This is a genomic window from Ruegeria sp. BF12 (assembly GCF_056538705.1).
Genome location: NZ_JBQFTP010000004.1, coordinates 56,540 through 170,826 on the forward strand (window position 1 = coordinate 56,540; position 114,287 = coordinate 170,826).

Genomic DNA, 114,287 nt, shown 5'->3' on the forward strand with positions numbered 1-114,287 from the left:
AGCCAGGCATAATCGGGTTGCCAGGGAAGTGGCAGTCAAAGAACCACAGGTCAGGCGTGATGTCGAATTCGGCCAGAACATGGCCTTTTCCATGTGCGCCACCATCGGCCGAGATGTCGGTAATCCGGTCCATCATCAGCATCGGCGGAGCAGGCAACTGCGCATTACCGGGGCCGAATAATTCGCCACGCGCGCATTTCAGCAGATCGTCCTTGTCAAAGCTGCTCGGGAATTGGGCCATTCTGCCGCCTCTCCTGCCAGGGGTCCGTTCGTTATATCTGGCCTCGTCTAGCACCCGTATGCAAGGTCCTGCAAGAGCACCGCGCCACATCCTGTTGTGCAGACGACATTCTTTGCGAATGAATTTCATTTGAAATTACCCGAACAGAGCACTTATATATGGTTCAGCAACAATTGGGTTTCGGATTAATGACACCTCAGAGCCAGAACATAGCCACGGATTGGTTGGTTGACGCCGGGTTACGCCCTACGCGCCAACGTGTTGCATTGGCCGAGCTTCTGGTCGGCGACGGGCGTCACCGGCACGTCACGGCTGAAAGCCTGTTCGAAGCTGCCAAAAAGAACGGCGACGCGGTCTCGTTGGCGACGGTGTACAATACGTTGCGTGCGTTTTGCGATGCGGGCGTTCTGCAGGAAATCACAGTTGATGGCTCGAAGAGTTACTTCGACACCAATACCCACGATCACCCCCATTTCTACTGGGAAGACGAAAGCCGGCTGAGCGATGCGCCGTCGGATCAATTGGTGATTCAGCGCCTTCCAGAAGCGCCCGAAGGCGTCGAGATCGCGTCCGTCGACGTTGTGATCCGTCTGCGGAAAAAGTAAATCAACTCAAAAGGTCCGTCAGAATGTGTCCTGCTACCGCCGTGTTCGGGTCTGCGGGGCCGGTTCCATGGCGTGCCAGCACCACGGGTTCCGCCGCGATCTGATCCGATACCGGACGGCTGACCAGAGGCATTCCATCATAGCTGAAGGCAGACGGGGGATTGGCGTAGCTGATCGCAATACCCTCGTGATGAGCGGCCAGACTGCGTTGGATTTCCAGCGAAGCCGCGCGATGTGCCACCGAAGGTCTCAACCCGATCTGTCGGAAAAGCCCCAATACGTGCTGTGCCGAAAGCCCCTCGTTCGACAGAATCAGTGGAAAGGTGGCCAACTCATCCAACGATACGGATGACACGCCAGCCAAAGGGTGGTCGGGGGCCATGATGGCGTTGGGCAGACTGGTAAACAGGGTGGTTTGCTGAAACGCTGCATCCATACTCAAGCCATAGGTCAGCGCCAGATCGATCTGCCCATCGATCAGGCCAGAGATCAGACCTTCGAACCCATCCACCTTGTAGGCCAAGGCCAAATCAGGAAGCGCCGCGCGCAGCTGACGCACGGCGCTTGCAAGGAAAAACGGGGCCAGATCGACGAAACAGCCCAGCCGCAGCTGCGCCTTGGTCGCGCTGAACTGATCCGCTTTTTCCAGCCGGGCTGCGTTGGTCAGGAGGGTTTCGGCGTCTTCAATGAAACTGCGCCCCTGAGGCGTAAGCGCCATGGATGCCCCGCGTTTTCGTGTGAATAGCGGATAGCCGATGTGCGATTCGACGCGTGTCAGGGCGGTGGACAATGCCGGTTGCGACACGTTCAGCTGCTGCGCTGCGGCAGACAAGCTTCCGAAACGGCCGATTGCGCAGACATATTCGTACTGGCGAAGCGAGATATATAACATGAAATTAAATCTAACTTAGAAAGATATTATTTGAACAGAGGGGTCATCCATGCGCAGATCGGCTTACCACCGGCACGGAGACACACATGACGCACCCCCTCGTTACACAAGAGATGATCGACACCTATCAACAGGACGGCGTGGTTCTGATCAAAGGGCTGTTTGCCGATCACGTTGAAACCCTGCGCGAGGGGGTTGCCGCGAACATGGCCGAGCCCGGGCCTTATGCGTCGGAGAACAAGAAAGAGGGTGAAACAGGCCGGTTCTTCGACGACTATTGCAACTGGTCCCGAATCGAACAATTTCAGACGGTTATTCAGGATTCACCTGCGGCAGAAGTCGCGGCAGATCTGATGCAGTCCCAGACAGTTCAGATGTTCCACGACCATGTCTTGGTCAAAGAGCCCGGCACCTCGATGGCGACGCCATGGCATCAGGATGGCCCGTATTACTTTGTGGAAGGGCAGCAGACGATCAGCTTCTGGTCTCCGCTTGACCCGGTAAAGCAGGCCACACTGCGCTGCGTCGCCGGTTCGCACCGGTGGGAGAAAGAAGTCCTGCCGACGCGCTGGGTTTCGGAAGAGGGGTTCTTTGCGGACGAGGGTCAGTACATTCCCGTTCCGGACCCGGACGCCGAGGGGATGAAGGTCGTGGAGTTCGAAATGGAACCGGGTGACGCGGTCGCCTTCAACTATCGCACTTTGCACGGCGCTCGGGGCAATCAATCAACCAGCCGTCGCCGCGCATTCTCGTTGCGTTTGGTCGGTGACGATGTGCGCTATGTCGAACGCCCCGGGCGCACGTCTCCGCCGTTTCCCGGGCATGACATGGAACCCGGCCAACGCCTGCGCGAGGACTGGTTTCCGGTGTTGCTACGGCGTTGAAAAAAGCGGAAACGCAAAAAATGGGCGGGTCAGAACCACTGGCCCGTTTCAATCACTCCCAGTTCAAGCAACTGGTTCGACGACCATTCAAACGGGATTGAATTGCGCCAGCGGAAGGTTGGAATATCGAAGGTGGACCCTGCATTTGTTTTCAGCGCCTTCGCCGCCCGGAATGAGCAGATCGCCGCTGTCAGATTGTGATGCCACGGGCAGGAATACGTGTTGTATTCCGCCTCGTTGAACGTGTGATCTGGCCGCAGCGACAGTCCCTTTTGGGATTTGAAGAGTGAGATACGATCAATCCGGCGGCTTTGTGGGGGGACGTGCTCCTCGAATCGCCAGCGCAGCCCGCCGGACATCTCCAATTGGCGTTCGACCGGGTGCTTCCGCGAATCAAGCCGCGCCTGTGCAAAATAGCCGGTGCGGTCCAACATCGCGCGATCAGGTGAGACGCCGTTCGGAAATTCCTTCAGATCATCTGCATACAGATCGATGACGTGGCTCAGCATCGAGTCCCGGCGTTCTTCGTTATGGAAGGCCAGCATTTCGCCCACGGAGCGCGACTCGCAGAAGGGAAAGAACAGGTACTCCGCGTTATAGCAGTAATACATCCAAAGACCGGGGGCTGCCTGGATGACCTTGTTTATGGTCTCGAAAACAACAGTCCGGGGCGCGCAGGTCAGGGTGACGCGATGAATCCGGTCCGCAAGTTCGGGGTCCACCCCAAACTCTTGTGGCATGAACGCAATCAGGGATTTGAACCCCAGCCTTAGGTGGTGGCGGATGGTGCTGTCGATTTCGACATCATCCTCGACAAAAATCAGCGCTACGGGCCCTTTGGCCAAAGCTGCATCGCCTGTTTGCAGGAAACTGTCGAAGGATTCGTATCGCATTGCCTGTCCGCTGCTGCCTTGCTGGAGTTTCGGGCCAAAATCGGGTAATCGCGTCGCCATTGCAAGCGGCGTTCGTTGGGTATAGACGACGCCGATCCCGCGAATGCAAAGGCCGTTTTCATGTCAGAACCCAAAAAGCTGTACATCAAGACCTATGGTTGCCAGATGAACGTCTACGACAGCGAGCGTATGGCGGAAACGCTGGGCGGGCAGGGGTACGTGGAAACAAAAAGCCCGGATGACGCGGATATGATTCTGCTGAACACCTGCCACATTCGGGAAAAAGCGGCTGAAAAGATCTATTCCGAGCTTGGTCGGTTCAAGGGCCTGAAAAGCGAAAAGCCTGATCTGAAGATCGGCGTCGCGGGATGCGTCGCGCAGGCCGAGGGCGAAGAGATCATGCGCCGCCAGCCAATGGTGGACCTGGTTGTTGGCCCGCAAAGCTATCACCGTCTGCCCGAGATGGAGGCGAAGACGCGCACAGGCGCCAAGGCGCTGGACACCGATTTCCCCGAAGAGGACAAGTTCGAGAAACTCAAAGGCCGTCCCAAGGCCAAGCGCGGACCGACTGCCTTTCTGACGGTGCAGGAAGGCTGCGACAAGTTCTGTGCCTTCTGCGTGGTACCCTACACGCGCGGGGCCGAGGTCAGCCGCCCCGCAGATCGCATCCTGCGTGAGGCGAACGAATTGGTTGAACGCGGAGTACGTGAAATCACGCTGCTGGGGCAGAACGTCAACGCATATCACGGGGCGGGCCCTAACGGCGATATGACACTGGCCGGTCTGATTTGGGAGTTGAACAAGGTCGACGGGCTGGAGCGTATCCGGTTCACCACCTCGCACCCCAATGACATGGCGGACGATCTGATCGATGCGCACGGGACCTGTGAGAAACTGATGCCGTACCTGCACCTGCCGGTTCAATCAGGTTCGGATCGTATTCTCAAGCGGATGAACCGCAGCCACACCGCCGAAAGCTATCTGCGCCTGATCGAGCGAATTCGCGCCGCGCGCCCGGATATCGTGATGTCCGGCGACTTTATCGTCGGCTTCCCCGAGGAGACCGAAGAAGACTTTCAGGCCACCATGGATTTGGTGGAAGAGGTCAAATACGGCTACGCGTATTCGTTCAAGTATTCGACGCGCCCTGGCACGCCGGCGGCCGAAAGGTCTCAGGTTGATCCTGAGGCGGCGGATGACCGCCTGCAGCGTCTTCAGGCCCTGATCACGCGTCACCAGCGTGAAATTCAGGATGCGATGGTTGGTCGAAACGTCAAAGTCCTGTTCGAAAAGACAGGCCGCCTTCCAGGGCAGATGGTTGGAAAATCCGAGTATCTTCATTCGGTTCACGTGTCCGACGCCGATCTCGCGGTGGGCGAACTCCGGGATATTCGGATCACGGGGTCAGGCGCGAACTCGCTTGCGGGAGAATTGGTTTGACGCGGCCTTTATGCGCTGTTTGGAAACCATACTGACCTGTTAATTCCAAATTTACCCTTGATTTATGACTTGGAACTATGTTCCGAGAAAAATCAGGTTTTTTGGGGCCTGGGGTTCTGGGCCTTTAAAAGCCCATTTCTGCGCCGACCGGTTCAACAGGTCGGGCAATGGAGGGTACGAGTGAAAATTGTGAAGCGTTCCGTTGAATTGTTTGTCAAAACCACCCTGTCGACCGCGATCGCCTTTATGGTTTTTCCCGGTGTGACTGTAGCCGGCAATCTGGATCAGGGGGTTTCTGACCCGCCCGTGGTCAGCCCCAAACGGATCGGTTCGGACGTCAAGGCATTTTATCTTGGTGTTACAGGCGGATACGCTATAGGCGGCGACGATAGGTTCGGTCTGAATGCGTCGGGCAGCACGTCGGAAGTTGGCGAACTGGACCTGAGCGGCTCCTATGGCGGCTTACGCGGCGGTTGGCGCGGCGTTTTGCCTGCAAAGGGCGGGCGTGATTATGTTTACGGGTTTGAACTTGGGTACGAGTTCGGCTCGATTGACGATGAAGTCACCAATCAAATCAACGGAGAGACTGTTACAGGTACCTCCGAGGTTTCTGACGTTTTCTCAATACGGCTTCGCAATGGTTTGACCAACAAAAGCGGCACAGTTTTGTACTATGTTTCCGCCGGTTACGTGAACGGGGACATTTCGACCAAAAGCAGCCAGACATCCGGAGGAAACACTCAATTTTTCCAAGATAGCGGTCGGCGCAGCGGGTTTTCCGCAAGCATCGGGGCCGAGCATAATCTGAGCGAAAACTGGTCGATTACGGGTGAGTACGAATATGTGCAATTCAGCTCGGAAGACGTCGAGTTTTCCAATGGTACGTCTACCAAGTCGACACCGCGATACCGTGGTTTGAAGCTGGGCCTGAACTACAGGTTCTGACTTCTGGTTTGGAATGACGGCGCATCCCTCAAGGGATTGTGTCCCGTCTTGTGGGCGGTTTTACCATCCGCCGCGGAAAAAATGAATCTGTGGCTTGCGCCCACCAAGATTTCTTGTCTACGCTCAAGGTGAAACGCCAAGACAGGAGAGCGGATTGGCCATCGGTGCCCTTACCCCACCGCAAGATGAAATGCCTCAGCGCGAAGCGTTTGTTGAGTTTCCAGACAATCGATTGTTAATAGACCTTTGCGGCGAATATGATCGCAACCTGACGGAAATCGAGCAAAAGCTCTCCGTTCAGATTGTGCGCCGCGGGAATCAGCTGGCTGTCATGGGTGACGAAGACGCCCAAAAACAGGCCATTGAGGTCCTGCAGGCCCTATACACCCGTCTGGAGGGCGGTCGAGATGTCGAAGCGGCCGATGTGGACCGTGAGTTGCGGATGGGTGGCTCGGAAACGGGCACCGGCAGCCGCGACGGTGATCAGCTTGAGATGTTCAAGGGCGGCGCGGTCGAAATCAAGACACGCAAGAAACTGGTCGAGCCGCGCACAGATGCGCAAAAAGCTTACGTCCAGTCCCTGTTCAACAACGAACTGGCCTTTGGGATCGGTCCCGCCGGCACCGGCAAGACTTACCTTGCCGTCGCTGTCGGTGTGTCGATGTTCATCGGTGGTCATGTGGACCGGATCATCCTCAGTCGCCCCGCCGTCGAGGCTGGGGAGAAGCTGGGCTATCTGCCGGGCGACATGAAGGACAAGGTCGATCCCTACATGCAGCCGCTCTACGACGCGCTGAACGACTTTCTGCCCGGCAAACAACTGGCCAAGCTGATTGAAGAAAAGCGAATCGAAATCGCTCCGCTGGCCTTTATGCGCGGGCGTACGCTGGCAAATGCGTTTGTCGTATTGGATGAAGCGCAAAACGCCACGACAATGCAGATGAAGATGTTCCTGACGCGATTGGGCGAAGGCAGCCGTATGGTGATCACCGGCGACCGCTCGCAGGTTGATTTGCCGCGCGGCGTTCAATCCGGATTGGCGGATGCAGAGCGTTTGTTGAAAACGATCCCGAATATCAGCTTCAACTACTTCACGTCCAAGGATGTCGTGCGCCACCCGCTTGTGGCGGCCATTATCGAAGCGTATGAGGCCGACTCGGGCCGCGAGACAGCATAGTCACCGGGGTCCACTTGATAGGACCCTGGGCACGATGAAATGAACCTGGAAGTTACGATAGAAGATGCGCGGTGGCAGCGGCTTGAGCCATTGGCCACGCGCGCGATTCAGGCTGTATTGGACTATTCCGGTCTGGATGACGACCTTTGCGAGATCAGTCTGCTTGGCTGCGATGACGCTCGGATCGCGGAACTGAATGCCGAGTTTCGCGACAAGATCGCTCCAACCAATGTGCTCAGCTGGCCAGCCGAGGATCTGGCGGCCGAAGTTGCGGGTCAACCACCGGCAAAGCCAGCACCTGATTTTACCGGCGAGATGCCGCTGGGCGACATTGCGATTTCCTTCGATACCTGCGCGCGCGAGGCGTCCGAGGCCGGTAAATCCATAGACGATCACGTCACGCATCTGATCATTCACGGAACGTTGCACTTGCTGGGTTATGATCACATTCGTGACCCCGACGCCACTTTGATGGAGGGGGTCGAGGTCGAGATACTTGGCAAATTGGGTATCGATGACCCATATAGTATGTCATAGGGCCCCAGCGGCCGATTAATTGGAACAGGAATATGGGCGATACAGACGGCAGTTCTATGGCGGCGCAGGGCGCGCAACCGAAGAACAGCGGTGAAAATTTTGGCGAGAAAGCCGGTTTCTTTTCTCGAATAGTGGACGCGCTCTCATCGCAAAGCGTTGAAGAGGTTGGCGCGGCCAATGGACATGAGGTCGACAAGGTGCAGCCCCGTGGCATGATCAACCTTCGGCGGATGCGGGTCGAGGATGTCGCCATTCCGACAGCAGAAATCGTGTCCGTGCCTTCAACCATCAGCAAGGACGAACTGGCTCAGCTCTTCCGCGAGAGCGGGCTGTCCCGAATCCCGGTTTACGAGGGGACGCTGGATACGCCATTGGGATTTGTCCACCTCAAGGACTTTGCACTGACCCATGGCTTCAACGGCACGTCTTCGGAATTCGATCTGGTGTCGATGCTGCGCACCCTACTGTTCGTGCCGCCTTCGATGCCGATTGGTGTTCTGCTGACCAAAATGCAGACCGAACGTCGGCACATGGCGCTGGTGATTGACGAATATGGCGGCGTTGACGGGTTGGTGACGATCGAGGATCTCATTGAACAGGTGGTCGGTGAAATTGCCGATGAGCACGATGCGGACGAAGATCAGCTTTGGATTCAGGACAAACCCGGCTGCTATATTGTGCAGGCGCGCGTTCCGCTTGAAGAGTTTGAGGCCGAGATCGAGCGCTCTCTGACCAGCCACGAAGATGTGGACGAGGAAGAGATCGATACACTGGGTGGTCTTGTCTTCATGCTGTCCGGTCGCGTTCCTGCCCGAGGCGAAGTCGTATTGCACCCGGAAGGCCCTGAGTTCGAAGTAATCGACGCCGACCCTCGTCGGATCAAGCGTCTGCGTGTCATGTTGCCGGATCGCGTTGAATGAACCCTGCAAAGGGCTGGCCATTTTGGCTGAGGTTCTTACTTGCTGCTGCGCTGGGCGCGGTGGCGGCGTTCGGGCTGGCTCCGTTTGGTATGTGGCCAGCGACCGTGGTCGCTTTGATCCTGCTGTACCCGCTGTTTCTGACAACCGAGACGCGGATGCAGGCAGCCTGGCTGGGTTGGGCCTTTGCGACCGGGTACTTCGCGCACGCGCTTAGCTGGATTGTCGAGCCATTCTTTGTCGACGCAGAGCGGCACGCGTGGATGGCCCCCTTTGCTCTGACGTTCATGGCAGGCGGCCTCGCGCTGTTTTGGGCGCTCGCCTTCTGGGCAGCGCGTCGTCCGGACGGTCAGGCGAAAGCGCAGGCCGTTTTTCTGGGCATCTCAATCTCGTTATTCGAGCTTGCCCGAGGTTATGTTCTGACCGGGTTTCCCTGGGCCGGGTTGGCGCAAGTTTGGGTGGACACGCCGGTGGCGCAACTCTTGTCCCTGATCGGGCCGTACGGTTTGGGTGCGGTGACGATGCTGGCCACACTGCCATTGGGCGCCGCGCTTTCGCAGCGTGGGGGCTTTGCGTTGCCTTTGTGCTTGACGGTCGGGACCGCCGGTTTGGCGCTTGCGTACGCAGCTACGCGTCCGGACGTTCGCGAAACAGATCATGTCGTCCGCCTGATCCAGCCAAACGCGCCTCAGCACCAAAAATGGGACCCCGAATTCGCCCCGCTGTTCTTTACCCGTCAGGTCGAGTTCACGGCGTCGGCCCCCCGGCCCGATCTGATTGTCTGGCCGGAAACTTCGGTGCCTGCGTGGCTGGGCAGCGCTCAGCCGTATTTGGCGGCGGTCACCGATGCAGCGCAGGGCACGCCCGTTTTTCTGGGTATCCAGAGGGGAGAGGGGCCGCGCATATACAATTCGATGATCTATCTGAACGAGGATGGTCAGCAACAGGGTCTTTATGACAAGCATCACCTCGCGCCGTTTGGGGAGTATGTCCCGTTCGGTGATGTCATGGCCCGGTTCGGCATCTACGGAATGGCCGCGACCACAGGCAACGGTTTCTCCGCCGGTCCCGGCGCGGCGCTGATGGATGCCGGACAGCTGGGAAAGGCTCTGCCGTTAATCTGTTATGAGGCCGTATTTACGCAGGATGTTCTGTCGGCCCCCGACCGGGCAGATTTCCTGTTGCAGATCACCAATGACGCTTGGTTTGGAACCCGGTCCGGTCCCTATCAGCACTTGGCGCAGGCCCAGATGCGAGCGATTGAGCAAGGCCTGCCGATGATGCGTTCGGCGAACACCGGTGTTTCGGCAATGATTGATCCATTGGGGCGCATAACCGAAGCATTGCCTTTGGGTCAGGCTGGGTTCATCGACGCAAACCTGCCGGGGCCCATGGCCTCGACGGTGTATTCGCGCATGGGGGATATGCCGATCTTTGTCGTGTTGCTGGTGTTCTTCGCTCTGTTTTGGCGCAACGCACGAAAGCAGCAGGGATAGTTTCGCATTGACCCTTTGTTTCAAGGGGCGTATTCCGTCGCTTGCCCGTCACAACGGCTTCCTGGCGTGATGGGGAAATCTTAATGGAGCACTTTCATGTCGCGACAGAACTACACATTTACTTCGGAGTCTGTTTCCGAAGGGCACCCGGATAAGGTTTGCGACCGGATTTCCGATGCCGTCCTTGACGCATTTCTGAACGAAGAACCCGAAGCGCGCGTTGCGTGCGAAACCTTTGCCACGACCGATCGCGTCGTCATCGGTGGAGAAGTAGGTCTGTCTGATCAGGAAAAGCTGCACGACTATATGGGCCGTATCGATGAGATCGCGCGCGCCTGTATCAAGGATATCGGCTATGAGCAGGACAAATTTCACCACGAAACCGTCGAGGTGACAAACCTGTTACACGAGCAGTCCGCCCATATCGCGCAGGGCGTGGACGCGTCCGAGGACAAGGACGAAGGTGCCGGCGACCAAGGTATCATGTTCGGTTACGCCACCACCGAAACCCCCGCGCTGATGCCAGCGCCGATCCAGTACTCGCACGCGATCCTTCGCCGTCTGGCCGAAGTTCGTAAGAGCGGCGCAGAACCCGCGCTGGGTCCGGACGCGAAATCCCAGCTTTCGGTTATCTACCGTGATGGTAAACCAGTGGGCGTCAGCTCGATCGTTTTGTCGACGCAGCACCTGGACGAAACGCTGACCTCGAAAGACATTCGCGGCATCGTCGAACCTTACATCGCCGAAACGCTGCCCGAAGGCTGGCTGACCAGCGAGACCGAATGGCACGTCAATCCGACGGGCAAGTTCGTTATCGGTGGACCCGACGGTGATGCTGGCCTGACGGGGCGCAAGATCATCGTTGACACTTATGGTGGCGCGGCCCCGCATGGCGGCGGCGCGTTCTCGGGCAAAGATCCGACCAAGGTCGACCGCTCGGCTGCTTACGCTGCGCGCTATCTGGCCAAGAACGTCGTTGCTGCGGGGATGGCGGAACGCTGCACGATCCAGCTGAGCTATGCGATCGGCGTGTCCAAACCTTTGTCTATTTATGCGGATACGCATGGAACAGGGCAGGTTGCGGATGTCGAGATCGAAAAGGCCGTCGGCCAGGTGATGGACCTAACCCCGCGCGGTATCCGGCAGCACCTGCAGCTGAACAAGCCGATCTACCAGCGCACCGCTGCGTATGGCCATTTCGGCCGCGAACCCGATGCGGATGGCGGCTTTAGCTGGGAACGCACCGATCTGGCCGATGCGCTAAAAGCGGCGGTCTGATCCGAAGTAATCGAAGCGCGCCCTAACCGGCGCGCTTTTTCGTTCTGGCGCCGGGGTTGCAACACTTGGACCTGCGCAGTATGGGCACCGCCATGAGCACCCAGACACCAAAACGCCCCCGCAGAAACTTCTATGGCCGCTTTAAGGGCAAGACACTGAAGCAGAGTCAAAAGACGTATCTGAACGAAGATCTCGATGCCCTGTCGCCGGGCGCGGTCGATTGGGAAACCAACCCTGAACGTCACCCGCTGGACCTGGACGCGCTGTTCGGCGGCAAGGATGTCTGGCTTGAGGTTGGCTTCGGCGGTGGCGAGCATCTGGTGCATCAGGCTGCCAGCAATCCCGATATCGGCATTATTGGGGCCGAACCCTACATCAACGGCGTCGCCATGCTCTTGGGCAAGATTCGTCAGGCTGGGGTCGAAAATCTGGCCGTCCATCCCGGTGATGCGCGCGATCTGTTCGACGTATTGCCCGAGGCCAGCATCTCGCGCGCTTTTCTGTTGTACCCGGATCCGTGGCCAAAAACCCGCCACCATCGTCGCCGTTTCGTGACGCAGGAACACCTGGAGCCGCTGGCCCGCGCCCTGAAGCCGGGCTCGATTTTCCGCGTGGCGACCGACATTCCAGATTATGTGCGCCAGACGCTGGAAGAGGTGCCGCGCGCCGGGTTCGAATGGCTGGCCGAGCGCCCCTCGGACTGGCGAGAGCCGTGGGAAGACTGGATTTCCACCCGTTACGAGCAGAAGGCTCTGCGTGAAGGCCGTACGCCACATTATCTGACCTTCCGCCGCAAAGGTTGATTGCGGCTGGACCAAGCGGCCCCAATTCGCTAATCGGCTTGAGCACTGATAGCGAAAACAGGAGCCCCCATGTCCGGACACGGCACGCCCATCCCGATGACCTCGCATCCCTGCGGCCCGTTGACCGGCACGGCAGAGGTGCCCGGTGACAAATCGATCTCGCACCGGTCGCTGATCCTGGGCGCGATGGCAGTAGGCGAGACAAAGATCTCGGGACTGTTGGAGGGCGAGGATGTTCTGGACACCGCAAAGGCCATGCGCGCCTTTGGGGCCGAAGTCACCGATCACGGTGGCGGTGAATGGACTGTGAATGGTGTGGGCGTCGGTGGATTTGCCGAGCCGGACCAAGTGATCGACTGCGGAAACTCCGGTACTGGTGTGCGTCTGATCATGGGCGCTATGGCGACCTGCCCGATCACGGCGACTTTTACCGGTGATGCCAGCCTGAACAAACGCCCAATGGCGCGTGTCACCGACCCGCTGGCGTTATTTGGAACGCAATCGGTGGGCCGTTCCGGTGGGCGTTTGCCAATGACCATCGTTGGTGCGGTCGATCCGGTTCCGGTCCGCTATGAGGTGCCTGTGCCCTCGGCGCAGGTTAAATCCGCTGTGCTGCTGGCCGGTTTGAACGCACCGGGCAAAACGGTTGTGATCGAGAAAGAAGCCACCCGCGACCATTCCGAACGTATGCTGGCGGGCTTCGGTGCCGAGATCACGGTCGAGGATACCGATGAGGGCCGGGTGATCACCCTGACCGGACGCCCAGAGCTGAAACCGCAGGTCATCGCAGTCCCGCGCGATCCGTCCAGCGCGGCGTTTCCGGTCTGCGCGGCGCTCATCACGCCCGGTTCGGACGTGCTGGTGCCGGGCATCGGCCTTAACCCGACCCGTGCAGGTCTGTTCACCACGTTGCGTGAGATGGGCGCGGACCTGACTTATGAGAATGAGCGCGAAGAGGGAGGAGAGCCCGTCGCCGACCTGCGCGCAAAGTACTCGCCCAATATGAAGGGCATCAACGTGCCGCCGGAACGGGCGGCTTCGATGATCGACGAATATCCGGTTCTGTCCGTGATCGCGGCGAATGCCACCGGCACCACGATGATGGGCGGTGTGAAAGAATTGCGCGTCAAGGAAAGCGACCGGATCGACGCGATGGCTCGCGGGTTGCGCGCCAATGGCGTGACCGTGGACGAAGGCGAAGAATGGTGGTCCGTCGAGGGGCTGGGTATCGGCAACGTCCCGGGTGGCGGCACTTGTGAGAGCTTTCTGGACCACCGCATTGCCATGTCGTTCATGATTCTGGGCATGGGTGCCAAGAAGGGCGTTACCGTTGATGATGCTGGTCCGATCGCCACCTCCTTCCCGATTTTTGAACCGCTGATGGCCACTTTGGGTGCACAATTGCAGCGCAACAATCGTCCGGTTTAATGTCTGGCATGCCCTTCACAGTCGCCATTGACGGCCCTGCCGCAGCAGGAAAAGGAACGATCTCCAAAGCGGTCGCGGCGCAGTTCGGGTTTGCCCATCTGGACACCGGTCTGTTGTACCGGGCCGTCGGGCGCCGGACCCTGCAAGGCATGGAGCCTATTGTTGCGGCGCAGGCTCTTACACCCGAAGAGCTGGAGCAGGGCGATCTGCGCACGGCAGAAATCGCTCAGGCGGCGTCCAGGGTCGCCGTCATCCCCGAGGTTCGGGCCGCTCTGATTGAATTCCAACGGGCCTTTGCGCGTCGAACGGGGGGGGCGGTATTGGATGGCCGCGATATCGGTACGGTTATCTGCCCCGAGGCAGAGGTGAAACTGTTCGTTACTGCCAGCCCCAAGGTTCGGGCCGAGCGCCGTTTCCTTGAACTCGCCGCAAAGGGCAGTGATGTTACGCGGGATCAGGTGTTGTCAGATGTCCGTGAACGCGACGCGCGCGATGCAGAACGCAGCACCGCTCCGATGAAACCGGCTGAAGACGCCGTACTGCTGGACACTTCGGACCTGAGCATCGAGGACGCCTTGGCCAAAGCTGTTGAGATCGTTGAAAATGCAAGGCCCGCGAACCTTTGATATCGCGAGCCTTGGCTGGGGGAGCCCAGACTACAGTTCTCCGACAGCGATGTTTTTGATCTTCGACCACTGATCATCAGCGGTTTGTGATGTCGCTGCTACGTTCTCAAGAAACGCAGCACGTGTTTCCGCGTTCAGGAACAGGTAGAGTTTACCATCTGCAACCAAGTACTGATCCGGGTCGCCGTCGAACTTCTTGCCCACGGACACGCCAAAGGAACAGAATCCGCCATGCTGCGGCAAGTAAGCCGCTGGGTTGGCTTCGAACGCTTCGCGGTTGGTGGCACTGGTAAAGTAGTATGATGCGCCGTCAAACGTCGCGGAATGGGTCGCAAATCCTTCAACGGGATTGCCGTCGTTGACCAGCGCCACAAGATCGACGCCATGCGCGGCCAGCGGCGCGCCAGCGGCGGAAATGCCGTTTGAAACATTGATCTCATCCGCCGCAAAAGCCGGAGCGGCAACAAGCGGCAAGGTCGCGATCAGGGTGGTCAGAACCAGGGATTTCATTGTGTTTTCCTTTCCTGTGCAGGTTCGGGCCGGCGGGTCTGCCAGCCGCTGAACCAAAGCTAGGTGCGGGGTTCTGAACGAGCTATCGCAGCAAGCCCCAAGTATCTTGCAGATCGTTCAAAGCTGTAGGTGGGCTGGAAATACTCTTCACCAAGCTTTGTTTGGTCAGGTTCGCTGTCGGTTCCTATTGTCGAATTGTAGCCTGCAGGAGCGATGCCATGATCCGACTAGCCTTATTGCTATTTTTCCTTGCCGGAAGTCTGGCGGCCCAGGAGGCCAAGGAACCCGAACCACCGATGACATATGAACGTCTGGGCAAGATCCTCTTTGCGCTTGATCCCGAGGCGCAGCCGTTCGGGCCGGGGTTCGAGTTGAAGGTGTCGGATGTTACGGTGCTGGTTGTCACAGACATCAACGCTGACAGGATGCGGGCGATGGTGGCGGTCAGCAGCGCCGGTGAATTGTCGTCCGAGGATCTGAGGCGTGTAATGCAGGCAAATTTCGACAGTACGCTGGATGCGCGCTACGCGATCGCCAATGGCACCTTGTGGGCTGCCTTCATTCACCCGTTGTCTCGACTGAACAAAGAGCAATTGATCTCGGGGCTGGCCCAGACCGTGAATATCGCAAGGACTTACGGAACCCTGTATTCCAGCGGTGCGGCGGAATTTGGCGGCGGTGACAGCCATGATCTGCAGCGTGAACTGATTGAAGAACTTCTGAAAAAAGGCGAGGAGATCTGAGTGTCACTTGGAATTCGCCCTTTTTTGCTGCCAAAACGGCCGTTGCGTCACAGACCCTAGATGGATGCCAGAAAGCTGCTATAGTCTCTTATTAGCTAAAAGGGAAAGCTGCTCAAAAAGCCTAAAAAAGGGCAGGCAGCTACATAATCCCTAAAGCCAACAGGGACAGAAAAAACATGAACAATCGTTTGAGTAAAATCACCATCGTTGGTGGTGGAACGGCGGGTTGGATGACCGCGCTGATTCTGGACATGGTGTTTTCACGCACTTCAGCAACCAAGGATCGCCCGCGCATCTGCCTGATCGAAAGCCCCAATATCTCGACCGTGGGAGTCGGCGAGGCCACAGTGCCGCGTATGCCGGTCACGCTCCGTCAGGCGGGCATTTCAGAGCGGGATTTTTTCCGTGAAACTAACGCGTCATTCAAACTGGGCGTGAAGTTTTGCAATTGGAACAAGGATGCCAAGGGTAATCGCATCGACTATGTGAACCCGTTTGCCCACGGCCAATTGTTGGAAGGCTTGGAGGCCGCCGAGTATTTCCTGCGCTTCGGCAATGGAGATCGGGACTATACGCAGTCCATCTCGCCGCACGATGATCTTGCCCGCCTGTGCAAGGGCGCACGGCAGTTGGGGCAGCCTGAGTTTGAGCAGCGGTTCGGCTATGCCTATCATCTGGATGCAGTGAAGTTCGCAGGTATGCTGACAACGGTCTGCACCAAGCGCGGCGTGGAGCACATCCAGGACGAGGTGAAATCGGTTGAATTGGATGAGCAAGGCAACGTCAGCCATCTGATGCTCGAGCGTAAAGGCCGTCACGATATCGAGATGGTGATCGATTGCACCGGGTTCCGCGGGTTGATCATCAATCAGGCTCTGGGCGAGCCATTCATGGATTACTCGGAGTACCTGCCGAATGATCGCGCAATGGCGTTGCAGATTGAACACCCTGATCCCGAGAAGATCGAAAGCGTCACGCGGTCTACCGCGCTGGGCGCAGGTTGGACATGGCGTGTGCCGCTCTACAACCGTGTGGGCACGGGCTATGTGTATTCGTCCGCGCATCGGACGGACGATCAGGCGGCGGATGAATACCTTGAATGGCTGGGCGACAGCGGGAAAGGACTTACGCCGCGTGTGATCCCGATGCGCGTCGGTCGCGTGCGCAACGCCTGGGTCAAGAACTGTTTGGCAATTGGTCTGTCTGGCGGGTTTATCGAGCCACTTGAGAGTACCGCGATCCATATGATTGATCATGCGGTGCGCTGGTTCGCCGAGCACCTGCCGACGCGAGATATCGAGCCGTCGTTGCGGTCGAGATATAACCGGCAGATGAATAAGCTCTATGATGAGGTTCTGGACTTCATCTGTCTGCATTATCGCCTGGGCAATCGCACGGATGATCAATACTGGATCGACGCGCGCACCGAGATGAAGTTGCCGGATCGATTGGCCGAGAACCTGGAGTTGTGGCAGCACCGCCTGCCGATGGAGCACGACATCGAGTTCGCAACGCTGTTCAATTTCCGTGTTTATCAGACGGTTCTTTTGGGCAAGCAGGTCTATGATACCGGCTATGGAACCGGCATCCGCGACCGTCTTCGGCCTTTAAAAAGGCCGATTTGGTTCCAGTGGTGGAAGGGCGCAAAAGTGGACCTTGCGCAGATACTCAAATCAATGCCGGATCACAAAACGCTGCTGCGTGATATACGAGGAGAACTGGAGCGACCAGCCTTCAAAAAAATGGCGGCGGCGAAGCCGACGGTGGCGATGCCGGGCGCAGCACCGGCACCTCTTGTGATCCAGAACATGCCGAACCTTGCAGAAATTCAAAGCGGCGCGAAGGATCTTCAACTGTTCTAGAGGTTTTTTGCGCTCATTGCGGGAACCATTTGAAACGAGGAAGAAGGGCGGGGCTTCAAGCCTCGGCCTTCAGGGCGATCAAAGGGGTGGCAAATAGATCAAGGCGGCGCGTTGAAACGCTGTCCCCCTGTGGGCGATCGTTGAGCCGTACGCGGGCCGTGAATACCGCTCAGGTCAATGACGAACACTTTTCCGGAGGTAGAGCGCAGTTGAGCGGTAGTGACAACAACGACCTGCCACGTGCTTTGATCAACGAACTCCTAAGAAAATTGAGCTAGAGCGCCGGGCCTTCACGCAGCTTGTCCTGCTCGGACGGCGTGGGCGTGTGATTGAAAACGAAGGCCGTGCGGCAGGCTTCTTCTCCACCCAACTCCTCGATCTTTTTGCGCTGATCAGCAAAGGCGCGGGCGTTGACCTCTTCAGGATCGCAGATTTCACGCAGGCGCCGTTCTCCTTCGATCAACGCTGCTTGGATGATCGGATCATTCACCCCATCCAGCGCGCGATTGATTTGCTCATGCGGATCGGCGACCAAATCGAACAATTGTGGGGGCTGGCCGACATAGTAGACGTATTTCCAGTTGCCCCACCGCACCATGAAACTGCCGGTTTTTGATCCTCCGTCGTGGTACTCACTGAAACCAGTCCGGTTCGGGTCGTCCGGCGCATTGGCCAAGTCCAACAAAGAGAGGCCGGGCTGAGTGGCATTGGCCTTATCGTCTGACACACCGCAGACGTCCCGGGCCGTCGCCGCAATATCCGTCAAGTTCGTGCATGTGGTGACATGCCGACCCGCCGGAATGCCGGGGCCCGCCATGATCATTGGAACACCTGCGCTGGCCTCGTACATGACCTGCTTGGTCCAGAACCCTTGGTCGCCCATCATGTCACCGTGGTCCGACACATAGATTACCACTGTATTCTCGGCCTGACCGCTGTCGGACAGCGCCTTTAGAATACGCCCGACGCAATCGTCCATAAGCGATGTCAGGCCATAGTAGGCTGCCTTGGCTTCACGCATCTTCTGTTCGTCAAAATAGTCATCGTAGTTGAAGAACGAGGCGATGTTGCGCAGTTCCTCGTGGTCAGGCAGACCATTGCCGTAGCCAATGGGCAAGTCCATCTCGGCGGGATCATACAGGTCGTACCATTCCTTGGGGCAGGTCAGCGGATAGTGCGGACTGACAAGGGAAACGAATGCAGCCCACGGTTGGTCCTGACGCGCGGGGTCAGCGAGCCACGCCTCGGACGCAGCAGTGATGTCCAGATCGTAGTCGGTATATGTGCTGGAACCCACGCCGACATCTCCGGCCAATTCAGCGGCTGAGTCGTAGGCGGGTGGGTTTTCACGAAGCAATCCTACCGCCCAGCCGACGCCGCCAACCACATGCATTGGAAGGATCTCTTGGCTGAATCCGTTGTCGTCCTCGACCGAGCGGAAGTGCAGTTTGCCAATTGATGCCACCTCACGCCCGGCGCTCCGCAACTGTCGCATCCAGCTGCGTGGCTCTCCGTTGTACGGTGTCGCGCTGTCCCAGTTACCTGTCGTGTGCACCCAGTCACCGGTCGCCAGCGCCGCCCGCGTAGGTACGCACATGGGCGAGGGCGTGTAGGCGGAGTCAAACATTGTGCCACGTGCGGCCAGCGCGTCCAGGTTCGGCGTTTTGACGATCGGGTGGCCAGCGCAGCCCATCGCGTCTTTGCGGTGTTCATCCGAGATAATGACGAGAAAGTTTGTGTGCTGGCTCATTGGGTCCTCCGCTCGTACCAAAGGTTTGCCAGAAGGGCCCGACTTTCTGTTCGATATACGACACGGGTCGTCGGAAATAGCCATTGTCATCAGGGTAATTGGGGTGCCCGGTCGCCGGTTGCGCTTCAAATTATTAGATGTAATAACATACCAAATCGAAAGCAAAGTACGGCAATAGATTTCAGGGCAGAAATCTGGTTGTTGGGGCAATCCTCTGAGGCAGGCAGTGGCTGATCGTAGAAAGACACGAAATTTGCGTAGCCAGATCAAGCGGCGCAGGCGAGTTGGTTCGCCGATGAAGGCCTATGACGCATTGCCTGCCGAATTGCGGCAATGGCTTTCTTCGGCTTGCTTGCCCTGGAGTCCAAAGTCGGCCCTGCGCATTTGGAACAAGGCAGGCGGAACACATAACCCTTCTGCGGCCTGTGCCCGTCTGAATGCGATTGAGCATTCCATGCTGAGGCGGGACGCAGGGGTGTGGGGCACAGGAGGCGGAACTGACGGGCCGGATCGCATCTAAGGGGGTTCAGGCCCCGTATTTTAAGGCTTTCCTCTTGCACCCGTCGGAGATTCCGCCTATACGCGCGCTGTCAACACAAGGGCGGTCAACGTCCGGATGGCGTATCTGAGCAGGGCCGGGAAACCTCGGCCCTTTGTGTTTGTTTGCTCAGGGGCGCGCCGGGTCACGCCTGAAGACATCATGAAACAAGACCGGCGGAGACAACCGCTCGGCCAGCAAAAACGTACTGTAAAGGAAAACAACGCCACATGGCTAACGCATCCATGGAGGAATTCGAAGCCCTCCTGAACGAAAGCTTCGAAATGGACACACCCGAAGAGGGTTCTGTTGTCAAAGGTAAGGTTCTGGCGATCGAAGCCGGCCAAGCCATCATCGACGTAGGCTACAAAATGGAAGGCCGCGTTGATCTGAAAGAATTCGCAAATCCCGGCGAAGCCCCTGAAATCGCTGTTGGTGACGAGGTAGAAGTTTACCTGCGCGCCGCAGAAAACGCCCGTGGCGAAGCCGTCATCTCGCGTGAGATGGCCCGCCGTGAAGAGGCATGGGACCGTCTGGAAAAAGCATATGCCGACGACCAGCGCGTCGAAGGTGCAATCTTTGGTCGCGTCAAAGGTGGCTTCACCGTCGATCTGGGTGGCGCAGTTGCGTTCCTGCCCGGCTCGCAGGTTGACGTTCGCCCTGTGCGCGATGCTGGCCCGCTGATGGGTCTGAAGCAGCCGTTCCAGATTCTGAAAATGGACCGCCGCCGTGGCAACATCGTTGTTTCGCGTCGGGCAATCCTGGAAGAATCGCGTGCCGAACAGCGTGCCGAAGTCATCGGCAACCTGTCCGAAGGTCAGACCGTCGAGGGTGTTGTCAAGAACATCACCGAATACGGTGCATTCGTTGACTTGGGCGGCGTTGACGGCCTGCTGCACGTCACCGACATGGCATGGCGCCGTGTGAACCACCCGTCCGAGATCCTGACGATCGGCGAAACCATCAAGGTTCAGGTCATCAAGATCAACAAAGAGACCCACCGCATCAGCCTGGGCATGAAGCAGCTGCAGGAAGATCCGTGGGATCTGGTTGCTGCCAAGTACCCGCTGGGCTCGGTCCATCAGGGTCGCGTCACCAACATCACCGACTACGGCGCGTTCGTCGAGCTGGAAGCCGGTGTCGAAGGTCTGGTGCACGTGTCCGAGATGTCCTGGACCAAGAAAAACGTCCACCCCGGCAAGATCGTTTCGACCAGCCAGGAAGTCGACGTCATGGTTCTGGAAATCGACGGCGCCAAGCGTCGCGTGTCTCTGGGCCTGAAGCAGACTCAGCGCAACCCATGGGAAGTGTTTGCAGAAACACACCCCGAGGGCACCGAGGTCGAAGGCGAAGTCAAGAACATCACCGAATTCGGTCTGTTCATTGGCCTCGAAGGCGACATCGACGGCATGGTTCACCTGTCGGACCTGTCCTGGGACGAGCGTGGCGAGGATGCGATCCAGAACTACCGCAAAGGCGACATGGTTTCGGCCGTTGTCTCGGAAGTTGACGTGGAAAAAGAGCGTATCTCGCTGTCGATCAAAGCCCTGGGCGGTGACAAGTTCGCCGAGGCCGTGGGCGGCGTGAAGCGTGGCTCGGTCATCACCGTTGAAGTGACCGCGATCGAAGATGGCGGCATCGAGGTCGAATACGAAGGCATGAAGTCGTTCATCCGTCGTTCGGACCTGTCGCGTGACCGTGCTGAGCAGCGCCCCGAGCGTTTCTCGGTCGGTGACAAGGTCGACGTCCGCGTCACCAACGTCGACAGCAAGACCCGTCGTCTGGGCCTGTCGATCAAGGCACGCGAGATCGCCGAAGAGAAAGAGGCCGTGGAACAGTACGGTTCTTCCGACTCAGGCGCCTCGCTGGGCGATATCCTGGGCGCAGCGCTGAAATCCGGCGACTAAGCCGGGGCAGCAGTCCTAGCCGAATTTACGGCCCCGCGCAGACGCGCGGGGCCGTTTTTGTTGCGAATCAATATGTTCCAATTTTTGGGCTTATTCCGGCTGTCGTTCATGCTTTTGGCGCAGAAATTGCGCGAACAGGCGAAAAATCGCGCGAATTTGCTGTAAAATGAAGGCTTTGCACACAGAGTTTACGTTCCCCCGAACTCGGTTTTTTCCTATACTGTCCAGAACACTAGACATGGTTAACCGGTCGCCTGGGAGGGTAACGCACATGATCCGTTCAGAACTGATTCAGAAAATCGCCGACGAGAACCCGCATCTCTATCAGCGTGACGTCGAGCGGATCGTGAATACCGTGTTCGAAGAAGTAACCGACGCCATGGCGCGCGGTGACCGTGTCGAACTGCGCGGCTTCGGTGCATTTTCCGTGAAACAAAGGGATGCGCGCGTGGGCCGCAACCCAAGAACTGGCGAAACCGTTCAGGTTGAAGAAAAATGTGTTCCGTTTTTCAAAACTGGCAAGTTGCTACGGGACCGTTTGAACGGTAAAGCCTAGGCTATGATGCGCTACCTTCGATATGCTTTCTTGGCGGTCCTTGGGATCGCCCTTGTGTCGATCTCGCTGGCCAACCGCCAGATTGTCGAACTGAAATTGATGCCGGATGCCCTTGCCGAAATGCTGGGGTTCAACTTTGCTACCTCCTTGCCCTTGTTCCTGGTGGTGCTGGGCGGTGTGGTCGCCGGGCTGGTCATCGGGTTCCTGTGGGAATGGCTGCGCGAGCATAAGCACCGCCGTGACGCTTCGGCCAAAACCGGCGAGGTGCGCAAGCTTGAGCGTGAGGTCAAGAAGCTCAAGAAGAAGCAGAGCGAAGGTCAGGATGAAGTTCTGGCCCTGCTGGACGAAGCCAGCTGAGGCACTTCAATGCCAGATGTAGCAGTCAAAATCTGCGGGTTGACCGCGCCTGATCACGTGCGTGCCGCGGCTGAGGCCGGCGCGCGCTATGTCGGCTTTGTGTTCTTCCCCAAATCTCCCCGGCATTTGGAAATCGACGCGGCAGCAAAGCTGGCGCAACTGGTGCCCGCGGGAATCGCCAAGGTTGCCTTGACCGTGAATGCCTCGGATGAAGAGCTGGATAACATCCTGGCCAGTGTCCCTTTGGACATGCTTCAACTGCACGGAAAAGAAACACCAGCGCGGGTTTCGGACGTGCGCGAAAGGTTTGGCCTGCCGGTGATGAAGGCGGTCGGTATTGCCGAGGCCGAAGACCTGAGCGCGATTGATCTGTATTCCGAAGTGGCCGATCAGTTGCTGATCGACGCGAAACCGCCGCGCACCTCAGAATTGCCGGGGGGCAACGGCTTGGCGTTTGACTGGCGTCTGTTGGCGGGCAGGAAGTACTGGCAGCGGCCGTGGATGCTGGCCGGAGGGTTGACGCCGGAAAACGTCGCGGAAGCGATCCGTATGACCGGCGCGAAACAGGTTGATGTCTCTTCAGGGGTGGAAAGTTCTCCGGGAGTTAAAGACCTCATTAAGATTCGGGAATTTTTATCCGCCGCCCGTTGATCTGTCCGACTGGTTCCCCCGTATATAGCTGTGGGAGGGATGGATATGCTCGCAGCGATCGGCGGGGTTACCCTAAAACATTGGTACAATGCGCCCGAGTTCTTTTGGCGTGCCGGGCAAGCGTTGAAGCAGGCGCAAGGCGATCCCTTGTGTGAACATGCGCAGCTGTTCCCGCACAATGGGCTCTATTTTTCGCTCAGTGTCTGGCAGGATGTCGAGGCGATGCTGACCTTTGCCCATTCGGGTCCTCATCGGCGCGTTTTGGAAGTGTCGGACCGATTATCGGTCACGCATGAGTTCCAACACTTTTCATGCATCGCAGTTCCAACGCAAGAACAGGCGCTGCGGATTTGGAAGCATCGGTATCAGCCTGCGGAATGATACGTTTTGCCATGGCAAATCCCGCCGCCACCACCTATGAACAACGGGTACGACGAGGGAGACACCCATGGCCAACGATCTTTTCAATTCCTTCATGTCCGGTCCTGATGAGCAGGGGCGCTTTGGCATCTTCGGCGGGCGGTTTGTCAGCGAAACACTGATGCCGCTGATCCTTTCGCTGGAAGAGGAATATGAGAAGGCAAAGGATGACCCGACCTTCTGGGCCGAAATGGATGACCTATGGGCCAACTATGTGGGTCGCCCGTCGCCTCTGTATTTCGCAGAACGCCTGACCGACCATCTGGGCGGTGCGAAGATTTACCTCAAACGTGATGAACTGAACCACACTGGCGCACACAAGATTAACAACGTGCTGGGCCAGATCATTCTGGCGCGTCGCATGGGCAAGACCCGGATCATCGCGGAAACCGGGGCAGGGCAGCACGGCGTGGCCACTGCCACCGTCTGTGCCAAGTTCGGCCTGAAATGCGTGGTCTACATGGGCGCGCATGACGTGCAGCGTCAGGCGCCCAACGTCTTCCGCATGCGTTTGCTGGGCGCCGAAGTGATTCCGGTGACCTCCGGGCGCGGCACGCTGAAAGACGCGATGAACGACGCGCTGCGTGACTGGGTGACCAACGTGCGCGACACGTTCTACTGCATTGGCACCGTGGCTGGTCCGCACCCGTACCCGGCAATGGTACGCGACTTCCAGTCGATCATCGGCAAGGAAGCCAAAGAGCAGATGATGAAGGCCGAGGGCCGTTTGCCCGACACGATCATCGCTGCCATCGGCGGCGGGTCGAACGCTATGGGCCTGTTCTACCCGTTCCTCGACGACAAATCGGTCAATATCATCGGCGTCGAAGCCGGTGGCAAAGGCGTAAACGAGAAGATGGAACACTGCGCATCGCTGACTGGCGGTCGCCCGGGCGTTTTGCATGGCAACCGCACCTATCTGCTGCAGGATGATGACGGTCAGATCCTCGAAGGGTATTCGATCTCGGCTGGCCTGGACTACCCGGGTATCGGCCCTGAACACTCGTGGCTGAACGATATTGGCCGTGCGAACTATGTCTCAATCACCGACAAAGAGGCGCTGGAGGCGTTCCAGCTGTGCTGCGCCACCGAAGGCATCATCCCGGCGCTGGAACCAAGCCACGCACTGGCTCACGTAATGAAAATCGCGCCGGATCTGCCCAAGGATCACCTGATCTGCATGAACATGTGCGGGCGGGGTGACAAGGATGTTCAGACCGTCGCGAAGTATCTGAATTTCGACATGTCGGATACCGAGGGCCGCTCGGCGGACTAACCAAATCCCGGGGCTTTGCGCCCCGGGTGTTTCATGCCACCTTGCGGGGCATGCAGGACGCATCCAGTTCGGAAAAACTCGATCAAAAATACGACGCCGCAGCCCCGGGCTGGGCCGACAAAATGCGTCTGCTTGGATATTTTGATGCCTATCTGGGTTTTCTCTCGACCGGATCGGCAGCGAGTCTTGGCGAAAATGCGTTGGATGTGGGTTGCGGGACAGGCGCTTTTGCCGAAGCGCGCGCGGTCATCCGACACGAAGGACGCGTTACCCTGATGGAGCCGTCGGGGAAAATGCTTGATCAGGCCAAGCATGCTTTGGCCAAGCGGGGCGTAACTGCAGACACTGTGCTCTCACGTTTGGAGGACTATCAGTCAGCCGAGCCATTCGACTGTGTTCTTGCCGCCCATGTCCTTGAGCATTGCGAGGACCCAACCGACGCCTTACGCCGAATGCGCCGGTTGGCAGCCCCTGCGGCGAAGCTTTGGCTGGTTGTCAGCAAACCACACTGGAGTAACGCCATCATTTGGTTCCAATGGCGCCACCGGTCCTACAGACCGCGAAGAGTGGCAGAAATGCTTGAAGATGCAGGGTGGCTTTTGGAGGCGGAGCACAGTTTTCCAACCGGCCCGCCATCACGCACGTCGCGCGGCTACTTGGCCCGGGCTATGTGATATTCAAACGGCTGCCGGGCGAGTGCCGTCAGCCACGCGTCAGTTCTGATACAACACGGTTTCGAAGCCTTCGAACTGAGGTGGTCCCATCAGCGCGGATTGCGTGTTGCCTTTACCCGCATTCCTGTGTGCGTCCCGGAATTGTTCGGATTTGGTCCAGGCTTCGAAATCGTTCCTGCTGTCCCAGATCACGTGGCTGGAATACAGACGGTAACCTTCGCCCTCAGGGCCCTTTAAAAGACGGAATTCCTGAAAGCCCGGCAACTCCTTCAGGCGGCTTTCCCGGTCCTTCCAGACGGTTTCGAAATCGGCTTCGCTGCCCAGACGGACTTTGAAGCGGTTCATGGCGATAAAGCTCATAGCCTACCTCGTTTGTTTGACGTTTACGCGCTTGCTAAACAAAGTGTCGGCTGGCGGGTTTCTTTGATGACTTTTTTTGATCGGCGTCAATCGGGTTGAGCTGCATATTGGCGCAAAATAACGATTGGAACGATGTCCAGCGCCCGTTGATGCGTTGCCTCAAGATGGACCTTGGGCGCGCAACCTTCGTCATGGGCTTGCAGGAACCTTGCCGCACACAGACACCAGCTGTCACCAGGCTTTAAACCGGGAAAATTGAACTCGGGGCGCGGTGTGCTGAGGTCATTGCCGACATATTTTGAGTAAGCCAGAAATTCGGCCGTCATGACTGCGCAGACCGTATGGCTGCCCTGATCTTCGACGCAGGTGTTGCAGGCGCCATCCCGAAAGAACCCGGTCAACGGATCGCGGGAACACGAGGCAAGAACGCCCCCCAGAACATTTATGCTATCGAGCTTTTGCATAGGCACACCTTACAGGCTTTGCGCGATGCTGCGGAACATTTCTATGTTGGCCTCGTTGACGCCCTTGTCACGAAAGCTGCGGTCGGCCCCCGTCGAGACGATAAGAACGCCTCGCGGCTGGTCGAAATAGATGTACTGGCCATAGACGCCACGGGCCAGAAACTCGCCTTCATGCGCGCCGAGGGGAATCCACCACTGATACCCATAGCCGATTTTTCCGGCCTCGGTCGGGGCGCTGGGAAACACTGACTGGGCAATCCATTCGGCAGGTACGATCTGCTGGCCGTTATGCTGGCCGTTTTGCAGGATCATCTGCCCGAACCGGGCAAAGTCGCGAGTGGTGAAGTTCAGCCCGCCCAGCACAAAGGCCACTCCGGCGCCGTCGGTGACGTAATAGCCGTCGCGTTCAAGGCCCAGCGGCTGAATGATCTTTTCGGTCAACAGTTCAGTCACCGACCGGCCCGTCGCCCCGCGGATCACCATGCCGATGACATGCGTGTCGATAGATACGTATTGCCATGTCTCGCCGGGTGTCGCGAAAGTCTCATTCAGTGAGGCGGCGAAATCGTCCAACTCTCCGCCCAGTGCAACGACACGACCCATGCGGTTGATGTCTGAATCGTAGTCCAGATAATCCTCGTCGAAGGTGACGCCACTGGCCATGTTCAGCACGTTGCGGATCGTCGCGCCGTCATAGGCGGTTCCTTCCAGTTTCGGCGCATATTTGACCACAGGGTCATCAAGTGAGTCGATCGTACCTTCGGACATCAGGATGCCGAAAAGGGCGGACAGGTAACTCTTGGCGACGGACCATGAAATCCGGCGGTCCTCAGGGGTTGTGCCCAGATAATACTCTTCGAACCGGATCTGCCCGTCCTGCATCACTAGCAGAGACGTAACAACCCGGTCTTCGATCCAGGCATCCGTTCCACCGGGCAGATCAAACCCGGGCCCATAGGGCAGTTCATAGGTCGGACCGTCACCTCGCGGTAGATCAACGGTGAGGAAGGCGTCGTTCATGTGAGAGAAGTTGTGAACGATCTTTTCTTCGGTAAACAAAGAGTTCACGGCCATCAGGCGCTGAATTTCTTCGCGCTTCCAAAAGCCCACAACCACGGCCGCCAGCACCAGCATCAATAGGATGCGCAGCACCCATTTCATCAGGACCCGCATATGACACCTCCCGTTTTCGTACTGTATTGGACCGCGGCGTGGTCGAGTTCGCAATTGAGACGTAACGGCAACATCAATGGCTCTATTTGAACTTGTCCAGCAGTTTTTGCATGGCTGACCGTTCGTCGGCCTCGGGTTCCGGTGCCGACTTGGCCGCCGGTTTTGCAGGCGTCGCAGGGGATTTCGACGACCGCGGCGGCGCCGTCCGCAACGCGACTGCGTTCATGAACTTGCCACCATCACCGTTGGCCAGATGGGCAGCTCCATCCGAAACACCCCGCAGCACGTCATCCAGCCAGTCCGCGTCGGCTTTGGCAAAATCACTGAGGACATAGGGCGAGACCATTTCCTTGCGCCCTGGATGTCCGATCCCCAGACGCACGCGGTCATAGGCCGGGCTGATATGCTCGTGGATCGAACGCAACCCGTTGTGGCCTGCGTGGCCGCCACCCGCTTTGACGCGGACTTTGCCCGGGGCTAGGTCCAGTTCGTCGTGAAAGACGGTCACATCGGTTGAGTCGAGCTTATAGAACCGCATTGCCTCACCCACGGACTGGCCCGAGCGGTTCATGAAGGTTTGCGGTTTGATCAGCAAAACCTTGTCCGAGCCCAATCGACCCTCGGAAATTTCCGCCTGAAACTTGGATTTCCATGGGCCGAACCCATGATCGTCGGCTATCCTGTCCAGAGCCATGAAGCCGATATTGTGCCGGTTCCGGGCATACTTCTGACCCGGATTTCCCAGTCCGACAAATAGTTTCATGGCTCTGCTCCGCGCTTCCTTGTTCGCTTTACCTTCTCATGCCCCGAATTGGATCGGAAATCCAGCCGGGGCAGGGCGCAAGGGACGGGTCTCAGCCTTCAGGCGTGTACCAGATGGGTGAGGTATAGGCGCGCTCGGTCGTGGTCATTGGCACGTCGGAGTCCATCTGAACATTGAACCGCTTCGCCTCGTAAGCTGTCCAGCGCGGTGTCGGTATTTCGATGACGCGGACGTAATAGAACGCCCGTTGTGACGGATCGAAATTGGGATCCTGCCAATAGGTGATCAGTTCCGATGCGCCTATCGTATTGGTCCAGGTGGCGTTTTCCACGTCTACAGTGTCTCCGACCGCGGGCAGCTTGCCGTCTGCTCCGGGTGTGCGATCACCGCCCCACGCAACATCATAGACCTTTTCACCGCGCGTCCCGTCGGCGTTCAACCAGCCTTTGATGACCTGAACCCGGTCAAGGTTTCCGCTGTAGGGGTCTTTCAGCGCTGCAATCAGGAAGTTTGGCGCGCCGTCGCCCGGGTTGCTCGGCAAGTCTGACCCCATCGGAACGCCTTTGGCATAGCCGATATCGGCTGGCAGTCGGGAAAGGGCATCCTCTTCGGCAAAGTCCCAGCCTCCAAAGAACCGCACGAGGATACGAGAGCCGGTGGTACCATAGACCTCGCGCCGCTCCAGTGCATCAAAGATTGCCTCGCGGGTGTTTTCAGTGGCCCAAACCGCCGCATATCCACCCGAGGCCTGTTTCCATCCATAAATGGAAAACTCCGGATCGGGGGCCTCGATCACCAGATGCTCCCACCGGTTGGGCTCAGGTTCCACGCCGGAATGCTTGCCAAAGAAGTTTTCCTCTTCCACAGCGGCCATGCCGGTATGCGCATCGGTCGAGCCGATCTGGCCGACCTTGTAGGGATTGATGCCCAACTGCTCTTCCAGCATCAGGCCAGTTTTATATGCCTCACGCGAGTATTCGTATTGCAGCATATCCTGAGTTTTGGCTTCGGTGCCGTTCAGGTTCGACGCATCCCATGTGTCGAAGTCGGCAAACTCGTCATCCGGGCTGAGGAATGGATGCGCCTCACTGTCACCTTTGATCTGGGTGGTTTCGATGACCGGTTCGAACCGGGCGCGCAAACGTGCGTTTTCCTCGGTCAATGGAGTGCCGTCAAAATTCGATACTGAAAAGAGCCGCCCGTTGGACAAGTTGCCGTTATGCGGAATTGCCAAAACGTCACCACCGGTCCGATCTTCGTAGCCAGCCAGATGCGCCCAAAGGTCTTCGGGGTTTTTGCTGTCGAATTGCGAGAACGGCAGTACCTGGTTGGCCATGGTCGCGCCGTCCCTGAAAATCACGTTGCGGTGGATATTGTCTCCGCCCTCGGACGTCCATTCGTACCCGATCAACGCTGTAAAGACGCCGGGTTCGTTGTACTGGTCTGCCAGAGAGGTGTAGTCTTGCCACGCGTCCTTGATCGCTTTTGGATTGTCGATCGGAGGTTCGTCTCCGGACAGCGACGCCACGATTTCCATAGCCGTGGCAAAGATCACGTCATTGTCGTTGCTGGTCAGCGCGTCGTACCAGGCTTTGCCCTGTGGCGTGGACAGGACGTTCTGATCCCCACCAAGTAGCTGAGGCATCAGCCCGTACATTTCTGCATGGTCCGAGATGACAAGCCAATCCAGTGGGCGAGAGAGCTTTGCCTGCAATCCGTGCGTCGTCGTGACCTCATGGCCTTTTGCGAACCGAAATGCGTCTTCCTGACTGAGACGGGTCATGGTTCCTGCATCCACGGACACCTCGGTGTGAAGATGCGTATCGCCCCACAGCGGCCTGGTCGGGAAGGTTCGACCGGCGTAGGGCGAGAAGTGATCCGAGGTGAACCGTTCGGCGACGTCTTCCTGACTGGGCAGCGTGTCCTGCACCTGGGCAATAGCCGCAGAGCCAGAGACTGCACCGACGGTAATTGAAATGAGGGCGGATAGAAAATTGGATTGGCGTTTCATAATCGCGGGCTCCACTGAACTAATCGATGGGCTTGTGGCTTTCCAACAGGGCCACTGGCAGCGAACCTAGCACAACCTGCGATCAAATGCGAAAATTCGCATCTGACACAAAAAAACGGGGCTCCGATAGAACCCCGTTTCAAAATCAGAACAGTTGAAACTGAACTTATTCTTCAGCTTCCTGGCCGACGACTTCAACTTCGTCTGCGGCTACTTCGGCTTCGTCACCTTCTTCTTCGTCGCTGGTCGACAGACCGGTCGGTGCCGAGACGTTCGCGATCACGAAATCACGGTCGATGGTCGGCTTGGTGCCCGCGGGCAGGTCTACCGCCGAAATGGTGACAACGTCGTTGATGTTCATTCCGGTCACGTCAACGGTGATCTTCTCCGGAATGTCACCTGCGGTACACATCAGTTCGACTTCCGGACGAACAACGGTCAGAACGCCGCCCTTCTTGATGCCGGGGGCTGCTTCTTCGTTGATGAACTCAACGGGGATGAACAGCGCGATCTTGGTGGTCCGACGCAGGCGCATCAGGTCCAGGTGGGTCGGCAGGTCCTTGACGACGTCACGCTGAACATCGCGGCAGATCACGCGAACATCTTCGTGGCCGTCAACTTTCAGGTTCCACAGGGTCGACTTGAACCGGCCAGCTTTTAGGCGCTTGAACAGTTCGTTGAACGGGATCTGAATCGGCAGCGGCTCTTTATCGCCACCAAAAACAATGCCCGGAACCATGCCGTCGCGGCGTGCTTGACGAGCGGCGCCCTTGCCTGTCCCCGTCCGTTCCAGAGCTACGAGATCAGGAATCTCTCCAGCCATGATAATTCTCCAAATGTTAGGGCGGGCATCCTCCAAGGCTGTATGCCCGCGTGAAGCCGCGTCCTTAGCTTGATTCAACTGGTTTGGAAAGAGGTTTTTGAGCCATCTGGTTTTTGCGAGGCTCTGCCTCGCGCTCCAAGGTTTTTTCAGCCAGATGATCAGCCAGATGAATTGAGGGTCCGTTGCTTCATCTGGCTGCATATACCTCGGAGTAGTCGCCCAAAGGGCGGCGGGGGCAGCGCCCCCTTGGCACGCGGGGTCACTTTTGCCAACGACCGCCGAAATCTTCGGGGATCAATAGGTTGTGGCGGCCCAGATTATTTACATTCCGCTCGCCGCACAGCGCCATTGTGGTGTCCAGTTCCTTGTGTATGATATCCAACGCTGTAGCTACGCCTTTTTGGCCCATCGCACCAAGCCCGTAGACGAAAGCACGGCCGATATATGTGCCTTTTGCACCCAGCGCCAAAGCTTTCAAAACATCCTGCCCCGAGCGAATACCGCTGTCCAGGTGGACTTCAACGTCGTCGCCAACGGCGTCCATGATCTCGGGCAATACACGGATCGAACTGAGCGCGCCGTCCAGTTGACGCCCGCCATGGTTTGATACGACGATGGCATCGGCGCCAAGCTTGGCCGCCATCTTGGCATCTTCGGCATCCAGAATGCCCTTTAGGATCACCTTGCCGCCCCATTGTTCCATCAGTTTCTCGACCTTGCTCCAGTCGAGGCTGGGATCGAATTGCTCGGCCGTCCATGCGCCCAGCGATGAAGCGTCCGAAACGCCCTCGGCGTGACCAACGATATTGCCGAACTCGCGTCGATGCGCGCCCAGCATCTCGATTCCCCAGGCCCATTTGGTCATCAGGTTAGCGATGGTCTTGGCGGTCAGTTTCGGTGGGGCGGACAGGCCGTTTTTCAGGTCTTTGTGCCGCTGGCCCAGAATTTGCAGATCCAATGTAATCACCAGCGCCGAACACTTTGCGTCCTTGGCCCGTTCGATCAGGCGGCTGACATAGTCCTGATCTTTCATGGTATAGAGCTGAAACCAAAAGGGCTTGGTCGTGTACCCAGCGACATCCTCGATCGAATTGATCGACATGGTCGACAGGGTAAAGGGCACGCCAAATTCTTCGGCAGCCTTTGCGGCCTTCATCTCGCCATCTGCGTGCTGCATGCCTGTAAGGCCGACAGGGGCGAGCGCCACAGGCATCGCGACGTCCTCACCTATCATTTGCGAAGCGGTCGAGCGCCCGTCCATGTCCACGGCGACCCGTTGGCGCAGTCTGATGTCTTCGAAATCCGAGCTGTTGTCGCGGAAGGTCTGCTCATTCCAGCTGCCACTTTCGGCATAGTCGAAAAACATGCGCGGTACGCGGCGTTCGTAGATGCGTTTCAGGTCGTCAATATTAGTAATCACGGGCATGTGTTTCGACTTTCGCGAGACTGGTTCTTTTTCTTTACCAATTACATTCAGATCTCGCAATGTCCCGAAAACACGGTTCAACGGCGCGCAATCAGCCACAAAAAAACGCAGCCGACCGGGGGCGACTGCGTTGAAATGATGAAAACCTGGGATCAGGCCGAATGGGCGCCGTCCGCCAGAGTTTTCACAAAGTCCAGCACTTCGGCGGCGGGTTTGCCCGCAGCGATCTGGCTGACGATGGCCGATCCGACCACGGCACCATCGGCCACGGTTGCGATTGCACGTGATTTCTCGGGCGTGTTGATCCCGAACCCAACAATCACTGGCAGATCGGTTGCTGATTTGATCCGTGCGACCTCGGGGCCGACATTGGTGGCCTCTGCTTCTGCCGCGCCGGTGATGCCTGTGATCGAGACATAATAAACAAAGCCCGACGTATTCTGCAGGACGCGCGGAAGGCGTTTGTCATCCGTGGTCGGCGTCGCCAGGCGAATGAAGTTCAGACCTGCGGCTTGCGCGGGAAGGCAAAGTTCCTCGTCTTCTTCCGGTGGCAGGTCGACGATGATAAGCCCGTCGATGCCCGCCTCTTTGGCATCGACAAGGAACTTGTCGACGCCACGGCTGTAGATCGGATTGTAGTACCCCATCAGCACAATCGGAGTGGTGTCGTCGGTTTCGCGAAATGCGCGGGCCAGATCCAAAGTCCGTTGCAGGGTCATGCCGCCGTCCAGCGCGCGCTGACCGGCAGCCTGGATCGTGGGGCCATCCGCCATAGGGTCGGTGAAGGGCAGGCCCAATTCGATAACGTCCACACCGGCGCCCGGCAAACCTTTTACGATCTCAAGCGAGGCATCGAAATCCGGGTCCCCGGCCATGATATAGGCGACAAAGGCCTTCTTTCCCTGTTCCTTCAGGGCAGCGAACTTGGCGTCGATACGGGTCATGGGCAGTCCTTGCAATCAGGTTCAGACCTGATGTGCAGAAACTTTGCCCGGAAATCAATCCCGCCTAGGGCAGATTGCGTCAGAACGCGTAGTGGTACCGCAGCAAGGCCGAGTTAACGCCCGGGTTGTCGTCCTGTGTGCTTGCATTGGATTTATGGGTAATGGCCAAGGACAAGCTATTGCCATTGTTGAGGGTGTAGCCGACGCCCAGCAGGCTGCGAATCTGGAACTCACCACCGAGGTCGTTAAGCGCATCGCCTTCTGAAAAATACCCGGGCATGACACTGCCTTCGACGAACCAGCGGTCAGCGAACGCGTAGACTCCGATCAAGCCTATGCCGACATGAATGTCAGAGGCGGCATCAACGGTCAGGGCGCCTCCCCATGTGGCGGAAAAACGCGTGGCTTCGTGAAATGGCCGGTGATGGTATTCGATCGAAATTACGGCTTCATCATCAGACAGGCTGTCTGAAAAATCTGAAAAACCGGCACCAAAGACAATGGATTGCGCCTGCGCTGTTTGGGCAGCGAGCAGAAGCGCAGTGATTGCAGCAAAATACTTCATATCATGTATTCACTATTTGTTTGATCGCAACGTTTTACATGGTGAGCTTAGTGTGCCGATTTCAATCCAGGCAAGATCACGTATGCCCAACGGTTTTGTGATGTTGCAATTTGAACCAGTGGCCCTTTCCGTGGTCCGGCTTGCGTATTTCCCCGGACCTGCATAGAAGCAGCGCTCGAATGGTATGCAGGAGGCCGTCATGGGCTTTAAAATGGGAATCGTGGGGTTGCCGAATGTGGGCAAATCGACCCTCTTCAATGCGCTGACCAAAACCGCGGCTGCGCAAGCTGCGAATTTCCCGTTCTGCACAATTGAGCCCAATGTGGGTGACGTGGCTGTGCCTGACGACCGGCTGGATAAGTTGGCGGCAATTGCAAGTTCGAAGCAGATCATTCCGACGCGGATGACCTTCGTGGATATCGCCGGCTTGGTGAAGGGCGCGTCGAAGGGTGAGGGGCTGGGCAACCAGTTTCTGGCCAACATCCGTGAGACAGACGCCATTGCTCATGTGCTGCGTTGCTTCGAAGACGGCGACGTAACCCATGTTGACGGTCGCGTCGATCCGGTGGCCGATGCCGACACGATCGAGACCGAATTGATGCTGGCCGATCTGGAAAGCATCGAAAAGCGCCGCGCCAATCTGGTGCGCAAGCTCAAAGGCAACGACAAAGAGGCGCAGCAGCAGGACCGCTTGCTGGCCGAAGCGCAGGCGATGCTGGAAAACGGCAAACCCGCGCGTCTGGTCGAAGTGTCTGACGAAGACGCCAAGGCGTGGAAAATGCTGCAGCTACTGACCACCAAGCCGGTCCTCTATGTTTGCAATGTGTCCGAGGAAGAAGCGGCCGACGGCAACGAATACTCGTCCAAGGTTGCCGAGATGGCTGCGGCACAAGGCAACTCACACGTCATCATCAGCGCCAAGATCGAAGAAGAGATCAGCCTGCTGGAAGACGACGAGGCCCAGATGTTTCTTGAGGAAATGGGGCTGGAAGAGCCCGGCCTCGATCGACTGATCCGCGCAGGCTACGACCTTCTGAAGCTGGAAACTTATTTCACCGTTGGCCCGAAAGAGGCCCGCGCCTGGACCATCCGCACCGGTACTGCTGCACCGCAGGCGGCAGGCGTGATCCACGGTGATTTCGAAAAGGGTTTCATCCGCGCCGAAACCATTGCTTATGACGATTATATCGCCGCCAATGGTGAGCAAGGGGCCAAAGAAGCAGGCAAGATGCGGGCCGAGGGCAAGGGATACATCGTCAAGGACGGCGATGTGATGCACTTCCTGTTCAACACCTGATCAATGCAGGAACGCTCGATCCAGCCGAAGATCGGGCGCACATTGTTCGCCGTTCCTAGTTTTCCATGCCAAGCTGCTGTCGCTGCGTGAAGAAATCCCACACGACCCAGCTTTCCGCTATCTGGCCATTGGAAATACGGTCAATCTGAACGCCGGTCCAGTCAGCCGACCGGCCAGTGGCGGGCAGCCCGAGATAGGTGCCATTCTGGGTTCCATAAAAGCGCCAGTGGGTGGATACGCGGTCGCCTTCGGCGGTCTGTTCCAAAATCTCGACCTTCAGGTCGGGAAAGGTCCTATGGTTAGCTTCAACAATACCGACCCATGTGGTCAGGTCGATGCTCCCGGTGCCGCCGGTAGCCAATGGCGCTTGATGGTTCTGATAGCCTTCGGCGAAAATGGTCTCGTCAATCGTGGACTCTGCGGCCCACATTTCAAGAGCCTGTCGGGAAAGGTCTTTTGCCGCAGAAACGTCATTCACTTGTGCCATGGCATCTCCTCCTGCCAAAAAAGTTAACAACGCCGCCAGCACCCAGATACGAGCACCCAAGCCGAAACGTTCTCTGACCATTGAAGTCCTCCGCCCATCATATCGACTCCGCTCCATGATAGCGCGGTCATCGTAGCAGAACAAAGTGCAATCCACGGCTAAGCGCCATGGCCGGAATACAACTAGCGCTTTCACGGCGACGCAAACGCGTTACTGTGCGACTGGCCAGACTTTAGGACACCGCTGCATGATCGAAATCCGCGACCTTCAACTTCTTAACGCGCTGGCGCGGCTTCAGCACTTTGCAAAAGCGGCAGAGGAGTGCGGGATTTCTCAGCCTGCGTTCTCGATGCGTATCCGCAACCTTGAGGATCGACTGGGGGTGTCCATCGTTCGCCGAGCCAACCGGTTTCAGGGGCTGACCGAAGAGGGCGAGATGATCGTGCGCCGTGCCAGGCGTATTCTTGACGACGCCAAGGCGCTAGAGCAGCAGGTGCTGGCGGCACGGGGTGAGATCACCGGGACATTGATTCTGGGCGTGATTCCGACCGCGATTGCGTTCACGGGGCGGCTGATCAAACGCCTGCAACAAGCCCATCCACGTATTTTGTCGCGAATCGAAACCATGTCGGCCTCGGCCATCCAACACCGACTGGATGAGGGCAGCCTGGACGCGGGCATCACCTATGGCGACAGCATCGGCACCGATCTGCGACAAGTACAGCCTTTGTACGAAGAGACCTATGTTCTGCTGGTTCCGTCTCACATGACCGAAGAAACCGGTCCGATCCCCTGGGCTCAGGTGGCCGAATTCCCGATCAGCCTTTTGGAGCCGCAGATGCAGAACCGTCGTATCCTTGACCGCATCTTTGCCGAGCAGGGGCTACACCCGCATGTGGTTGCCGAAACCAGCGGCTTTACTGCCTCGATGGTCATGGCGCGTGAGGGGCTTGCGGCCACGGTTGTGCCCCGTGTCCTGATCCGCGCTTTGGGCGATTTGAAGGGGACGAAAGTTCTGCCTCTGGTCGATCCTGTTGTAAGTAAACCGATTTGTCTGGCGACACTTAGCCGAGACCCGGAATTGCCAACGGTTGAGGCCCTACGCGCGGTGGTGACGTCTTTACGGTGATAAACTGTCGTTATCGTGCGATTACGATAAGCGATTTGACGATATGTTATTCTGATGAGACACGGAGCCTCAATCGGAGGGCATCATGGCACCATTAGACACCAAGCCATCAGGCGCGCCAAAGGGCGTCTGGAAGTCAGGTAAAGGCAAAGGGCGGCATACGCCCAAAGGCCGTCAGTTCACGGATGAGGCGCAGGCAGAAATCCATCGCCTGCTGGGCGACCGCCCGCGCCGCCGCGATCTGTTGATTGAATTCCTGCATTTGATTCAGGACGAACACGGCCATATCAGCGCCGACCACATCGCCGCGCTGGCGGTCGAGATGCGGATCGGTCAGGCCGAGATTTACGAAACCGCGACCTTCTATGCCCATTTCGATGTGGTGAAAGAAGGCGAGACGCCTCCGCCCGCGCTGACGATCCGTGTCTGTGATTCTCTGTCCTGCGAAATGGCTGGCGCCCAGCAGTTGCAAAAAGCGCTGGAAGACGGACTGGACGCGTCCGAAGTCCGCGTTGTCCGCGCGCCTTGCATGGGCCGTTGTGACACTGCCCCGGTGCTGGAGATCGGTCACAACCATATCGACCATGCGACTCCCGAAAAGGTGCAGGCCGCGATTGCTGCGGGCGACACCCACGCCCATCTGCCCGGTTACGAAGCCTTTGCCGCTTATGAGGCAAACGGTGGCTACGCCAAGCTGAAAGAGCTGCGCGAAAGCGGCGATTGGGAGAAGGTGCAGGAAGACGTCCTGTCCTCGGGCCTGCGCGGTCTGGGTGGTGCTGGTTTCCCGTCCGGCAAGAAATGGGGTTTTGTTCGCATGAACGAAGGTCCGCGCTATCTGGCCGTGAACGGGGACGAGGGCGAACCGGGTACGTTCAAGGACCGCTACTATCTGGAGCGCACGCCGCACGTCTTCCTCGAAGGGATGCTGATCGCTGCCTGGGCGGTCGAGGCGGAAACCTGCTTCATCTATATGCGCGACGAATATCCGGCGGTGCTGGAGATTCTGCGGCGTGAGATTGCTGCGCTGGAATACGCCGGGATTGTTGAGCCGGGTTACATCGACCTGCGCCGCGGTGCCGGCGCTTACATCTGCGGTGAAGAATCCGCGATGATTGAATCCATCGAAGGCAAGAAAGGCCTGCCGCGTCACCGTCCTCCGTTCGTGGCGCAGGTTGGTGTCTTCAACCGCCCGACGCTCGTGCACAATGTCGAGACGTTGTATTGGGTCACCAAAGTTTGCCGCGAGGGGCCCGAGTGCCTCAACAGCACCGAAAAAAATGGCCGCAAGGGCCTACGCAGCTATTCGGTCTCGGGCCGGGTGGCAAAGCCGGGCGTTTACCTGCTGCCCGCCGGATCGACCATTCTGGACGTGATCGAAGCCGCTGGTGGGATGGTCGAAGGTCAGACCTTCAAAGCCTATCAGCCGGGCGGTCCGTCCTCGGGCCTGCTGCCTGCGTCGATGGATGATATCCCATTGGACTTCGACACGCTGCAACCGCACGGGACGTTCATTGGTTCTGCGGCCGTGGTGGTTCTGTCCGATCAGGATACGGCCCGTGACGCGGCGCTGAACATGCTACGGTTCTTTGAGGATGAAAGCTGCGGTCAGTGTACACCCTGCCGTGCCGGTTGCGAAAAGGCGGTGAAGCTGATGCAGGCCGACAAGTGGGATCAGGACCTGCTTGAGGACCTGTGTCAGGTCATGGGCGATGCCTCGATCTGCGGTCTGGGGCAGGCGGCCCCGAACCCGATCCGCCTGGTCATGAAACATTTCGCTGACGAAATCTGAGGGAGACAGAGCCATGCTTGATGCAAGCCCAAACAAGACCGTCACCTTCAACCTGAACGGCGAGGATGTCACCGTGCCCGAGGGCTGGACCATCTGGGAAGCCGCCAAGGGGCAGGGGTTCACCATTCCGCACCTGTGCCACAAGCCGCAGCCGGGCTATCGCCCCGACGGTAACTGCCGCGCCTGTATGGTCGAGGTGGAAGGCGAGCGTACTCTGGTCGCCTCGTGCATCCGTCCCGCGGCGGACGGTATGGTGGTCAAGATTGACTCGGAGCGCGCTGAGAAATCACGCGCCATGGTCATGGAGCTGCTGGTCGCTGACCAGCCCGAGGAGGCGCACGACAAGTCCAGCCATTTCTGGGACATGGCCAAGCTGAACGCTGTCAGCGACAGCCGGTTCCCGGCGAAAGAGGCCGAGAAAATCCCTCTGTTGGATGACAGCCATGTTGCGATGCGCGTCAATCTGGACGCCTGCATCAACTGCAACCTTTGCGTACGGGCGTGCCGTGAAGTGCAGGTGAACGACGTGATCGGCATGGCCGGTCGTGGCCATACCGCGCAGGTGGTGTTCGACCAGAACGATCCGATGGGCGATTCAACCTGTGTGGCCTGTGGCGAATGCGTTCAGGCCTGCCCGACCGGGGCCCTGATGCCCGCCACTGTGCTGGACGACCAGCAAAAGGGCGACAGCAAGGACTACGATTCTGAGACCGAAAGCGTCTGCCCGTTCTGCGGTGTGGGCTGTAAGGTCTCGCTGAAGGTCAAAGACGGTAAGGTCAAATACGTCGAGGGCATCAACGGCCCCGCAAACGAGGGCCGCCTGTGCGTCAAAGGCCGCTTTGGCTTTGACTACATCCACCATCCGCACCGCCTAACCAAGCCGCTGATCCGTCGCGAAGACGCACCAGAGAAGGGCCTGAATGTCGATCCCGGCGATCTAAGTACCCATTTCCGCGAAGCGACCTGGGAAGAGGCGATGGATTTGGCGGCCACCAAGCTGACGGCCCTGCGCGACCAAGACCCGCGCAGCGTAGCAGGCTTCGGTTCGGCCAAATGCACCAACGAAGAAGCCTACCTGTTCCAAAAGTTCATCCGTCAGGGGTTCAAGCACAACAACGTCGACCACTGCACCCGTCTGTGCCACGCGTCGTCTGTAGCCGCTCTGATCGAGAACGTCGGTTCCGGTGCCGTAACCGCGACCTTCAACGAGATCGAAAACGCGGATGTGGCGATCATCATCGGCTCGAACCCGATCGAAAACCATCCGGTTGCGGCGACCTACTTCAAGCAGTTCGCCAAACGCGGCGGCAAGCTGATCGTGATGGACCCACGCGGTGTTGGCATGCGCAAATTCGCCGACGAAATGCTGCAGTTCCGTCCGGGGGCCGATGTCTCGATGCTCAACGCGATCATGAACGTGATCGTCGAAGAAGAGCTGTACGACAGCCAGTACATCCACCGCTGGACCGAGAACTGGGAAGCCGAGAAAGAGCATCTGCGCCAGTTCACGCCCGAGGCGATGGCGCCGATCTGCGGCATCGAACCGGATCAGCTGCGCCGCGTGGCCCGCACCTTTGCACAGGCCAAGGCTGGTCTGATCTTCTGGGGTATGGGCGTCAGCCAGCACATCCACGGCACTGACAACTCTCGCTGCCTGATCAGCCTCGCTCTGATGACCGGAAACGTTGGCAAACCGGGCGCGGGTCTGCACCCACTGCGGGGGCAGAACAACGTGCAGGGTGCCTCAGATGCGGGTTTGATCCCGATGTTCCTGCCGGATTACCAGTCGGTCACCGATGACGGCATCCGCGCGAAATTCAACAGTGTGTGGGACTCCGAAGATTTCTCGAACGAGAAGGGTCTGACGGTCACCGAGATCATTGATCAGGCGTATGCGGGCAACATCAAGGGTATGTACATCATGGGTGAGAACCCCGCCATGTCCGACCCTGATGTGAACCACGCGCGGGATGCTCTGGCCAAGCTTGAGTTGATGATTGTGCAGGACATCTTCCTGACCGAGACGGCGAACTATGCCGACATCATCCTGCCGGCCTCGGCGCTGTATGAAAAGAACGGCACGGTGTCGAATACCAACCGTCAGGTACAGCGGGTGCGTCCGGCCGTGACACCTCCGGGTGAAGCGCGCGAGGATTGGAAGATCACCGTCGAACTGGCGCAGCGCATCGGGCTGAACTGGGATTATACGGATGTGTCTCAGGTCTTTGACGAGATGAAGCTGACGATGAACTCGCTCAACAACATCACGTGGGAGCGTCTGAAAACCGAAACCATCACGTACCCGTCGCTCAGCGAGACTGATCCGGGGCAGGCGATTGTATTCGGCGACGGCTTCCCCCGTGCGGATGGCAAGGCGCGGTTCACTCCGGCCAGCGTCATCCCACCGGATGAGGCGCCGGATGAAGAATACCCGATGATCGCCACCACCGGCCGTCAGCTAGAGCATTGGCACACCGGGTCGATGACCCGACGGTCCAACGTTCTGGATGCGGTTGAACCGGAGGCGAACTGTTCGCTGAACCCACGGACGCTCAAGCTAATGGGGATCGAACCGGGCGAGATGGTCCGCCTGACCACCCGTCGCGGCTCGATTGAGATCATGGCCCGCGCCGACCGGGCGATTGCCGAAGACATGGTGTTCATCCCATTCGCCTATGTCGAGGCGGCAGCGAACATCCTGACCAACTCGGCCATCGACCCCTACGGCAAGATCCCCGAGTTTAAGTTCTCGGCCATTCGGGTGGAAAAGATCGAAGATGCCATCGCGGCGGAATAGATCCGACAAACAGTTATTGGGAAAGGCGGCATTCTAGGTCGCCTTTTTCTTTGCTTGACAGCGGGTTAACTGCGGCCAACCCTGTCACCGTCTTTGGTGGAGGAGTTGCATATGGCGCGCCGCTTTGTCGATTTATCCGTTCCGTTGGAAACCGGGATCGTATCGGACCCGCCGATCATGCTGCCGGAAATCGAGTATTTGACGCATGATCAGACCGCCGAACAGGTCATGTCATTTTTCCCAGGGCTTAAGAAAGAGGACCTTCCGGGCGGTGAAGGCTGGGCGATCGAGCGGTTGCAGATTGCCACGCATAACGGCACCCATCTGGACGCGCCCTACCACCACCATTCCACGATGAACAAGGGAGAGCGGGCCATCACGATCGACGAGGTTCCGCTGGAATGGTGCATGAACCCCGGCGTTAAACTGGATTTCCGCCATTTTGATGATGGCTATGTGGTGACGGCGGCTGATGTCGAGGCCGAACTAAAGCGCATTGGCCATGACCTGCGTCCGTTGGATATCGTGGTCGTGAATACCTCGGCCGGAACGCGATACGGGCAGCCCGACTACCTGATGAAAGGGTGTGGCATGGGGCGCGAGGCAACCCTGTATCTGACCGAACGCGGCGTGCGTGTGACCGGAACCGATGCCTGGAGTTGGGACGCACCGTTTCCTTTGACGGCGCAAGAGTATGCTGAAACGCAGGACCCGTCGATCATTTGGGAAGGGCATCGGGCGTCGATGGATATCGGGTATTGTCACATGGAAAAGCTGACGAACCTTGAATCTTTGCCGCCCGTCGGGTTCGAGATTTCCTGCTTCCCATTCAAGATCAAAGGGGCATCGGCCGGTTTCGTGCGCGCCGTTGCGATCTTTGAGACCCAGGAAGGAGCACCTGATGCAGCTGACGCCTGAAACGCTGGCCGGACATGACGGACCGTATGACGCCCCGGTTGAGTTCCAAGGGTTCAAGGCGCGCCCAGAATGGATCGACTATAACGGTCACATGAACGTTGGTTATTACGGCGTCGCCTTCGATAACGCGCTGGAATTGTTGATGGTGGATCACCTTGGGTTGGGCGAGGCTCAGGTCAAGGCAATAGGGCAGGGGCCGTACATCCTGCAATCGCACATGAATTTCCTGCGCGAGATGCTGGAGGGCGAGTCTTTCAGCATCCGGTTTCGCCTGCTGGACGCGGATCACAAACGCGGCCACTACTTCGCGCAGATGGTATCCGAAAAGGACGGCGTAGTTTGTGCCACTCAGGAGGCATTGTTCATGAACGTCAGCCATACGACTGGTCGTTCGGTTCCCTACCCGGATTGGGCAGTTACACGTCTGCAGCGGATGGTGAGTGATCACGCCGGTCTGGATCCGGTGCCGGAGGTCGGCCAGCAGATCGGTATTCGCAGGAAATAGCCCGCTCTCTGCTCAGTAATCGCGCGAGAAGAACACCCCGACGCCGGTTTCCCCCCGACCGTCAACAGTGCCTTTGACTGTGAAGTTGTCGGTGACGTCCAGATTCAGGTTCACCTCGGTGTCGCCTTCGGTATTCACAGTGAAATCGGTGTACAGATTGTCACTCAGATAAGCACCAGCACCCAAACGTCCCGCACCGCCTTCAGTGGCCCCGATATCGACCGTGTCGAGGCCCGTCGACTCTCGCAACCCTTTGGTCGCGTCACCGCCTGCACCGCTGAGCTGTGCCAAGGACGCGGCCATCTGTGCGATCACGAACGGCGACAGTTCCGAGAAACGGTTGCCGAACAGCAGCATGGCCAGGGCTTCTTCTGCCGGACGCTCAGGGTCGGAAAAGACGTCGACCTCGGGTGCGTCCAGCGGTCCGGCGATTTCGATGGTCGCGGTGCCGTCTGATGTGCTGGTCGAGGATTCGAACTCAATATAAGGCGTCAAATCGCCTTGCAGCGTCACAAGTCCTTTGGTCAGCGCCAGCCTGCGCCCAAGAATGTCAAAGTTACCACGGATCAGTTCGATCTGGCCGGACGGAATGACCGAAGAGGTGGTGCCGCCAATGTGTATACGTCCACCCAGCTCTGCGTTGACGCCACGGCCGCGAACAAAAACGGCCTTCGGCGCCAACAGGCTGACGTCCAGTGCAATACGAGACGCGCTTTTTTCTGCGCCTTCCTTCTCGACAAGGCCCGCGCGTTCGCGGGTTACATAGCTGGCCCGGCTTTCGTTCACGTGAATGATGTCGGGGATGGGCGCGGCGCCCACGGCCCCCGCCGCAGCCGCCAGGTTGATATTGGTTTCGTCAAACGTGATCTGACCGGCAACCGAACTGTTTCCGGCCAGAGCCCCGGTCATCGCGATTTGCCCGTTAAGGGTGGTTTCAAAAAGCAATCTATCGGTTAGCACGACGCTGTTGAGCGCGGTTGTAACATTTGCGTTGAACGGCGGCGTCAGGTCGATTGGACCACTAACGGTAAAGTTGCCGCCGGCTCTGGGACCGCCGCTGAGCGAAACTGTGGCCCGGCTTTGCGCAAGCTCGACCGAACCACTGATGCCTGTGATTGTTTGCCCTGCGCCCGGAATTGCCAGAGAAGTGCCTGACGTTGTGATTGATCCCGACAGGGATTCCAGTGCGGGCTTGCCGGACAGGGTCAGGTCGTAGCGGGCATTCCCGTCGATTTTGTTGGGCGTGATGAAGATGTTGGCGATGCCCAGATTTACACCGCCGACCGCCTTAAGATCGGCATCGCCGGTGTTTTCATCAAACGTGCCAGAAACGTCGCTGTTGATTTGGGCCGGACCTTCGGCCTTGGCATCGATCGTCCAGACACCCTTGTTGCGCTTTGCGCTGCCATTGGCGGCGATGGTGCCGGGAAACTCGGGAACGAACCTTTCAATACGGTTGAACTTGGCGTCAAAGTCCAGATCCGCAGAACCGTCGCTGTCCACGGTACCCACAAGCTTGGCATATGAACTGTCGGGGCCGTTCAGGTTGGCGGTACCCTCAATCCCGGACGATGTCGGGGCCACATTCCCATCCAGTGTCAACGGGCCGGACATCGTATTCATGATCCGAGCCAGATCATCAAGCTTGACCGAGTAGTCCAACCCGCCGGACTCGCGATTCACTTTCCCGGATGCCGTCGCAGTTATGGCTGTGCCGTTCAGGCGGAAATTTTGGATATCGAGGCCCTGTTCACTGTTTTCGGCGTCAACCGTCAGGGTCGTCTCGCCCTGGATCAGCTTGTCCACGATGCCGATGCCAGTCTGAATATCGTTGGCGTCAAGATTGCCCTGTATGTCGAAAACCCGGCTGGACAGGGTGCCGCTGCCTTGAACATTTGCAGCGACAGAGCCGAACAGATCGCGCCCTGCAAGGCCGGAAAACAAAGAAAGGTCCGGAACATTCAGTCGCGCTTGCCCATCGGCAGACAGATCGCCGGTCGGGTCGTCAATTGTTGCCTGCACCTGTGCGCTTAAGGCTTTGCCATTCACGGTTGCGTTGCGGATGTCGATGCTGTCGGCGGTCCTGGCGCCATCCCATTCGATCTCGGTCCTACCTGTCAGCAGAGGATCGATATCGGCCATCCCGGTCTTGATATTCTGTCCGATCACAGTCGCGGTGCCATCAAATTCCAGCGTTTGCACCGTACCTTTGCCGTTCACAGTCGCCTGCAGCGCGCCGCCCAGTTCGCGCTTGGCCAGGCCCGAAAATACCGATAAATCCGATGCATTGACCCGTGCCTCGCCATCGATGGTCAGGTTGCCGTCCGGAGTCGTCACGACACCACTTGCCACGGCTTTGGCTGCCTCACTGTCCAGATCGAATTCTCGAACAGTAATACCGTCTGTGCCGCGGCTGCCGTCCAGGGTGATCGTCGTCTCTCCGGTAATCACCGGATCTATGTCGTCACGGCCTGTGGACAGATCGCGGCCCTGAACCACCACTTTGCCGTCAAAGCTACGTTCCAGCGGTGAGCCTTTTCCTTCGACCCGGGCCGAAACCTGCCCACTAAGGTCCAGCTTGGCCAGATCCGAAAAGCGCGCCAAATCGGTCGCTTCCAGTGATGCGGAGCCGTCGACCGTCAGACCGCTTGTCAGGCCGTCAATCAGCGCATCCAGCGCCAATGTGTAGTCAGTGCCCACAAGTTCGAAATCGGACAGTCGCACGGACTGGTCGCTGCTGTAGTCGAACTGACCGTCGAGTGTAATCCGCTCACCCAACGCCGAATTCAGGGCAGGATCGGCCATGTCGATGCCGCTGACCGTTGCTTGAACATCACCATCTACCGTCAAGACGTCGCCCTGATCCAGCGTCCCCTGGGCCGTAATCCGGGCGTCCCCCAACTTGGCCTGCGGCGACGCGAACTCATTCGCCGTCAGGCTTAGATCCCAGAGGTTGCCGTTCTGGCGATCAAACAGGGCCGAAAGCTGGGCCGCCTTGATCGACGTGTCGCCCCCGGCAACTGGAAGTACAACTGTTTGCCCATCTGGTGGGGTGATGCGCCCCTGTAGCGCCGCCAGTTGCAATTCGCTGCCTTCCCCCAATTGCAACTCGCCCTTCAGGTCCAGAGCCTGCGTGGTGAGTTCCAGGTCCGAGATATCCAGCGCGCCTTCGGGCTTGGTATGCCCGTCCACATACAGCCGCGATTTCGGGCCGAAGAACGGGTCAATGTCCGGCCCCAGAAACGGTGTCAGATCTCCGTTCAGATCTGTGGTAAACGCGATGCCGTCAGCTGCGCCGCCCTCGGCTGCCTGCAGGCGAACTTGCCCGGTGACACGCATCTGGTTGTCGCTGCTTAGGCCGATATCCGCAGTGAAGTCAGTCAGCGGACCTGCACCTTTCGCGGTCAAACCAAGTGGTGGGCTGTCTGGTATTTTCAGTGCGGTGGAAATCAGCCCGCCCGAAGCTTCGGTCACTTGCAGGTCCAGATTGATCTCACGGCTCGAATTCTGGAAACCGGCCACCAGCTTGATTTCATCGCCCGCGCGATCCAGCCGGATAACGTCCAGATTGGTGTCCAGCGTACCATCGGCCAGCGACAGATTACCCGTCACGCTAAGGTCGGCCGCAACACCGATCAGCGGCTCTCCCAAGGACAGGTCATCCACCCGGATTTCACCGATCTCGATGGCAACCGGCAGCTCGGGCAGCTGGAATGGCTGGGTTTCTGCCGAAGCTGGCGCTTCTTCTTTCGTTGTGGTGCCGGGCGCGCGGGCGATGTCGATCTCTTGCGCAGTCAAGGCGTTGACCGAGAACCGGCCCCGGATCAGGGCGAGGCGGTTCCAGTCCAGCTGGGCGTCCTTGATGGTCAGCCAGACACCTTCATCGTCGGCCACTGTTATTTCTTCGATCGTAGCGCGGGCGCTCAGTGCCCCTTGCAGGCCTTTTACGGTCACGTTCTGGTCGTCACCCGACAGCGTGTCCTGCAGGAAGCGTTCCAACATGCTGCCGCCTTCGTCCTGCGCAGCAACAGGCAGGGGGGAGGATATTATTAGTCCTGTGATCACCAGGGGATATGCGTGACGTCCAATCAAAATGCTTGTCCGATCCCGATGTAAAATTGCAGACCGTTCCCTGTGTCACCCTGAACCGGCACGGCAAGATCCAGTCGAAGTGGGCCAAAGCCGCCAAGATCATACCGAACACCCAGCCCGGCACCGGAGTGGTATTCTGCGCCGCTGCCGATAAATGATGACGTGTCCACTGTACCGTAGTCGTAAAACCCGACGAGGGATATTGCTTCGGTTACTTTGCCGCGAACCTCGGCGGACAGCCCAAGGAAGGACTTGCCGCCCGCGACACCGGTGCCAACAGGGATGCCGAGACTTTCATAAGGTTGACCGCGCACCGTCCCGGCACCGCCCGAGAAGAACAGGAAATCCGGCGTTACGCCGTCAGGGGACGGCCCGATAACCGATCCAAGTTGGACACGGCCCGCCAGAACAATCCTGCCGCCGGTGCCAAGGCTGGTATAACTGCGCCCGTCAAAAAACAGGCGGATGCCGCTTTCGGTGTCGGACAGCCCGGCAAATGGCATGATCTGAGAATCCAGATAATACCCGCGCGTTGCACTGACTTTGCTGTCGCGCTGATCCCATTCCGACCGGAAGGGGATGATAAAATACCGAAACCTGCGGTCGTCACCGTAGGCGTCGTCAGCGCTGGACCACTGAAACCCGGCCGAAGCTTCGGCGTACAGGCGATCGGAAAACGTGCGCCGGGCACCATAGCCCAGCGAGGCGCGCGTCACATTGTAGTTGTCGGTGTTTCGCCGCTCCAGAATGGCGTTCCAGAATGTACTGTCATCGGGGCCCAGCCGGTCGGGCTGATCCAGGCGCAAACCGATCCGGCCGTCGATATCCTCGGATCCGCCGATGTTGCGAATGGCAGCCTCGAACCGGAGACGTTCGGCCCGCCGGAACACGTTGCGATGTGTCCAGGTTGTGGTCACGTCTATCCCGTCGCGCGATGCGATTTCGAACCCGAAAGTTAGCTGGCGTTTGGGCAAGTCCTCGAACGTTGCGTCGAAATCCAGGGTCCCGTCCGGGTTTGGATTTTCCCGCTCTTCAATTGCAACGACATTGAACGTTCCGGTCCGTCGCAACCGAGTGCCGACTTTCTGGATTTTTTCCGGAGAGAACACCTCACCTGCCGGAAACCCTGCGATCTTTTCAATCGACCGATGGCGCACATCCGTGTCGCCCTTGATAAACATCTTGCCAAATCGCAGGCGGGGGCCGGGGGCGAGGTCGACTTCGGCGTCCAGCTTGGCCTGCGCGTGGCGCGCGATGACCTTCTGGCCCTCAACCCCGGCCTTGGCATGACCCGCGTTTCGCCAGCCCTGCACACCGGCAGAGGTTGCCTGCTGAATGGCGCCGGTTGTGGCCAGCTTACCAATGGCGAATTCTTCCGGCAGTACCGTCTCGGGCGCCACTGGTTGCACGATCGCCTCACCAAAGGTGAACTTGGGACCGGTGTTGATCGTGATGACGGCCCGGTTGATTTGCGCCGGTACGCTGAGCGAGCTGAGTTCAGCCGCCTCTTGCCCATCCAGTTTTATGCTGACGACGGGGCTGAAGTACCCTTCGTCATACAGAATCTGAACGATCGTGCGGTAGTCAGACAGGGCCGCCGAAAGGATCTCCAGCGGAGTGTCCAATCCACGGGATTCTGCGGTCGTGACCGAAGAGGTCTCTTCCAGACGCTCGACAAGCTCTTCGGACCCACCCGGAACCGACAGGGTCGTTTCCAATGCGGCCAGAGAGGTCGGCAAGGAAATTGCAAGCGCGCCGAGAAGGCAATTCTTCACAAAGGCTCGTGGCCTGCTCCTCGGCATCTGATAGCTCCAACTGCCCCAAGTCGAAATGAATTTCGCCGTTTTGTGCACAGAAACGGCTGATTAATTTCACTTTAGAACATCAGACGTCCGAGAGGAAAAGACATTATCGAACGAGATGCCACTTTTGCGATATGTGTGGTCGCTGGGTCTCGTGATCAGGAACCGGCGTTGCGGAACCAGCGGATTATGGCCTCGCGATCTTCGGGTTCCATATAGGTGACATTGGCCGGAGGTATGGCGTGGCTTACACCTGCCTGCAGTTAGATTTGCTGGGCGGTGCGGGCGATGTCACCTACTGTTTCCAACAACACACCCTTCGGAGCTCACAGAATGCCCTACCATACCGGTTCCCGCGCGTGGCACATAGAACCGTGGCCTAGAGCAACGTCAGGGTCTACGATCTGGGCAGCATGCCTGCTGCCGGGCGCGACTTGCAATTTCGCCTGCGGTGATATCGGCGCGGATTTCCCGGCTTGTGGATCATCTGAGCGTTCGCTGGTTTCAGCGAGCGACGCGCAAGTCGTGCATCTGACCAAAGCGCCGCGTGGAACGCTGTTCGTAGGGGGGCCTCTGGGTGTTGACGACAGGGTTTCGGTGCCAAAAGCACTTAATTTTCATGAAGAATACCTCGGGAATGACGTGCGCCTGCGACTGACCGACAGGACGACCGAGGGGTTGGATCAGGAGTTGCTTGTTGATCAACCCGAAGACAACGCCTTGCGCATCACAAGATTGCCGACCGCCGGCGTGTCTTATGCGCCACCCCGACTTATGTTGATCGCCGGGGCCTGCCGATGACCGGCGCGGACCTGATTTTGCGGCGCCATGAATGTCTGAATTTGCGAGCCCCCGGTGCAACCGGAATCCAGTGGCTTTTGGGAAACATCGTACGGACCCAAACGATTTGCGGTTTCCGATCGTTTTGACAGTGATGACGAGGACGTACTGTAAGATTGGGCGCTCTCAGGGTAGGGGATTGCGATGAAGCCGGTTTTTTGAGGTGGCTGAGCAACTCGGTACGGGGCGTCTGGTGCCGGTCGCGGTCGACACGCCTCTGGCTTCTGTGCAGATGGCTTGCCTTCATACACACCGTCGCCATCAGGCCCCAAAGGCGTTTAGGCGGACGGGATTACAATGTCACAGCCGCGCCTGAAAGGCTTGGCGCTTGGCCCAACCGGAGGCGCCCGTTAAGGGCAACCGACAAGCGGGAGTGCTTCAGCTTCCCCAGTAGGTCGAATAGCCATTGGGGACAGTAGCAGTGGCATGTGATAACGCGCTTTGTCATCGGCCGTGCCGAACCGAATTGGCACCTGATGCAGAAAGAGCGGGACTTCAGCCGCCTGACCAGCTGCGCGCAAGTAATCTCCGGCGAAAAAGATCAACTTGTAAGTACAGGTTTTGAATGCGTCCTGCGGGAGGATCGGGCTGTCGGTGCGGCCATCCGAGTTCGTTTGCCTCTCGGCGATCTTGTGATGGGAATTTCCCGACACCCGGTAGTACGAAATTTTCAACCCATCGGCCGGGCAGCCGCGAGAAGTGTCCAGAACTTGGCTCGCCACATAGCCAGCTTCGGGTCTCTCCTTTGATTTGCCTTTTGCCTTGTCGCGGTGTGGCGCAAAGTTCAAAACGGTGGAAATGCGGAAAGAACCGAAAACAGCGTTCAGATTGATTTGATAATTATCCGCGCGTTTCCGGGCAAAAGCTGTCCAAAAGCCCAAGAATGGAAGATGCCATGCAACCGCCTCGCTATCGCCGTAACTTGATCGGAAGCGGTGCCAACCCGCCAGATGCCTAATGGCCGGGTGGCGCAAAACTAGCTGTTCAGATCGTGCTGAACTACAACGAAGGCGGAGAGAATTGCGTGCTGCATGGCGATGCGGAATCTGAGGCGTTCCTGCCTGAAATCGTCGGTGCCGTGCAATGGTCCGGCCAGCGTCATTGGAACATGGAATCGATCTATGAATATGGATCGCGCGCGGGGTTCTGGCGTCTGTATCGTCTGATGCGGGATCTTCCGATCACAGCGTACGGTGTGGCAACGGCGTTGGCTCGGCCCTCGGAATCAGGTGGCGGCAAGGAAGGCGGCAGGCTAGGTGATTGCCAGCCACGACCTGAAATGGGTCGAGCATAAAGATATGCCCGAAGACTAAGAACGTGCTCAGATTGCCAAGGCCATTCGCTTGCATACCGAAGTTGTAGGTGAGCGTCCGCGCGGCTGGTACACCGGGCGGTGTTCGGAAAACACCGTAGGGCTGGTGGCCGAGGAAGGTGGTTTTGCTTATGTGGTCGACACTTATGCAGGTGATTTGCCGTATTGGATGCAAACGGGCGGGCGGGATCAGCTGATCGTGCCTTACACGCTGGACTGCAACGACATGCGCTTTGCCACACCGCAGGGGTTCAATGCAGGTGATCAGTTCTATTCCTACCTCAAGACAGTTTCGACACGCTTTATGCCGATGGGGAAGCCGGAGCGCCCAAGATGCTCTCGATCGGCTTGCACTGTCGTCTGATCGGACGGCCGGGCAGAGTGATGGCGCTGAAACGGTTTCTGGATTATGCGCGCGGATTTTCTGACGTGTGGTTCGCGACGCGATTGCAAATCGCCGAGCATTGGGCGGCGCATCATCCACCGGTAAAGCACCCTAAGCCTTCGCAGATGGAGCGTGACGCGTTTGTGACGGCATATGGTGGCATCTTCGAGCATTCGGCATGGATCGCAGAACGCGCCTATGAGCTGGAGTTGGGTCCTGCCCATGGCACCGCTGGCGGGTTGCATAATGCTCTGACTCGGATGTTCCGTTCGGCATCCGAAGAAGAACGGCTGGGGGTTCTGACTGCGCACCCTGATCTGGCAGGCAAGCTGGCGCAGGCAAAGCGTTTGACTCAGGAAAGCACGTCGGAACAGGCCTCGGCAGGGTTGTATGCTTTGACGGTTGAAGAACGCGCGACGTTCACTGAGTTGAACCGGGAATACACCGAAAAGTTCGGTTTCCCGTTCATCATTGCCGTGCGCGATCATGATAAGGCGTCGATCCTGCAGGCGTTTCAACAACGGATCGACCATGACCGCGACGCTGAATTTGCCGAGGCTTGCCGTCAGGTTGAACGGATCGCCGAATTCCGTTTGCTGGACGTTTTGCGCTCATGAATGGGCGCATCGTTATCTCTCCGCTTACGGCCGAGGCTTTTGCCCCTTTTTGGCGATGTGATCGAGGTGGTGGGCGACGCGGACAAGATCATCAATCAGGGACAATGCGGCCGCTATCACGACCGTGCATCGCTGGACTTTTCGGACGGGCAAGCCGAGATCAGCATTGTTCAATGCCAATCCGCGGTCTTTGCCTTATCAGTTGGATATGGTCGAGCGGCACCAGAGGGTAGTCAGGCCTCTGTTCCGATGACGCATGAACCATTTTTGGTCATCGTAGCACCGGACGAAGGCGGGCGACCGGGGCATCCACAGGCGTTTGTGACCAAGCCCGGCCAAGCTGTGAACTATCATCGGGGAATTTGGCACGGTGTGCTGACACCTTTGCACGGGCCAGGTTTGTTTGCCGTGATCGACCGGATCGGCCAGGGCGACAAACTGGAGGAGTTCTGGTTTGACACCCCGTATGAGGTCGTCGAAGGGTAGGGCCTCCCGCCCATCCATTGCCCGTCAAAGATGCTTGGGATCTGTTGGGACAAGCAGCGCGCGGGCAAGCCCGCCCGCAGCGCCACCTCAGACTCAGTGCTGCGTCATGAGACGGGCGACGTCCAGCATGCGTGCTGAAAACCCCCACTCGTTGTCATACCAGCCAAAGACACGAACCTGATGTTCGCCGACCATCCGGGTTTCGGGTCCTGCGATTACTAGAGACTCGGGTCGTGTGCGCAGGTCTGAAGAAACCAGCGGATGATCAGTCCAACCCAGAACGGGTGAGCGTTCCACGGCAGTTTGCAACTCGGTTTTGAAAGTATCGGGTGACATCCCGCGTTCCAGCGTCACGACCAAATCGACGGCGGACACGCTGGCGGTAGGGACCCGCACGGCTGCGCCCGAGATTCGCCCGGCCAGATGCGGTAGGACCTCGTCAATCAGGTGGGTGGCGCTGGACGTGGTGGGAACCATCGACAGGGCACCCGCGCGCGAACGGGCCAGATCACCACGAGGCGCGTCGACCATGGGTTGGCTGTTTGTATAGCAGTGGATCGTGGTCATATGCGCCGATGCGATCCCGCCGATCCCGTCCAGTACCTTGACCAGAGGAGCCAACCCATTGGTCGTGCACGACGCGTTGGAAACGATGCGGGCGTTCCCCAACTGGTCTTCGTTAGCGCCCAGAACGATTGTGATCTCGGTCGCCGGCGATGGGCCAGAGATCAGCACCTTGCTGGCCCCTGCGGTCAGGCCCTGGCTTGCGACGTCCGAGGTTCGGGCGACACCGGTACAGTCCATTAAAACGTCCACGTCCGAAAGATCGACATGGGTCAGGTTGGGGCTGTGCGTCATCGGAAACGAGCGCCCATCGACAACAAGCGCTGCATCGCCCTGCTCGACGATGCCGGGGTAAGGGCCAAACGTGCTGTCGTACTTGAAGAGGTAAGCGCAGGTCTCAAGCGGGGCGATGTCGTTAATCAGCACCAACTCGATATCCGTATCCTGCGGCAGAGCCAGCAGCTGCCGCAGGATCGTGCGGCCAATGCGGCCGAATCCGTTGATTGCAAGTTTCATGCGCAAGCTATGGCAGCGTGCTGTCGATAGCTCAATGCCCGTTCTTTCGCTTGGTCAGTTGCAGCTGATCTGCGAAAAGAACTGGCCCGAAATGTTCTGGTACATGCTGGCCACGATTGGTCTACATCCGGTTGCCTGCTGAATGGCAGCAATGGCCTGAATGGTGCGCAGTCGCGGCGGTGGGCCAAAGGGGTTCAGGTTGTTGTTGTCACGCGTTGCACGATACACGACCGGAGCATCCGAAACCTGAGTTACCGCCCAGGTGCGGCTCATGACGAAAACCTGCTTGGTTTCTTCCTTTGCGGCGACAGGCGTTGCATCAAATGCTGTCAAACCAATTCCTGCTGCCAGTGCCAGCAGTGTTACGCGCAGTACCATTGAACAATCTCCAGTGCTAAAAACCGGTGTTATTTCACCAGATTCAAGCGCTTCTGTGAACCCCTGACCGAAAAAAACGTTTAAAAGCCTAGCGCTTGGCCAGTGTCAGGGGCATGTGGCGGTTCACATCCTTGTACAGCAAATAGCGGAATCGCCCCGGTCCGCCCGCATAACAGGCTTGTGGGCAGAAGGCGCGCAGCCACATGTAATCGCCGGCCTCGACCTCGACCCAATCCTGATTCAGCCGATATACCGCCTTGCCTTCCAGCACATACAGCACGTGTTCCATCACATGGGTTTCTGCAAATGAGATCACGCCTCTTGGTTCGAAATTGACGATGTTGACGTGCATGTCATGGCGTAGATCCTGCGGATCGGCAAAGCGGGTCGTTGACCAGCGCCCTTCGGTTCCCGGCATCTCAACCGGTGGGACGTCACGTTCATTGGTAATAATCGGATCAGGTGCTGGCAGATCGGAAACGGCCTCGTAAGCCTTCCGAACCCAATGAAAACGGGCGATTTCATCGGCCCGGTTGTGCAGCGTCCAGTCGGAACCGGGCGGGATATAGGCGTAACCTCCCGTGTCCAGCACATGCACGTCTCTGTTCAGTGTCAGCGTCACCTGGCCCTCGACCACAAACAGAACGCCCTGCACCTCAGGGTTGGTTTCTGGGCGGTCGCTGCCGCCGCCGGGGTTGAAGCTCCATAATGTATTGCGAGAACGTTTCGGCGAATCCGCTGAGCGGGCGGGACAGGACCTACAGCCGGGTGCCCTCCTAAAATGGCAAGTAGCTGGTGACGATGTCGCGCATCGTGCCTTTCGGAATCACTGCGTAGGCGTCCGTAAACATGGCGCGGTCGGTCAAAAGCTGGTCTTGTCCGGGGTGTCCGCCGATGGGCGCAAAGTAAGTTGGCTGTGCCATTCTATGCCTCTGGTTCGTGTTTGAGACACTATGCGGGGATCGGGCCAATGGTCTTAGCGTCAGTGTTGCGATAGGTTTGTTCGGTATTATTTGAAGGTCAGTCTGCGGGGCTTGGCCACCGTTCGCGGGCGGTATAGTCTTATGGCCAAACTTATTTCAGCAAGGCGAGAAGATCATGAAAGCCTGGATTTCACCCTTAATTGCAGTAGCTGTTCTGATAGGCGCAAGTTCCATTGCGCAGGCCAAGCCACTTTCGAGAATCATCGCCGAAATGGGGCTGAGCCCAGCGGACTTTAACGTCGTCAACGCAACGACCAATGCGATGCTTGCGGATGGTATGCCTCAGGTCGGCACCGAGCGGAGTTGGTCAAACGAAGAGACCGGATCCAAAGGTACGATCCGCGTGCGTGACGTTCGGGACAACTGCGTCCACTTTCAGTACTTCATCAAACCTGCGGGCGCGGATCAGGCGCGCGAGATCAGAACCCGCAATTGTCGGGATGCCAGCGGGAACTGGTTTCTGACGCCTTAACTAAGGATCAGTAACCGCGGTTTCGGTCGACCTCGTGCAGCAATGGGTTTCCAGCGGACAAACGCTGAAAATTCTCGGCCACGTCGGCCAGTGCCTCACCCAGATGCCAGCCTGAGACATGCGGCGTGATCGTGACGCCGGGATGGGACCACAGCGGGCTGTCTGACGGCAGTGGCTCCTTGCTGGTGACGTCCAGAACAGCGTGACCGGGCACGCCGCGATCCAGCGCTTCGATCAGCGCTTTCTCGTCGATCAGGTCTCCGCGCCCTGCATTCAACAACTGACTGCCAGGTTTCATTGCGGCCAGCATTTGTGCGTCGAACAACCCGATGGTTTGCGGCGTGGACGGCAGGATGGCACAGATATGGTCACATTGGCCCAGCAGTTCGGGCAGCGCGTCTTCGCCGTGCAGGCAGGTCACGCCTTCGATCTCCTTCGGGGACCGGCTCCACCCCATGACCTGAAACCCGATGGCCCGCAGCATTTTTGCGCTGCGGGCGCCGATATGACCAAGCCCCAACACGCCTACTACGGTGTCTGGAGTGAACAGAGGTGCCTTGGGCAACCATTCCGCGTTCCTCTGCGCCGCCTCGTGGAACGCCATGTTCCGCTGGCGGTGAAGGATATAGGCGACAAACCACTCGGCAATCCCCTGCGCGGGGGCATCTGGTTTCAGCCGCGCGATCCGAACATGTTCGGGCAGATGCGGGTTGCTGACAATCGTTTCGACACCGGCACCCAGTTTCTGCACCAGCTGCAGGTTCGGCAGCCGCTTGGGGTGGTCGTTGTTCAAACCGACCACGGCGACCATGGTGATTTCACTTGCATCACCAATCGCATCCGGCGTCCGCACGTCCGCGCCGGGGAGCGTTTTCCGGATTTCGTTGGCGATGTCGTCATCGCTTATCCAATCGGTCAGCCCGGTTTCGATCAGCAGCGCCATCATTCACCCTCATAGTTTCATTTTGATTGAGTTGACGTTCCGTCACACAGCTAGACATCCTGTCGGCAGCTAAGTCATTCTCTGGTCAAAGGTAAAGCCCGGTCTTTGGGTCTGAGGAGGGAATCTCATGAACATGTCATTCGGTCTGCGCGAAGAAAACCGCGCGTTGCTGCAGCGGGTGGCAGCGTTGATCCTGGAAGAGATCATGCCATTGGAAGAAGAGTATCAGGCCGAAATCGACAAGGGTGATCGCTGGCAATACACCGAGCGTCAGGCCGAAATTCTGGAGGGGTTGAAAGCCAAGGCCAAGGCCGCCGGTCTGTGGAACTTCTGGCTGACCGACAGCGACAAGGGCTTTGGCCTGACCACAGTCGAATATGCTTACTTTGCCGAAGAGATGGGCAAGACCCCCCTTGGGGCCGAAGTGTTCAACTGCTCGGCCCCCGACACCGGCAACATGGAAGTGTTCGAACGTTACGGCTCGGACAAGATGAAAGAGCAGTGGCTGAAACCTCTGCTCAACGGTGAAATTCGGTCGGCATACCTGATGACGGAACCGGATGTTGCGTCTTCGGATGCTACGAACGTGTCGATGTCCTGCGTGCGGGACGGGGATGACTATGTTCTGAACGGTGAGAAATGGTGGTCCTCGGGGGCGGGTGATCCCCGCTGCAAGGTCTACATCGTTATGGTCAAGACGGCAGGTGACGAACAACCCAAGCACAAGCGGCAATCTATGATCGTTGTGTCTGCAGATGCCCCAGGGATCGAGATTCTGCGCCCGCTGCAAGTCTACGGCCACGATGATGCTCCGCATGGCCATATGCATATCCGCTTTACCAACGTGCGGGTGCCAGCCGAGAACATCTTGCTTGGCGAAGGGCGTGGGTTCGAGATTGCTCAGGGTCGTCTTGGGCCGGGTCGTATCCATCATTGCATGCGTGCGATCGGACAGGCGGAATCGGCGCTGGAACAAATGTGCAAACGGTCGCTGCAGCGTGAGGCGTTCGGCAAGAAACTGGCGCAGCTGGGCGCCAACTACGATATCATTGCCGAGTGCCGGATGGAGATCGAAATGGCCCGCCTGCTTTGCCTGAAGGCGGCATGGTACATGGATCAGGGCGATGCCCGCGCGGCTGCGCCGTGGATCAGCCAGATCAAAGTTGTTGCGCCGCGCGTCGCACTGAAGGTCATCGATGAGGCCGTGCAGATGTTTGGCGGGCAGGGGGTCAGTCAGGATACTCCGTTGGCCACGGCATGGACCCACGTGCGAACCCTGCGTCTGGCGGATGGCCCGGATGCGGTCCACCGGCGTCAGGTGGCGCGGGCTGAGTTGAAGAAACATACGCAGGAAAAAGTCTGAGGTGTGAGATGGTCCTGAAACCCGACCTGAACGAACAGGCATATTTTCACTTCACAGCGGACGGAGCCTTTGTCGGCAATGACCCGGCCCGTGGGCCATGGTCGCCGGATCACTGTCACGCCGGGCCGGTCGCCGGATTGATCGTTCGCGCAGCGGAAACCGAGGTTGGGCCGGAAAAGATGCTGACCCGGCTGACGGTAGATCTGCTGCGCCCTCTGCCTTTGACGGGTTTGCGCGTCGCCGCAGAAACCACGCGCCATACCAAGACGCTGGCGACCACGCGGGTTACGGTTCACGATCTGGACGACACGTTGTGCGCCACTGCCACGACCATGCACTTAGTGCGGCGTGATTTGGGACCAGTTCCAAATGTCGCGATCCCTTCGCCTGATCTTGAAGGGGCGGTGACAGGTCCGTTCCCGATTGGCGAAACGCGTCACGATCTGCCGGGGTTCGCAAATCATTCGGACATTCTGTACCCCAAAGGTGGCAACCAGAGCGCAGGTGCAAAGACGGTTTGGATGCGCACACCCTCGCTGCTGGAAGGGGAAAGGCAGTCGCCCATTCAGGCGTTATGTCCGCTGGCTGATTGCGGCAACGGCATTTCCTGGAATGCGCCAACCACGGAAATGGGCTTCATGAACACGGACCTGACCGTTCAGATTCACCGCGAACCCGTCTCGGATTGGCTGGCCTCGCAATCGGTATCTCATTGGCAACCGTCGGGAATTGGAATGTCGCAGTCGGTTCTGTTCGATACCGAAGGGCCGGTCGGAACAGCGTTGCAGACCTTGATCTTGTTCCCGCCCAAGTAAGCTGTTTGGCCGGTTTTCGCATGACCGTGGTGAATCTCATTGCCGGGCACCAGTCAAAACCCTATCTTTCTCGCATGCGCTGGCTTGTGACCCTTTTGACCTGCTGTGTGCCGATACCGGCACTGACGCACCCGCATGTCTTCATAGACACCGGGCTGGAATTCATCGTGGATGATGCTGGTAACCTGACACATGTGCGTGTGACTTGGGCCTATGACGAATTCTATTCCCTGCTTGTCCTTGAGGACATGAAACTGGACCAGGACGCCGACGGTGTTCTGACCGAGTCCGAACAGCAGTTTCTATCGGGCTTTGATGCGGAATGGGTCGAGGGATACAACGGCGATCTGGTCGTGTTTTCAAACGGCGAGCCGGTGCCGCTGTCAGGCCCAATGGAGCCGCATGCGACGACCGAGGATGGGCGCATCGTGACCACGCATCTGCGCGCGGTTGAAGGAGGTTCCGTTCCGACCGCGGCGCTTTCGGCCAAGGCCTTTGATGAGACCTATTACACGGCTTATGAAGTTACCCGTCCGGTCACTGTTTCCGGGCCGGTGTCATGTCAGATTGATCGGTTTGAGCCTGATATCGACGGCCAACTGGCTCAGATGCAGGCTTTCCTGAAAACGCTGGACGCCGACTACGACCTTGAGGAAAACGATATTCCGCTTGTTGGCGAAAACTTTGCGACCGAGATTCGCGTTTCATGTCCAAATACCTGATCGTACCTGTCGCTATCGCCATCGGTCTGTTGCTGTGGTTTTGGGGCAGCGGCGGCTTTGACCATCTGGCCGCCTGGGCGGCCGGTGAGCAGAGAGAGTTCCAGAACCAGATTGCCCGTTCTTTGCGCGCCGCGCGGGCCGAGCAACCCGAGGCCGTCGCAACTCTGCTGACGGTCTGTTTTGCTTACGGGTTCTTTCACGCCATTGGGCCCGGCCATGGCAAGGTGTTGATTGGCGGCTATGGATTGGGTCGAAACGTGGCGTTTCTGCGCCTGTCGGCCATTAGCCTTCTGTCCAGCCTGGGGCAGGCGGTGACGGCGGTTGTATTGGTCTATGCCGGTGTTCTGGTGTTCCAGATGTCTCGCGAAAGTCTGGTGGGGACGACAGAACAGGTCATGGCACCTATCAGTTATGGCGCCATTGCGGCGATTGGATTGTGGCTGATATTCCGGTCCATTCGCAGTTTCGTGCGACGTCATCGAAGTGAAACGGCGCATCATCATCACGATCATCATCACGACCACGAGCACAAGAACGATCATGGCCACGAGCATCATCACCATGATCATGAGGTCTGTGCGGATTGTGGCCATCGCCACGGTCCTTCCGCCGAAGAGGTGGCGAATGTCAGCAGCCTGCGAGAAGCTGCGCTGCTGATTTTGGGCATTGCAGCGCGCCCCTGCACCGGAGCCCTGTTCGTCCTGATCCTGACCTGGCAAATGGGCATTGCGATGGTCGGAATAGCTGGCGCCTTTGCCATGGCGCTGGGCACGGCGACGGTCACGACTCTGGTCGGGTGGACGTCGTTCGGTTTGCGCGGTGGTCTATTGGCTTCAGCGTCTGCAACGCGGTTTGCGTCGGTGCTTGCGCCTACGATCGAGTTGGTTGCAGGGTTGCTGATCGCCGTTATCGCAGGTGGCTTGCTGCTGCGCGCGATCTAGTCGAAGACTGGTTCTGGATATCCAACCCGAGCCAGGTACAGCCCCTGCGGCGGACAAACCGGCCCACAAGCCGCCCGGTCGACCGCTTCCAGCGCATCCCGCACGTCTTCCGGAGACCAGGCCCCAGCTCCGACACGTTCCAGAGTCCCTACGAAACTGCGTACCTGATTGTGCAGAAAGGAACGGGCACGGACATGGAAATGCACCTCGGGACCGGAAAACCCCTGAACCTGTTCAACGCGCAGTTCATCCAGCGTTTTGACCGGGCTTGCAGCCTGGCAGATGGAAGAACGGAACGTGGTAAAATCATGCCTCCCGATCAGCATATCCGCTCCTGCCTGCATCGCGTCGATATCAAGCTGGTGATTGATCTGCCAAACCTGTCCGGCGTCATGAGTTGCAGGAGCGCGGCGCATCAAAATGCGGAACAGGTATTGCCGCTCCAGCGCCGAAAACCGGGCATGCCAGTCATCGTCCACCCGAGCGGCCTTTACGATGGCCACGGGCTGCGGTTTGAGATGATAGTTCAGAGCTTCGGACAGGCGGAACGGGTCCCATTCCTTGACCAGATCGCAATGGGCAACCTGACCCAGCGCATGCACCCCGGCATCTGTGCGCCCTGCCGCGGCAATGGTGTGATCACCAGGCTGAATACGTGACAAGGCCTGTTCGATTGCCCCCTGAACAGACGGCAATTCCTTTTGCCGTTGCCATCCGGCAAACGGTTCACCTTGGTATTCGACTTTCAACGCGTATCTGGGCATGGGCTGCTGGTAACGCGCTGCGTCGCAACGGGCAAGGGTGGGAAAGCGCTGGTATGTGCGGCGACCTCTACCTATCTTGAGCGAAACGAAAAAAGCGGGGCGACAGTTTGGTCATCTCATCTCTGGCAGACAGTCTGGTGCGCGGTATCGAAACCGTGGGCGACCGGGTGTCTGAAACACTGTTTGAGCCGGTTATTCGACTGGGCGTCACCGGGCTGGCGCGGTCGGGGAAGACGGTGTTTATCACGTCTTTGGTCGCAAACCTGCTGGATCGTGGGCGGATGCCGGGTCTCGTGGCGCAGCAAGAGGGGCGGATCAACGCCGCCTACCTTCAACCGCAACCGGACGATACGGTGCCGCGTTTTGACTACGAGAACCACCTGGCGGCTTTGACCGGACCGCAACCGCACTGGCCGGACAGCACACGCGCCGTGTCGGAATTGCGCTTGTCTTTCAAGGCCCGCCCCGCCGGGTTGTTGTCGGGCCTGCAGGGGCCACGAACCATCCATCTGGATATTGTGGACTATCCGGGGGAATGGCTGCTGGATCTGGCGCTGTTGGATAAATCCTATGAGGTTTGGTCGACAGAAACTCTGGAAAGCATTGCAGATCGATCTGAGGCTGCGGCGTTTCTTGCGCAAGTAAAGGCGATTGATCCTACTGAGGTTCACGATGAGCCGAAGGCGCAAGCGGTGGCCAAGGATTTTGCCGAATACCTGCAGTTGGCACGCGACGCTGGGTTCTATGACTGTACACCGGGGCGCTTCTTGCTGCCAGGCGATCTGGCGGGGTCTCCTGTTTTGACCTTTGCACCTTTGCCGGTCGACGGCCACGGCCCGCGGCGCAGTCTGCATCGTGAGATGGCGCGACGCTACGAAGCCTATAAGTCTCAGGTCGTGAAACCGTTTTTTCGCGACCACTTTGCGCGGATCGACCGGCAAGTGGTCCTCGTCGATGCGCTGGGTGCGATCCATAACGGCCCGCAAGCGGTTGAGGATATGCGCCGGGCGATGGCGGATATTCTTTCGGCGTTCCGGCCGGGGCGCAACGCGTGGCTCAGCCAGTTGTTGTTGGGAAAACGGGTCGAGCGCATCCTGTTCGCCGCCACCAAGGCTGATCATCTGCATCACCTGCAGCATCACCGCCTGACCAACATCATGGAGGCCCTGACCCGCGAAGCCCGCGACCGTGCCAGCTTTGCCGGGGCCGAGACCGCTGCGTTGTCATTGGCATCGCTGCGGGCCACGACCGAGGAAATTCGCAACCACAACGGGGTCGAATTGCCCTGTGTGCGAGGCACTTTGCTGGACAGTGGCAAACAAGCGGCGTTCTACCCCGGTGATCTGCCCGAAGATCCGACGCATTTGCTTGGCCCGGCTCGAAACGGGGCGGACAACTGGCTGGGCGAGGATTATGGGTTCATGGCGTTCGCGCCAGCCCACCTGACCTTGCGTCCCGGCGACGGCCCCCCCCATATCCGTTTGGATCGCGCTGCGCAGTTCCTGATCGGAGATCGGCTGTGACCGTCATACTTCGCCCTGCCCGCAGCACGGATGCCGGTGCGACTGGCGAGATTTTGCACGGCTTTGCCCTTGAAAACGAGTGGATGCCTGAACTGCATACACAGGCGGAAACCATTGCATTTTGCGGCCGGATGATTGACTTAAATTGGGTGACCATTGCGGAAACGGATCAAGGTGTTGTCGGCTTTCTTGCGCTCAATGGCGCAGAAATCCATTCTCTGTATCTGATACCCGACGCGCGAGGGCGGGGGGTAGGTCAAAAACTGCTGGAGCATGCCAAGTCACGCCGCTCGCACCTGTCGCTGTTTGCCTTTCAGGCAAATCTTCCAGCGAGACGGTTTTATGAGCGCAATGGCTTCGCAGAAGTTGCGCGCAGCGACGGCGCTGAAAACGACGAGAATCTGCCGGACATCAAGTATGTCTGGAACAGTGAAGGAGCAGCAGATGGCTAAGGGCCCGGTTCTGATTGATCTCGACTCGGATGAACCCGCTGCCGACGTGTCGCAAGCGCCACCGGTGCCGGATGTTGCACAGCCGCAGGGGCAGGCGATGCAGAGTGCGGCGCGGCTGGCGGCCCGCAGGCCCTCGGCTTTGTCGCGTTGGTTCTGGGGGTTGGCCTTGGCGGTGGTCGGCGCGGTGGTTTCGGTTGCCGCGTGGGACTTTGTCAACTCACTGCTATTGAGGGCACCAATTCTGGGGTGGGCCGTGACCGGATTGTTCGCCGCGTTGGTGCTGGTTGCTTTGATTATTGCTGTTCGGGAGTTGGCGGCAATCGGGCGGCTGTCCCGAGTGGACGGTATGCGACAGGCGGCGGATAGCGCCTTGGCCGAAGACGATCTGGCGCAGGCACGTACGGTGACGAACCGGTTGATTGCGTTCTACAAAGGGCGCGATGAAACCCGCTGGGGCCGCGACCGGCTGTCCGAGCGGATCGACGAACAATTCGACGCCTCAGGACTGTTAACGCTGGCGGAGGACGAGCTTTTGGCCCCGCTGGACGCCGCCGCCAGCCGAGAGGTCGAGGCCGCCGCACGGCAGGTCGCCACCGTGACCGCGCTGGTGCCTCTGGCGCTTGCAGATGTGGCGACCGCGCTTGCGGCCTCGTTGCGGATGATCCGGCGTATTGCCGAAATCTATGGCGGGCGCGCAGGATTTCTGGGCAGCTGGCGCCTGACGCGTGCGGTGTTCGTGCATCTTGTGGCGACGGGGGCCGTGGCTGTTGGTGACGATCTGCTTGAGCCGGTTCTGGGTGGTTCAGTTCTCAGCAAACTGTCGCGCCGGTTCGGCGAAGGGCTTGTGAACGGTGCGCTCAGCGCCCGTGTCGGGGTCGCCGCGATGGAGGTCTGCCGGCCGTTGCCCTTTTCCGACCGGCACAAACCGTCCACCCGGAGCATTATTAAGCGCGCTTTGGCCGGGTTGTTTTCCAAAACTTGACCTGACGCAAAGTCCTGCAGTCTGCTACCGAGTATAACACCGCCAGAGCCAGCCATGACCGACCACGGACACAGCCAGCAGGAGATCGCCGCGCGGATCAACGCCCCCCCGGGCCGGGGTGTTCTGCGGGATGTGGTTTATGGCGGCATCGACGGCTCGGTGACCACTTTTGCCATCGTTTGTGGCGTTGCGGGTGCGGGGTTGTCTCCGTTTATCATCGTGGCGCTGGGGCTGGCCAATGTGTTGGCCGACGGGTTTTCCATGGCCGCAGGCAACTACTCGGGCACCAAGGCCGAACTGGACAACATCCGCCGAATTCGGACTATCGAGGAACGCCATATCAAGCTCTATCCCAAAGGCGAATGGGCCGAGGTGCGCGAAATCCTCGCGCAGAAGGGGCTGTCAGGCAAGGTTCTGGACGAGGCGACGGACGCGATCACTGCGGATCGGGAAAACTGGATCAACCTGATGATCGAAGGCGAATACGGTCTGGGCAGCGTCGATCCAAACCCGTTCAAGGCTGCGATGGCGACGTTTCTGGCGTTTCTTATCGCCGGAATGATCCCGTTGTTGCCGTTCCTTCTGTCTGCGGATCAAGCGTTCCGGATCTCTGCCTTTATGACACTGGGCGTGTTCTTTGCGATCGGGGCGCTGAAAAGCCGTTGGTCACTGGCTCCGTGGTGGCGATCCGGTCTTGAAACGCTGCTGATCGGTGGCGCGGCTGCGCTGATCGCGTACCTCGTGGGGTCGCTGTTTCACCCCTAGTGGCCAGAAGTGTCGCAGGAGCGTCGGCAAGTCTGGTCAACGCGGCTTGAACCGTTACTGTGCCGGTGATGCAACCTGTTTCGATCTTTGAAAAAAACGTACTTGTTCTGGGCGCATACGGGTTTATCGGTACCGCCGTGACTCGGTCGCTTCTTCGCGGCGGTGCGCGTGTTTCGGCGTTTGTGCGCAGCGTGAAAACGGGTGCTCAGGTCTTGCCGGGGATGCCCACGGTGCAAGGCGACCTGCGCGATTACACGGACCCGCAGGATTGGCAGGACGCGCTGGCGGGTATCGACTGCGTCGTGAACTGCGCGGGCGCATTGCAGGATGGGCCGTCGGACGAACTGGAATCCGTTCACCACACGGCTATCGCCGCTTTGGGTCTGGCCTGTGCCCAACGGGGAATCGCGGTCGTTCAGGTTTCGGCGATTGGGGCGACTGCGGACGCTGATACGGATTTCATGCGAACGAAGGCCGCCGGGGATGAGGCGCTGAGGTCCAGCGGTGTTCCGCTTTGGATACTTCGACCGGGTTTGGTTATCGGGCAATCCGATTACGGCGGCACGGCCCTTTTGCGCATGCTGGCGGCTGTGCCCCTGGTTCAGCCGGTGGCTTATCCCGAAACGCCTGTTCAGTGTATTGGAATGCCCGATCTGTGCCGCGCGGTCGAGGGCGCCGTTGCGGGTGAACTACCGCAAGGCACTTATGACCTGATCGAAGACGAACCACAGCCTCTCGTGCATGTTCTGGCCGAGACACGCCGATGGTTGGGGTTTCCTGCCGCGCGCGTGACGTTGGCACTGCCTTCAGTTTTGACGCGCTTGGTTGCCAGCGGCGCAGATGGGCTCAGCCATTTGGGATGGCGCTCGCCCCTGCGCAGCAATGCGATGCAAGTGATGGAAACGGGTGTTGTCGGCGACCCTGAACCTTACCGGATGGCTGCCGGCCACGCGATCGCGCCTTTGAAACAGGTCTATGCCAAACTGACCTGTTCGCGAGAACACAGGCTGACAGCACGCATGACGCTGTTGATGCCGCTCGTTGTGGGTGTTCTCAGCCTGTTTTGGGTTCTGTCCGGCCTCTTTGGTCTTTGGGGGGTCTCTGCGGCGGCGGGTGTTCTGACGAATGCGGGGTGGGGGTTTGCTGCCGCGCTAGCCAGCGTCATTTTCTGGTCTTTCGTCGATATCGCGTTGGGGTTGGCCATTCTGTGGCGGCCATGGGCGGCGCACGCTTGTTTGGCGCAGTTTGGCGTCGCCGTGCTCTACCTCGTGGCAGCGACACTTGTTGTTCCCGAGTTTTGGGTCGATCCATTAGGTCCGTTGACCAAGATCTTGCCCACGATGACATTGTCTCTGGTCGCCTGGCCCATGTTGCAAAGCCGATGATGGACCCTGATCTGATCCTGCGCTGGTTGCACATTATCGGGGCCTGCGTCCTGTTGGGCACCGGTGCCGGGATCGCGTTTTTCATGCTGATGGCGCACCGGTCGGGCGATCCGCGTTTCATAGCGCAAACCGCGGGTGTGGTGGTTTTGGCCGATCTGGTGTTCACGACAACGGCTGTTATCGCACAGCCGGTCACAGGTGGCCTGCTGGCGTGGCGGTTGGGGTGGTCTCTCGCCGATGGATGGATCGTCCTGTCACTTGTCCTTTACGGTGTGACGGGCCTGTTCTGGCTACCTGTCGTCTGGATACAGACCAGACTGCGCGACCTTGCTCGGGCGGCTGCAGAATCCGGCGATCCATTGTCTGCGTCCTACCATCGGCTGTTTCGGATCTGGTTTGCCTGCGGTTTTCCCGCATTCGCGGCTGTGCTGGCGATCGTCTGGCTGATGATTGCCAGACCAACAATCGGCTAGGGCCAGATCGCGCCGATTTGCGTGCCGCACAAATTTCATGTCATTTCGGGCTGTTGCGCGGAACGACACCCGGTTAGCTTGACGGCAAACCTGCTTGGAGGCTTCGATTGGAATCCCTACTCGTCCTTGTTGGATTGATTGTATTGGCCATCCCGGTGGCCATAATTATTCTGCTAGTCGCGCAGGTCCGGTTGCGTCGCCGGGTTGAACAGCTTGAATTGCAGCTCCGCGCGCTTGGCGGAGAAATTCCCGAGCAGGAGCCGAAAGCTGAACCACCTGAGGTAAAGGAAAAGAAACCTTCGCCTTGGCCGGCGCTCAAGACCGCGACGCCTGAAACGGTCCCGAGTGAGGAACCTTCTGAACCAGAGACGAAAGGCGTGCCTGTCGGGACTACGGTACGGGAAGATCGTTTTGCGGCATTTGGGGCCTGGTTACGCGAGAACTGGTTTTACGCTGTTTCGGCCCTGTCGCTGGCTCTGGCAGGCATATTTCTGGTTCAGTACGGTGTGGAAAGCGGGTTGCTGTCACCTGCGATGCGGGTCATCGCGGCCTTGGTCTTCGGCGCGTTACTGATTGGTGCGGGTGAGGTGATCCGCCGTAAATTTGGCGATGACGAAACCTCGGCCACCGCCTATCTGCCATCGGTCTTTTCTGGTGCCGGTTTGGTTGCGCTGTTCGGCGGCCTTCTGGCCGCTCGACAGCTGTATGATCTGATCGGCCCCGAAGCAGCGCTGGCTGCAATGATCTTCGTGGCCATCCTGGGCCTTGTGCTTGGCTGGTTCCACGGCCCGCTGTTGGCGGCGGTCGGCTTGATCGGAGCGTTTGCAGCACCGTTTCTGGTGGGCGGAGCATCAAGGGACCCCAGTTGGCTATACGGTTACTTCTTTGTCGTTTCCGTGCTTGGACTGGGTATCGACACCGTACGCCGCTGGGCGTGGATATCCGTTCTGGCTCTGATCGGCGGGTATAGCGCATGCCTGTTGATGGTTCTGTCCGCACCGCTGACCGAACCGGAATACCTGCTCTGCGTGACCGCTCTGGCTGTGATTGCGATCGCGATACCTGTCCGGCGGATTTGGCCCGATCACAGCGGGCGCCTGATCAGCGAGGTCATACTCACTGGAAAAGGCGGCCCATGGCCCGAATTTCCCACCCGTCTGGCTTTTGGAGCAGTGGCTGTCAGCACAGCCATTCTGTCGCTCCATTGGCCGGATTCGCCGGCCGAGTTCTGGCTGGGCGTTGTCCTGTTGTCCGGCCTCACACTGGGTTTGATGATCTGGGCCAGTCAGGCGCGGGCATTGCAGGACATGACTGTATTGCCCGCTGCGGGACTGATCTGGTTCATCCTGATTCACGGCTGGGACCACGGCACCGTTGCGCGCCAGTTTGCTGAAACTTATGCCGAGACCGCAGAGGCGGATTACCCAATTGCACTGACGATGTTGGTCGTGTTGGGGGCAGTGATCTCTGTCCTCGCGGCCTGGCGATCCCTGCGCGCCACTGAATATGCGGCGGTTTGGGCGGCTGGGGCCGCGATCTTTGCGCCCGGTCTGGCCATCGCTCTTGAGATCGGTTGGCACCCGGCCGAGGTCATCGGGGCCTACCCGTGGGCGCTTCATGCCATGGCGCTGGCAGTGTTGATGGTGGGTCTCGCCGGTCGTTTTGCGCGTGTGGATGGTGAAAATCATCTGCGCCCGGCTTTGGTGACGCTCTCAGCTTTGTCATGTCTTACCTTCGCTTGTGTGATCGTCCTGAGCTCTGCCGCCCTGACTATTGCATTTGTGGCCCTGATCGCCGCCGCCGCCGTTTTGGACCGCCGGTTCGATCTGCCGCAAATGAGCTGGTTCATTTGGGCTGGCGTTTTCACGGTGACGATCCGCCTCGTGCTGAATCCCGGTCTGGATTGGGCGACCACCGCGCCTGTTGGTGAAATGGCTTTGGTCTATGCGGTGTCCGTCGTTGGATTTCTGGTAGCTTGGACGATCCTGCGGCCCATGAATCGTCCTGTGATCGTGTTGTTGCTTGAAAGCGCTGCCTGGGCGACCGCGGGCATCTTGCTATCTTTGCTGTTGTTGCGCTGGCTGGAGGGGTTCGGCGAAGGCGGCGCCGAGGACAGCCATTGGGGCCTGGGCCTGCTCTCGGTGATTTGGCTTCTGCTGGCCTGCGCGCAGGTGCGGCGGTTCGAACTGGGTGGAAAACTGAACTACGTGCGGTACGTGCTCACGTTGTTCTTCGCGGCTCATGGTATGTACCGTCTGGGCGAAGCGTTGACGATGGCGAACCCTCTGCTTCACCCTCACGCCGATCCGGTGATCGGGGTGCCGCTGCTGAATACGCTCGCTGTGGCCTACTTGTTACCAGCGCTCATTCTGGGCGTTTCGGCGTCATGGCTGCCTGCGTTGCACCCGCGCTGGCGGCAGGTCTGTTTTGGATCGGCTGCGGTACTGGGTACAGTCTGGCTGGGTCTCACCATCCGCCATATCTGGCAGGGGGCCGGTGGCATGTATGCAGGCGACGGCGTCTCGCAGCCCGAGCTTTACACCTATACGATGGCGCTTCTGATCATCGGTGCAGCACTGTTCTACCAGTCGCTCGCGCGTCGGTCCGATTTGATGCGCAAAGCGGGGCTGGCCGTGATCGGCCTTGCGGTTGCCAAGGTCTTTCTAGTCGATATCTCAGGATTGGGCGGTTTGATCCGGGTCTTTTCGCTGCTGGCGCTGGGGCTGGCATTGGCCGGTCTTGCGTGGCTCAATCGCTGGGCAAAGCTGCGCCATTCGCCGCAACGGTCGGAACCTCTGGACCATTAGGCGCGCGCGTCCTATAAGCGCGGCCATGTATGACCGGACGGCCATCATTATTCGAATTATATCCCCGGCGCTCTGACCCTCTGAGACGCCGGGCAAAGGTGTTTGAGACTTCGCACCGACCGCATCGATCCTAGTACGACCAGATCATCCAAAGGACGCCCCCAATGTGCGCCGACACGATCCAGACACCTGATTACAAAGACACGCTGAACCTGCCCAAAACCGAATTCCCCATGCGCGCCGGCCTGCCCAAGCGCGAACCCGCATGGCTGGAGCGGTGGGAGACCATTGGCGTCTATGACCGCCTGCGTGAAAAAGAGGGCCGCCAGCCCTTTACGCTGCATGACGGCCCCCCGTACGCGAACGGTCACCTGCATATCGGCCACGCGCTGAACAAGACCATCAAGGACATGATCGTGCGGTCCCATCAGATGATGGGCTTTGATGCGCGTTATGTTCCGGGCTGGGACTGCCACGGTCTGCCGATCGAGTGGAAGATCGAGGAGCAGTACCGCAAGAAGGGCAAGAACAAGGACGAGGTGAACGTCGTCGATTTCCGACAGGAATGCCGCAAGTTCGCCGAAGGCTGGATCGACATCCAGCGTGAAGAGTTCAAGCGTCTGGGCATCACAGGCAACTGGGCCGATCCCTACATCACGATGGACTATCACGCCGAGGCCGTGATCGCCGACGAGTTCATGAAGTTCCTGATGAACGGCACGCTCTATCAGGGCTCTAAGCCCGTGATGTGGTCGCCCATCGAGAAAACCGCTCTGGCCGAGGCTGAGGTCGAGTACCACGACAAGGAAAGCTTCACCATCTGGGTGAAGTTCAAGGTCGTGAATGCCGGTGATTTGGATGACGCGTTTGTTGTGATCTGGACGACGACCCCGTGGACCATGCCTTCGAATAAGGCCGTCGTATATGGCAAGGATATCTCCTACGGCCTTTACGAAGTCACCGGCGCGCCTGAGGAGTGCTGGGCCAATGTGGGAGACAAATTCCTGCTGGCCGACAATCTGGCCGCCGACGTTCTGGGCCGTGCGCGTCTGAGCGACGATCAGTGGACCCGCGTCCGTGACGTGACCACCGATGAGCTCGAGGGCGTGCAACTGACCCACCCGCTGGCTGGAGCCGAGGGCGGCAATGGCGAATGGGACGACATCCGCGACTTCCGCGCCGCTGAGTTTGTGACCGATACCGAAGGTACGGGGTTCGTCCACTGCGCGCCGTCGCACGGTATGGAAGAATTCGAGCTGTACCGCGATCTGGGCATGCTCGAACAGGTTATCACCTACAATGTGATGGACGATGGCTCATTCCGCGCTGATCTGCCGTTCTTTGGTGGCAAATACATCCTGTCCCGCAAAGGTGGCGAGGGTGACGCGAACAAAGCCGTCATCGACAAGCTGGTCGAGGTCGGTGGTCTGTTGGCGCGTGGCAAGATCAAGCACAGCTATCCGCATTCGTGGCGTTCCAAGGCGCCGATCATCTACCGCAACACACCGCAGTGGTTTGCATCCGTAGACCGCAAGTTGGACGATGGCATGGGTGAGATGGGCGACACCATCCGCGAACGCGCCCTGCGGTCGATCGACGAGCTGGTGAAATGGACACCGCAGACCGGTCGCAACCGCCTGTATTCGATGATCGAAGCGCGCCCGGATTGGGTACTGTCGCGCCAGCGCGCCTGGGGCGTGCCGCTGACCTGCTTCACCAAGAAGGGCGCTCTGCCCACCGACGCGGATTACCTGTTGCGTAACGAAGACCTCAACGCTCGCATCAAGGCGGCGTTCGAGAAAGACGGCGCGGATATCTGGTACACCGACGGGTTCAAAGAACAGGTGCTGGACGGCATCGCCAACCCCGATGACTACGATCAGGTGTTCGACGTGCTGGACGTGTGGTTCGACTCGGGTTCCACACACGCCTTCGTTCTGCGTGACCGTGAGGACGGGACCGAAGACGGCATTGCCGATGTCTATATGGAAGGCACCGACCAGCACCGTGGTTGGTTCCATTCCTCGATGCTTCAGGCTTGCGGCACCAAGGGCCGTGCGCCGTATCGCAACGTTGTGACCCATGGGTTCACGCTGGATGCCAAGGGCAACAAGATGTCCAAGTCGCTGGGCAACACCATCGTGCCGGAAGAGGTCGTCAAGCAATACGGCGCGGATATCCTGCGTCTGTGGGTGGCTCAGACCGACTATACCGCCGACCAGCGGATCGGGCCGGAGATTCTGAAGGGCACCGCTGACAGCTATCGCCGCCTGCGCAACACCATGCGCTTCATGCTGGGTTCGCTGGCCGACTTCACCGAAGCGGATCGCGTTGTACCCGAGGATATGCCGCGTCTGGAACGCTGGGTGCTAAGCCGATTGGCCGATCTGGATGAACAGGTGCGCAAGGGCTATGCTGCGTTCGATTTCCAGGGTGTGTTCAGCGCTGTGTTCACTTTTGCCACGGTCGATCTGTCGTCGTTCTATTTCGATGTCCGCAAGGATGCGCTGTACTGCGATGGCGATAACCTGCGCCGTCGTTCTGCGCGCACGGTGCTGGACATCCTGTTCCATCGCCTGACCACATGGCTGGCCCCGGTTCTGGTCTTCACCATGGAAGAGGTTTGGCTGGAGCGGTTCCCGGGTGATGACAGCTCGGTCCATCTGGTAGACTTCCCGGAAACGCCTGCCGATTGGCGCGACGCCGAGCTTGAAGCGAACATGGCCAAGGTCCGCCGCGTCCGCCGTGCCGTGACCGCAGCGCTGGAGGTTCAGCGTCAGGACAAAGTCATCGGCTCAAGCCTCGAAGCGGCACCGATCGTACATGTCGAAGACGCCGAGACGCGCGACCTGCTGGCGACCTTCGACGTGGATGACATGTGCATCACCTCGGGTCTGACCGTCACTGGCGATCCGGCCCCGGCCGAAGCGTTCCGTGTACCCGAGATTGAAGGCGTCGCGGTGGTGTTCGAAAAGGCCGAGGGTGAAAAGTGCCAGCGCTGCTGGAAAATCCTGCCCGATGTAGGGCTGCACGCACATGCGGGCGTCTGCGGGCGTTGCAACGACGCACTGGGCTAAACCAATACGCCCGGCCGAAATGCCGGGGGTTTTTCTTTCCGTGCTTGCGCGTGGTTCGTTGATCTGAAACGCTAAGCATATGCCTATGATCGCCGTAGATACGCAGTTTGGCTGCCTAGGTGTCGAAGAGACCGATGGTGCCATAACCCGCCTTGTTTGGAATGGCCGGAACGAAGGTCCTGAAACGCCACTATTGAAAGAGGCGGCAGAGCAGCTGACCGCCTATGACGAAGGACGTCTGGGTCGGTTTGACCTGCCATACTACGTTGAAGGATCAGAATTCCAGAAACAGGTCTGCAACCTGATGTTCGCGATCCCGTTGGGCGAGACCCGAACCTATGGCGACATCGCCAAAGAGCTTGGGCAGCCACCGCAGCCGGTCGGTCAAGCCTGCGGCGCAAATCCAATTCCCGTGATTATACCCTGCCATCGGGTGCTGTCCGCCAATGGTCTGGGCGGCTTCTCGGGCGAGGGCGGTGTCGAGACCAAAGTGGCCCTGTTGCGCCATGAACGCGCGGCTGGGTTGTTGATCTGAGCCTCGAAAACCAGTTGCAATCCCGTTGTTTGAGGCCCAACCTATATCAGTTGCTGAATTTGAAGGACCGCATCGAATGACTGCTCAAACAGACCCGGCCGCCCGCAAGAAGGCCATCATCGACCGCCTGATGTCGCTGGAAGAACAGGAATTGGCGACTGCGCAGGCGCACTACGATGCATTTCTGAAGGACTCACAGCTGGATGATCGCGAGGGGCACGACAAGGACGACATCGCCGCATCGCGCGAGAACGCGGATTTGGCAGCGGCCTTCGACGCACCCGTCCATGCCCATCACGCCAAAATCGACGTGATTGAGAATACGGATTTCAGCCTGACAGACAGGGTGCAACCGGGTGCAGTGGTCAAATTCAACAGCCGCCACTTCGTGGTCTGTGTTTCGACCACGCGGTTTGAGGTTGACGGGAAAACCTACATGGGAATTTCAACCCAAAGCCCGATTTACCTGGCCATGACCGGCCTGCAAGAGGGCGATGTATTCACCCATAACGGTACCGAGTTTGAGGTTGAAGAAGTCCTTTAACCTTATCAGTCATTGCGCTGCGGGATCACCTGCTGCGCAATCCCGGCCGAAACCAGATACAGGCTGGTGATCACAAGCCCCCAATGAGCCCAGCTTTCGGGGTGAAAATCAACCCACGCCGCCCAACCGGCAAAGAAGGTCCATGCAAAAGCCATAGGCAGGGACACGGTGCGCCAGCGTTCCGTGCGGACCGGGTGGATGAACTTCAAAGGCAGGAACATCGCCAGTGACAGCAGCGAAACCAGTAGCAGGATGACCCAGAAGTTGGGCTCCAATGCGAAAATCACGATTACGAACATGTTCCAGCAACCTGGAAAGCCCGAGAACGAGTTATCCTTGGTCTTCATCCGCGTGTCCGCGAAATACATGGCGCTGGCAAAAGTAATGACGATGATGGCAAACCAGCCGGTCCATCCGTCCATCAGGCCCGATTTGAACAATGCAAAGGCCGGGATGAAGACATATGTCAGGTAGTCGATGATCAGGTCCAGAAGAACACCGTCAAATTCCGGTGCGTTCTTTTTGACGTGGTAGTGGCGCGCCAGCGGGCCGTCGATACCATCCACGATGAACGAAATCACCAGCCACAGATACATCAGGCTCCATTTTTCTTCGACTGCGGCCAGCATGGCCAGCATTGCGAAGACGGCGCCGGTTGCAGTGAACAGATGTACGAAAAGGGCTTTGAGTTTTATTGTCATTTGTGTCTCTTGGACGATGCGCGCTGCAGATGCAAACCAAAAGCCCGCCAATCGCACAAAGCGCAACGTCACGAGCTGGATGGAAGTCAGGCTTTGGGGTGGGCGCGGTTATAAACCTCCATAAGCCGGGCCGTGTCTACGGCGGTATAGGCTTGAGTGGTAGAGAGCGAGGAATGCCCCAGCAGTTCCTGAATGGCCCGCAGATCGCCCCCGGCGGACAGAAGATGGGTTGCGAAACTGTGCCTTAAAGCGTGTGGTGTCGCAGTGGCGGGCAGGCCGAGTTGCATTCGTGCCTTGGCCATCACGCCCTGAATCGCCCGTGGATTGAGTGGGCCGCCGCGTACACCACGGAACAGTGCCTGGTCACTGGCCTGCGGATGCGGGCAAAGCTGCAGGTAATGCGTGACCGCAGCGCGGGCAGCAGGAAGAACCGGAACCACCCGCTCTTTTCCGCCTTTGCCGACAATGCGCAGGCTATCCGGTAAAGGCGCGTCCGCGCCGGTCAGAGACAGTGCTTCAGAGATACGCAGGCCACACCCATACAGTAGAGTGACAACGGCGACGTCCCGTGCCGAAACCCAATCATTCGTTGATTGCAACTCAACCGTTTCGATCATGGCCCGGGCAGCGTCTTCGGCCAGCGGGCGGGGAAGCTTTTTGGTGAATTTCGGTGCACGCGTGGACAAAACAGCTGTGGGTTCGAACCCCTCGCGTTCAGCGAGCCAGCGGTAGAAGCTTTTGACAGCCGACAATTTGCGCGCCAGAGACCGCGCGCCAACGCCCGAGCTGCGCTGATCAGCCATCCATGCGCGCATGTCGGATACGGTGATCCGGGCCAGTGCGGCCAAACCCTGCCGTTCACTGTAGTGCAGGGTCATGAATGACAGGAATTCGGTGACATCACCACGATACGCGGTCTGCGTATTTTCCGACCGCCCCGCCAGCGCGCTCAGACCGTCCAGCCAGTTCTGTAACGCGTCGCGACAGGCGGGTGAGATCAGGCTCACGACAGCCAGTGGCGCATTGAACGTTCGAAGACGCCGGCAAAGAACGACAGAAGATCAGTGCCCAGCTGCGGCGAAAAGTGATTTCGGTCTTTTGCGCTCATGACGATCATTCCGGGCAGGCGGCCGTCGCCCAGGTCCAGCCGTAGGCAGGCTTCAGAGCGTAGATGCTCAGCTTTGGGCCCCAAAATTCTGTGCGTTGGGTGAAGGATCTCGCGCAAAACCACGTCACGGGCAGGGCCGCTGCGGTCGAAGGTCAGGTAATTGTCAACGAAACCGGGTTCGACAACCGAAAGCACTCCGCCCAATGTATTGATGGCCGGATCTTCCTGCGTTGCAGTCGACTCAAGAACCAGCGTGATCCGATCCACGCGCAGGATTTCAGCCACATCGGTTCCGAGGGTACGCAGGAAATCCTCAAACCCGGCGGGCTCCAGCAGGCGGATGATGGCGCGATGCACCTGATTTGTGCCTGCCAGATTCTCATAGGCTGCCGCAATGACGGACCGATGCGTGTCCTCAAGCCTGTCCAGGCGCGCCTCAAGCCGCTGCATGGCGATGCCGCGCAAATCGATGATGTTGTCGCCGCGCGCCTGTTCATTGGCCATTACAAGCGCCTGCATCAGGTCCTTGTCGTCCAGCACGGCGTCCGGTTCGGCCAGAATTGCGGCGCGCAAATTATCCTTGAGTTTCGTGTTGCTGCTCATGTCCCGCTCGGTCTTTTTTTGTTGAGGGGTTTATAACATGAGTTAGCGGAATTGCCTTGAAAAAAATGCAGAACCTGCGGGATTTCATATGAGCTGTGCTCAGTGGCTTCCGCCTGCGAAACCCTGATCTTTGATCAGGGCCTGGAAGTTGGGCCGAGCGCGGCACCTGACGGTGCCGCGCGGTCGCGCAAAAAGATCAGAGGATCTTCTGACCGGTCTTGGCCCAGTCGGCCAGAAAGGTTTCCAGGCCTTTGTCGGTCAGCGGATGGTCGGCCAGCTTCTTGATGACGGCGGGCGGAGCGGTGATCACGTCGGCACCGATACGGGCGCTGTCGGTGACATGGTTCACGGTGCGGATCGAAGCGGCCAGGATTTCAGTCTCAAAACCGTAGTTGTCATAAACCTGACGGATATCGGCGATCAGGTCCATGCCGTCGAGGTTGATGTCGTCCAGACGGCCGATGAAGGGAGAGATGAAGGTAGCACCCGCTTTTGCGGCCAGAATGGCCTGATTGGTCGAAAAGCACAGAGTTACGTTGACCATCTGACCTTCGTCAGAAAGCGTCTTGCAGGTCTTCAGGCCGGCCCAGGTCAGCGGCACCTTGACTGCGATGTTCGGAGCGATCTTGGCCAGCTTGCGGCCTTCGGCGATCATGTCGTCGGCCTCGGTGGCGACAACTTCGGCCGAGACGGGACCGTCGACCAGATCACAGATTTCCTTGGTCACTTCCAGAATATCGCGACCCGATTTCAGGATCAGCGAGGGGTTGGTGGTCACACCGTCTACCATGCCCAGATCGTTCAGTTCGGCGATGGCGTCGATCTCGGCTGTGTCTACGAAAAATTTCATGAGGGCAGTCCTTTGATGGGTTGGCCTTGGTCGCCGATGCCTTTACCTCAAAGAGACCCATGCTGGAACCCCCTGCGAAGGATGTGCCGTGAGCGCTAACGGATTTTTCGACGAAGGAGAACTGGTTGCGGTGCTGACAACGCAACCGCTGGACCGGACGCTGGATTACAAGGCGCCCGAGGGTGGGTGTTTTCTTGGGGCTTATGTCGAGGTGCCGCTGGGGCCACGAAAAGTGCTGGGAGTTGTCTGGGGGCCGGGTCAGGGAGGGTTCGACCTTGCCAAGGCGCGATCGGTGATCCGGGTGCTTGAGGTCGCGCCGATGCGCGAAGAGATGCGGTTGTTTCTGGGGCGGGTGGCTGATTACACGCTGACGTCGATGCCGGCGATGCTTCGGTTGGCGACTCGCGCGCCGGGGCTGGGCGATCCGCCTTCGATGCGCAAGATTTATCGGCTGGGCAATGGAGAACCTGATCGGATGACTGACGCACGGACACGTGTGTTAGAGGTTCTGCGCGATTATGGCGGGTTGGCATTTACGCTGAAAGAACTTGCCGAACAGGCCGGGGTCACGTCATCGGTCGTTAAAGGGTTGGTCAAACAGGGTGCTGTAAGGGAAGAAGACAGCCCTCGTGACTTGCCTTATCCGCACCTTGACCCGGATTTGCCGGGCAAGGCGTTGACCGAAGATCAGGCCGCTGCGGTTGCAAAACTGCAGGAAGGCCAGCGGTCTGGGGATTACGGAACAACGTTGTTGAAGGGTGTCACTGGTTCGGGCAAGACTGAGGTGTATCTGGAAGCCGTGGCCGAAGCGCTACGTATGGGGCGGCAGGCGCTGGTGCTGCTGCCAGAGATCGCCCTGACCGCCGAGTTTCTGACGCGGGTCGAAGCGCGATTCGGTGCGCGCCCGGCCGAGTGGCATTCCGGCGCGACCATGACCGAGCGGCGCCGGGTCTGGCGTATGGTCGGGCAGGGGGACGCGCAACTGGTCGTTGGGGCCCGGTCAGCTTTGTTCCTGCCGTTCCGCAATCTGGGGCTGGTTGTGGTCGATGAAGAACATGACACCTCATACAAGCAAGAGGACGGCGTCCACTACAGCGCGCGCGACATGGCCGTGCTGCGTTCGGCTATCTGTGGCGCGCGGGTCATCCTCGCGAGTGCAACGCCGTCGCTGGAAAGCTGGGCGAATGCAGAGGCGGGTAAATACGAACGGGTCGACCTGACCTCACGCTTTGGCGCGGCGGTTCTGCCCGAGATGAAGCCGATCGACATGCGAGCCGAGCAGATGCAGCCTGGGACGTGGATTTCTCCGTCGCTGCGACAGGCGGTGCGGCAGCGGATCGAGAAGGGCGAACAGTCGCTGCTGTTCATCAACCGCCGCGGCTATGCACCTGTAACTTTGTGCCGGGCCTGTGGAGAACAGATTGCCTGTGACCATTGTGATGCGCGGATGGTTGAACACCGGTTCTTGAAACGCCTGATGTGCCACCAATGCGGCGAGACCAAACCGATGCCCGAGGCTTGCCCATCCTGCGGTGTCGAAGGAAAGTTGGCTCCTGTTGGGCCGGGGATCGAGCGTCTGGCAGAAGAGGCCGAAGCCACCTTCCCCGAAGCCAATATCGCGATGCTGAGTTCGGATTTATTTGGCTCGGCCAGGGCATTGAAGGCCAAGATCGAAGAGATTGCCGAAGGGGACGCGGATATTGTCATCGGCACGCAATTGGTGGCCAAAGGGCACAATTTCCCGAAACTTACATTGGTTGGTGTTATCGACGCGGATCTTAGTCTGCACGGGGCAGACCTGCGCGCCGCTGAACGAACCTTCCAATTGATGCGTCAGGTAGCGGGTCGTGCGGGGCGGGCGGATAAGCCGGGGCAGGCGCTGTTGCAGACATTCCAGCCCGAGCATCCTGTGATCCGGGCGATTCTGTCCGGTGATGAAGAAGGGTTCTGGAAGGCCGAAGCTGCGGGGCGGCAGGCCGCTGGAGTACCTCCCTACGGGCGTATGGCCGGGATTGTTCTGTCTGGCCCCGAAATTGGTCCGGTGTTCGACATTGGCAACGCAATGGCCCGCAACGATGCGCCATTGCGCGAAATTGGGGCACAGGTCTTCGGTCCCGCTCCGGCCCCGATTGCGCGGATCAGGGGCAGGCACCGTGTGAGATTGCTGGTCAAAGCCCCGAAAGGCGCACCTATTCAGGACGCGATCGCGCGCTGGATCGCGCCATTGCGCCTGAAGGGGGACCTGCGTTTGACAGTGGATATCGACCCGCAGAGTTTCTACTGAGCTCTGCATCAGCGCAGAGCGACTGTGCGCGCACGCCTTACCTCTCGCCAAAATCGGAAAATGGGCGTACAGGAGTCCCATGCTGAAACCAATGCCCCTCTCCGAGGCGCAGAGCCTTCCGTTCTGGCGCCGCCCTGTGACGCTCCTGTTCATGATGGCACTGACCATGCCCATCGCGTTCAACGGGTGGAGTGCGCTGTTGAACAACTTCGTCATCGAAGTGGCGAATTTCGATGGGGCGGATATCGGCTTGCTGCACACGGTGCGCGAAATCCCTGGATTCCTGGCGGTCGGTGTGATCGCGGTGATCATTTTCGTGCGCGAACAGGTGCTGGCGATGATCTCGCTGATGATGCTTGGCGTGGCCACTGCAGTGACGGCCTGGTTTCCCAGCCTTGGCGGGTTGCTGTTTGTCACCCTCTTCAGTTCGATCGGATTTCACTACTACGAAACGGTGAACCAGTCGCTGCAACTGCAATGGTTGCCCAAGGACCGCGCACCTCAGATTCTGGGATGGCTTGTGGCTATGGGGTCGGCAGCCACGGCGGTTGTGTATGGCTTGATTGTGCTGACATGGGACCGGTTTGACCTGTCGTATAATACTGTGTTCATGGCCGCCGGTGGCGTGACGGCACTATTGGCATTGTTCTGCCTGTTCGCCTATCCGCAGTTCGATTCTCCGACCCCGCAAACCAAAAAGCTGGTCCTGCGTCGCCGCTACTGGCTGTACTATGCGCTGCAATTCATGGCCGGAGCCCGCAGGCAGATCTTTGTCGTCTTCGCGGGCTTCATGATGGTCGAGAAATTCGGCTTTGAAGTCCACGAACTGACAAGCCTTTATCTGATCAACCTCATGATCAACATGGCGGCAGCACCGATGCTGGGCAAAGCTGTGTCCGTCTTCGGTGAGCGCCGAACACTGATTTTCGAGTATGCCGGTCTGGCGATCGTCTTTGCGGCCTATGGTGGCATCTACTGGTTTGGTTGGGGCGTGGTTCTGGCGGCGATCCTCTATGTCATCGACCATGTGCTGTTCGCTTTGGCATTGGCGCTTAAGACATACTTCCAGAAAATCGCGGACCCGGCGGATATCGCGCCAACTGCGGCCGTAGCCTTTACCATCAATCACATCGCCGCTGTGTTCCTGCCAGCGCTTCTGGGCCTGCTGTGGGTCGTTTCTCCCGGCGCGGTCTTTGCCTTGGCAGCCCTGATGGCAATCGTATCGTTGCTTCTGTCTCTGCTGATCCCGCGCCACCCCGAACCGGGCAATGAGACCATCCTTACGAAATACGCGCCTGCGCCTGCTGAATAAGCGCGAACGCTTGACCTTGGCGGGCCATCGCCATAGGCGCTGTATCAACTGATACAGGAGGCCCCCATGCCCACATTCACCGCGCTGACGACTCTGTCCGGTAAGAAAGCCGCCGAAGGGCTGGGCGAAGCCATGGAGCGCCTGGACCCGGAACCCACCGGTGTGGGTGTCTTTGAGGTCGAAGATGGTTCGGGCCTGTGGGAAGTTGGCGGCTATTTTACCGAAACTCCGGACGAAACCGCACTGGCCGTTCTGGCGGCGGCGTTTGAAGCCAAGCCTTTTGTGGTGTCCGAATTGCCCGAAACGGACTGGGTCGCCCACGTGCGCCGCGAGCTGGCTCCGGTCGAGGCCGGGCGTTTCTTTGTCTATGGCGGCCACGATGCAGACAAACTGCCCGAGGGACGAATCCCTCTGTTGATCGAGGCCGCCATGGCCTTCGGCACCGGCCACCATGGTACGACATTGGGGTGTCTGAAAGCGTTGGACGGCCTTCTGAACGAAGGTTTCACGGCAAGCAAAGTGGCCGATATCGGCTGCGGTACAGCTGTTCTGGCCATGGCGGCTGCGCGGGTCTGGGAGGGTGAGATCATCGCCAGTGATATCGACGAGGTCGCTGTGGATGTTGCCGAAGCCAACCTGAAGGCCAACGGAATGTCCGGACAGGTCCGTTGCGTCGAAGCGGCGGGCTTCGACCATCCTGAACTGAACGCAATCGCGCCCTATGACCTGATTTTCGCGAACATCCTCAAAGGCCCGTTGGTGGCTTTGTCCCCCGAAATCGCCGCGAATCTGCGGGTTGGAGGCCGCGCAATTCTATCGGGAATCCTCAATGAGCAGGCCGATGATGTGATTTCGGTTTATTTACAAAACGGGTTCAATTTAGAGCAAAACGACCAAATTGGCGAATGGACGACGCTAGTCTTAAGCAAACAGGGCTAAAATTGGGCCTTTTGCAGGAGTTTTGTAGTGTTTTGCCTCGTTTTTGTCGCAATCTGTTTTTACCGTCATAACGTGGAATCGGGGGGCGGTTTTTGGAGGCTGCCATGACGGGAAAACAATTGGAGTTTGATCAGCGCGTTACGCGTCTGAACAAAAAACACGCAAAACTAAGCCGTGGCTATCGCGCGACGATGCGCAAAGACGGTCTTGTGGTCATGAAACCACAGAGGGTGAAATCTGCGCTTCCGGCGAAGGTTCTGCTGATGTGTCTGGTCGGATTGTTTGCGTTCAAGACATTTTTGCTGACCAGCCTCGGCTCATCCGGCTATCAGTACCGGGTTGACGCCTTGAACGAGGGTACGTCGGTCGAAAAAGCGGGCGCTTGGGTAATGCAGATCGATCCGGTCTCGCAAATGCTTTCCGAGCAGCTGACTAAGATTCTACCCTGAGTTTTGTGCAAGTGAACGAGAAACGCCGCGCATTCGGTGATGCGCGGCGTTCTACTTTGCCCCGAGGGAGGAGAGGGGCGTTAGAGTGGTGGTGTGTTCGTTCTTAACGACGACCTTCGGCCACGACGTCAATATCGCCACGGCACAGTCCGATATCTTCCAGCTCGCGGTCACTCAGACCGCTCAGCGTGTTGCGAGTCACGCGGGCGTCATTCCATTCGACAACGGCGTTAACGACCGATGCAAAATTTGCGCCGATACGGCCAACGAGGCCGAACGAGCCAGTGGTGGTGCGAGTGGTGTCCAGTGCAGCCATATCCTGTTTCCTTCTGGTTTAGGTTAACGTTCTGATCATTCGATCTGAGCGGCATCTAGTGACGCCAAACCGTCTGTGCAAGTGCGGAATTTGCAAATGTCCTATGCGTTTTTTGCAGGGCTCTGGGATCATTAAAATCCCTTAATTTATTGACCATTATCCGGAAATGAATCGTGTCGAATTCAGACTTTCTGCGGTCGCAAACTGACCGTTCTGTCGCGGGTGAAACAGGTCTGTCGTTTTCAGACATTTGGTCAATTCGCTTGGAAAATGTTCACGCTTCGTGCTAATCCGAAAGAAAGATCACAAAAAACCCGAGCAGGCCGAGGCAAAACATGCGGATTTTGGGCATTGATCCGGGGCTCAGGACCCTGGGGTGGGGCGTCATCGAATCGCATGGCAGCCGCCTGAGCCACGTTGCCAACGGGTTGTGCAAATCTGACGGGGACGATCTGGGCGAACGCTTGCTGTCGCTTCACAATCAAATCGTCGAAGTCATCGCCGAATACCAACCCGATCAGGCGGCCATTGAACAGACCTTTGTCAACAAAGACGGGGCTGGGACGCTGAAGCTGGGTCAGGCGCGCGGCGTCGCGTTGCTGACATTGGCGCAAGCAGGGCTGCCGGTAGGGGAGTATGCGCCCAACCGGGTCAAGAAAACGGTCGTGGGTGTTGGACACGCCGAGAAAGAGCAGGTTCTTCATATGGTCAAATTGCAATTGCCGGGCTGCCAGCCCAAGGGGGCCGATGCGGCGGATGCGCTGGCGATTGCCATCTGCCACTCCTACTACGGCGCGGCACCACAGGCGCGCATGAAAGAGGTGCGGGCATGATCGGAAAACTAACCGGGCGGCTGGACTACCGGGCCGCGGACCACGTGCTGATTGACGTGCGCGGAGTTGGTTATATCGTTTACTGCTCGGATCGGACGATGGCGGCGCTGCCGGGTGTGGGAGAGGCGGTCTCGATTTACACCGACATGGTCGTACGCGAGGACCTGATGCAGCTGTATGGCTTCCTGTCGCTGGTCGAAAAGGAATGGCATCGCCTGCTGTGCTCGGTTCAGGGCGTCGGGGCTAAGGTCTCGCTGGCCATCCTCAGCGCTTTGGGGCCGGACGGCGTCAGCCGAGCGATTGCGCTGGGTGACTGGGGCGCGGTCAAGGCGGCCAAAGGGGTAGGGCCAAAGACTGCTCAGCGGATCGTGCTGGACCTCAAGGACAAGGCGCCGGGTGTAATGGCGATGGGCGGAACCGTGACCGAGGCGATGGACGGCCCGGAATTGGAGGTCGTGGAATCGTCCGAACCTGCGCCTGCACCCAGACGGGCCGTAAGACCAGCCTCAGGGTCGGCAGCGGCCTCTGCCGGGGCATTGTCGGCCCTGTCCAATCTGGGGTATGGACCGTCCGAGGCAGCCTCGGCTGTCGCCGAAGCGGCGGCGAGTTTGCCTGATGCGGGTGAGTCGGATCTGATCCGCGCCGCTTTGAAACTGCTGGCTCCGAAAGGGTGACTGAATGGTAGATGCCGACCCCACCCTGCGCCCCGAGCCCATGCCCGAGGACAACGACCGCGCGCTTCGACCGCAAGGGCTGGACGAGTTCATTGGTCAAGCCGAGGCGCGCGCCAACCTGCGCATTTTCATCCAGTCCGCCCGTCAGCGGGGCGAGGCTATGGATCACACGTTGTTTCATGGCCCTCCGGGCTTGGGTAAGACGACGCTGGCGCAGATCATGGCACGCGAGTTGGGGGTGAATTTCCGCATGACCTCGGGGCCGGTTTTGGCCAAGGCGGGGGATTTGGCTGCGATCCTGACCAATCTGGAATCGCGGGATGTGCTGTTTATCGACGAGATTCATCGCCTGAATCCGGCGGTGGAAGAAGTCCTGTACCCGGCGATGGAAGATTTCGAACTCGATCTGGTGATCGGTGAAGGCCCTGCGGCGCGGACAGTGCGGATAGAGTTGCAGCCGTTTACATTGGTCGGCGCAACGACCCGGATGGGTCTGCTGACGACCCCATTGCGCGACCGGTTCGGTATTCCAACGCGGCTGCAGTTCTATACGGTCGACGAATTGCACGAGATTGTCACTCGCAACGCGCGCAAGCTGGGCGCACCTGCCGATGACGAAGGTGCCCGTGAAATCGCGCGCCGTTCCCGCGGGACTCCACGGATTGCGGGACGGCTGCTGCGCCGGGTGGTGGACTTTGCCATAGTCGAAGGCGACGGACGGATCACTCGCGAATTGGCGGATGGCGCGCTGACGCGGTTGGGAGTCGACAACTTGGGGCTGGATGGCGCTGACCGTCGATACCTCAAACTGATTGCCGAAAACTATGCCGGTGGTCCGGTTGGGATTGAAACCCTGTCTGCGGCCCTTTCGGAAAGTCGGGATTCGCTGGAAGAGGTGATCGAACCTTATCTGTTGCAGCAGGGTCTGATTCAGCGAACACCGCGCGGGCGGATGTTGGCGCAGAAGGCGTGGACACATCTGGGTATGGCCGCGCCACGTGGGCAAAGTGATCTGTTTGGTTGAAGCTGGGCAGCGAAGATTTTATGCCTTCGGCGAGAACACTTGCAAAAAGATGAAGGACTGCGCGTGACACCGGACGAGATTCAGGCCCTGTTTACCCGTGAAAGTGGTGAGTTCCTTTTCGCGCGCTGGGGTCGCCCTATCGTGCCGATCGTTTTTGGTGTCGATGACGAGACGCTGGCGACCGTGAAAGGTGCCTTCGAGGCGGTCGTGTCTTTGGCCGATCACAAGATGGCCGAGACCGATCCAGAACTGGGTGCGAATTGCATGGTATTCTTTTTCCGTGACTGGAAAGAGCTCTTGGAGGTTCCCGATCTGGACCGATTGGTTCCTGATTTGGGCCCGTTGGTTGATCGATTGATCGCAGCGGACGCCAACCAGTACCGCGTTTTCCGGTTTGAGGAAGATGGCGCGATCCGCGCAGCCTTTGTGTTTCTGCGAATGGACAAGGAATTGTCCAAAGTCCCGGCCGAGACCTTGGCGCTTAGCCAAGTGGTGCAGACCGTCCTGCTGTGGTCCGATACGGCCTTTCGCACGAAATCTCCGCTTGCGGTTGCCGGTGGTTCGACGATCCTGCGCCCGGACATCGCGGGGTTGATCCGTGCGGCCTATGATCCGGTGCTGCCGGGGGCGGCGCAGGATGCCTCTCATGCGCTACGCTTGTTTGCGAGACTGCATCAGCCCCAATGAGGCTACTCAGCCAATATTATCGTTCGGTGACGCTGCGCTGGTGAAAGGCATTCAACAGGTCGCTGCCGGCGTCGAAGTAGGCATCATCCCCCACCCGGGCGGTGACGCCGTACCGGTTCAGCTCTGACCGGACATGCGGCTCGACGAGCAGAAAGACCAGCTTGATGTTCTTCGCGCTTAACAGCTTCTGCACGTTGCGCAGCGTATACCCGGCGGTGAAATCCACGTCGTCGATGGCTGAGGCCTCGATGCAGAACCACTGCAATTTGGTTGCGGAATCTCGCGCGATTGCTGTGATCTCATCCGAAAGCCGTTGCGTGTTTGCGTAATACAGGCTGTGAGAAAAGCGATAGATGACCAGGCCGGGTTCGAACTGGTTTGGCGTTGAAATGGGTTTGGAATGCCATCCGCCGTCGTCGTTTTTGACGATCACCGAGTTCTTGGGGCGATATCCGCGGCGGGTATGGTCGATCAGCGACAGAACCATCGCAAAGATGATGCCCTGTTCCACGCCCACAAAGACCACCACGGCCGCGGTCGCAACAGCGATCCAGAATTCGGACCGGGCTTGTTTGTAAATCGCGGTCAAGCCTTTCAGATCGATCAGCTTGACACCAATCAGAAAAACGACGGCGGACAGCGCCGCGTTTGGCAGGTAAGCCAGCGGGCCGGTAAGGAACAGGATAACCACCAGAACAATCAAAACCGTTGTTAGCTGAGCGACCTGACTGCGCCCCCCCGCGCTCGCCACCATCTCGGTTTTAGTGGGGCTGCCGTTGACCACAAATGTCCCCGTAAATGCGGCACCCAGATTGGCGAGGCCCAACCCCACGAGATCGGTGTTCTCGCTGAATTTCTCTTCATACCGCGCGGCATAGGCCCGCGAAGTTGCGGCGCTTTGCGCAAGGATTACGACGAAGATGGACAACGCGGTGGGCAGCAACTGTTTGAACAAGTTCCAACTCCAGTCCACATCCGGTATCGAAAATGCGGGCAGGCCACTGGGAACCGCGCCCAGAATGGCGATGCCCGACTCGGTGAACTGAAAGGCCCAGCTGCAAGCGATCACCCCCAAAATGGCGAATAGCGGGCCGGGCAGTTTGGGGGAAACCCTTCTGCACCCGACAACTACTGCCAAAACAGCCAGCGATACAACCAATGTTGGCCAGCTTGTCTGATCCATGTTCAGGATCGTCTCTTTCAGCTTGGCGATTGTTCCGTGGCCTTCGGTCTTGATCCCCAGAAGGCCGGGGATCTCTCCGGTTGCGACCTGAATGCCTACGCCGGTCAAAAAGCCGACCAGCACTGTCCGGGACAGGAAGTCGGCCAGAAACCCAAGGCCGATGATGCGCGCTGCAATCAGCAGGACTGCTGCCATGAGGGCCAGAAGTGATGCTAGTGCCAAGTATTCCGACGACCCGGAAACGGCCATTCCCGCAAGCGCCGAGGCAGTGATCGCGGCTGTTGCCGAATCTGCGCCGACCACCAGATGGCGGGAGGACCCGAACAGCGCGAACAGGGCCATCGGGATGAGAATGGTGTACAGGCCCGTCACAACAGGTGTGCCTGCGATCTTGGTATAGCCCATGACTTCAGGGATCGCGAGACAGGCAAAGGTCAGACCGGCCAGGACTTCCGCCGGCAGGCTGGCGCGATTGAGCGGCAAGACGCCCCGAAGGATCGGAAGAGCGAATTTTCTCTCTTCTGTGTCGGGCTTAGCCATTCGGTCACCAGTCGATTTCACGTCAGTTGTCAGAAAGACTAATCGGCAAATTTCAATATATCGATAGTGAGCATCCGATGATTCCAAATTTGTCCCCACGAGGGGATTGCAGGAACAGCGGCAAGCATGCATCTGTGTCTGGGAAAGGTTTGCCCGAAACTTAACGTATTGATGCCAATTGAAAGACCGGACCTGATATCATGGCCAATGAAGTCAACGCCCCTCACAAGCATGTCTTTCCGATCCGGGTCTATTACGAAGATACCGACATGGGCGGTGTCGTCTATCACGCAAACTACCTAAAATTCATCGAACGCGCGCGATCGGACTATGTCCGTCGTCTGGGAAATGATCAGAACGCGATGCGGGACGGTGGGATCGTATGGGTCGTGCGCCGGATTGAGGCAGACTACCTGTCGCCGGCGAAGTTTGACGATGAACTGATCGTTGAAACCTGGCTTTCCTCGATTTCCGGGGTCCGTTTGACCATGGGGCAGCTTGTAAAGCGCGGCGAGACCGAGGTTTTTAGGGCCTCGGTGACTGCGGTTTGCATGAATGCGCAGGGCAAACCAGTGCGTCTTCCGGCAGAGATTCGCGCATTGATGTAACAATTTGTCGGTCCGGGGTGGTTATGTTGGCTTTTCGTAACCAACTGCGTTAGCGTTTGGCAAAACAAGGCCAAACGAACGGCCGTCAGGCAAAACAAAGAGCAGGTTCATGGAAGCTGAAACGCTGGCGCTGGCGCAGGAGATCGATTTCTCCATGTGGGGGCTGTATGCCCGCGCGACCTTTATCGTCAAACTGGTGATGTTGATGCTGGTTGGCGCATCCATCTGGTCTTGGGCGATCATCATTCAGAAACTGATCAACTATCGCGCCGCCCGCCGCGAGGCGCAGGTGTTTGATGAATCCTTCTGGTCGGGCAATCCGCTGGACGAGCTGTTCGAACATATCGGCACGCAACCCGATGGCAGTTCCGAGAAGATATTCGCCGCCGGTATGATTGAGTGGCGCAGGTCGCATCGAACCGATGGTGGCCTGATCGCAGGTGCCACGGCGCGGATCGACCGCTCGATGGATGTGGCAATCGCCAAAGAAGCTGAGACGCTGCAAAAGGGCTTACCCATCCTGGCAACGGTCGGGTCGACGGCCCCGTTTATCGGCCTGTTCGGTACCGTGTGGGGCATCATGAATGCCTTTATCGAGATTGCCGAACAGCAGAACACGAACCTGGCGATTGTTGCCCCCGGTATTGCCGAGGCTCTGTTGGCCACGGGGCTGGGCCTGTTGGCCGCGATCCCGGCGGTGATTTTCTACAACAAGCTCAGCGCGGACAGTGACCGGATCGTCGGCGGCTATGAAGCCTTTGCCGACGAATTCGCGACCATCCTGTCGCGCCAGTTGGACAGCTGACATGGGTGCGGCGGTTCAGCAATCCTCAGGCGGGAACGGGCGCAGACGTGGGCGTCGGCGCGGCCGCGCGCAGCCGATGGCCGAGATCAACGTGACACCGTTTGTGGATGTCATGCTGGTGCTGCTGATCATCTTTATGGTCGCGGCGCCGCTGCTGACAGTTGGTGTGCCGGTGGATTTGCCGAAAACGGCCGCAAGCGCCTTGCCGGGCGACAACGAAGAGCCTTTGACCGTGACTTTGACAGCCGACGGACGGGTGCAAATTCAGACCACGGATGTTGTGCGCGAAGAGTTGATTGGTAAACTGCGCGCCATTGCGGCAGAGCGCAGCAGCGACCGTGTGTTCCTGCGGGCCGATGGTGCCATCCCCTATGCGCAGGTGATGCAGATCATGGGCGCGCTGAACGCAGGTGGGTTTTCCAATGTGGGGCTTGTTACAGACACCGGCGGCCCGTCATTGGACGAAGGTGGAGAGTGAGGCCGCGCGGTGGATACCGGCACCAAGATCTCGGCAATTGCCCATGTCAGTTTGATTTCATGGGCTCTGTTTGGCGGCACCTTCAGGTCCGAACCATTGCCTATGCCTGTGCAGGATATTTCCGTGATTACGGCTGAGCAGTTCGCGGCGATGACCGCGCAGCGCGAAGCGCCGGAGGTTCCCACGCCTGCGGCCTTGCAACAGCCTGAGGCACCTGAGGAAGAGATCCCGACACCTGAACCTGTGGAAGAGGAACCTCCGACACCAGAGGTGTCCGAGCCAATTGAACCCGAACCGGAACAACAGCCCGAGGCGGTCGCGCCACCGCCCGAGCCGATCGTGATCGAGCAACCTCCGGCGCTTGAGACGCCTGAACCGGAAGCCGTTGTTTTGCCGGTGCCACCGGGGCCCGAAGCGCAGCCACGTCCTGCGGATAAAGTCGCGCCGGAACCCGTTGCTCCGCCACCGCCCGAGGCAGCGCCGGATGACATCGAGTCACCGGCTGTTTCGCTGGACGAGGGGGCCGAGACTCAGCAAGAGCAGCAGGATCAGACTGCGCCGGAAGAAGCGACAGACGAAATCGTGACCGAGGCGGAAGAGGCCAAGGAATATGCGCCACGCAGTTCTCCACGCCCGCTGGTGCGGCCGAACCGGCCGACGCCTCCGGCACAGCCCGAAGTGGCCGAGGTTGAGGAGCCATCGCCGCCGGAACCTGCGCCAAGCGACGAGGCTGCCATTAACGATGCGCTGGCAGAAGCATTGCAGCAAAGCAGTGAACCGTCAGGCCCACCCCTGACCGCTGGTGAGAAAGATGCCATGCGATTGGCTGTGTCGCAGTGCTGGAATGTCGGCTCGTTGTCCACGGATGCGTTGCAAACGGTTGTGGTCGTTGGGTTTTCACTGACGCCAGACGGCAAGGTGATCGGGGGCAGCCTGCGGATGTTGGACAGTTCCGGCGGGACTGCGACGTCGGCCAAACAAGCCTATGACGCCGCCCGGCGAGCGATTTTGCGCTGTGGGGCCAAAGGATACACCCTGCCTGCTGACAAATACGATCAATGGCGGGATATTGAGATTACATTCAATCCCGAGAGGATGCGGATCAAATGATTAGATTTCTGACCAGCCTGTTGCTTGGCCTGACAATTTTGGCAGCGCCGGTGCATGCCCAAAGCGGACCGCTGCGGCTGGAACTGGATCAGGGGATCATCGAACCCTTGCCCTTTGCCGTGCCGAACTTCGTGCCCGATGGGCCAGCGGCCACGCAATATGCCAACGACATCTCACGTGTTGTCGCCGCCGATCTGACCGGAACCGGGTTGTTCCGAGAAATCTCGTCAGATGCGTTCATCAGCCGGGTCAGCAGTTTCGATGCCCCGGTGCAGTTTGCAGACTGGAAAGCGATCAACGCCGAAGCCTTGGTGACCGGGGCCGTGAATGTCTCGGGCAAGCGCTTGACGGTGCGGTTCCGGGTTTGGGATGTGTTCTCGGGCCAGGAATTGGGTAACGGTCTGCAGTTTTCCGGCACAACGGATGGATGGCGTCGCATGGCGCACAAAGTGGCCGATCAGGTCTATAGCCGCGTGACCGGCGAGGGCGGGTATTTCGACAGCCGCGTGGCGTTTGTCTCGGAAAGCGGGCCCAAGGATCAGCGCCTGAAGCGACTGGCCATCATGGATTATGATGGGGCAAACGTTCAGTATCTGACCGATAGCTCTGCGATCGTTCTGGCGCCGCGCTTTTCTCCCTCTGGTGATCGTTTGCTCTATACCAGCTATGAAACGGGGCAGCCGCGCATCTATGTTCTGGACGTTGATCGCGTCAAACGGACCGAGTTGAAGACACAGGACGGCACGATGAGCTTTTCTCCGCGCTTTTCGCCCGATGGTCGTTCGATTGTTTACTCGTTGATTCAGGGTGGCAATACCGACCTTTGGAAAATGGACCTGGCTTCGGGCCAAAGCGTGCGCCTGACCAACACTCCGGCGATTGAAACCGCGCCCAGCTATTCGCCGGACGGCTCGCAGATCGTGTTTGAAAGCGATCGCTCGGGTACGCCGCAGCTGTACATTATGCCCGCAAATGGCGGAGAGGCGACTCGGATCAGCTTCGGACAGGGGCGCTATGGTACGCCGGTCTGGTCGCCGCGTGGTGACTTGATTGCCTTTACCAAGCAGAACAAGGGTCGGTTCCATATCGGGGTCATGCGCACGGACGGCAGCGAGGAACGCCTTTTGACCTCGTCCTTTTTGGACGAAGGGCCGACATGGTCTCCAAACGGGCGTGTCATCATGTTCACGCGCGAGTCGCAGGGCGCAAGCGGTCGGGCGACGCTGTATTCAGTGGATATCTCGGGCCGGAACCTGCGCCCGGTGCGCACGCCAGACGGGGGCAGCGACCCATCCTGGGGGCCATTGCAGAAGTGATCATTGCAGGGGGTTGGAAATGTTCACAAATTTCCTGCACTGTGATAACAGAGACGGCAATAAAGCGATAAAACGACGAGGCACCTGAAATGAATGTATTGGGCAAAGTCATAGCATTGGGCGCGCTGGGCATTATGGCCGCCTGCACTAACAATGATCCGTCCGGATTGGGTGGAGGCGCAGGTGGTAACGGTTCGATCGTACCTGGATCGCCCAGCGACCCACGCTCACCGGCCTATTTCCAGCAGACCGTGGGCGACCGCGTGTTGTTCGAAGTGGACCAGTCGACGCTGACGGCGCAGGCGCAGACCGTGTTGCAGGGGCAGGCGGATTGGTTGCTGGCCAACACGGATTTTGTGGCCACGATCGAAGGGCATGCGGACGAACAAGGCACCCGCGAATACAACCTTGCGCTGGGCGCGCGTCGGGCAAACGCAGCGCGTGAGTTCCTGATTTCGCGTGGGGTCGCAGGGAACCGACTGACGACCGTCAGCTACGGCAAGGAGCGCCCGATCGAAATTTGCAGCACCGAGGAATGCTATTCCAAAAACCGCCGCGCGGTGACGGTGCTGACCGGTTCAACCTTGGGGTAAGACAATGCGAATTGCAGGATGGGTACTGGCCGCGGTCGTAGCGACCGTAGGGGTCGCCAATGCACAGGATCAGCAGACCCTGGCGGACATTCGTCAGGAATTGACAGTGCTGCACGTGGAAATTCAGCGCCTGAAGCGCGAGTTTTCGACCACCGGGTCCCCGGCACCCAACCTGTCCGGCAGTTCCGTTCTGGAACGGGTCGATGCCATTGAGGCCGAGTTGCAGCGCCTTACACGGCAGACAGAACAGTTGAACCAGCGTGTTCAGAACATCGTCACAGACGGGACCAACCGGATCGGTGATCTCGAATTCCGGCTGGTCGAGCTGGAAGGTGGTGATCTTAGCACGCTTGGGGAAACCTCGACACTGGGTGGAGAGACTGAAGTCACTGCTGCAGCGCCGGCCACACCATCCGCGCCGCCAGTAACCGATCCGGGCGAACTTGCGGTTGGCGAGCGGGCCGATTTTGACGCCGCATCCCAAGCCCTCGCGGATGGCAACTTTCAGGCCGCCGCCGAACAGTTTGCCACGTTCGAAACTTCGTATCCCGGCAGCCCCTTGGCGCCCGAAGCCAACCTGAAACGGGGGCAGGCACTTGTTGGCCTGGGTGACACTCGCGAGGCGGCGCGTGCCTTCCTGGCCAGCTTCACCGGTGATTCCGAAGGCGCATTTGCCCCCGAAGCGTTGTTTGAACTTGGTGCGGCACTTGGACGCCTGGGTCAGACCGACCAGGCCTGCATTACCCTCAGCGAGGTGGGCGTCCGTTTCCCGAGCACAACCTCGGCAACGAGTGCCACTCAGGAAATGGCGTCGCTGGGCTGTTCTTGACGGGACATGAAGACAAATTTCGCGCCGATATCCGGGCGCGGTTGCCTGAAAACCTGCCAGCCCGTCTGGGCGTGGCGGTATCCGGTGGGGGCGACTCGGTTGCCCTGCTTTTGCTTTTGAACGAGATCGCTCAGAGCGAGAAGGTAGAACTGTTTGCTGCAACGGTTGACCATCGGTTGCGTCCTGATTCAGCCGCTGAAGCTGACAAAGTGAGTAAACTCGCTGCGCGTTTGGGCATTCCGCATCAAACGCTGGTCTGGGATGGCTGGACCGGTGACGGAAACTTGCAGGATCAGGCCCGGCAGGCGCGCTACCATTTGTTGACCGAATGGGCGCGGCGCAACGCCATCAACGCGATTGCCCTTGGCCATACGGCAGACGATCAGGCCGAAACGTTTCTGATGCGTCTGGGTCGAGCAGCAGGCGTTACGGGGCTAGCGGGGATGCCTGCCGCCCGCGATCAAGATGGTGTGACCCTGCTGCGTCCGATGCTGAAGATCACCCGAAAACAACTGCGCGACTATCTGGCGGAAAAGGGCGTGGAGTGGATCGAGGACCCTTCGAATCACGATCTTCGGTTCGACCGGATCAAAGCGCGACAGGCGTTGTCCGGCCTCGAAGGATTGGGCATTACAGCCGGATCTCTGACGCGCGTTTCTGAAAACCTTGCACAAGCGCGTGAGGCATTGGCGCGCTATACGCAGGAATCCGCCCGCAAAATTGCCATGGTTGACGCTGGCGATATTTGCTTGGACCGACGCGGGGTTCAGGCCCTGCCACAGGAGATTAAGCGCCGGATTCTGGTCGGCTGCGTCGCTTGGATCGCGGGTGTAGGGTATCCGCCGCGCCAAACCACAGTGGAACAGGCTCTGAAAGCGATTGATGAGGGCACGAGAACCTCAATTGGTGGCTGCCTGCTGATCCCTAAAGGCAATAAGATGTGGATTTGCAGAGAGCTAAACGCGGTACTGGGCAAATCCGTAAACCCTGGCGAGTTGTGGGACAAGCGCTGGATTCTGTCGGGGCCGACCGTTGCTGGGGCCGAAATTCGCCCATTGGGAGATAAAGGATTGCCAAAGGTTCCGGATTGGCGGGAATTGGGCAAACCTCGCGCCGCATTGCTGGCCTCACCAGCTGTTTGGATCGGGGACGATCTGCTTGCCGCACCTCTTGCAGGGTTTGCCAATGGTTGGACCGCCGAATTCGCCCCGGAAACGCCCGAGTTTCACTCTTCTCTTTTATCGCATTGAACCTGCTTGAATCATCTCTATTTTATAGAGCAACCCGGCAGATCCCCATCTGCCGAAATCTTTTGGGAGATTTTCCTTGGGCAACGCTCGTAACATCGCCTTCTGGGTCGTTCTGTTTCTGCTGATCCTTGCACTGTTCAATCTGTTCAGTGGGCCAGGCGGAACGCTTCAGAATAACGAAAGAACCTATTCCGATTTTGTCACTGCGGTTGAAAGCGGCGAAGTCAAGAACGTGACGCTGGATGGCGAGCAGATTCGCTATACCACTCAAAGCGGCGCGAACTACGTCACCATCAAACCCGGTGATGCCGAAGTCACCAAACTGCTGATCGACGAGAACATCCCAGTTCGCGCCGAAAAGCAGCAGCAGTCCGGCTTCCAGTCCTTCCTGATCACTCTGTTGCCCTTCCTGTTGCTGATCGGCGTTTGGGTCTATTTCATGAACCGGATGCAGGGCGGCGGCAAAGGTGGAGCGATGGGTTTTGGCAAGTCCAAGGCCAAGATGCTGACCGAAAAGCACGGCCGCGTGACATTTGACGACGTTGCAGGCATCGATGAAGCCAAGGAAGAACTGGAAGAGATCGTGGAATTCCTGCGCAACCCGCAGAAGTTCAGCCGTCTGGGCGGTAAGATCCCGAAAGGCGCACTGCTGGTTGGCCCTCCGGGTACTGGTAAAACGCTGCTGGCGCGTGCCATCGCGGGTGAGGCGGGTGTGCCGTTCTTCACCATCTCGGGTTCTGACTTCGTTGAGATGTTCGTTGGTGTTGGTGCATCCCGTGTGCGCGACATGTTCGAGCAGGCCAAAAAGAACGCGCCTTGCATCGTGTTCATCGACGAGATCGACGCCGTGGGTCGCCATCGTGGTGCCGGTTATGGCGGCGGCAACGATGAACGCGAACAGACGCTCAACCAGTTGCTGGTTGAAATGGACGGGTTCGAGGCCAATGAGGGCGTGATCATTCTGGCGGCCACCAACCGTAAGGATGTTCTGGACCCCGCGCTGCTGCGTCCGGGCCGTTTCGACCGCAACGTCACCGTTGGCAACCCCGACATCAAAGGCCGCGAGAAGATCCTGGGCGTGCACGCGCGCAAGACACCTCTGGGCCCCGATGTCGATCTGCGCATCATCGCGCGGGGTACGCCAGGCTTCTCGGGTGCTGATCTGGCAAACCTCGTGAACGAGGCGGCGCTGATGGCTGCGCGTGTGGGTCGCCGCTTTGTCACCATGGAAGACTTCGAGAACGCCAAGGACAAGGTGATGATGGGGGCCGAGCGCCGCTCGATGGTGCTGACCCAGGATCAGAAGGAAAAGACCGCCTATCATGAGGCAGGCCACGCCGTCGTCGGTCTGGAGCTGCCGCTGTGCGATCCGGTCTACAAGGCAACTATTATTCCGCGCGGTGGTGCACTTGGTATGGTTGTCTCTTTGCCGGAAATGGACCGTCTGAACTATCACCGTGATGAGTGTGAGCAGAAGCTGGCAATGACCATGGCTGGTAAGGCTGCCGAGGTCATCAAATACGGTGAAGATCACGTTTCGAACGGCCCGGCCGGTGATATCATGCAGGCAAGCCAATTGGCGCGTGCCATGGTGATGCGCTGGGGTATGTCGGACAAGGTCGGTAACATTGATTATGCCGAAGCTCACGAAGGCTATCAGGGCAACACCGCTGGATTCTCGGTTTCGGCACATACGAAAGAGCTGATCGAGGAAGAGGTGAAACGCTTGATCCAGCAGGGTTACGAGCGTGCGCACAAAATCCTGACCGAAAAGAACGAGGAATGGGAGCGTCTGGCGCAAGGTCTGCTGGAATACGAAACCCTGACCGGGGACGAGATCAAGCGCGTCATGAATGGCGACTCGCCGAATGAAGGCGATGACGAAGGCGACAGCCCGGATGAAGGCAACGCGCCCAGCGTCACCGCGATACCCAAGACCAAGGTCAAGAAAACCCCGCCTGAGGGCGGGATGGAGCCGGAACCTTCGGCTTAAGAGAACAAGACCCGGGCATTGTCCCGGGTCTTTATTTTGGGCCTTTTCATTTCGCACCGGCTGGCCTCTATTGCTTTTTAATAAGCATTTTAAAAGGGGCTTTTGATGCCGGTATTGCGCGAAACAGAATTCACGGGTGAAGTTGTCTGGCTGGGGCATGTACCTGACGGCGACTCGATCCGCGCCAAGGCTGTCGAATCCTTGGATCTGGACTTCGCAGGCGAGAAAGGTACGCGACACGAGGGTGTTAATCGAGCCTCCTGTGTCAGGGTCAAGAACCTGTATCCTCAAGGGACTGAAATCCGTAATGTCCGCCAGTTGTCGATCCTGTCCGCAGAAGAGATGGATGACACGGCCAAAGAGATGGGGCTGGATCGTCTCGATCCCTCCTTCCTGGGGGTCAGCATTCTGTTGCGGGGTATTCCCGATTTCACGCATATCCCTCCAGCTTCGCGTCTGCAGGTCCGCGATGGCGTGACGATTACAGTGGATATGGAAAACCGCCCTTGCGTCATCCCCGGACGTGAGATCGAGGCGGATCAGCCGGGTTACGGCGCGTCCTTCAAGCCTGCGGCAAAGGGTCGTCGGGGTGTGACGGCGTGGGTGGAACGCCCCGGACAGCTGCGGCTGGGGGATCGGATGACGTTGTTCGTACCGGATCAAAGAGCCTGGGCGCCATAGAGGCCAACCGTTTCCGATTTGAAACCGGCGAATTGACGCTACGCCGTTTCATGGCATGATTATGTCGGAATCTATATCCATCGCGATTGTACACAACGGTATGGATTGGCCAGCATCGGCCCATCTGCGCCGGTTTGCACGGTATTTAATCAGGGATATTGCCCAATGAGCTACAAATCCGACATCGAAATCGCTCGTGAAGCGAACAAGAAGCCGATTCAGGAAATCGGCGCAAAGCTGGGCATCTCCAGCGACGATCTGCTGCCTTACGGCCACGACAAGGCGAAGGTCAGCCAGGACTTCATCAACTCGGTTCAGGACCGCGAAGACGGCAAACTGATCCTGGTCACCGCGATCAACCCGACTCCTGCGGGTGAAGGTAAAACCACTACCACTGTGGGTCTGGGCGATGGCCTGAACCGCATCGGCAAAAACGCGATGATCTGTATCCGTGAAGCATCGCTTGGCCCGAACTTCGGTATGAAGGGCGGCGCAGCAGGTGGCGGTTACGCGCAGGTTGTTCCGATGGAAGAGATGAACCTGCACTTCACCGGCGACTTCCACGCGATCACCTCGGCCCACTCGCTGCTGTCGGCGATGATCGACAACCACATCTACTGGGGCAACGAGTGCGAGATCGACATGCGTCGCGTCGTGTGGCGTCGTGTCGTCGACATGAACGACCGCGCCCTGCGTCAGATCACCTGCTCGCTGGGCGGTGTCTCGAACGGTTTCCCACGCGAAGCGGGATATGACATCACTGTGGCCTCCGAAGTTATGGCGATCCTCTGCCTGGCGAACGACCTGAAAGACCTGGAAAAGCGTCTGGGCGACATCATCGTGGCCTATCGCCGCGACAAGACCCCGGTCTACTGCCGCGACATCAAAGCCGAAGGCGCAATGACCGTTCTGCTGAAAGATGCCATGCAGCCGAACCTGGTACAGACGCTTGAAAACAACCCGGCATTTGTCCACGGTGGGCCGTTCGCGAACATCGCACACGGCTGTAACTCGGTCATCGCGACCAAGACCGCTCTGAAAGTTGCCGACTATGTCGTGACCGAAGCGGGCTTTGGTGCCGACCTGGGTGCCGAGAAGTTCATGAACATCAAGTGCCGTAAGGCGGGCATCGCACCGTCGGCTGTGGTTCTGGTTGCCACCGTGCGCGCGATGAAGATGAACGGCGGCGTTGCCAAAGCCGATCTGGGCGCGGAAAACGTTGATGCAGTTCAGTCGGGCTGTGCCAACCTGGGCCGCCACATTGAAAACGTTAAGTCCTTTGGCGTTCCGGTCGTCGTCGCAATCAACCACTTCGTAACCGATACCGATGACGAAGTTCAGGCCGTCAAAGACTACTGTGCCGAGCACGGTGTCGAGGCGATCTTGTCCCGTCACTGGGAATTGGGTTCGGATGGCTCTGCGCCTCTGGCTGAGAAAGTTGTGGAAATCGTCGAAAATGGTGCTGCGAACTTCTCGCCGATCTACCCCGACGACATGCCGCTGTTCCAGAAGATCGAAACAATCGCCAAGCGCATCTACCGCGCTGACGAGGTTTTGGCCGACAACAAAATCCGCAACCAGCTGCGCGAGTGGGAAGAAGCGGGCTATGGTAACCTGCCGGTCTGCATGGCGAAGACCCAGTACTCGTTCTCGACTGACCCGACCCTGCGCGGCGCGCCGACCGGCCACTCGGTTCCGGTACGCGAAGTTCGCCTGTCCGCAGGTGCCGGTTTCATCGTGGTTGTCTGCGGTGAGATCATGACCATGCCTGGTCTGCCGCGCAAACCGGCTGCGGAAACCATCTGCCTCAATGACGCAGGTGAGATCGAGGGCTTGTTCTAAGCCGCCGAATAGGACATCTCGTGGTCCGGGGAATCCCCCGGGCCATGAGGAGACGAACATGCCCACTCTGACACCGCCGCAAGACTGCCAATCGATGCAGGAATTGCGGCCTCAGATCGACAAGCTGGACCGCCAACTGATCGAAATGTTGGTGACGCGTGCAAGTTACATTGACCGCGCGTCTGAGCTGAAGCCGGGCGAGGGCTTGCCTGCTCGAATCCCGGATCGTGTCGAAGAAGTGGTGCAGCGCGTGCGCACAAGTTCAGCTGAGCTGGGAATGGACCCGGACCTTGCTGAACAGTTGTGGCGCATATTGATTGACTGGTCGATTGCCCGCGAAGAGCGTGTACTCGGCCCAGACTGAATGACCGGGCGCCCCATGCGCCCGATCCGTTTTTGAAAGAAGGGATCAAAGGATGGTAGCGCAGGTTATCGATGGGAAGGCCTTTGCCGCCAAGGTGCGCGGGCAGGTTGCCGATCAGGTTGCAAAGCTGAAAGAAGAAAACGGCATCACCCCCGGTCTGGCGGTGGTTCTGGTGGGCGAGGACCCAGCGAGCCAGGTCTATGTCCGCTCCAAGGGCAAGATGACCATCGAGGTCGGTATGAACTCGTACGAGCACAAGCTGGAGGTCGACACTTCCGAAGAGGACTTGCTGGCGCTGATCGATAAGCTGAACAACGATCCGGCGGTGCATGGCATTCTGGTGCAGTTGCCGCTGCCCAAGCACCTGAACGAAGATCTGGTGATCAATTCGATTGATCCGGCCAAGGACGTTGATGGTTTCCACATCTCGAACGTGGGTCTGCTGGGCACCGGTCAGAAGTCGATGGTGCCTTGCACTCCGCTGGGTTGCCTGATGATGCTGCGTGATCACCACGGCTCGTTGTCGGGTATGGATGCCGTTGTAATTGGCCGCTCGAACATCGTGGGCAAGCCGATGGCGCAACTGTTGCTGGGTGATAGCTGCACCGTGACCATCGCACACAGCCGCACCAAGGACCTGCCTGAGGTTGTACGGCGCGCGGACATCGTGGTTGCCGCCGTAGGCCGACCCGAAATGGTACCCGGCGACTGGATCAAGGAAGGCGCAACCGTCATCGATGTGGGTATCAACCGGATTGAACGCGACGGCAAAAACAAGCTGGTCGGTGACGTGGATTACGCCAGTGCTGCCGAGCGTGCGGGTGCTATTACGCCCGTACCTGGTGGGGTGGGTCCGATGACCATTGCCTGCTTGTTGGCCAACACGCTGACTGCCTGCTGCCGCGCCAACGGATTGCCGGAACCCGAAGGGCTAACGGCCTAAGTAACAACGTTGGGGCACGTTCTGAGCTGCCCCAACCAACCCATGCTTTGTGTCATGCCAATGCCTGCGGCAGAGACGCAATCGCAGTAAATTTCCCCATCATTTATGTTTGAATGTTTGCATGGGGCGTGATAGCGCTGATTTTTCAGCCGGTTATAGTTTGTTTCTGGTAGCTTTTGGGACTTTTGGCTGGGTCCTCGAAAGTGGCTTTTAATTTGGTATGACGTCAAAACTAAGTCTCGACAGCAAGGTACTCAGCCCACAGCGCGTGGTGGCCGGTTTTGTCTTCCTGCCAATGCTGGCTTACACATTTCCTCCTTTCATGGTTTCGGAATTGCCATTCGTGCTGCGCCTACTGTTCTGGATCGGAGTGATGGCAATCGCCCTCACGTCCACTTGGATGGCCAGAAATCTATTTCACGGGACCCAAGCCGGTATGAAGGTTCCAGCGCGCGATCTTATGTTTGCCCTGCTTGTATTGGTTCTGTTTATCCCGTCGCTTTGGGTGTTGGCCTGGCTTCTGTTTTCTCTTGGCGGGTACAACGCGCCGGGGATTCCGCGCGTGGTGGGGTACAGCACCCTGTTTACTGCCGGTCTTATTCTGATGCGTCAGGTCGAACCAAAAAGCGAACCGACGCCTCCCTCGGCGCCGCGTCTGACACGGCGCTTGCCGGCTTCGTTCCAGGGGCAGATATACCGACTGACCTCCCGAAACCACTATGTCGATGTCGTCACGTCGGAAGGCACGTTTACGATCCGGTCGCGGCTCACTGACGCAATCGCTGAAATGGAACCTTTGTCCGGGCATTGCGTACACCGGTCCCACTGGGTCACCGACAAAGCCATCATCGGCACTGAGAAAGTGGACGACAGAACCTATCTGAAGTTGGTTAATGGTGATCTGGTGCCGGTCAGCCGAAAATACAAACCAAAGCTCGAAGACGACGGGTTAATCTGAGTTCATCGCCGCATGGGAATGAGTTGCGGTTGCGGACCGGTCAGGATGGCCATGGCCCGGTTACTCATCAACTCGTTCAGAACCTTTTCAGAGCTCAGCAACCCGCCCGTATACGTGCCATAAGCTGGTAAGATAAGTCGGGCGTTGTCCAGCAAGAATGCCCGGCGCGTGATAGTTCGGCCGCACGCCTTCAGTCTGACCTTTGGGTGGTAGTGGCCTGAAACTTCGCCTTGTCCATCGGATTGCGCAATATGTCTGAAAACCAAAGAACCAGCCGAATACTCTGACCGATGCGTGCCGCCCAGATCAATTGGACCGGGGTCGTGGTTACCCTCGATCCAAATCCATTGGCGTCCCGCCTGTAGGGCCGTGAGCCTGAGTTTCTCAGCTGCTCCAAGGGCGGCGAGCGCGTCCAGATCATCAAAGCTGTCACCAAGGCAGATGACGGTCTGCGCGTCGGTTCGTTCAATGTCCGCGGCCAATCTGGTCAGGGTATCGAGACTGTCATAGGGGGGCAGGGACGGGCCGCCTCGTCGCGCCATGCGTTCGGATTTTCCCAGGTGCAGGTCGCTTACGCACAGCAGGTTTTGGTCGGGCCACCACAAAGCGCCTGACGCCAACGCACGCAGGTCTTGCTGGGTAAAGGAGAACGCCAGGTTGTTCATGGTACGTTCTTTGCTTTTTTCCGAGCCCGACGCAAGCGGTTTTACTTTGTTTCCAAGCCGGCTTCCTGCAGCAGACGGGCGCTTTCTTGGGCCAGCAATCGTTCCTCGGCAGCACCCTTGACCGGTACTTTCCCGACCTCAAGAAACAACGGGGCAGCCAAGGGTGAGACCCGCTCCAACCGAACCAGATCGATCCGGTCGCCGATGCGGGTGATCATCTCTTCGATGCGCCCAAAATCCACCAACCCGCGCATGGCCTCTTCGCGTGTGATCTGCATTAGCAGGTGGTCAGGGTCATATTTCAACAGAGTGTCGTACAAAATGTCCGAGGAAAACGTCGCCTGCCGTCCGCTTTTGCGCTGTCCGCCAGTATTGCGGTCAATCAATCCGGCAATCGTTGCCGAGGCACGAAATGTTCGTTTCATCACCGCATTGCCCGCGAGCCAATTCTCAAGCCCGTCACGCAACGTATCTTGCCGAAACAGGGGGCGCGGGTCCATCACGGCGTCCAAACCCCAGATAAGCGTCGCATAATCGGTGGCGACGAAGCCAAGCGGGGCCAGCCCGGTTTCCTCCATCCGCTTGGTCAGCAGCAGACCCAGGGTTTGTTGCGCATTGCGCCCCGCAAATCCATATACGCACAGGTGTTCTCGCCCATCGTTGGGAAAGCTCTCGATCAGCAAGCGATCCCGTTGTGGCAGGCGCGACATATCGCGCTGAAGGGCCAGCCAATCCGCTGTGTGCTGCGGCAATTGAGGCCAGTCAGGTTGGGCAAACATCCGAAGGATACGGTCGCTGAGCTGCGTGGACGTGGCGAATTTGGTGCCCGAAAACGTAGCTATTTTGGGTTTTTTGTCCGCCTGACGGCTGACCTCGACCACCATTTCGCGCAGTCCCTCGTAGCGGACAATCTGACCACCGATCAGGAACGTGTCCCCGGGGGTCAGCGAGGCGGCGAATGCCTCTTCGACCTCGCCCAGAGGTTTGCCGCCGCGATTGCGTTTCAGGCGGACCTTCAACGTGTCCGTATCCTGAATCGTGCCCAGATTCATTCGGATGCGTTGTGCGGCGCGGGGGTCTCTCAACTGCCACTTTCCGTCCGACCGTTGCAGTAGTCGCTGCCAGCGATCATAGGCGCGCAGCGCGTAACCTCCGGTGGCGCAGAAATCCAGGCAGGCATCGAATTCCACCCGGCTGAGGTTGGCAAAAGGCCCGGCCTTAGTCATCTCGGCGAATAGAGAATCCGCGTCGAAGGGACCGGCTGCGGCGGCGATCAGGATATGCTGGCACAACACATCCCGAGGACCGGAGCCGCGCGGCTCTCCGTCCAGATCGTGGGCTTTGGCGGCCTCAAGTGCCGCAACGCATTCCACGACCTCAAAGCGGTTTGCAGGCACCAGCAGGGCTTTCGAGGGCGCGTTGTATCTATGGTTGGCGCGCCCGATCCGTTGCACCAGTCGTTTGACGTTTTTGGGTGCGCCAATCTGGATGACCAGGTCCACATCTCCCCAGTCGATGCCCAGATCCAGACTACCTGTGCAGACGATCGCGCGCAGATCACCGCGCACCATTGCGGCCTCAACGCGTTCGCGTTGCTGGCGATCCAGACTGCCATGATGGATGCCGATGGGCAGTGCGTCGTCATTGGCGAGCCAGAGATTGTGAAAGAAAATCTCAGCCTGCGCCCGGGTATTGTGAAAGATCAGCGTTGTCTTGTGTTGTTTGATCTGGTCCAGAACAGCTGGGATCGAATAAGCGGCACCGCCGCCCGACCAGGGAGGCATTTCCTGCGTTTTCAACATCCGAATGTCCGGATCAGGGCCGGGGTCAGCCTGAATAATCCGACAGGGGTCGGGGTGGCGCGCCAGAAACCGGGCAATGGCGTCGGGGTCTTCGACGGTGGCGGACAGGCCGACTCGGCGAAGGTCCGGGCACAAGCTTTGCAGCCGGGCGAGGGCCAACATCAGTTGATCCCCGCGTTTGCTCTCGGCCAGTGCGTGGATTTCGTCGACGATTACACGTTGCAAGCCTTTGAACATACGCGGGGCGTCTTCGTAAGAGGTCAGCAGAGCCAGACTTTCGGGCGTTGTCAGCAAGATATGCGGAGGGTCCACGCGTTGGCGTTTCTTCTGTGTTGCCGAGGTGTCGCCGGTTCTGTCTTCAATACGAATTGGCAGGCCGATTTCGTCCGCTGGGCCACGTAAGTTTCGGCGGATATCGGCGGCCAAAGCTTTGAGAGGAGAGACATAAATCGTGTGTAGACCGGTCCGGTCACATGCGGCCAGTTCAGCCAGCGTCGGAAGAAATCCTGCCATTGTCTTGCCGCCACCGGTTGGGGCGATCAGCAACGTGGCCGGGTCCGCAGCCCGGTCGAACATGTCTTGTTGATGTGGATGGATGGACCAGCTTTTGGCGTCAAACCAATCCGTGATCCGGGCGGGAATCTGCGTCATGCAAGCAGACTACCCGTCTCATCCCGGAAATGGCACGGCGTTATTTGACGATTTTCTCGTCCTTGACGAACATGTTGGCCCAAGCGCGATCGATCAGGTCGGGGCTCATCTGGTAAGGGATACCTTCGAACTCGCAGATCGAGATCATCTGGTCGATCAGGAAGATCGGTTGATAGTTGGCGTAGACGTTGTTGATCGTCGGGTATTTGACCTTCAGCAAATGCACCAGCGCGGATTCGTCCAGCGGCATGCCGCGTTTGCGGGCAACCATCGCAAAGATCTTCAGGAAGTCTTCCTGGTTCGGACCACCGATCTTGATCTTGAAGAAGATCCGGCGCAAAGCCGCTTGGTCGAAGATTTCGTTCGGGTGGAAGTTGGTCGAGAAGATGACCAAAGTGTCGAAGGGGACTTCGAACTTTTCACCGGACTGCAGGCCAAGAATATCCTTGTTCTCTTCCAGCGGAACAATCCAGCGGTTGATCAGGGCCTGCGGCGGTTCCTGCTGACGGCCAAGGTCGTCGACGATGAAGATGCCGCCGGTCGATTTCAACTGCAGCGGTGCCTGATAGGTCCGCGCTGTTGGATTGTAGACCAGATCCAGCATGCTGAGCGACAGTTCACCACCGGTGACAACAGTGGGGCGTTCACACTGAACGTATCGCGTATCGAACCGCTTGCGGCGGCGCAGGCTGTTTGGGTCGTCGGCTTCCTGCTCGATCGCGGTGTGCACGATTGGGTCATAGACCGTGATCACCTGACCGGCATATTCGATGGCCCGCGGCACATATACATTGTCACCAAGCGCATCCCGAATACCGTTCGAGATCGAGGATTTACCATTGCCCGGAGGGCCATACATCAGAATGGAACGGCCCGCGCTGACCGCAGGGCCCAAATGGTCAAGCAAGCTGTCGGGCAGTACCAGATGGCCCATCGCCCCAGTCAGTTGGTCACGGGTCACCTGGATATTTCGGATCGACTGGCGCTTGACCTGTTCGCGATACACGTCCAGCGGAACCGGCATTGCGCCGAAGTATTCAGACTGGCTTAGCGCGTCAAGCGAGCGGGCTTTGCCCGCGTCCGTCAACTGATATCCCATCTCATTGCCGCTGTTGGCATTCAGGGTACCGGTGGCTTCGATCAGTTTCTGTTCGCGCGCAATGTCGATCAGTTCCTGTGTGACCGCGCCCGGTAGGCAGATTGCTTCTGCGACCTGGGTGACAGTGTCGACGTTCTTCCGGAACATCGTCTTGAGCAGAATGTCCCGCATCATCACGATGGGCAATTTCATTTCGCCCAACCCCTTGGGGGCAGGGGGGGCCATTACCGAAGTGGTCTGCATATTCATGAGCGTTGCCCGTCTATCCAGTATTCACGCCAAAAGCCCACCACGGGGCTGATTGGAGAAAATCTTACCTTGCTTTGTGTCATCACCAAGGCAGTGAAAAGGCGGACTGATGATAGTTCATGACCCGGAAACAGTTCCAAAAATCAGATAGACTGCCAGACTCATGCCCAATGGAAAGCCCATCGGAAACTGCTTAATCCGATTCCAACTTTCCCATTCGGGGGCGATTGTTCTGAGCCGGGTGTATTTGGCCAGTCTGTGCGTGGCAAAGGCGCCCAGCGTGGCACAGGTCACAATCATAATCATGAGACTGTAATCGCCGCGCCAGACGAAAGCCGAAGCGGCGGCCAGAAACTTGGCGTCACCGGCCCCCATGACGCCAGCGGCATTGAATAAAAATCCCAAAAAAAGAACGACTACAATATGCAGCAGCTGCCAAAGATAAGGTGGAAGCGTCACAACAATCGGACCCACGCCACCGGTCGTCCATTCGGTCGACCACGGCGGCAGAACGAACAGGCCCACGACGGCAAAAACGGTGGCCAAGGCGAGAACAGCGTGGTTTTTGATCAGCATGCTGCGCAGATCCGTGAACGCCACATAAAAACAGATGGGCAACACGAACGGCAAAAACCAAGCCGCCGCAGTCGCGGGGATATGCATGGATCAGGCTTCCTCGAGCGCGCGGAGCGAGCGAACGGCTTCCTCATAATGCTGCGGATGGGTGGCGATCGCTTCGCGGAACAGGTTCTTAGCTGTTGTGACATCGCCCTGTTTGACTGCAGTAATACCCATTGTGTTTAACAGCATGGCACGTTCGACCTGTGTCAGGGGAACGACCGGCATGCTGTACTTGCCCTGCGCTGCCCGCGCCAGCACAAGGTTGTTCTTGGCCGTAAACAGAGATTTGTCCTGTCGGATCGCTTCGCTGAACAGGCGTTCTGCCTCGGCATACTCCCCACGCGACAGCTTTGAATATCCCCAGTTATTCATCACGCTTCCGGGGCGCGTGGTCAGGCCGACGGCAGTTTCATAGAAATGATCTGCCCGTTTCCAGTCTTTTCTGGAATCGGCCACAACTGCCTCAAGGCGGTAGCGTTGGAAGGTCTCATAAGTCGGGGGTACGGTATCCAATGTCGCCTTGGCCTTCGCCCAGTCACCAGCGCGCACCAACGCACCGGCATATTCGACCTTGTCGACACTCGAGGCACCTTTCATGGTCGTAACTTTTTTCCAGGCCGACGCAGCCTCGGTCGTGCGTTTGGCGCGCGTAAGGGAAATTGCAAGGCCCCTCTGGAGGTCAATCCGATCCGGATTCTTGGCCGCCGCGCCTTGGAAATACGTGACGGCCTCATTCGGGTCCGCAGCGGTCAGCAGCACCTCATTCAGGTTGGTTTCGTCAATGACGTTAACCTCCTGATACGTGCGTTCCACCTTTTCCTCTGAGGTTTCTTTTTCGCAGGCGGAAAGAACTATACCGCACACTACCATAGTCGGAATCAAGAATTGTTGGCGCATTTTTGCGTCCCTTACTGCTCTTGCCAATGTTACGGGAGCTTGCGCAGCGTGAATTGCCCGTCGCCTTGCTGCTCCAGTGTATATTCTTGTTTTTCCGGGTTAGTATTAACAGGATTTTCCATTTTTGCGAGGGCTAAGCGCAGATTGTCTCGGATTGCGTCACTTTCGCCATTGTCCAACGCAAAGGCCCTTCGGAACATCTGAGAAGCCTCTGGATACTCGCCTTTTTCCATCAGCAAAACGCCTAGATTGTTCCACGCGACAGGCCAGTCCGGATCATCTTTTACAGCGCGACGCAGTAGGTCTTCTGCCTGACCCAAACGCATAAGGCCCAGATTTGCAGTGCCCAGTGACGTGAGAATCTGTGTAGTCATCCCCCGATCCAAAGCGGCCCGCGTAAAGGCGTCCATCGCCAGCTCATATTCGCCTGCGGCCATCAGCCGGTTACCAACCGTAATTGGATCCACCCCCTCGGCTCTTGGGTCGAGGCCGGGGGCATCCAGATCATTCGACAGTCCTGTTTCTGTACAAGAGGCCACCATAGCAAAAACCATGGTGGCCTGAACCGCGCGGCGTACCCGGAAACGGATGCGCCTGATTTTTGATGTCATCGGGAGTCTAGTTCGCGCTGTTTGCAAAGTCTGCGATACCTTTTGCCGATGGGCCGACCAGAATGACCAGCAGTGGTGGCACTGTCAGCATCATTGTGGCAAGCGTCATTTTGGTTGGCAACTTGTTCGCAGCCTCTTCGGCACGCATCACGCGTTTGTCACGCATTTCACCGGCATAAACCCGCAGAGCATCGGCAATCGATGTGCCAAAGGTGGCCGACTGTATCATAACGGTCACGAAGGCGCTGACATCCTGAACCCCGCAGCGCGTACCAAAGTCACGCAGAACAGTATCTTTGTCTTTACCCGCCTTCAATTCGTAGGCAATGACCTCGAATTCCAGGGCAATGTCTGGGTAGGAGACCTTCATTTCCGACGCCACGCGCACGATGGCCTGATCCAGAGACTGCCCTGCTTCAACGCAAACCAGCATCAGGTCCAGCGTGTCAGGAAACCCGGCGACGATGGCTTCCTCCCGCTCGGCTACACGTCTGGTGATCCAGTAACGAGGCAAGAAATACATCACACAAGCTGGGATCAGCACCCGTATTGCCATTTGCGAAGGAGTGAATTCCTGATCTCCGGCCAGAACCGTCACAAGCATCACGCCGACCAGAATACCAATAATACCGAGCGCAAACTGGGCAAAGTGGAAAAAACGAACCGCGTCCTTGGACTGATAGCCTGCCTGGCGCAGCTTGAGCTGCATGGCTGAAAGCTCTTCTTCGTTCTGGGGCTCAAGGAATGTCGCGAATTTCTGGAGCTGCTCATTGCGGCTTGAGTTTCGAAGCTTGTCCTTCTTCGACTTTTTGCCACCTTTTTGTGGTGCATTCGAGCGTTGCAGTTTCTTGAGGGGGTCCTCTGGCTGGTTCAGCATCAGCGGCAAGGCAACGAGGATCATAAACAATCCCAACAAGCCGACCACGATAAGTGGCCCAAACTCTCCAAGATGCTCTTTCAGGATATCATTGATTTGGGTCAGGAATTCCATGTCGGTGCCCTCAGACCTTGATGTCGGTAAGGATGCGCATAACGATCAGGTTCAGGGTCAGCATGATGCCAACAAAGAAACAAGCCGGTATGAACCACGCGTGATCGACAACTTCGTCGTAATAACCGGGGTCCTTAACAAGAATGAACAACAGGCAGAACACTGGAAAACCGGACAGAAATTTGCCGGACCATTTAGCCTCGGCCGTGATCGCCTTGACTCGACGGAACAGGCGAAAACGGGCACGGATAACCTTCGCGAGACCGGCCAGAACCTCGGCCAGGTTACCACCGGATTGTTGCTGAATACCAACAGCGACAGACAAAAAGCGAAGATCCTGCATATCCAGACGCTCGGCCAGATCCTTGAGCGCTTCACCCACGTCACGGCCGTATGCGCATTCATCAGCGATGATCCCGAACTCGGTCCCAAGCGGGTCCTGTACCTCATTGGCGACGATCTGGATCGTCGAGACAAAGGGGTTACCAACGCGCAGCGAGCGCACCATCAGTTCCACGGCATCGGGCAACTGCTCTTCCATCATGGCCATGCGTTTGCCAGCTTTGTGGTTTACCCAGGCATAGACGCCACCAACACCAATTGCGATTGACAGCGCGATCCTAAGTACGGGATCCGTCGCTGTACCGATGCTCAATCCGACGTAGGCAAAGCCGGAAACTAGCGCCATGATCATAATCAATTGGCGGGGTGAGAAGGCGATAGCCGCCTTTTGTGCCTTGTCGGCCAGAAGAGAATAGAGCGGGATGCTCTGAGACTTCATGTGCTGCTGCATTTCCTTGCGCAGCTGTTCCAGCACCTGTTCGCGGCCAACACCTTTGTCCAGCATGTCCAGACGGCGGTTCACTCGACTGTTCAGGCTGATGGATTTGCCAAACGCCACAAGGTAGATGCCCTCGACCAAGAGCAGCACTCCAACGAAGATCACGACATAGATAAGGGCCTCTACGGGCAGTTGCATATCCGGATCTCCTTAGACGGTCGTCGGTTCGTAGATGGATGGAGGCAGATCGAAGCCCCACAAACGGAAACGTTCCGAATAGTGGCTGCGGACGCCCGTTGCGGTGAAATGGCCAATGATCTTATTGTCTGGTGTCAGGCCAACCCTCTGAAATCTAAAGATTTCCTGCATAGAGATGACATCGCCTTCCATACCTGTGATTTCGGTGATCGACGTCATGCGGCGCGAGCCGTCCTGAAGACGGCTGGCTTGCACGATCAGGTTCACAGCCGAAGAGATCTGGCTACGAACCGCCTTGATCGGCATCTCGATCCCGGCCATCGCGATCATGTTTTCCAGACGCGAGATCCCGTCTCGGGCCGAGTTCGCGTGGATCGTGGTCATCGAACCGTCGTGGCCGGTGTTCATGGCCTGCAGCATGTCGATCACCTCGGCGCCACGCGTCTCGCCCACGATGATGCGGTCGGGACGCATACGCAGAGCGTTTTTCAGACAGTCGCGCGGACTGACCTCACCCTTGCCTTCCACGTTGGGCGGGCGGCTTTCCATCCGGCCTACATGGGTCTGCTGCAGCTGAAGTTCCGCGGTATCCTCAATCGTCAGGATGCGTTCGGCGTCGTCGATGAAGCTGGACAGGGCGTTTAGCGTAGTCGTTTTACCGGAACCTGTACCACCGGAAACAATAATGTTCAGCCGGGTGGAAACTGCGGCCTGAAGGTAGGCGGCCATTTCCTCGGTAAACGCACCGAAATTAACCAGATCGTCGATGCCAAGCTTGTCTTTCTTGAACTTACGAATGGAAACCAGCGAGCCATCGACCGCAATCGGTGGCACCATTGCATTGAAACGCGAACCGTCGGCCAGACGGGCATCAACGTAAGGGTTGGATTCATCGACACGACGACCCACGGCGGACACGATCTTGTCGATGATCCGCATAAGGTGCTTTTCGTCCTTGAACGTAATGTCGCTGATTTCCAGTTTACCGAACCGCTCAACGAAAATCTGCTGTGGGCCGTTAACCAGAATATCGTTGACGGTATCGTCCTGAAGAAGCGTCTCAAGGGGCCCAAGCCCGGTGACTTCGTCATACAGTTCTTTGTTAAGCTGTGTCCTGTCTTCGCGGTTCAGAACGATATTGCGGGATTCCAGAACTTCGCTGGCAATGGCACTGATTTCGGCGCGGAGTTCGGACTCACCTGCCTTTTCAAGCGCTGCGAGGTTCAGGTTTTCCAGCAATTCGCGATGCAATTCGATCTTGATTTCACCAAGCCGTTCCTTGCGTTTGCGCTCGCGATCAGAAGCTACCGGCTCTGCCGATTTCTTCTGCACAGGCCGACGGGCAATTGCGTTGGCTGCAGGTGCTTTCTCGGCCGCTGGCGCAGGGGCCGCGGTTTGCGGCGCTGCAGCGGTTTCGACCGGCTGCGCCGCGGGCTGTTTCTTGTATCTTGAAAACACGACGACTACCCCTCTGAAATTCCGTTACGCGGCCTCGGCGTTGTTGCTGCCCAGGCTGTGAAGCGACTTTGCAAGTTTGGCGATTTCCCGGCGCAACGGATTTTTGGCCGCCGAATTGGCCAGCGGCAGACCGTGATCGCCGCTTTGCATGACCGGTTTGCCACCATCCGGCAATTGCAGGTCGATCGAAATACCCAGGCTTTCGCCCATTCGCTTGACCCGGCTTTTGCCATTCAAATCCGTGAATTTCGGAGCCCGGTTCAACGCAAAGCGTAACTTTTCGAACGGTAGCTCTTCAGCCTGTAAGGCCCGCTTCAGGCGCAGCGCGTTCTGTGCCGAACGCATGTCCAGTTCAAGCAACGCAAAATACACATGCGCGGTCTGGAGTACTGTTTCCGACCAATGAACCAAAGTCGTTGGCATATCGATGACCACATAGTCGAATTGCCTGCGGGCGGTTTCAATTACTCGCCCAATGTCTTCGGGGGTGATCAGGTCCAGCGGAACCATATCCGACGGTGAGGTCAGAACCTCGAGCTTTTCCTCAAAGGTCTGAAGGGCCTGTGAGAACACATCGTCATCCATCGAAGCGGTGTCTGACAGCATTTCGAATACGGTTTCGCGACGCGGAAGATCCAAATAGGTCGACACGCTGCCATATTGCAGGTCCAGGTCGATCAGGCAGACGGTTGGCGCGTCTTTATCAGAAACTGTTGCAAGCTCCCAGGCCAGGTTGACCGCCAGCGTGGTCGACCCCACGCCGCCCGCCAGACCTTGGACGACAAAAAGGGCTCCCTCTTTTGATTCGCCCTGAACCATCGGAACAGCCGCCGCCTGCGGAGCAGCAACCGGATCAGGTTTGTTCATGCGCTCGATGGCTTCCTGAAGTTCACCTTCGGGAAGAGGGTAGGGGACAAACTCGTCCGCACCCTTGCGCAAAAGCTGATGCAGTGAGGCTGGCGTTACATCCTCGGCGATCAGCACGACCTTGATCTTCTTTTCCTTGGCCTGAGAGATGATTTCGCCCATCAGGGAAAGGTTGTCTTCGTCTTCGCCGTCAATGGCAAGTGCAACGAATTCAAGGCTTTCTGCCTCTGGCTGGCTGAAGAATGCCAGAGCTTCGGCAAACCCCAGGTCTCCCCAACGCTCACCCAGTATGGCCTCCATATCTTCGATCAGCAGATCAAAGTTCTGAACGTCGCGGCTGATCGTGCAGGCCAGAATAGCAGTCCCATCATCATGCGTCGTGGCGCTTGTCATTTACACAATCCTCGTCGTGAGGGCCTGCATACTGACCGAACGTACTTGGTTCGGTTCAGTTTGCTGTTGCCCGGTCGCGGCCAATGTGGGCCGCACTTCACCCTATTGTTGAAAAGATGGCTTGGAACTTAGGCAAGATTTTGGCGCAAAAGAACCAATTGTAGGGAAATGGGCGACGATGCCGCCCATTTCATATGGATTATTCTTCGCTAGAGGTGGAGGCATCTTCACGCTGGATGTAGCTTTCTCTCGTGGCACTTGCGACGTATTCGCGATAGACGATCTCAGCATACTTGCCATCCAGTACAAGCGGGTTGCGATCCAAGAAACCGGATACCTCTGTCACCGTGCGGCGGTTGCGGCGATCCCGGTTCGCTGTGTCGATCAGAGGCCGCGTTTTACCGAAGGAAACAACGGCTTCCAGCCTGGACCGTGAGATTCCCTGTTGCGTCAAAAACGCAACTGCGGCGTTGGCGCGGCGTTGTCCAAGGGCCTGGTTATATGCCTTGGATCCGACGGCATCCGTATGGCCGTAAACGCGGAACCGCACTTCGGGGAATTGTTTGATCCAGGCCGCCTGCCGAAGCAAAGTGCGCTGAGCAGTTGCGTCCAGATTTGCGCTATCGAAGGCAAAGTTGATCTGCGTTGGCACCTCGGCGGCAAACCGTTGACCCAGAATCTGGGCATAAGTCAGTTCCCCGTTCATGACCTGAATGTTATTCAGGGTCGCGTTCCCGAAGGTGCCTTGGTCAATTTCATAACCTGCCTCACGCGTACATCCGGCGACAGCGACTGAAAGACCCAGTGTAATGATCCACTTCTGCATTGGTCCTATCCTCTCCATCATTCCAGGATGTAGCCGTACGAGCTGCCAAAATCCTGCTTGGCGACTTCGGACGCGCCACCGGCACCCAAACGCACGGTACGTGCTGTTTTGCCATTGAGGAACAAGTCAAACTCGGTGGGCGGTTTGACCCGATCGGTTGGCAAGGCCAGGGCTTCACCGCGGGTCGGCGAAACAAGATGTGCGGTGACAATGATCACCAGTTCAGTTTGTTGACGTTGGTATTCAGCGCTGCGGAACAAGGCACCCAACACAGGAACGTCGCCGATCCATGGGAGTTGGCTGTTCAAGTCCGTGAAGTTGTCCTGAATCAAGCCTGCAATGGCAAAGCTCTCGCCATCCCGCAGTTCAACCGTCGTCTTTGTGTCGCGAACGATGAAAGTCGGCACGTTGTTGCCTGCAATCGTGAATTCCGAGTTCGGATCGATGCTTGAAACCGATGTACCCATCTCGAGGTTGATGATGTTTCCATCCACCACGCGGGGGGTAAAGAGGATCTGAACACCAAAGGAACGATATTCAATTCCAATGGTGCCGTCGTCCGCTGGAACCGGAATTGGCACCTGGCCACCCGCCAGGAACTCTGCTTCCTGACCTGAAAGGGCGGACAGGTTGGGTTCCGCCAAACTGCGGACAAGTCCTTTGCTCTCAAGGGCTTCCAGCAGCAACCGCACCTGTGTAGAACCAGCGCCAAAGCCAAACAGGATAGCACCTGTATTCGTCTGTTGGAGGGGGATTCTGTTGCTCAACGCGTTGGCCAAAGCACCAGCGCTGTTCAGTGTGTTGATACCACCCGTTACATCACTGCCGCCAAAGCCAAGCGATGCGGTCAGGCTTTTGGCGACAGACCGGTTCATCTCGGCAAAGCGAACTTTCAGCATAACCTGTTGAACACCGCCAACCGACATCAGGTTAGAAACACGCTCGGGCGCGTAACGTTCTGCCAGCTCCAGCGCACGCGCAAGTTTTGCCGCGCTGGAAACCGTGCCCGAAAGGACGATCCCGTCATTCGCGGTGCGTACTTCGACCGGTTCGCTCGGTAGAATCTGACGAAGCCGCTCTTTGAACTCGGATACGTCCGGGGAAACGCGGACCCGGACGTTGGCGAGCAAATTGCCCGCCCCGTCAAACAAGGTCAGAGTCGTCAGGCCGGGCGCCTTACCCAGAACATAGATAGTGCGGTCCGAAAGCGACGAAATGTCGGCGATGCCCGCATTAGCAATGCTAAGCTCCGCGAACGGTGTTTCGCTTTCAACAACAATTGCGCGGTTCATCGGAACATCCAGCGTTTCCGCCGTTCCGTTCTTGACCACGCGAAGGGTTTCAGCCCGGACGGCATCGCCAGCCGAACTGATAACTAGCGCCAACCCAAGCAGGGTTGCGCTGATCCAGGAACTTATTTTCATGTGACCTGCCTCTCCGATCACGCCTCGTTTTAGGTCTAATGCCCTTATGTGCATTAACACTGCGCGAATTGCGAATTTATTGCAAT

Annotated in this window: 105 protein-coding genes, 5 pseudogenes and 1 riboswitch (1 of these 111 cut by a window edge); of the genes and pseudogenes, 68 read left to right on the forward strand and 42 right to left on the reverse strand. The window is 58.3% G+C overall.

Annotated features, from left to right (window positions below; translation table 11 throughout):
* Positions 1-241, reverse strand: the beginning of a protein-coding gene (gene fabA, locus ACR0J0_RS08605) for a bifunctional 3-hydroxydecanoyl-ACP dehydratase/trans-2-decenoyl-ACP isomerase (protein ID WP_170326986.1). Its footprint begins 269 nt before the window's first position; 241 of the gene's 510 nt are visible here — the first part of the coding sequence; the start codon lies at positions 239-241; its stop codon lies beyond the left edge, outside the window.
* Between the two features lie 188 nt (positions 242-429).
* On the opposite strand from fabA, the gene irrA reads away from it, so the two are divergent.
* Positions 430-846, forward strand: coding sequence for an iron response transcriptional regulator IrrA (gene irrA, locus ACR0J0_RS08610; protein WP_239335809.1), 417 nt, complete (start codon positions 430-432; stop codon positions 844-846).
* A gap of 1 nt (position 847) precedes the next feature.
* Here the strand turns inward: irrA and ACR0J0_RS08615 are convergent, their stop codons facing one another.
* On the reverse strand, positions 848-1,738 hold the full coding sequence (locus tag ACR0J0_RS08615) for a LysR family transcriptional regulator (RefSeq protein WP_480662992.1): 891 nt from the start codon (positions 1,736-1,738) through the stop codon (positions 848-850).
* 86 nt (positions 1,739-1,824) lie between these two features.
* Between ACR0J0_RS08615 and ACR0J0_RS08620 the strand changes: the two genes are divergently transcribed.
* Positions 1,825-2,622 (forward strand): phytanoyl-CoA dioxygenase family protein, encoded by a 798-nt coding sequence (locus tag ACR0J0_RS08620; protein WP_480662994.1) that lies wholly within the window; start codon positions 1,825-1,827, stop codon positions 2,620-2,622.
* Between the two features lie 29 nt (positions 2,623-2,651).
* On the opposite strand, the gene ACR0J0_RS08625 is transcribed toward ACR0J0_RS08620, so the two are convergent.
* On the reverse strand, positions 2,652-3,515 hold the full coding sequence (locus ACR0J0_RS08625) for a hypothetical protein (protein ID WP_480662996.1): 864 nt from the start codon (positions 3,513-3,515) through the stop codon (positions 2,652-2,654).
* 120 nt (positions 3,516-3,635) lie between these two features.
* On the opposite strand from ACR0J0_RS08625, the gene miaB reads away from it, so the two are divergent.
* The 10 genes from miaB to ACR0J0_RS08675 all read left to right on the forward strand — a co-directional run bounded on the left by miaB (position 3,636) and on the right by ACR0J0_RS08675 (position 14,162).
* Complete coding sequence (gene miaB / locus ACR0J0_RS08630; RefSeq protein ID WP_480662998.1) at positions 3,636-4,955, forward strand: tRNA (N6-isopentenyl adenosine(37)-C2)-methylthiotransferase MiaB; 1,320 nt, start codon at positions 3,636-3,638, stop codon at positions 4,953-4,955.
* Positions 4,956-5,135: 180 nt separating this feature from the next.
* Positions 5,136-5,900, forward strand: a complete 765-nt coding sequence (locus ACR0J0_RS08635) for an outer membrane protein (RefSeq protein WP_480663000.1) — start codon at positions 5,136-5,138, stop codon at positions 5,898-5,900.
* A 154-nt stretch (positions 5,901-6,054) separates the two neighbouring features.
* Positions 6,055-7,077, forward strand: a complete 1,023-nt coding sequence (locus ACR0J0_RS08640; RefSeq protein WP_480663002.1) for a PhoH family protein — start codon at positions 6,055-6,057, stop codon at positions 7,075-7,077.
* Positions 7,078-7,116: 39 nt separating this feature from the next.
* A complete protein-coding gene (ybeY, locus tag ACR0J0_RS08645; protein ID WP_480663004.1) occupies positions 7,117-7,614 on the forward strand; it encodes an rRNA maturation RNase YbeY in 498 nt (165 codons plus the stop codon).
* A gap of 32 nt (positions 7,615-7,646) precedes the next feature.
* The gene (locus ACR0J0_RS08650) at positions 7,647-8,534 is read left to right on the forward strand and encodes a hemolysin family protein (protein ID WP_480663006.1); all 888 of its coding nucleotides are present in this window, start codon (positions 7,647-7,649) and stop codon (positions 8,532-8,534) included.
* Complete coding sequence (lnt, locus tag ACR0J0_RS08655; protein WP_480663008.1) at positions 8,531-10,027, forward strand: apolipoprotein N-acyltransferase; 1,497 nt, start codon at positions 8,531-8,533, stop codon at positions 10,025-10,027. The genes ACR0J0_RS08650 and lnt overlap by 4 nt, the downstream gene beginning before the upstream one ends.
* 42 nt (positions 10,028-10,069) lie before the next feature.
* Positions 10,070-10,118, forward strand: a riboswitch (SAM-SAH riboswitch).
* Between the two features lie 5 nt (positions 10,119-10,123).
* On the forward strand, positions 10,124-11,305 hold the full coding sequence (gene metK / locus ACR0J0_RS08660) for a methionine adenosyltransferase (RefSeq protein ID WP_480663009.1): 1,182 nt from the start codon (positions 10,124-10,126) through the stop codon (positions 11,303-11,305).
* Positions 11,306-11,397: 92 nt separating this feature from the next.
* Complete coding sequence (gene trmB, locus ACR0J0_RS08665) at positions 11,398-12,108, forward strand: tRNA (guanine(46)-N(7))-methyltransferase TrmB (RefSeq protein WP_480663011.1); 711 nt, start codon at positions 11,398-11,400, stop codon at positions 12,106-12,108.
* 69 nt (positions 12,109-12,177) lie between these two features.
* Positions 12,178-13,536, forward strand: a complete 1,359-nt coding sequence (gene aroA / locus ACR0J0_RS08670; RefSeq protein ID WP_480663013.1) for a 3-phosphoshikimate 1-carboxyvinyltransferase — start codon at positions 12,178-12,180, stop codon at positions 13,534-13,536.
* Between the two features lie 8 nt (positions 13,537-13,544).
* A complete protein-coding gene (locus ACR0J0_RS08675) occupies positions 13,545-14,162 on the forward strand; it encodes a (d)CMP kinase (RefSeq protein WP_480663015.1) in 618 nt (205 codons plus the stop codon).
* Positions 14,163-14,192: 30 nt separating this feature from the next.
* Here ACR0J0_RS08675 and ACR0J0_RS08680 read toward each other — a convergent pair whose 3' ends face one another.
* Positions 14,193-14,672 (reverse strand): YHS domain-containing (seleno)protein, encoded by a 480-nt coding sequence (locus ACR0J0_RS08680; protein ID WP_480663018.1) that lies wholly within the window; start codon positions 14,670-14,672, stop codon positions 14,193-14,195.
* Positions 14,673-14,890: 218 nt separating this feature from the next.
* Here ACR0J0_RS08680 and ACR0J0_RS08685 point away from each other — a divergent pair, with 218 nt between their 5' ends.
* Both ACR0J0_RS08685 and ACR0J0_RS08690 read left to right on the forward strand, forming a co-directional pair.
* Positions 14,891-15,415, forward strand: a complete 525-nt coding sequence (locus ACR0J0_RS08685; RefSeq protein ID WP_480663020.1) for a hypothetical protein — start codon at positions 14,891-14,893, stop codon at positions 15,413-15,415.
* Between the two features lie 176 nt (positions 15,416-15,591).
* Positions 15,592-17,277: a tryptophan halogenase family protein gene (locus ACR0J0_RS08690; RefSeq protein WP_480663022.1), complete on the forward strand. Its 1,686-nt coding sequence runs from the start codon at positions 15,592-15,594 to the stop codon at positions 17,275-17,277.
* A 274-nt stretch (positions 17,278-17,551) separates the two neighbouring features.
* Here the strand turns inward: ACR0J0_RS08690 and ACR0J0_RS08695 are convergent, their stop codons facing one another.
* Positions 17,552-19,027, reverse strand: a complete 1,476-nt coding sequence (locus ACR0J0_RS08695; protein ID WP_480663024.1) for a sulfatase family protein — start codon at positions 19,025-19,027, stop codon at positions 17,552-17,554.
* Positions 19,028-19,253: 226 nt separating this feature from the next.
* Here ACR0J0_RS08695 and ACR0J0_RS08700 point away from each other — a divergent pair, with 226 nt between their 5' ends.
* From ACR0J0_RS08700 to ACR0J0_RS08735, 8 genes are all read left to right on the forward strand, one after another.
* On the forward strand, positions 19,254-19,547 hold the full coding sequence (locus ACR0J0_RS08700) for a DUF6525 family protein (RefSeq protein WP_480663026.1): 294 nt from the start codon (positions 19,254-19,256) through the stop codon (positions 19,545-19,547).
* 248 nt (positions 19,548-19,795) lie between these two features.
* Positions 19,796-21,472: a 30S ribosomal protein S1 gene (gene rpsA / locus ACR0J0_RS08705; protein WP_039532111.1), complete on the forward strand. Its 1,677-nt coding sequence runs from the start codon at positions 19,796-19,798 to the stop codon at positions 21,470-21,472.
* Between the two features lie 271 nt (positions 21,473-21,743).
* Entirely contained in the window at positions 21,744-22,028 is a 285-nt protein-coding gene (ihfB, locus tag ACR0J0_RS08710; RefSeq protein WP_037310872.1) for an integration host factor subunit beta, read from the forward strand.
* Between the two features lie 6 nt (positions 22,029-22,034).
* A complete protein-coding gene (locus ACR0J0_RS08715) occupies positions 22,035-22,385 on the forward strand; it encodes a lipopolysaccharide assembly protein LapA domain-containing protein (RefSeq protein WP_480663400.1) in 351 nt (116 codons plus the stop codon).
* A 9-nt stretch (positions 22,386-22,394) separates the two neighbouring features.
* On the forward strand, positions 22,395-23,036 hold the full coding sequence (locus tag ACR0J0_RS08720) for a phosphoribosylanthranilate isomerase (protein ID WP_480663029.1): 642 nt from the start codon (positions 22,395-22,397) through the stop codon (positions 23,034-23,036).
* Between the two features lie 45 nt (positions 23,037-23,081).
* Positions 23,082-23,417, forward strand: a complete 336-nt coding sequence (locus ACR0J0_RS08725) for a DUF3291 domain-containing protein (RefSeq protein ID WP_480663031.1) — start codon at positions 23,082-23,084, stop codon at positions 23,415-23,417.
* A 67-nt stretch (positions 23,418-23,484) separates the two neighbouring features.
* Positions 23,485-24,732: a tryptophan synthase subunit beta gene (trpB, locus tag ACR0J0_RS08730; RefSeq protein ID WP_480663033.1), complete on the forward strand. Its 1,248-nt coding sequence runs from the start codon at positions 23,485-23,487 to the stop codon at positions 24,730-24,732.
* A 50-nt stretch (positions 24,733-24,782) separates the two neighbouring features.
* Positions 24,783-25,406, forward strand: coding sequence for a class I SAM-dependent methyltransferase (locus tag ACR0J0_RS08735; RefSeq protein ID WP_480663035.1), 624 nt, complete (start codon positions 24,783-24,785; stop codon positions 25,404-25,406).
* A gap of 39 nt (positions 25,407-25,445) precedes the next feature.
* On the opposite strand, the gene hmuQ is transcribed toward ACR0J0_RS08735, so the two are convergent.
* From hmuQ to ACR0J0_RS08780, 9 genes are all read right to left on the reverse strand, one after another.
* Positions 25,446-25,766 carry a heme-degrading protein HmuQ gene (hmuQ, locus tag ACR0J0_RS08740; RefSeq protein WP_480663037.1) on the reverse strand — a complete coding sequence of 107 codons (321 nt, stop codon included), beginning with the start codon at positions 25,764-25,766 and terminating at the stop codon, positions 25,446-25,448.
* A gap of 86 nt (positions 25,767-25,852) precedes the next feature.
* The gene (locus ACR0J0_RS08745; RefSeq protein ID WP_480663039.1) at positions 25,853-26,230 is read right to left on the reverse strand and encodes a DUF2237 family protein; all 378 of its coding nucleotides are present in this window, start codon (positions 26,228-26,230) and stop codon (positions 25,853-25,855) included.
* A gap of 9 nt (positions 26,231-26,239) precedes the next feature.
* The gene (locus ACR0J0_RS08750) at positions 26,240-27,403 is read right to left on the reverse strand and encodes a serine hydrolase domain-containing protein (RefSeq protein ID WP_480663041.1); all 1,164 of its coding nucleotides are present in this window, start codon (positions 27,401-27,403) and stop codon (positions 26,240-26,242) included.
* Between the two features lie 82 nt (positions 27,404-27,485).
* Positions 27,486-28,166, reverse strand: a complete 681-nt coding sequence (pth, locus tag ACR0J0_RS08755; protein WP_480663043.1) for an aminoacyl-tRNA hydrolase — start codon at positions 28,164-28,166, stop codon at positions 27,486-27,488.
* Positions 28,167-28,257: 91 nt separating this feature from the next.
* Complete coding sequence (locus ACR0J0_RS08760) at positions 28,258-30,177, reverse strand: DUF3604 domain-containing protein (RefSeq protein WP_480663045.1); 1,920 nt, start codon at positions 30,175-30,177, stop codon at positions 28,258-28,260.
* A gap of 166 nt (positions 30,178-30,343) precedes the next feature.
* The gene (locus ACR0J0_RS08765) at positions 30,344-31,000 is read right to left on the reverse strand and encodes a 50S ribosomal protein L25/general stress protein Ctc (RefSeq protein ID WP_480663047.1); all 657 of its coding nucleotides are present in this window, start codon (positions 30,998-31,000) and stop codon (positions 30,344-30,346) included.
* A gap of 259 nt (positions 31,001-31,259) precedes the next feature.
* The gene (locus tag ACR0J0_RS08770) at positions 31,260-32,426 is read right to left on the reverse strand and encodes an alpha-hydroxy acid oxidase (RefSeq protein WP_480663049.1); all 1,167 of its coding nucleotides are present in this window, start codon (positions 32,424-32,426) and stop codon (positions 31,260-31,262) included.
* A gap of 152 nt (positions 32,427-32,578) precedes the next feature.
* Positions 32,579-33,370 (reverse strand): tryptophan synthase subunit alpha, encoded by a 792-nt coding sequence (gene trpA, locus ACR0J0_RS08775; RefSeq protein ID WP_480663051.1) that lies wholly within the window; start codon positions 33,368-33,370, stop codon positions 32,579-32,581.
* A gap of 79 nt (positions 33,371-33,449) precedes the next feature.
* Positions 33,450-33,935, reverse strand: coding sequence for an acyloxyacyl hydrolase (locus ACR0J0_RS08780; RefSeq protein ID WP_480663053.1), 486 nt, complete (start codon positions 33,933-33,935; stop codon positions 33,450-33,452).
* A gap of 199 nt (positions 33,936-34,134) precedes the next feature.
* Between ACR0J0_RS08780 and ychF the strand changes: the two genes are divergently transcribed.
* Complete coding sequence (ychF, locus tag ACR0J0_RS08785) at positions 34,135-35,232, forward strand: redox-regulated ATPase YchF (protein WP_480663055.1); 1,098 nt, start codon at positions 34,135-34,137, stop codon at positions 35,230-35,232.
* Between the two features lie 55 nt (positions 35,233-35,287).
* Here ychF and ACR0J0_RS08790 read toward each other — a convergent pair whose 3' ends face one another.
* Positions 35,288-35,800: an ester cyclase gene (locus ACR0J0_RS08790; RefSeq protein ID WP_480663057.1), complete on the reverse strand. Its 513-nt coding sequence runs from the start codon at positions 35,798-35,800 to the stop codon at positions 35,288-35,290.
* A 166-nt stretch (positions 35,801-35,966) separates the two neighbouring features.
* Here ACR0J0_RS08790 and ACR0J0_RS08795 point away from each other — a divergent pair, with 166 nt between their 5' ends.
* The 5 genes from ACR0J0_RS08795 (at position 35,967) to ACR0J0_RS08815 (ending at position 42,857) form a co-directional block, all read left to right on the forward strand.
* Positions 35,967-36,848, forward strand: a complete 882-nt coding sequence (locus ACR0J0_RS08795) for a LysR family transcriptional regulator (protein WP_480663059.1) — start codon at positions 35,967-35,969, stop codon at positions 36,846-36,848.
* A gap of 85 nt (positions 36,849-36,933) precedes the next feature.
* Positions 36,934-38,637: an NAD(P)H-dependent oxidoreductase subunit E gene (locus tag ACR0J0_RS08800; RefSeq protein WP_480663061.1), complete on the forward strand. Its 1,704-nt coding sequence runs from the start codon at positions 36,934-36,936 to the stop codon at positions 38,635-38,637.
* 13 nt (positions 38,638-38,650) lie between these two features.
* Positions 38,651-41,434 (forward strand): formate dehydrogenase subunit alpha, encoded by a 2,784-nt coding sequence (fdhF, locus tag ACR0J0_RS08805; protein WP_480663063.1) that lies wholly within the window; start codon positions 38,651-38,653, stop codon positions 41,432-41,434.
* 111 nt (positions 41,435-41,545) lie between these two features.
* Positions 41,546-42,352 carry a cyclase family protein gene (locus tag ACR0J0_RS08810; protein WP_480663065.1) on the forward strand — a complete coding sequence of 269 codons (807 nt, stop codon included), beginning with the start codon at positions 41,546-41,548 and terminating at the stop codon, positions 42,350-42,352.
* Complete coding sequence (locus ACR0J0_RS08815) at positions 42,336-42,857, forward strand: thioesterase family protein (protein ID WP_480663067.1); 522 nt, start codon at positions 42,336-42,338, stop codon at positions 42,855-42,857. The genes ACR0J0_RS08810 and ACR0J0_RS08815 overlap by 17 nt, the downstream gene beginning before the upstream one ends.
* A 12-nt stretch (positions 42,858-42,869) precedes the next feature.
* Here the strand turns inward: ACR0J0_RS08815 and ACR0J0_RS08820 are convergent, their stop codons facing one another.
* From ACR0J0_RS08820 to ACR0J0_RS08830, 3 genes and pseudogenes are all read right to left on the reverse strand, one after another.
* The gene (locus ACR0J0_RS08820; RefSeq protein ID WP_480663069.1) at positions 42,870-46,859 is read right to left on the reverse strand and encodes a translocation/assembly module TamB domain-containing protein; all 3,990 of its coding nucleotides are present in this window, start codon (positions 46,857-46,859) and stop codon (positions 42,870-42,872) included.
* Positions 46,860-46,945: 86 nt separating this feature from the next.
* Complete coding sequence (locus tag ACR0J0_RS08825; protein ID WP_480663071.1) at positions 46,946-48,751, reverse strand: autotransporter assembly complex protein TamA; 1,806 nt, start codon at positions 48,749-48,751, stop codon at positions 46,946-46,948.
* 158 nt (positions 48,752-48,909) lie between these two features.
* Positions 48,910-49,143, reverse strand: a pseudogene (locus ACR0J0_RS08830) (urate hydroxylase PuuD); the annotation flags it as partial.
* A 21-nt stretch (positions 49,144-49,164) separates the two neighbouring features.
* Between ACR0J0_RS08830 and ACR0J0_RS08835 the strand changes: the two are divergent.
* Positions 49,165-49,907 (forward strand): annotated as a pseudogene (locus ACR0J0_RS08835) (LysR substrate-binding domain-containing protein).
* A gap of 62 nt (positions 49,908-49,969) precedes the next feature.
* Here ACR0J0_RS08835 and uraH read toward each other — a convergent pair.
* Positions 49,970-50,313 (reverse strand): annotated as a pseudogene (gene uraH, locus ACR0J0_RS08840) (hydroxyisourate hydrolase).
* 173 nt (positions 50,314-50,486) lie between these two features.
* On the opposite strand from uraH, the pseudogene puuE reads away from it, so the two are divergent.
* A pseudogene (gene puuE / locus ACR0J0_RS08845) lies at positions 50,487-51,905 on the forward strand (allantoinase PuuE).
* Between the two features lie 39 nt (positions 51,906-51,944).
* Positions 51,945-52,391 carry an ureidoglycolate lyase gene (locus ACR0J0_RS08850; RefSeq protein ID WP_480663073.1) on the forward strand — a complete coding sequence of 149 codons (447 nt, stop codon included), beginning with the start codon at positions 51,945-51,947 and terminating at the stop codon, positions 52,389-52,391.
* Positions 52,392-52,484: 93 nt separating this feature from the next.
* Here the strand turns inward: ACR0J0_RS08850 and ACR0J0_RS08855 are convergent, their stop codons facing one another.
* From ACR0J0_RS08855 to ACR0J0_RS08865, 3 genes and pseudogenes are all read right to left on the reverse strand, one after another.
* On the reverse strand, positions 52,485-53,471 hold the full coding sequence (locus ACR0J0_RS08855) for a type I glyceraldehyde-3-phosphate dehydrogenase (protein ID WP_480663075.1): 987 nt from the start codon (positions 53,469-53,471) through the stop codon (positions 52,485-52,487).
* 54 nt (positions 53,472-53,525) lie between these two features.
* On the reverse strand, positions 53,526-53,849 hold the full coding sequence (locus tag ACR0J0_RS08860) for a hypothetical protein (RefSeq protein WP_480663077.1): 324 nt from the start codon (positions 53,847-53,849) through the stop codon (positions 53,526-53,528).
* A gap of 88 nt (positions 53,850-53,937) precedes the next feature.
* Positions 53,938-54,772 (reverse strand): annotated as a pseudogene (locus ACR0J0_RS08865) (bifunctional allantoicase/(S)-ureidoglycine aminohydrolase).
* Between the two features lie 175 nt (positions 54,773-54,947).
* Between ACR0J0_RS08865 and ACR0J0_RS08870 the strand changes: the two are divergent.
* Entirely contained in the window at positions 54,948-55,304 is a 357-nt protein-coding gene (locus ACR0J0_RS08870) for a hypothetical protein (RefSeq protein ID WP_480663079.1), read from the forward strand.
* A 7-nt stretch (positions 55,305-55,311) separates the two neighbouring features.
* Here ACR0J0_RS08870 and ACR0J0_RS08875 read toward each other — a convergent pair whose 3' ends face one another.
* A complete protein-coding gene (locus ACR0J0_RS08875) occupies positions 55,312-56,250 on the reverse strand; it encodes a 2-hydroxyacid dehydrogenase (RefSeq protein ID WP_480663081.1) in 939 nt (312 codons plus the stop codon).
* Between the two features lie 124 nt (positions 56,251-56,374).
* Here ACR0J0_RS08875 and ACR0J0_RS08880 point away from each other — a divergent pair, with 124 nt between their 5' ends.
* The 4 genes from ACR0J0_RS08880 to ACR0J0_RS08895 are packed head-to-tail and all read left to right on the forward strand — an operon-like array spanning position 56,375 to position 60,088.
* On the forward strand, positions 56,375-57,610 hold the full coding sequence (locus tag ACR0J0_RS08880) for an acyl-CoA dehydrogenase family protein (protein WP_480663082.1): 1,236 nt from the start codon (positions 56,375-56,377) through the stop codon (positions 57,608-57,610).
* A gap of 8 nt (positions 57,611-57,618) precedes the next feature.
* Positions 57,619-58,425: a thioesterase family protein gene (locus ACR0J0_RS08885; RefSeq protein WP_480663084.1), complete on the forward strand. Its 807-nt coding sequence runs from the start codon at positions 57,619-57,621 to the stop codon at positions 58,423-58,425.
* Positions 58,426-58,445: 20 nt separating this feature from the next.
* Positions 58,446-59,147, forward strand: coding sequence for a DUF1007 family protein (locus tag ACR0J0_RS08890; protein ID WP_480663086.1), 702 nt, complete (start codon positions 58,446-58,448; stop codon positions 59,145-59,147).
* Positions 59,132-60,088, forward strand: a complete 957-nt coding sequence (locus tag ACR0J0_RS08895; RefSeq protein WP_480663088.1) for a nickel/cobalt transporter — start codon at positions 59,132-59,134, stop codon at positions 60,086-60,088. Before ACR0J0_RS08890 ends, ACR0J0_RS08895 begins: the two co-directional genes overlap by 16 nt.
* Here ACR0J0_RS08895 and truA read toward each other — a convergent pair.
* Positions 60,085-60,852, reverse strand: coding sequence for a tRNA pseudouridine(38-40) synthase TruA (gene truA / locus ACR0J0_RS08900; protein WP_480663090.1), 768 nt, complete (start codon positions 60,850-60,852; stop codon positions 60,085-60,087). The genes ACR0J0_RS08895 and truA overlap by 4 nt on opposite strands.
* 107 nt (positions 60,853-60,959) lie before the next feature.
* Between truA and ACR0J0_RS08905 the strand changes: the two genes are divergently transcribed.
* The 10 genes from ACR0J0_RS08905 (at position 60,960) to ACR0J0_RS08950 (ending at position 73,395) form a co-directional block, all read left to right on the forward strand.
* Entirely contained in the window at positions 60,960-62,375 is a 1,416-nt protein-coding gene (locus ACR0J0_RS08905) for a YcjX family GTP-binding protein (RefSeq protein ID WP_480663092.1), read from the forward strand.
* On the forward strand, positions 62,372-62,827 hold the full coding sequence (locus tag ACR0J0_RS08910) for an N-acetyltransferase family protein (RefSeq protein WP_480663094.1): 456 nt from the start codon (positions 62,372-62,374) through the stop codon (positions 62,825-62,827). Before ACR0J0_RS08905 ends, ACR0J0_RS08910 begins: the two co-directional genes overlap by 4 nt.
* A complete protein-coding gene (locus ACR0J0_RS08915) occupies positions 62,820-63,809 on the forward strand; it encodes a YcjF family protein (RefSeq protein ID WP_480663096.1) in 990 nt (329 codons plus the stop codon). Before ACR0J0_RS08910 ends, ACR0J0_RS08915 begins: the two co-directional genes overlap by 8 nt.
* Positions 63,810-63,863: 54 nt before the next feature.
* Positions 63,864-64,574 carry a VIT1/CCC1 transporter family protein gene (locus ACR0J0_RS08920; RefSeq protein ID WP_480663098.1) on the forward strand — a complete coding sequence of 237 codons (711 nt, stop codon included), beginning with the start codon at positions 63,864-63,866 and terminating at the stop codon, positions 64,572-64,574.
* 68 nt (positions 64,575-64,642) lie between these two features.
* Entirely contained in the window at positions 64,643-65,959 is a 1,317-nt protein-coding gene (locus ACR0J0_RS08925) for an SDR family oxidoreductase (RefSeq protein ID WP_480663100.1), read from the forward strand.
* Positions 65,959-66,432, forward strand: coding sequence for a DUF2269 family protein (locus ACR0J0_RS08930; RefSeq protein ID WP_480663402.1), 474 nt, complete (start codon positions 65,959-65,961; stop codon positions 66,430-66,432). The genes ACR0J0_RS08925 and ACR0J0_RS08930 overlap by 1 nt, the downstream gene beginning before the upstream one ends.
* A 107-nt stretch (positions 66,433-66,539) precedes the next feature.
* Entirely contained in the window at positions 66,540-69,239 is a 2,700-nt protein-coding gene (locus tag ACR0J0_RS08935) for a DUF2339 domain-containing protein (protein WP_480663102.1), read from the forward strand.
* Between the two features lie 164 nt (positions 69,240-69,403).
* On the forward strand, positions 69,404-72,316 hold the full coding sequence (gene ileS, locus ACR0J0_RS08940; protein WP_480663104.1) for an isoleucine--tRNA ligase: 2,913 nt from the start codon (positions 69,404-69,406) through the stop codon (positions 72,314-72,316).
* A gap of 79 nt (positions 72,317-72,395) precedes the next feature.
* A complete protein-coding gene (locus ACR0J0_RS08945) occupies positions 72,396-72,851 on the forward strand; it encodes a methylated-DNA--[protein]-cysteine S-methyltransferase (RefSeq protein WP_480663106.1) in 456 nt (151 codons plus the stop codon).
* A gap of 76 nt (positions 72,852-72,927) precedes the next feature.
* A complete protein-coding gene (locus ACR0J0_RS08950; protein WP_480663108.1) occupies positions 72,928-73,395 on the forward strand; it encodes a hypothetical protein in 468 nt (155 codons plus the stop codon).
* Positions 73,396-73,400: 5 nt separating this feature from the next.
* Here ACR0J0_RS08950 and ACR0J0_RS08955 read toward each other — a convergent pair whose 3' ends face one another.
* From ACR0J0_RS08955 to fsa, 4 genes are all read right to left on the reverse strand, one after another.
* A complete protein-coding gene (locus ACR0J0_RS08955) occupies positions 73,401-74,096 on the reverse strand; it encodes a CDP-alcohol phosphatidyltransferase family protein (RefSeq protein ID WP_480663110.1) in 696 nt (231 codons plus the stop codon).
* Positions 74,097-74,182: 86 nt separating this feature from the next.
* Positions 74,183-75,103 (reverse strand): tyrosine recombinase XerC, encoded by a 921-nt coding sequence (locus tag ACR0J0_RS08960; protein ID WP_480663111.1) that lies wholly within the window; start codon positions 75,101-75,103, stop codon positions 74,183-74,185.
* A complete protein-coding gene (locus ACR0J0_RS08965; RefSeq protein WP_480663113.1) occupies positions 75,100-75,807 on the reverse strand; it encodes a DUF484 family protein in 708 nt (235 codons plus the stop codon). Before ACR0J0_RS08965 ends, ACR0J0_RS08960 begins: the two co-directional genes overlap by 4 nt.
* Positions 75,808-76,003: 196 nt before the next feature.
* A complete protein-coding gene (gene fsa, locus ACR0J0_RS08970; RefSeq protein ID WP_152457215.1) occupies positions 76,004-76,657 on the reverse strand; it encodes a fructose-6-phosphate aldolase in 654 nt (217 codons plus the stop codon).
* A gap of 88 nt (positions 76,658-76,745) precedes the next feature.
* Between fsa and ACR0J0_RS08975 the strand changes: the two genes are divergently transcribed.
* From ACR0J0_RS08975 to ACR0J0_RS08990, 4 genes are all read left to right on the forward strand, one after another.
* Positions 76,746-78,941 (forward strand): primosomal protein N', encoded by a 2,196-nt coding sequence (locus tag ACR0J0_RS08975; protein ID WP_480663115.1) that lies wholly within the window; start codon positions 76,746-76,748, stop codon positions 78,939-78,941.
* 79 nt (positions 78,942-79,020) lie between these two features.
* Positions 79,021-80,253 (forward strand): MFS transporter, encoded by a 1,233-nt coding sequence (locus ACR0J0_RS08980; RefSeq protein WP_480663117.1) that lies wholly within the window; start codon positions 79,021-79,023, stop codon positions 80,251-80,253.
* Between the two features lie 66 nt (positions 80,254-80,319).
* The gene (locus tag ACR0J0_RS08985) at positions 80,320-81,192 is read left to right on the forward strand and encodes a 50S ribosomal protein L11 methyltransferase (protein ID WP_480663119.1); all 873 of its coding nucleotides are present in this window, start codon (positions 80,320-80,322) and stop codon (positions 81,190-81,192) included.
* 104 nt (positions 81,193-81,296) lie between these two features.
* Positions 81,297-81,641 carry a hypothetical protein gene (locus ACR0J0_RS08990; RefSeq protein ID WP_480663121.1) on the forward strand — a complete coding sequence of 115 codons (345 nt, stop codon included), beginning with the start codon at positions 81,297-81,299 and terminating at the stop codon, positions 81,639-81,641.
* Between the two features lie 103 nt (positions 81,642-81,744).
* On the opposite strand, the gene ACR0J0_RS08995 is transcribed toward ACR0J0_RS08990, so the two are convergent.
* Positions 81,745-81,957 carry a DUF1127 domain-containing protein gene (locus ACR0J0_RS08995; protein WP_239335939.1) on the reverse strand — a complete coding sequence of 71 codons (213 nt, stop codon included), beginning with the start codon at positions 81,955-81,957 and terminating at the stop codon, positions 81,745-81,747.
* Positions 81,958-82,292: 335 nt separating this feature from the next.
* On the opposite strand from ACR0J0_RS08995, the gene ruvC reads away from it, so the two are divergent.
* The 4 genes from ruvC (at position 82,293) to ACR0J0_RS09015 (ending at position 85,175) form a co-directional block, all read left to right on the forward strand.
* Positions 82,293-82,790, forward strand: coding sequence for a crossover junction endodeoxyribonuclease RuvC (gene ruvC / locus ACR0J0_RS09000; protein WP_480663123.1), 498 nt, complete (start codon positions 82,293-82,295; stop codon positions 82,788-82,790).
* The gene (ruvA, locus tag ACR0J0_RS09005; protein WP_480663126.1) at positions 82,787-83,464 is read left to right on the forward strand and encodes a Holliday junction branch migration protein RuvA; all 678 of its coding nucleotides are present in this window, start codon (positions 82,787-82,789) and stop codon (positions 83,462-83,464) included. The genes ruvC and ruvA overlap by 4 nt, the downstream gene beginning before the upstream one ends.
* 4 nt (positions 83,465-83,468) lie before the next feature.
* A complete protein-coding gene (ruvB, locus tag ACR0J0_RS09010) occupies positions 83,469-84,488 on the forward strand; it encodes a Holliday junction branch migration DNA helicase RuvB (protein WP_480663128.1) in 1,020 nt (339 codons plus the stop codon).
* Positions 84,489-84,551: 63 nt separating this feature from the next.
* Positions 84,552-85,175, forward strand: a complete 624-nt coding sequence (locus ACR0J0_RS09015) for a hypothetical protein (protein ID WP_480663404.1) — start codon at positions 84,552-84,554, stop codon at positions 85,173-85,175.
* Positions 85,176-85,191: 16 nt separating this feature from the next.
* On the opposite strand, the gene ACR0J0_RS09020 is transcribed toward ACR0J0_RS09015, so the two are convergent.
* Positions 85,192-86,898 carry a SulP family inorganic anion transporter gene (locus ACR0J0_RS09020; protein ID WP_480663130.1) on the reverse strand — a complete coding sequence of 569 codons (1,707 nt, stop codon included), beginning with the start codon at positions 86,896-86,898 and terminating at the stop codon, positions 85,192-85,194.
* A gap of 200 nt (positions 86,899-87,098) precedes the next feature.
* On the opposite strand from ACR0J0_RS09020, the gene ybgC reads away from it, so the two are divergent.
* The 14 genes from ybgC (at position 87,099) to ACR0J0_RS09090 (ending at position 100,668) form a co-directional block, all read left to right on the forward strand.
* Positions 87,099-87,506, forward strand: a complete 408-nt coding sequence (gene ybgC, locus ACR0J0_RS09025; protein WP_480663133.1) for a tol-pal system-associated acyl-CoA thioesterase — start codon at positions 87,099-87,101, stop codon at positions 87,504-87,506.
* Positions 87,507-87,615: 109 nt separating this feature from the next.
* A complete protein-coding gene (tolQ, locus tag ACR0J0_RS09030; RefSeq protein ID WP_480663135.1) occupies positions 87,616-88,311 on the forward strand; it encodes a protein TolQ in 696 nt (231 codons plus the stop codon).
* Position 88,312: 1 nt separating this feature from the next.
* Positions 88,313-88,789 carry a protein TolR gene (tolR, locus tag ACR0J0_RS09035; protein WP_480663137.1) on the forward strand — a complete coding sequence of 159 codons (477 nt, stop codon included), beginning with the start codon at positions 88,313-88,315 and terminating at the stop codon, positions 88,787-88,789.
* A gap of 9 nt (positions 88,790-88,798) precedes the next feature.
* On the forward strand, positions 88,799-89,899 hold the full coding sequence (locus ACR0J0_RS09040) for an energy transducer TonB family protein (protein ID WP_480663139.1): 1,101 nt from the start codon (positions 88,799-88,801) through the stop codon (positions 89,897-89,899).
* Positions 89,896-91,215 carry a Tol-Pal system beta propeller repeat protein TolB gene (tolB, locus tag ACR0J0_RS09045; protein ID WP_480663140.1) on the forward strand — a complete coding sequence of 440 codons (1,320 nt, stop codon included), beginning with the start codon at positions 89,896-89,898 and terminating at the stop codon, positions 91,213-91,215. The genes ACR0J0_RS09040 and tolB overlap by 4 nt, the downstream gene beginning before the upstream one ends.
* 89 nt (positions 91,216-91,304) lie before the next feature.
* On the forward strand, positions 91,305-91,808 hold the full coding sequence (gene pal / locus ACR0J0_RS09050) for a peptidoglycan-associated lipoprotein Pal (RefSeq protein WP_480663142.1): 504 nt from the start codon (positions 91,305-91,307) through the stop codon (positions 91,806-91,808).
* Between the two features lie 4 nt (positions 91,809-91,812).
* The gene (gene ybgF, locus ACR0J0_RS09055; RefSeq protein WP_480663144.1) at positions 91,813-92,637 is read left to right on the forward strand and encodes a tol-pal system protein YbgF; all 825 of its coding nucleotides are present in this window, start codon (positions 91,813-91,815) and stop codon (positions 92,635-92,637) included.
* On the forward strand, positions 92,634-93,887 hold the full coding sequence (gene tilS / locus ACR0J0_RS09060; RefSeq protein WP_480663146.1) for a tRNA lysidine(34) synthetase TilS: 1,254 nt from the start codon (positions 92,634-92,636) through the stop codon (positions 93,885-93,887). Before ybgF ends, tilS begins: the two co-directional genes overlap by 4 nt.
* A gap of 76 nt (positions 93,888-93,963) precedes the next feature.
* Positions 93,964-95,880 (forward strand): ATP-dependent zinc metalloprotease FtsH, encoded by a 1,917-nt coding sequence (gene ftsH, locus ACR0J0_RS09065; protein WP_480663148.1) that lies wholly within the window; start codon positions 93,964-93,966, stop codon positions 95,878-95,880.
* A gap of 105 nt (positions 95,881-95,985) precedes the next feature.
* Positions 95,986-96,561: an MOSC domain-containing protein gene (locus ACR0J0_RS09070; protein ID WP_480663150.1), complete on the forward strand. Its 576-nt coding sequence runs from the start codon at positions 95,986-95,988 to the stop codon at positions 96,559-96,561.
* A 165-nt stretch (positions 96,562-96,726) separates the two neighbouring features.
* A complete protein-coding gene (locus ACR0J0_RS09075) occupies positions 96,727-98,403 on the forward strand; it encodes a formate--tetrahydrofolate ligase (RefSeq protein ID WP_480663152.1) in 1,677 nt (558 codons plus the stop codon).
* Positions 98,404-98,461: 58 nt separating this feature from the next.
* Positions 98,462-98,767: a chorismate mutase gene (locus ACR0J0_RS09080; RefSeq protein ID WP_480663154.1), complete on the forward strand. Its 306-nt coding sequence runs from the start codon at positions 98,462-98,464 to the stop codon at positions 98,765-98,767.
* Positions 98,768-98,819: 52 nt separating this feature from the next.
* The gene (gene folD / locus ACR0J0_RS09085; protein WP_480663156.1) at positions 98,820-99,710 is read left to right on the forward strand and encodes a bifunctional methylenetetrahydrofolate dehydrogenase/methenyltetrahydrofolate cyclohydrolase FolD; all 891 of its coding nucleotides are present in this window, start codon (positions 98,820-98,822) and stop codon (positions 99,708-99,710) included.
* A 220-nt stretch (positions 99,711-99,930) separates the two neighbouring features.
* On the forward strand, positions 99,931-100,668 hold the full coding sequence (locus ACR0J0_RS09090) for a LytTR family DNA-binding domain-containing protein (RefSeq protein WP_480663158.1): 738 nt from the start codon (positions 99,931-99,933) through the stop codon (positions 100,666-100,668).
* Between the two features lie 2 nt (positions 100,669-100,670).
* On the opposite strand, the gene pdeM is transcribed toward ACR0J0_RS09090, so the two are convergent.
* The 12 genes from pdeM to ACR0J0_RS09150 form a co-directional block, all read right to left on the reverse strand.
* Positions 100,671-101,333 carry a ligase-associated DNA damage response endonuclease PdeM gene (gene pdeM, locus ACR0J0_RS09095; protein ID WP_480663160.1) on the reverse strand — a complete coding sequence of 221 codons (663 nt, stop codon included), beginning with the start codon at positions 101,331-101,333 and terminating at the stop codon, positions 100,671-100,673.
* A 41-nt stretch (positions 101,334-101,374) separates the two neighbouring features.
* Complete coding sequence (locus ACR0J0_RS09100) at positions 101,375-103,786, reverse strand: ligase-associated DNA damage response DEXH box helicase (RefSeq protein WP_480663162.1); 2,412 nt, start codon at positions 103,784-103,786, stop codon at positions 101,375-101,377.
* Positions 103,787-103,826: 40 nt separating this feature from the next.
* Positions 103,827-105,134, reverse strand: coding sequence for a P-loop NTPase family protein (locus ACR0J0_RS09105; protein ID WP_480663164.1), 1,308 nt, complete (start codon positions 105,132-105,134; stop codon positions 103,827-103,829).
* Positions 105,135-105,251: 117 nt separating this feature from the next.
* Entirely contained in the window at positions 105,252-105,797 is a 546-nt protein-coding gene (locus ACR0J0_RS09110) for a prepilin peptidase (RefSeq protein ID WP_480663165.1), read from the reverse strand.
* 3 nt (positions 105,798-105,800) lie between these two features.
* Positions 105,801-106,652 (reverse strand): tetratricopeptide repeat protein, encoded by an 852-nt coding sequence (locus tag ACR0J0_RS09115; RefSeq protein ID WP_480663167.1) that lies wholly within the window; start codon positions 106,650-106,652, stop codon positions 105,801-105,803.
* A 29-nt stretch (positions 106,653-106,681) separates the two neighbouring features.
* Positions 106,682-107,263: a tetratricopeptide repeat protein gene (locus ACR0J0_RS09120; RefSeq protein ID WP_480663169.1), complete on the reverse strand. Its 582-nt coding sequence runs from the start codon at positions 107,261-107,263 to the stop codon at positions 106,682-106,684.
* Positions 107,264-107,270: 7 nt separating this feature from the next.
* Positions 107,271-108,254 (reverse strand): type II secretion system F family protein, encoded by a 984-nt coding sequence (locus tag ACR0J0_RS09125; protein WP_480663171.1) that lies wholly within the window; start codon positions 108,252-108,254, stop codon positions 107,271-107,273.
* A 10-nt stretch (positions 108,255-108,264) separates the two neighbouring features.
* Complete coding sequence (locus tag ACR0J0_RS09130) at positions 108,265-109,233, reverse strand: type II secretion system F family protein (protein WP_480663173.1); 969 nt, start codon at positions 109,231-109,233, stop codon at positions 108,265-108,267.
* A 12-nt stretch (positions 109,234-109,245) separates the two neighbouring features.
* On the reverse strand, positions 109,246-110,691 hold the full coding sequence (locus tag ACR0J0_RS09135) for a TadA family conjugal transfer-associated ATPase (RefSeq protein ID WP_480663175.1): 1,446 nt from the start codon (positions 110,689-110,691) through the stop codon (positions 109,246-109,248).
* Positions 110,692-110,715: 24 nt separating this feature from the next.
* Positions 110,716-111,951 (reverse strand): CpaE/TadZ family protein, encoded by a 1,236-nt coding sequence (locus ACR0J0_RS09140; protein WP_480663177.1) that lies wholly within the window; start codon positions 111,949-111,951, stop codon positions 110,716-110,718.
* Between the two features lie 199 nt (positions 111,952-112,150).
* On the reverse strand, positions 112,151-112,777 hold the full coding sequence (locus tag ACR0J0_RS09145; RefSeq protein WP_480663179.1) for an OmpA family protein: 627 nt from the start codon (positions 112,775-112,777) through the stop codon (positions 112,151-112,153).
* A gap of 17 nt (positions 112,778-112,794) precedes the next feature.
* Complete coding sequence (locus ACR0J0_RS09150) at positions 112,795-114,201, reverse strand: type II and III secretion system protein family protein (RefSeq protein WP_480663181.1); 1,407 nt, start codon at positions 114,199-114,201, stop codon at positions 112,795-112,797.
* Between the last annotated feature and the right edge of the window lie 86 nt (positions 114,202-114,287).

What these genes read in the sequence shown, in the direction of transcription:
- ACR0J0_RS09125 (WP_480663171.1), bottom strand. Translation starts at nt 108,254, where the DNA reads ATGGAATTCCTGACCCAAATCAATGATATCCTGAAAGAGCATCTTGGA.
- ACR0J0_RS08620 (WP_480662994.1), top strand. Translation starts at nt 1,825, where the DNA reads ATGACGCACCCCCTCGTTACACAAGAGATGATCGACACCTATCAACAG.
- ACR0J0_RS08985 (WP_480663119.1), top strand. Translation starts at nt 80,320, where the DNA reads ATGCCCACATTCACCGCGCTGACGACTCTGTCCGGTAAGAAAGCCGCC.
- ACR0J0_RS08855 (WP_480663075.1), bottom strand. Translation starts at nt 53,471, where the DNA reads ATGAAACTTGCAATCAACGGATTCGGCCGCATTGGCCGCACGATCCTG.
- ACR0J0_RS08685 (WP_480663020.1), top strand. Translation starts at nt 14,891, where the DNA reads ATGATCCGACTAGCCTTATTGCTATTTTTCCTTGCCGGAAGTCTGGCG.
- miaB (WP_480662998.1), top strand. Translation starts at nt 3,636, where the DNA reads ATGTCAGAACCCAAAAAGCTGTACATCAAGACCTATGGTTGCCAGATG.
- ACR0J0_RS08980 (WP_480663117.1), top strand. Translation starts at nt 79,021, where the DNA reads ATGCTGAAACCAATGCCCCTCTCCGAGGCGCAGAGCCTTCCGTTCTGG.
- ruvC (WP_480663123.1), top strand. Translation starts at nt 82,293, where the DNA reads ATGCGGATTTTGGGCATTGATCCGGGGCTCAGGACCCTGGGGTGGGGC.
- ruvA (WP_480663126.1), top strand. Translation starts at nt 82,787, where the DNA reads ATGATCGGAAAACTAACCGGGCGGCTGGACTACCGGGCCGCGGACCAC.
- folD (WP_480663156.1), top strand. Translation starts at nt 98,820, where the DNA reads ATGGTAGCGCAGGTTATCGATGGGAAGGCCTTTGCCGCCAAGGTGCGC.
- ACR0J0_RS08735 (WP_480663035.1), top strand. Translation starts at nt 24,783, where the DNA reads ATGCAGGACGCATCCAGTTCGGAAAAACTCGATCAAAAATACGACGCC.
- ACR0J0_RS08770 (WP_480663049.1), bottom strand. Translation starts at nt 32,426, where the DNA reads ATGCCCGTGATTACTAATATTGACGACCTGAAACGCATCTACGAACGC.
- fdhF (WP_480663063.1), top strand. Translation starts at nt 38,651, where the DNA reads ATGCTTGATGCAAGCCCAAACAAGACCGTCACCTTCAACCTGAACGGC.
- ACR0J0_RS08965 (WP_480663113.1), bottom strand. Translation starts at nt 75,807, where the DNA reads ATGAGCAGCAACACGAAACTCAAGGATAATTTGCGCGCCGCAATTCTG.
- irrA (WP_239335809.1), top strand. Translation starts at nt 430, where the DNA reads ATGACACCTCAGAGCCAGAACATAGCCACGGATTGGTTGGTTGACGCC.
- ACR0J0_RS08650 (WP_480663006.1), top strand. Translation starts at nt 7,647, where the DNA reads ATGGGCGATACAGACGGCAGTTCTATGGCGGCGCAGGGCGCGCAACCG.
- ACR0J0_RS08765 (WP_480663047.1), bottom strand. Translation starts at nt 31,000, where the DNA reads ATGGCTGGAGAGATTCCTGATCTCGTAGCTCTGGAACGGACGGGGACA.
- ACR0J0_RS08920 (WP_480663098.1), top strand. Translation starts at nt 63,864, where the DNA reads ATGACCGACCACGGACACAGCCAGCAGGAGATCGCCGCGCGGATCAAC.
- ACR0J0_RS08780 (WP_480663053.1), bottom strand. Translation starts at nt 33,935, where the DNA reads ATGAAGTATTTTGCTGCAATCACTGCGCTTCTGCTCGCTGCCCAAACA.
- ileS (WP_480663104.1), top strand. Translation starts at nt 69,404, where the DNA reads ATGTGCGCCGACACGATCCAGACACCTGATTACAAAGACACGCTGAAC.
- ychF (WP_480663055.1), top strand. Translation starts at nt 34,135, where the DNA reads ATGGGCTTTAAAATGGGAATCGTGGGGTTGCCGAATGTGGGCAAATCG.
- ACR0J0_RS09145 (WP_480663179.1), bottom strand. Translation starts at nt 112,777, where the DNA reads ATGCAGAAGTGGATCATTACACTGGGTCTTTCAGTCGCTGTCGCCGGA.
- ACR0J0_RS08680 (WP_480663018.1), bottom strand. Translation starts at nt 14,672, where the DNA reads ATGAAATCCCTGGTTCTGACCACCCTGATCGCGACCTTGCCGCTTGTT.
- ACR0J0_RS09075 (WP_480663152.1), top strand. Translation starts at nt 96,727, where the DNA reads ATGAGCTACAAATCCGACATCGAAATCGCTCGTGAAGCGAACAAGAAG.
- ACR0J0_RS08825 (WP_480663071.1), bottom strand. Translation starts at nt 48,751, where the DNA reads ATGCCGAGGAGCAGGCCACGAGCCTTTGTGAAGAATTGCCTTCTCGGC.
- ACR0J0_RS08750 (WP_480663041.1), bottom strand. Translation starts at nt 27,403, where the DNA reads ATGCGGGTCCTGATGAAATGGGTGCTGCGCATCCTATTGATGCTGGTG.
- ACR0J0_RS09110 (WP_480663165.1), bottom strand. Translation starts at nt 105,797, where the DNA reads ATGCATATCCCCGCGACTGCGGCGGCTTGGTTTTTGCCGTTCGTGTTG.
- ACR0J0_RS08860 (WP_480663077.1), bottom strand. Translation starts at nt 53,849, where the DNA reads ATGGTACTGCGCGTAACACTGCTGGCACTGGCAGCAGGAATTGGTTTG.
- ACR0J0_RS08990 (WP_480663121.1), top strand. Translation starts at nt 81,297, where the DNA reads ATGACGGGAAAACAATTGGAGTTTGATCAGCGCGTTACGCGTCTGAAC.
- ACR0J0_RS08950 (WP_480663108.1), top strand. Translation starts at nt 72,928, where the DNA reads ATGACTGCTCAAACAGACCCGGCCGCCCGCAAGAAGGCCATCATCGAC.
- hmuQ (WP_480663037.1), bottom strand. Translation starts at nt 25,766, where the DNA reads ATGAGCTTTATCGCCATGAACCGCTTCAAAGTCCGTCTGGGCAGCGAA.
- ACR0J0_RS08720 (WP_480663029.1), top strand. Translation starts at nt 22,395, where the DNA reads ATGCCAGATGTAGCAGTCAAAATCTGCGGGTTGACCGCGCCTGATCAC.
- ACR0J0_RS08800 (WP_480663061.1), top strand. Translation starts at nt 36,934, where the DNA reads ATGGCACCATTAGACACCAAGCCATCAGGCGCGCCAAAGGGCGTCTGG.
- ACR0J0_RS08820 (WP_480663069.1), bottom strand. Translation starts at nt 46,859, where the DNA reads ATGTTGGAACGCTTCCTGCAGGACACGCTGTCGGGTGACGACCAGAAC.
- ACR0J0_RS08895 (WP_480663088.1), top strand. Translation starts at nt 59,132, where the DNA reads ATGTCCAAATACCTGATCGTACCTGTCGCTATCGCCATCGGTCTGTTG.
- pth (WP_480663043.1), bottom strand. Translation starts at nt 28,166, where the DNA reads ATGAAACTATTTGTCGGACTGGGAAATCCGGGTCAGAAGTATGCCCGG.
- ACR0J0_RS08870 (WP_480663079.1), top strand. Translation starts at nt 54,948, where the DNA reads ATGAAAGCCTGGATTTCACCCTTAATTGCAGTAGCTGTTCTGATAGGC.
- ACR0J0_RS09090 (WP_480663158.1), top strand. Translation starts at nt 99,931, where the DNA reads ATGACGTCAAAACTAAGTCTCGACAGCAAGGTACTCAGCCCACAGCGC.
- ihfB (WP_037310872.1), top strand. Translation starts at nt 21,744, where the DNA reads ATGATCCGTTCAGAACTGATTCAGAAAATCGCCGACGAGAACCCGCAT.
- ACR0J0_RS08675 (WP_480663015.1), top strand. Translation starts at nt 13,545, where the DNA reads ATGCCCTTCACAGTCGCCATTGACGGCCCTGCCGCAGCAGGAAAAGGA.
- ACR0J0_RS08760 (WP_480663045.1), bottom strand. Translation starts at nt 30,177, where the DNA reads ATGAAACGCCAATCCAATTTTCTATCCGCCCTCATTTCAATTACCGTC.
- ACR0J0_RS08690 (WP_480663022.1), top strand. Translation starts at nt 15,592, where the DNA reads ATGAACAATCGTTTGAGTAAAATCACCATCGTTGGTGGTGGAACGGCG.
- ACR0J0_RS09105 (WP_480663164.1), bottom strand. Translation starts at nt 105,134, where the DNA reads ATGAATATGCAGACCACTTCGGTAATGGCCCCCCCTGCCCCCAAGGGG.
- ACR0J0_RS08995 (WP_239335939.1), bottom strand. Translation starts at nt 81,957, where the DNA reads ATGGCTGCACTGGACACCACTCGCACCACCACTGGCTCGTTCGGCCTC.
- lnt (WP_480663008.1), top strand. Translation starts at nt 8,531, where the DNA reads ATGAACCCTGCAAAGGGCTGGCCATTTTGGCTGAGGTTCTTACTTGCT.
- aroA (WP_480663013.1), top strand. Translation starts at nt 12,178, where the DNA reads ATGTCCGGACACGGCACGCCCATCCCGATGACCTCGCATCCCTGCGGC.
- ACR0J0_RS09020 (WP_480663130.1), bottom strand. Translation starts at nt 86,898, where the DNA reads ATGGCTAAGCCCGACACAGAAGAGAGAAAATTCGCTCTTCCGATCCTT.
- ACR0J0_RS08790 (WP_480663057.1), bottom strand. Translation starts at nt 35,800, where the DNA reads ATGGTCAGAGAACGTTTCGGCTTGGGTGCTCGTATCTGGGTGCTGGCG.
- ACR0J0_RS09115 (WP_480663167.1), bottom strand. Translation starts at nt 106,652, where the DNA reads ATGCGCCAACAATTCTTGATTCCGACTATGGTAGTGTGCGGTATAGTT.
- ybeY (WP_480663004.1), top strand. Translation starts at nt 7,117, where the DNA reads ATGAACCTGGAAGTTACGATAGAAGATGCGCGGTGGCAGCGGCTTGAG.
- trpA (WP_480663051.1), bottom strand. Translation starts at nt 33,370, where the DNA reads ATGACCCGTATCGACGCCAAGTTCGCTGCCCTGAAGGAACAGGGAAAG.
- ybgC (WP_480663133.1), top strand. Translation starts at nt 87,099, where the DNA reads ATGGCCAATGAAGTCAACGCCCCTCACAAGCATGTCTTTCCGATCCGG.
- ACR0J0_RS08875 (WP_480663081.1), bottom strand. Translation starts at nt 56,250, where the DNA reads ATGATGGCGCTGCTGATCGAAACCGGGCTGACCGATTGGATAAGCGAT.
- ACR0J0_RS08955 (WP_480663110.1), bottom strand. Translation starts at nt 74,096, where the DNA reads ATGACAATAAAACTCAAAGCCCTTTTCGTACATCTGTTCACTGCAACC.
- ACR0J0_RS08745 (WP_480663039.1), bottom strand. Translation starts at nt 26,230, where the DNA reads ATGCAAAAGCTCGATAGCATAAATGTTCTGGGGGGCGTTCTTGCCTCG.
- ACR0J0_RS09120 (WP_480663169.1), bottom strand. Translation starts at nt 107,263, where the DNA reads ATGACATCAAAAATCAGGCGCATCCGTTTCCGGGTACGCCGCGCGGTT.
- truA (WP_480663090.1), bottom strand. Translation starts at nt 60,852, where the DNA reads ATGCCCAGATACGCGTTGAAAGTCGAATACCAAGGTGAACCGTTTGCC.
- ACR0J0_RS08810 (WP_480663065.1), top strand. Translation starts at nt 41,546, where the DNA reads ATGGCGCGCCGCTTTGTCGATTTATCCGTTCCGTTGGAAACCGGGATC.
- ACR0J0_RS09140 (WP_480663177.1), bottom strand. Translation starts at nt 111,951, where the DNA reads ATGACAAGCGCCACGACGCATGATGATGGGACTGCTATTCTGGCCTGC.
- fsa (WP_152457215.1), bottom strand. Translation starts at nt 76,657, where the DNA reads ATGAAATTTTTCGTAGACACAGCCGAGATCGACGCCATCGCCGAACTG.
- ACR0J0_RS09080 (WP_480663154.1), top strand. Translation starts at nt 98,462, where the DNA reads ATGCCCACTCTGACACCGCCGCAAGACTGCCAATCGATGCAGGAATTG.
- tolQ (WP_480663135.1), top strand. Translation starts at nt 87,616, where the DNA reads ATGGAAGCTGAAACGCTGGCGCTGGCGCAGGAGATCGATTTCTCCATG.
- ACR0J0_RS08625 (WP_480662996.1), bottom strand. Translation starts at nt 3,515, where the DNA reads ATGCGATACGAATCCTTCGACAGTTTCCTGCAAACAGGCGATGCAGCT.
- ACR0J0_RS08725 (WP_480663031.1), top strand. Translation starts at nt 23,082, where the DNA reads ATGCTCGCAGCGATCGGCGGGGTTACCCTAAAACATTGGTACAATGCG.
- ACR0J0_RS08930 (WP_480663402.1), top strand. Translation starts at nt 65,959, where the DNA reads ATGGACCCTGATCTGATCCTGCGCTGGTTGCACATTATCGGGGCCTGC.
- ACR0J0_RS08915 (WP_480663096.1), top strand. Translation starts at nt 62,820, where the DNA reads ATGGCTAAGGGCCCGGTTCTGATTGATCTCGACTCGGATGAACCCGCT.
- ACR0J0_RS08815 (WP_480663067.1), top strand. Translation starts at nt 42,336, where the DNA reads ATGCAGCTGACGCCTGAAACGCTGGCCGGACATGACGGACCGTATGAC.
- ACR0J0_RS08715 (WP_480663400.1), top strand. Translation starts at nt 22,035, where the DNA reads ATGCGCTACCTTCGATATGCTTTCTTGGCGGTCCTTGGGATCGCCCTT.
- rpsA (WP_039532111.1), top strand. Translation starts at nt 19,796, where the DNA reads ATGGCTAACGCATCCATGGAGGAATTCGAAGCCCTCCTGAACGAAAGC.
- metK (WP_480663009.1), top strand. Translation starts at nt 10,124, where the DNA reads ATGTCGCGACAGAACTACACATTTACTTCGGAGTCTGTTTCCGAAGGG.
- ACR0J0_RS09130 (WP_480663173.1), bottom strand. Translation starts at nt 109,233, where the DNA reads ATGCAACTGCCCGTAGAGGCCCTTATCTATGTCGTGATCTTCGTTGGA.
- ACR0J0_RS08795 (WP_480663059.1), top strand. Translation starts at nt 35,967, where the DNA reads ATGATCGAAATCCGCGACCTTCAACTTCTTAACGCGCTGGCGCGGCTT.
- ACR0J0_RS08890 (WP_480663086.1), top strand. Translation starts at nt 58,446, where the DNA reads ATGACCGTGGTGAATCTCATTGCCGGGCACCAGTCAAAACCCTATCTT.
- ruvB (WP_480663128.1), top strand. Translation starts at nt 83,469, where the DNA reads ATGGTAGATGCCGACCCCACCCTGCGCCCCGAGCCCATGCCCGAGGAC.
- pdeM (WP_480663160.1), bottom strand. Translation starts at nt 101,333, where the DNA reads ATGAACAACCTGGCGTTCTCCTTTACCCAGCAAGACCTGCGTGCGTTG.
- ACR0J0_RS08945 (WP_480663106.1), top strand. Translation starts at nt 72,396, where the DNA reads ATGCCTATGATCGCCGTAGATACGCAGTTTGGCTGCCTAGGTGTCGAA.
- ACR0J0_RS09070 (WP_480663150.1), top strand. Translation starts at nt 95,986, where the DNA reads ATGCCGGTATTGCGCGAAACAGAATTCACGGGTGAAGTTGTCTGGCTG.
- tolR (WP_480663137.1), top strand. Translation starts at nt 88,313, where the DNA reads ATGGGTGCGGCGGTTCAGCAATCCTCAGGCGGGAACGGGCGCAGACGT.
- ACR0J0_RS08925 (WP_480663100.1), top strand. Translation starts at nt 64,643, where the DNA reads ATGCAACCTGTTTCGATCTTTGAAAAAAACGTACTTGTTCTGGGCGCA.
- ACR0J0_RS09100 (WP_480663162.1), bottom strand. Translation starts at nt 103,786, where the DNA reads ATGACGCAGATTCCCGCCCGGATCACGGATTGGTTTGACGCCAAAAGC.
- pal (WP_480663142.1), top strand. Translation starts at nt 91,305, where the DNA reads ATGAATGTATTGGGCAAAGTCATAGCATTGGGCGCGCTGGGCATTATG.
- ACR0J0_RS08615 (WP_480662992.1), bottom strand. Translation starts at nt 1,738, where the DNA reads ATGTTATATATCTCGCTTCGCCAGTACGAATATGTCTGCGCAATCGGC.
- tolB (WP_480663140.1), top strand. Translation starts at nt 89,896, where the DNA reads ATGATTAGATTTCTGACCAGCCTGTTGCTTGGCCTGACAATTTTGGCA.
- trpB (WP_480663033.1), top strand. Translation starts at nt 23,485, where the DNA reads ATGGCCAACGATCTTTTCAATTCCTTCATGTCCGGTCCTGATGAGCAG.
- ACR0J0_RS08695 (WP_480663024.1), bottom strand. Translation starts at nt 19,027, where the DNA reads ATGAGCCAGCACACAAACTTTCTCGTCATTATCTCGGATGAACACCGC.
- ACR0J0_RS09150 (WP_480663181.1), bottom strand. Translation starts at nt 114,201, where the DNA reads ATGAAAATAAGTTCCTGGATCAGCGCAACCCTGCTTGGGTTGGCGCTA.
- trmB (WP_480663011.1), top strand. Translation starts at nt 11,398, where the DNA reads ATGAGCACCCAGACACCAAAACGCCCCCGCAGAAACTTCTATGGCCGC.
- ACR0J0_RS08880 (WP_480663082.1), top strand. Translation starts at nt 56,375, where the DNA reads ATGAACATGTCATTCGGTCTGCGCGAAGAAAACCGCGCGTTGCTGCAG.
- ACR0J0_RS08885 (WP_480663084.1), top strand. Translation starts at nt 57,619, where the DNA reads ATGGTCCTGAAACCCGACCTGAACGAACAGGCATATTTTCACTTCACA.
- ybgF (WP_480663144.1), top strand. Translation starts at nt 91,813, where the DNA reads ATGCGAATTGCAGGATGGGTACTGGCCGCGGTCGTAGCGACCGTAGGG.